This is a genomic window from Allobosea sp. 10L417 (genome assembly GCF_056395485.1).
This window is the reverse complement of the sequence record NZ_JBFTJP010000009.1, coordinates 169218-255375: the sequence shown is the minus strand read 5'-3', so window position 1 is coordinate 255375 and position 86158 is coordinate 169218. Positions and strand designations below refer to the sequence as shown.

At 62.7% G+C, this 86158-nt stretch carries 82 protein-coding genes and 3 pseudogenes (1 of these 85 running past the window's edge); 43 read left to right on the top strand and 42 right to left on the bottom strand.

Features of this window, described 5'->3' with window-relative positions:
• The coding region (locus AC1DE3_RS21480; protein WP_476852770.1) for an LssY C-terminal domain-containing protein at window positions 1-703 on the top strand (703 nt) is incomplete at its 5' end.
• A gap of 111 nt (window positions 704-814) precedes the next feature.
• Window positions 815-1858, top strand: a complete 1044-nt coding sequence (locus AC1DE3_RS21475; RefSeq protein ID WP_476852769.1) for an AI-2E family transporter — start codon at window positions 815-817, stop codon at window positions 1856-1858.
• Between the two features lie 573 nt (window positions 1859-2431).
• Here AC1DE3_RS21475 and AC1DE3_RS21470 read toward each other — a convergent pair.
• Window positions 2432-3457: a LacI family DNA-binding transcriptional regulator gene (locus AC1DE3_RS21470; RefSeq protein WP_476852768.1), complete on the bottom strand. Its 1026-nt coding sequence runs from the start codon at window positions 3455-3457 to the stop codon at window positions 2432-2434.
• Window positions 3458-3562: 105 nt separating this feature from the next.
• Here AC1DE3_RS21470 and AC1DE3_RS21465 point away from each other — a divergent pair, with 105 nt between their 5' ends.
• The 10 genes from AC1DE3_RS21465 to AC1DE3_RS21420 all read left to right on the top strand — a co-directional run bounded on the left by AC1DE3_RS21465 (window position 3563) and on the right by AC1DE3_RS21420 (window position 13787).
• Entirely contained in the window at window positions 3563-4825 is a 1263-nt protein-coding gene (locus AC1DE3_RS21465; RefSeq protein ID WP_476852767.1) for an aconitase/3-isopropylmalate dehydratase large subunit family protein, read from the top strand.
• Window positions 4822-5325 carry a LeuD/DmdB family oxidoreductase small subunit gene (locus tag AC1DE3_RS21460; RefSeq protein ID WP_476852766.1) on the top strand — a complete coding sequence of 168 codons (504 nt, stop codon included), beginning with the start codon at window positions 4822-4824 and terminating at the stop codon, window positions 5323-5325. The genes AC1DE3_RS21465 and AC1DE3_RS21460 overlap by 4 nt, the downstream gene beginning before the upstream one ends.
• Window positions 5326-5505: 180 nt before the next feature.
• Window positions 5506-6942 (top strand): amidase, encoded by a 1437-nt coding sequence (locus AC1DE3_RS21455; protein WP_476852765.1) that lies wholly within the window; start codon window positions 5506-5508, stop codon window positions 6940-6942.
• Window positions 6943-6945: 3 nt separating this feature from the next.
• Window positions 6946-7146, top strand: a complete 201-nt coding sequence (locus AC1DE3_RS21450; RefSeq protein ID WP_476852764.1) for a hypothetical protein — start codon at window positions 6946-6948, stop codon at window positions 7144-7146.
• A gap of 233 nt (window positions 7147-7379) precedes the next feature.
• Window positions 7380-8885: an ABC transporter substrate-binding protein gene (locus AC1DE3_RS21445; protein ID WP_476852763.1), complete on the top strand. Its 1506-nt coding sequence runs from the start codon at window positions 7380-7382 to the stop codon at window positions 8883-8885.
• An 81-nt stretch (window positions 8886-8966) separates the two neighbouring features.
• The gene (locus tag AC1DE3_RS21440; protein ID WP_476852762.1) at window positions 8967-9920 is read left to right on the top strand and encodes an ABC transporter permease; all 954 of its coding nucleotides are present in this window, start codon (window positions 8967-8969) and stop codon (window positions 9918-9920) included.
• 14 nt (window positions 9921-9934) lie between these two features.
• On the top strand, window positions 9935-10834 hold the full coding sequence (locus AC1DE3_RS21435; RefSeq protein ID WP_476852761.1) for an ABC transporter permease: 900 nt from the start codon (window positions 9935-9937) through the stop codon (window positions 10832-10834).
• An 11-nt stretch (window positions 10835-10845) separates the two neighbouring features.
• Entirely contained in the window at window positions 10846-11895 is a 1050-nt protein-coding gene (locus AC1DE3_RS21430) for an ABC transporter ATP-binding protein (RefSeq protein WP_476852760.1), read from the top strand.
• Window positions 11892-12902 carry an ABC transporter ATP-binding protein gene (locus AC1DE3_RS21425; protein ID WP_476852759.1) on the top strand — a complete coding sequence of 337 codons (1011 nt, stop codon included), beginning with the start codon at window positions 11892-11894 and terminating at the stop codon, window positions 12900-12902. Before AC1DE3_RS21430 ends, AC1DE3_RS21425 begins: the two co-directional genes overlap by 4 nt.
• 33 nt (window positions 12903-12935) lie before the next feature.
• A complete protein-coding gene (locus tag AC1DE3_RS21420) occupies window positions 12936-13787 on the top strand; it encodes a beta-keto acid cleavage family enzyme (protein ID WP_476852758.1) in 852 nt (283 codons plus the stop codon).
• A gap of 140 nt (window positions 13788-13927) precedes the next feature.
• Here the strand turns inward: AC1DE3_RS21420 and AC1DE3_RS21415 are convergent.
• A pseudogene (locus tag AC1DE3_RS21415) lies at window positions 13928-14631 on the bottom strand (IS6 family transposase).
• Between the two features lie 72 nt (window positions 14632-14703).
• Between AC1DE3_RS21415 and AC1DE3_RS21410 the strand changes: the two are divergent.
• Complete coding sequence (locus AC1DE3_RS21410; protein WP_476852757.1) at window positions 14704-15072, top strand: SIS domain-containing protein; 369 nt, start codon at window positions 14704-14706, stop codon at window positions 15070-15072.
• A 389-nt stretch (window positions 15073-15461) separates the two neighbouring features.
• Here AC1DE3_RS21410 and AC1DE3_RS21405 read toward each other — a convergent pair whose 3' ends face one another.
• Entirely contained in the window at window positions 15462-16352 is an 891-nt protein-coding gene (locus AC1DE3_RS21405; RefSeq protein ID WP_476852756.1) for a LysR family transcriptional regulator, read from the bottom strand.
• Window positions 16353-16464: 112 nt separating this feature from the next.
• Here AC1DE3_RS21405 and AC1DE3_RS21400 point away from each other — a divergent pair, with 112 nt between their 5' ends.
• From AC1DE3_RS21400 to AC1DE3_RS21360, 9 genes are all read left to right on the top strand, one after another.
• Window positions 16465-17121 (top strand): HD domain-containing protein, encoded by a 657-nt coding sequence (locus AC1DE3_RS21400; RefSeq protein WP_476852755.1) that lies wholly within the window; start codon window positions 16465-16467, stop codon window positions 17119-17121.
• A 10-nt stretch (window positions 17122-17131) separates the two neighbouring features.
• Complete coding sequence (locus AC1DE3_RS21395) at window positions 17132-17809, top strand: amino acid ABC transporter permease (protein ID WP_476852754.1); 678 nt, start codon at window positions 17132-17134, stop codon at window positions 17807-17809.
• Between the two features lie 3 nt (window positions 17810-17812).
• Window positions 17813-18460: an amino acid ABC transporter permease gene (locus AC1DE3_RS21390; protein WP_476852753.1), complete on the top strand. Its 648-nt coding sequence runs from the start codon at window positions 17813-17815 to the stop codon at window positions 18458-18460.
• Between the two features lie 40 nt (window positions 18461-18500).
• On the top strand, window positions 18501-19298 hold the full coding sequence (locus tag AC1DE3_RS21385; RefSeq protein ID WP_476852752.1) for a transporter substrate-binding domain-containing protein: 798 nt from the start codon (window positions 18501-18503) through the stop codon (window positions 19296-19298).
• 410 nt (window positions 19299-19708) lie between these two features.
• Window positions 19709-20734 (top strand): amino acid ABC transporter substrate-binding protein, encoded by a 1026-nt coding sequence (locus tag AC1DE3_RS21380; protein WP_476852751.1) that lies wholly within the window; start codon window positions 19709-19711, stop codon window positions 20732-20734.
• A 65-nt stretch (window positions 20735-20799) separates the two neighbouring features.
• Window positions 20800-21903, top strand: a complete 1104-nt coding sequence (locus AC1DE3_RS21375; RefSeq protein ID WP_476852750.1) for an amino acid ABC transporter permease — start codon at window positions 20800-20802, stop codon at window positions 21901-21903.
• An 88-nt stretch (window positions 21904-21991) separates the two neighbouring features.
• Window positions 21992-22993: an amino acid ABC transporter permease gene (locus tag AC1DE3_RS21370; protein ID WP_476852749.1), complete on the top strand. Its 1002-nt coding sequence runs from the start codon at window positions 21992-21994 to the stop codon at window positions 22991-22993.
• Window positions 22990-25092: a chorismate-binding protein gene (locus tag AC1DE3_RS21365; RefSeq protein ID WP_476852748.1), complete on the top strand. Its 2103-nt coding sequence runs from the start codon at window positions 22990-22992 to the stop codon at window positions 25090-25092. The genes AC1DE3_RS21370 and AC1DE3_RS21365 overlap by 4 nt, the downstream gene beginning before the upstream one ends.
• Before the next feature lie 585 nt (window positions 25093-25677).
• The gene (locus AC1DE3_RS21360; RefSeq protein WP_476852747.1) at window positions 25678-27735 is read left to right on the top strand and encodes a mechanosensitive ion channel domain-containing protein; all 2058 of its coding nucleotides are present in this window, start codon (window positions 25678-25680) and stop codon (window positions 27733-27735) included.
• 92 nt (window positions 27736-27827) lie between these two features.
• Here AC1DE3_RS21360 and AC1DE3_RS21355 read toward each other — a convergent pair whose 3' ends face one another.
• The 3 genes from AC1DE3_RS21355 to AC1DE3_RS21345 all read right to left on the bottom strand — a co-directional run bounded on the left by AC1DE3_RS21355 (window position 27828) and on the right by AC1DE3_RS21345 (window position 29534).
• Entirely contained in the window at window positions 27828-28298 is a 471-nt protein-coding gene (locus AC1DE3_RS21355) for a nuclear transport factor 2 family protein (protein ID WP_476852746.1), read from the bottom strand.
• Entirely contained in the window at window positions 28295-28927 is a 633-nt protein-coding gene (locus AC1DE3_RS21350; RefSeq protein WP_476852745.1) for a pyridoxamine 5'-phosphate oxidase family protein, read from the bottom strand. The genes AC1DE3_RS21355 and AC1DE3_RS21350 overlap by 4 nt, the downstream gene beginning before the upstream one ends.
• 61 nt (window positions 28928-28988) lie before the next feature.
• The gene (locus AC1DE3_RS21345) at window positions 28989-29534 is read right to left on the bottom strand and encodes a carboxymuconolactone decarboxylase family protein (protein WP_476852744.1); all 546 of its coding nucleotides are present in this window, start codon (window positions 29532-29534) and stop codon (window positions 28989-28991) included.
• 138 nt (window positions 29535-29672) lie between these two features.
• On the opposite strand from AC1DE3_RS21345, the gene AC1DE3_RS21340 reads away from it, so the two are divergent.
• A complete protein-coding gene (locus AC1DE3_RS21340) occupies window positions 29673-30560 on the top strand; it encodes a LysR family transcriptional regulator (RefSeq protein WP_476852743.1) in 888 nt (295 codons plus the stop codon).
• 183 nt (window positions 30561-30743) lie between these two features.
• On the opposite strand, the gene AC1DE3_RS21335 is transcribed toward AC1DE3_RS21340, so the two are convergent.
• On the bottom strand, window positions 30744-31640 hold the full coding sequence (locus AC1DE3_RS21335; RefSeq protein ID WP_476852742.1) for a LysR family transcriptional regulator: 897 nt from the start codon (window positions 31638-31640) through the stop codon (window positions 30744-30746).
• Between the two features lie 161 nt (window positions 31641-31801).
• Between AC1DE3_RS21335 and AC1DE3_RS21330 the strand changes: the two genes are divergently transcribed.
• The gene (locus AC1DE3_RS21330) at window positions 31802-33103 is read left to right on the top strand and encodes an MFS transporter (RefSeq protein WP_476852775.1); all 1302 of its coding nucleotides are present in this window, start codon (window positions 31802-31804) and stop codon (window positions 33101-33103) included.
• Window positions 33104-33385: 282 nt separating this feature from the next.
• On the opposite strand, the gene AC1DE3_RS21325 is transcribed toward AC1DE3_RS21330, so the two are convergent.
• Window positions 33386-34294 (bottom strand): LysR family transcriptional regulator, encoded by a 909-nt coding sequence (locus AC1DE3_RS21325; protein ID WP_476852741.1) that lies wholly within the window; start codon window positions 34292-34294, stop codon window positions 33386-33388.
• Window positions 34295-34390: 96 nt separating this feature from the next.
• Between AC1DE3_RS21325 and AC1DE3_RS21320 the strand changes: the two genes are divergently transcribed.
• Both AC1DE3_RS21320 and AC1DE3_RS21315 read left to right on the top strand, forming a co-directional pair.
• The gene (locus AC1DE3_RS21320; protein WP_476852740.1) at window positions 34391-35257 is read left to right on the top strand and encodes an aldo/keto reductase family oxidoreductase; all 867 of its coding nucleotides are present in this window, start codon (window positions 34391-34393) and stop codon (window positions 35255-35257) included.
• A 146-nt stretch (window positions 35258-35403) separates the two neighbouring features.
• A protein-coding gene (locus AC1DE3_RS21315) for an IS5 family transposase (RefSeq protein ID WP_476852739.1) occupies window positions 35404-36161 on the top strand; the annotation gives its coding sequence in 2 pieces (ribosomal slippage) (window positions 35404-35740 and window positions 35740-36161; 759 coding nt in all).
• A gap of 207 nt (window positions 36162-36368) precedes the next feature.
• Here AC1DE3_RS21315 and AC1DE3_RS21310 read toward each other — a convergent pair.
• The 3 genes from AC1DE3_RS21310 to AC1DE3_RS21300 form a co-directional block, all read right to left on the bottom strand.
• Window positions 36369-37139, bottom strand: a complete 771-nt coding sequence (locus AC1DE3_RS21310) for an SDR family oxidoreductase (RefSeq protein WP_476852738.1) — start codon at window positions 37137-37139, stop codon at window positions 36369-36371.
• A 42-nt stretch (window positions 37140-37181) separates the two neighbouring features.
• Entirely contained in the window at window positions 37182-37772 is a 591-nt protein-coding gene (locus AC1DE3_RS21305; RefSeq protein ID WP_476852737.1) for an HD domain-containing protein, read from the bottom strand.
• Window positions 37773-38006: 234 nt separating this feature from the next.
• Window positions 38007-38837 carry an alpha/beta fold hydrolase gene (locus tag AC1DE3_RS21300; protein WP_476852736.1) on the bottom strand — a complete coding sequence of 277 codons (831 nt, stop codon included), beginning with the start codon at window positions 38835-38837 and terminating at the stop codon, window positions 38007-38009.
• Window positions 38838-39260: 423 nt separating this feature from the next.
• Here AC1DE3_RS21300 and AC1DE3_RS21295 point away from each other — a divergent pair.
• A pseudogene (locus AC1DE3_RS21295) lies at window positions 39261-40005 on the top strand (SDR family NAD(P)-dependent oxidoreductase).
• 117 nt (window positions 40006-40122) lie between these two features.
• Here the strand turns inward: AC1DE3_RS21295 and AC1DE3_RS21290 are convergent.
• The 10 genes from AC1DE3_RS21290 to AC1DE3_RS21245 form a co-directional block, all read right to left on the bottom strand.
• On the bottom strand, window positions 40123-40806 hold the full coding sequence (locus AC1DE3_RS21290; RefSeq protein WP_441473346.1) for a response regulator transcription factor: 684 nt from the start codon (window positions 40804-40806) through the stop codon (window positions 40123-40125).
• Entirely contained in the window at window positions 40796-41185 is a 390-nt protein-coding gene (locus AC1DE3_RS21285; RefSeq protein WP_441473345.1) for a response regulator, read from the bottom strand. The genes AC1DE3_RS21290 and AC1DE3_RS21285 overlap by 11 nt, the downstream gene beginning before the upstream one ends.
• Before the next feature lie 2 nt (window positions 41186-41187).
• Entirely contained in the window at window positions 41188-41829 is a 642-nt protein-coding gene (locus AC1DE3_RS21280; protein WP_441473344.1) for a response regulator transcription factor, read from the bottom strand.
• Window positions 41819-44746 (bottom strand): PAS domain-containing protein, encoded by a 2928-nt coding sequence (locus AC1DE3_RS21275; protein WP_476852735.1) that lies wholly within the window; start codon window positions 44744-44746, stop codon window positions 41819-41821. Before AC1DE3_RS21275 ends, AC1DE3_RS21280 begins: the two co-directional genes overlap by 11 nt.
• A gap of 225 nt (window positions 44747-44971) precedes the next feature.
• Window positions 44972-45919 carry a mechanosensitive ion channel family protein gene (locus AC1DE3_RS21270; RefSeq protein ID WP_476811926.1) on the bottom strand — a complete coding sequence of 316 codons (948 nt, stop codon included), beginning with the start codon at window positions 45917-45919 and terminating at the stop codon, window positions 44972-44974.
• A gap of 71 nt (window positions 45920-45990) precedes the next feature.
• Window positions 45991-46416, bottom strand: coding sequence for a cupin domain-containing protein (locus tag AC1DE3_RS21265; protein ID WP_476811934.1), 426 nt, complete (start codon window positions 46414-46416; stop codon window positions 45991-45993).
• Window positions 46417-46479: 63 nt separating this feature from the next.
• Window positions 46480-47232 (bottom strand): SDR family oxidoreductase, encoded by a 753-nt coding sequence (locus AC1DE3_RS21260; protein WP_476811927.1) that lies wholly within the window; start codon window positions 47230-47232, stop codon window positions 46480-46482.
• Between the two features lie 142 nt (window positions 47233-47374).
• Window positions 47375-48292 (bottom strand): MBL fold metallo-hydrolase, encoded by a 918-nt coding sequence (locus AC1DE3_RS21255; protein ID WP_476811928.1) that lies wholly within the window; start codon window positions 48290-48292, stop codon window positions 47375-47377.
• Window positions 48293-48563: 271 nt separating this feature from the next.
• Window positions 48564-49346, bottom strand: a complete 783-nt coding sequence (locus tag AC1DE3_RS21250; RefSeq protein WP_476852734.1) for an alpha/beta fold hydrolase — start codon at window positions 49344-49346, stop codon at window positions 48564-48566.
• 82 nt (window positions 49347-49428) lie between these two features.
• Window positions 49429-49953, bottom strand: a complete 525-nt coding sequence (locus tag AC1DE3_RS21245; RefSeq protein WP_476852733.1) for a hypothetical protein — start codon at window positions 49951-49953, stop codon at window positions 49429-49431.
• 672 nt (window positions 49954-50625) lie between these two features.
• Between AC1DE3_RS21245 and AC1DE3_RS21240 the strand changes: the two genes are divergently transcribed.
• Together AC1DE3_RS21240 and AC1DE3_RS21235 are read left to right on the top strand one after the other, a co-directional pair.
• The gene (locus tag AC1DE3_RS21240; RefSeq protein WP_476811935.1) at window positions 50626-51606 is read left to right on the top strand and encodes a 3'-5' exonuclease; all 981 of its coding nucleotides are present in this window, start codon (window positions 50626-50628) and stop codon (window positions 51604-51606) included.
• Between the two features lie 349 nt (window positions 51607-51955).
• On the top strand, window positions 51956-54061 hold the full coding sequence (locus tag AC1DE3_RS21235; RefSeq protein WP_476811931.1) for a DNA cytosine methyltransferase: 2106 nt from the start codon (window positions 51956-51958) through the stop codon (window positions 54059-54061).
• Window positions 54062-54217: 156 nt separating this feature from the next.
• On the opposite strand, the gene AC1DE3_RS21230 is transcribed toward AC1DE3_RS21235, so the two are convergent.
• Window positions 54218-54634, bottom strand: coding sequence for an Lrp/AsnC family transcriptional regulator (locus AC1DE3_RS21230; RefSeq protein ID WP_476852732.1), 417 nt, complete (start codon window positions 54632-54634; stop codon window positions 54218-54220).
• 130 nt (window positions 54635-54764) lie between these two features.
• On the opposite strand from AC1DE3_RS21230, the gene AC1DE3_RS21225 reads away from it, so the two are divergent.
• Window positions 54765-56417, top strand: a complete 1653-nt coding sequence (locus AC1DE3_RS21225; RefSeq protein WP_476852731.1) for a M20/M25/M40 family metallo-hydrolase — start codon at window positions 54765-54767, stop codon at window positions 56415-56417.
• Between the two features lie 33 nt (window positions 56418-56450).
• Here AC1DE3_RS21225 and AC1DE3_RS21220 read toward each other — a convergent pair whose 3' ends face one another.
• The 3 genes from AC1DE3_RS21220 to AC1DE3_RS21210 are packed head-to-tail and all read right to left on the bottom strand — an operon-like array spanning window position 56451 to window position 57444.
• Window positions 56451-56999, bottom strand: a complete 549-nt coding sequence (locus AC1DE3_RS21220; RefSeq protein WP_476812349.1) for an SOS response-associated peptidase — start codon at window positions 56997-56999, stop codon at window positions 56451-56453.
• The gene (locus tag AC1DE3_RS21215; protein ID WP_476812348.1) at window positions 56950-57183 is read right to left on the bottom strand and encodes an SOS response-associated peptidase family protein; all 234 of its coding nucleotides are present in this window, start codon (window positions 57181-57183) and stop codon (window positions 56950-56952) included. Before AC1DE3_RS21215 ends, AC1DE3_RS21220 begins: the two co-directional genes overlap by 50 nt.
• Window positions 57184-57195: 12 nt before the next feature.
• Window positions 57196-57444 carry a hypothetical protein gene (locus AC1DE3_RS21210; protein WP_441473332.1) on the bottom strand — a complete coding sequence of 83 codons (249 nt, stop codon included), beginning with the start codon at window positions 57442-57444 and terminating at the stop codon, window positions 57196-57198.
• A gap of 365 nt (window positions 57445-57809) precedes the next feature.
• Here AC1DE3_RS21210 and AC1DE3_RS21205 point away from each other — a divergent pair, with 365 nt between their 5' ends.
• Both AC1DE3_RS21205 and AC1DE3_RS21200 read left to right on the top strand, forming a co-directional pair.
• Window positions 57810-58742, top strand: coding sequence for an NADP-dependent oxidoreductase (locus tag AC1DE3_RS21205; RefSeq protein ID WP_476852730.1), 933 nt, complete (start codon window positions 57810-57812; stop codon window positions 58740-58742).
• 70 nt (window positions 58743-58812) lie between these two features.
• Window positions 58813-59190: a YkvA family protein gene (locus AC1DE3_RS21200; protein WP_476852729.1), complete on the top strand. Its 378-nt coding sequence runs from the start codon at window positions 58813-58815 to the stop codon at window positions 59188-59190.
• Window positions 59191-59473: 283 nt separating this feature from the next.
• On the opposite strand, the gene AC1DE3_RS21195 is transcribed toward AC1DE3_RS21200, so the two are convergent.
• The 3 genes from AC1DE3_RS21195 to AC1DE3_RS21185 all read right to left on the bottom strand — a co-directional run bounded on the left by AC1DE3_RS21195 (window position 59474) and on the right by AC1DE3_RS21185 (window position 62160).
• Window positions 59474-61546, bottom strand: a complete 2073-nt coding sequence (locus tag AC1DE3_RS21195) for an ATP-dependent helicase (protein ID WP_476765284.1) — start codon at window positions 61544-61546, stop codon at window positions 59474-59476.
• A 138-nt stretch (window positions 61547-61684) separates the two neighbouring features.
• Window positions 61685-61930 (bottom strand): hypothetical protein, encoded by a 246-nt coding sequence (locus AC1DE3_RS21190; protein ID WP_476765285.1) that lies wholly within the window; start codon window positions 61928-61930, stop codon window positions 61685-61687.
• Window positions 61927-62160, bottom strand: coding sequence for a hypothetical protein (locus AC1DE3_RS21185; protein WP_476812266.1), 234 nt, complete (start codon window positions 62158-62160; stop codon window positions 61927-61929). Before AC1DE3_RS21185 ends, AC1DE3_RS21190 begins: the two co-directional genes overlap by 4 nt.
• Window positions 62161-62399: 239 nt before the next feature.
• On the opposite strand from AC1DE3_RS21185, the gene AC1DE3_RS21180 reads away from it, so the two are divergent.
• From AC1DE3_RS21180 to AC1DE3_RS21160, 5 genes are all read left to right on the top strand, one after another.
• Window positions 62400-62699: a PepSY domain-containing protein gene (locus AC1DE3_RS21180; RefSeq protein WP_476765286.1), complete on the top strand. Its 300-nt coding sequence runs from the start codon at window positions 62400-62402 to the stop codon at window positions 62697-62699.
• Between the two features lie 12 nt (window positions 62700-62711).
• Entirely contained in the window at window positions 62712-63248 is a 537-nt protein-coding gene (locus tag AC1DE3_RS21175) for a hypothetical protein (RefSeq protein WP_476765287.1), read from the top strand.
• 89 nt (window positions 63249-63337) lie between these two features.
• Entirely contained in the window at window positions 63338-63841 is a 504-nt protein-coding gene (locus tag AC1DE3_RS21170) for a YciE/YciF ferroxidase family protein (protein WP_113255015.1), read from the top strand.
• Between the two features lie 62 nt (window positions 63842-63903).
• Window positions 63904-64155, top strand: a complete 252-nt coding sequence (locus AC1DE3_RS21165; RefSeq protein WP_476852728.1) for a hypothetical protein — start codon at window positions 63904-63906, stop codon at window positions 64153-64155.
• Complete coding sequence (locus AC1DE3_RS21160) at window positions 64136-64381, top strand: hypothetical protein (RefSeq protein WP_476765288.1); 246 nt, start codon at window positions 64136-64138, stop codon at window positions 64379-64381. The genes AC1DE3_RS21165 and AC1DE3_RS21160 overlap by 20 nt, the downstream gene beginning before the upstream one ends.
• An 11-nt stretch (window positions 64382-64392) precedes the next feature.
• On the opposite strand, the gene AC1DE3_RS21155 is transcribed toward AC1DE3_RS21160, so the two are convergent.
• From AC1DE3_RS21155 to AC1DE3_RS21140, 4 genes are read right to left on the bottom strand one after another with little or no spacing between them, the layout of a single operon-like run.
• Window positions 64393-65250, bottom strand: coding sequence for an SDR family oxidoreductase (locus AC1DE3_RS21155; protein WP_476765289.1), 858 nt, complete (start codon window positions 65248-65250; stop codon window positions 64393-64395).
• A 22-nt stretch (window positions 65251-65272) separates the two neighbouring features.
• Window positions 65273-65461 carry a DUF3008 family protein gene (locus AC1DE3_RS21150; protein WP_441514473.1) on the bottom strand — a complete coding sequence of 63 codons (189 nt, stop codon included), beginning with the start codon at window positions 65459-65461 and terminating at the stop codon, window positions 65273-65275.
• Window positions 65462-65472: 11 nt separating this feature from the next.
• Complete coding sequence (locus tag AC1DE3_RS21145; protein ID WP_476765291.1) at window positions 65473-65850, bottom strand: VOC family protein; 378 nt, start codon at window positions 65848-65850, stop codon at window positions 65473-65475.
• Window positions 65847-66152: a GNAT family N-acetyltransferase gene (locus AC1DE3_RS21140; protein ID WP_476765292.1), complete on the bottom strand. Its 306-nt coding sequence runs from the start codon at window positions 66150-66152 to the stop codon at window positions 65847-65849. The genes AC1DE3_RS21145 and AC1DE3_RS21140 overlap by 4 nt, the downstream gene beginning before the upstream one ends.
• A gap of 350 nt (window positions 66153-66502) precedes the next feature.
• Here AC1DE3_RS21140 and AC1DE3_RS21135 point away from each other — a divergent pair, with 350 nt between their 5' ends.
• A complete protein-coding gene (locus AC1DE3_RS21135; RefSeq protein WP_476852727.1) occupies window positions 66503-67069 on the top strand; it encodes a CinA family protein in 567 nt (188 codons plus the stop codon).
• A gap of 78 nt (window positions 67070-67147) precedes the next feature.
• Here AC1DE3_RS21135 and AC1DE3_RS21130 read toward each other — a convergent pair whose 3' ends face one another.
• Window positions 67148-67378 (bottom strand): hypothetical protein, encoded by a 231-nt coding sequence (locus AC1DE3_RS21130; protein WP_441514340.1) that lies wholly within the window; start codon window positions 67376-67378, stop codon window positions 67148-67150.
• Window positions 67379-67830: 452 nt separating this feature from the next.
• Entirely contained in the window at window positions 67831-69396 is a 1566-nt protein-coding gene (locus AC1DE3_RS21125; protein WP_476852726.1) for a PAS domain S-box protein, read from the bottom strand.
• A gap of 125 nt (window positions 69397-69521) precedes the next feature.
• Between AC1DE3_RS21125 and AC1DE3_RS21120 the strand changes: the two genes are divergently transcribed.
• The gene (locus tag AC1DE3_RS21120; protein ID WP_476852725.1) at window positions 69522-70049 is read left to right on the top strand and encodes a response regulator; all 528 of its coding nucleotides are present in this window, start codon (window positions 69522-69524) and stop codon (window positions 70047-70049) included.
• Window positions 70050-71485: 1436 nt separating this feature from the next.
• Here AC1DE3_RS21120 and AC1DE3_RS21115 read toward each other — a convergent pair.
• From AC1DE3_RS21115 to AC1DE3_RS21095, 5 genes and pseudogenes are all read right to left on the bottom strand, one after another.
• Window positions 71486-71865, bottom strand: a pseudogene (locus tag AC1DE3_RS21115) (L,D-transpeptidase).
• A 761-nt stretch (window positions 71866-72626) separates the two neighbouring features.
• The gene (locus tag AC1DE3_RS21110; protein WP_476765296.1) at window positions 72627-73493 is read right to left on the bottom strand and encodes an isocitrate lyase/PEP mutase family protein; all 867 of its coding nucleotides are present in this window, start codon (window positions 73491-73493) and stop codon (window positions 72627-72629) included.
• 42 nt (window positions 73494-73535) lie between these two features.
• Window positions 73536-75047 carry a tripartite tricarboxylate transporter permease gene (locus tag AC1DE3_RS21105; protein WP_476765297.1) on the bottom strand — a complete coding sequence of 504 codons (1512 nt, stop codon included), beginning with the start codon at window positions 75045-75047 and terminating at the stop codon, window positions 73536-73538.
• The gene (locus tag AC1DE3_RS21100) at window positions 75047-75550 is read right to left on the bottom strand and encodes a tripartite tricarboxylate transporter TctB family protein (RefSeq protein WP_476765298.1); all 504 of its coding nucleotides are present in this window, start codon (window positions 75548-75550) and stop codon (window positions 75047-75049) included. The genes AC1DE3_RS21105 and AC1DE3_RS21100 overlap by 1 nt, the downstream gene beginning before the upstream one ends.
• The gene (locus tag AC1DE3_RS21095; RefSeq protein ID WP_476765299.1) at window positions 75547-76494 is read right to left on the bottom strand and encodes a Bug family tripartite tricarboxylate transporter substrate binding protein; all 948 of its coding nucleotides are present in this window, start codon (window positions 76492-76494) and stop codon (window positions 75547-75549) included. Before AC1DE3_RS21095 ends, AC1DE3_RS21100 begins: the two co-directional genes overlap by 4 nt.
• A gap of 110 nt (window positions 76495-76604) precedes the next feature.
• Here AC1DE3_RS21095 and acnA point away from each other — a divergent pair, with 110 nt between their 5' ends.
• From acnA to AC1DE3_RS21075, 4 genes are read left to right on the top strand one after another with little or no spacing between them, the layout of a single operon-like run.
• On the top strand, window positions 76605-79277 hold the full coding sequence (gene acnA / locus AC1DE3_RS21090) for an aconitate hydratase AcnA (protein WP_476812269.1): 2673 nt from the start codon (window positions 76605-76607) through the stop codon (window positions 79275-79277).
• On the top strand, window positions 79274-80422 hold the full coding sequence (locus tag AC1DE3_RS21085; RefSeq protein WP_476765301.1) for a PrpF domain-containing protein: 1149 nt from the start codon (window positions 79274-79276) through the stop codon (window positions 80420-80422). The genes acnA and AC1DE3_RS21085 overlap by 4 nt, the downstream gene beginning before the upstream one ends.
• A 1-nt stretch (window position 80423) precedes the next feature.
• On the top strand, window positions 80424-81329 hold the full coding sequence (locus AC1DE3_RS21080) for a GntR family transcriptional regulator (RefSeq protein ID WP_038368530.1): 906 nt from the start codon (window positions 80424-80426) through the stop codon (window positions 81327-81329).
• Window positions 81330-81350: 21 nt separating this feature from the next.
• On the top strand, window positions 81351-82031 hold the full coding sequence (locus tag AC1DE3_RS21075) for a transporter substrate-binding domain-containing protein (protein ID WP_476852724.1): 681 nt from the start codon (window positions 81351-81353) through the stop codon (window positions 82029-82031).
• A 219-nt stretch (window positions 82032-82250) separates the two neighbouring features.
• Here the strand turns inward: AC1DE3_RS21075 and AC1DE3_RS21070 are convergent, their stop codons facing one another.
• From AC1DE3_RS21070 to AC1DE3_RS21060, 3 genes are all read right to left on the bottom strand, one after another.
• Window positions 82251-82922 (bottom strand): hypothetical protein, encoded by a 672-nt coding sequence (locus AC1DE3_RS21070; protein WP_476765303.1) that lies wholly within the window; start codon window positions 82920-82922, stop codon window positions 82251-82253.
• A gap of 342 nt (window positions 82923-83264) precedes the next feature.
• Window positions 83265-85442 (bottom strand): KAP family P-loop NTPase fold protein, encoded by a 2178-nt coding sequence (locus AC1DE3_RS21065; RefSeq protein ID WP_476765304.1) that lies wholly within the window; start codon window positions 85440-85442, stop codon window positions 83265-83267.
• Window positions 85443-85710: 268 nt separating this feature from the next.
• On the bottom strand, window positions 85711-86158 hold the final stretch of the coding sequence (locus tag AC1DE3_RS21060; protein ID WP_476778164.1) for a vitamin B12-dependent ribonucleotide reductase. Its footprint extends 3278 nt past the window's final position; 448 of the gene's 3726 nt are visible here — the last part of the coding sequence; the start codon falls outside the window, past its right edge; it ends in the stop codon at window positions 85711-85713.

The following is an 86158-nucleotide window of genomic DNA, read 5'->3' as shown; positions in this document are numbered from 1 at the left end:
TATGCGTGGCCTCGGTCGCCTTTACCCGTTGAACGGGCGTCGGATCCGAGGCCTAATGCCGGGCTGGACGGTGAAACCTGCATACGAACAGACAGAGCTGCGACGAGCTCATCTCCTGCCAGACAGGACAAAGATTTTGCGATTCCTTGCGCGCCTATTCMAGAGGTTGCTCATTTTCTGCCTCGGCGCCTTCAGCGTCTGGCTGATAGTCTTCGTCGTATTCGACACGGCGGACCACCGACTTCCGTGGATCCTGGCAGTAAGCCTCACTTACGGGCTGGCAGCCTATGTCATTTTGCCAAATGTGGTCCGAATGGGGCTGAAGGTTCTCCACCGGAGACTTATCCCTAAATACACGATCACCGGAGATGGCTTGGCTGGCGATCCGGTAAACCTCGTCCTCATCGGCCCCCTTCAACAGCTCTGCGATGCGTTTGCAACGGCGGGTTGGTCAACAGCCGATCGTTTGGGGGTCGCGAGCTCGTGGCGAATGATACGCGCGTTTTTACTCACGCTCCAAGTCACCCATGCGACCGATTCAGACACGAATGCGGAACGCAACTACGTCGTCACCCAGTTAAAGGCAAAGCGGGTGATCGGGGAGGTCGCATTGCACCAATCCGGATCACGGTTGCAGACCGGAAAGGTTAACCACTACATTACCGATGGCGAGATCGCCTTCGCTAGCCTGATGGAAAATTGAACAAGGATCTGTACGACCGCTACTCTCGCTCGGATTCGTGGATCCGCGCTGGGAATCGGTGGGCACCGAAGGCGGCAGTCGAGCTCGAAACCGCATGTGCGACGAAGGCCGATGAGAATTACACGACCAGCGACGTTCTGGCTCGCGGTCTCTGCGCTCGCGTTGGTCACGTTGGTGCTGTTGCGCCAAATCCTGCTGCCGTTCGTGGTCGGTACGTTGCTCGCATACCTGCTCGTTCCGGTGGTCGACAGGCTGGAGCGGGTCGGGATCAACCGTTCTTTGGCGGCTCTGGCCGTCTTCCTTCCGCTGGTCGCGGCTCTCATCGCCTTTCTGCTCGTGATGCTTCCGGCCATCATTGGCGAGCTCAGATTTTTCGTTGAGGAGTTTCCCGGCTACGTCACAAGACTCCAGTCGCTCACGAGCGATGCAAGCCGCCCCTGGCTGCACAGTGTCATGGGCGGCGAACTCCACATCGAGCAATCCACCGCCGAAATCGCGAAGACGATGGGCAGCAACTGGCTCGATGGTTTCCTTCGCTCGTTGTGGTCGAGCGGGCTGGCCTTGATTTCCCTTCTTTCGCTCATCGTCGTCACGCCGATCATCGCCGTCTATCTCGCAATTGACTGGCAAAGAATGATTGCGACGGTCGATGGCTGGTTCCCCCCGGCATACCGCGACGATATGCGGGCGCTTGGGCGTGAAATCCACGATACGGTCGCTGGCTTCGTGCGTGGGCAGGTCGTCATCTGTCTCGTTCTTGCCGTGCTTTATGCGACAGCTCTGAAAATGACAGGGCTCAACCATGCCATTTTGATAGGAATGACCGCAGGCCTCATCAGTTTTGTTCCCTATTTCGGGGCCGCCACCGGGTTCTTAGTTGCGGCCTGTGTTGCAATGGCCCAATTCTGGCCGAATTGGGCACCGGTCGCCGTGGTGGGGGGCATCTTCGTCGTCGGAGAAATGCTTGCCGATTATGTGCTGTCGCCGCGCTTCATTGGTCGCCGCGTCAAGCTCAACCCGGTCTGGATGATGTTTGCGCTGTTCGCTTTTGGATGGCTGTTCGGCTTCATCGGCGTGTTGTTGGCGATACCTCTCGCGGCATCGCTGGGCGTGATCCTGCGGTTTGCGAGGCGGCAGTCTCTAGTTGGATCGTAGTTAATCCGATCTGGCCGGGATCATGATCCTGCGCCCGACTGTGGGGCGGCGATCCAGCAAATCGAAGACGTGATCGCTCAGATCATCGAATTGCGAGATGTCGCTTCGGCGTGGGCATCGGGAGCGTGTCCTATTTTCTCGATATGGCACTGGCAGAGGCGAGAGTTCAAAGCCATCGGTTGGCAGAGAAGAGATCGACTGAGGGATCGTCCTCGCATCCCGAATAGCTGCGACGGCTCATTGCGGCGCCTCGATCAGGCGAGGAAATCGACTTGAAAACCGCGATTGAAGCGCCGCTTTTCAAACCGCTCGACCTTGCGGAGCTTAATCTCCACATGCGTGCATCCGACGAGTAGCGTTGGGAATACCGCATTTCACCGCTAGCCGACGTCGGAAGCCGCATCCTGCTTTCGACCCGAGATTGATGTTGGCCACCTCATCAGGTTGACCAAAAAATGGCCCGTTGCTGACGTTGGGAAGGTCCGCTTGCGGGCTGTCTAAACCCACCCAAATGCTAACGAATTTGCTACTATCGGAAGCTGAACGGTCCGCTCCTTGTCGGCTTAGTTCAAGTCAGGCGCTGTCGCCCTGGATAATGCGGAATCCGACATCGATCGGCGCAATTGCGCTGCCGTCGCCATCCAGGCGACGCAGAAGCAGTTCTGCAGCATTCCTGCCGATTTCGTAGCGGGGGATCTGCAGCGTAGTGATCGACGTCGCGAATTGGCGAGAGATCTCCCAATCATCGAATCCGGCAATGGCGACTTGCCTGGGTATGTTCCAACCGCGCCTTATGGCTTCCAGCATGGCGCCGATCACCAGCACGTCACCGGCAAAGAAGATAGCACCGACCTTCGGCTTCATCTGGATGATGTCCGCGAGCGCCTTGGCTCCGTTCTCATAGCTGCCTTGCTTCTCAAAGATCAGGGCATTGTCCACAATCATTCCTGCATCCTTCAGGGCCGCCCTGTATCCGCGTTGGCGTTCCTTTGCGCGCTCGCTGTGGGCTGCGATTGGACCGACGAAGGCAATGCGCTCGTAGCCCCTGCGCATCAGATATTCGGTCATTGTCTTGGCGGCTTTGAAATTCGAGTAGCTGACAACGAGATCGACGGGGCGGCTCGTCAGGTCGCCCGTCTCGACGATCGAGATCCCAGCGCTGCGCAGCAATTGCCTGGCCAGGGGCGAGTGCTTCGTGTTGTGCAGGACGAGCCCGCACGGCCGGTGAGCCAGAAAGGCAGCGATGAGGGATGCCTCGTCCTTCGAGGCATAGCCGCTGCCGCCGAGCATCAGATTGATGCCCTTGATGCGGAGGGTCTCGGTCATGCCTTGCAGCGTGGCCGCGAACAACGAATCCCGGACGCTGGGAACGATGGCCGCAGCAAGCTGTGTGCGGCCGGGCGCCTTGAGTCCGCCCGCCAACCTGTTCGGCACATAGGCTAGCTCCTTCACGGCCCGCTGCACACGCAGCAGCGTGTCTTTCGTGACCTGATCGGGGGTGCGTAGGGCACGCGACACACTCATGGGAGAGAGGCCCGCGTGAGCGGCGACGTCCTTCATTCTCACATGCGGGAGGCCGGTGCGAATCTTCTGGATCATGGGCGCAATGTATCCGAACTGAGAAGGTATCCATACTTGACGTACAGCCCAAGTTGAACTCTACTGGTATCGATACCAATGAATTGAATTTCCGGAAGGCACCCCGTGGGTTTTACGGCCACCCAGAAAATCGTCGCCAATCACAGTGGTCGCAGTCATGTCGCGGTCGGTGCGACCGTCACGGTGAAGGTCGATCTCGCGATGTCGAACGACATGACGTCGCCATTAGCGATCAAGCAGTTCCGAAATGCTGGCGCCACACGGGTTTTCGACCCCCGGAAGATTTGCATCGTCGCCGGCCGGCACATGCCGTTTCGTGACAAAGCGTTTGGCGATACTGTCGACGGGGTCGGTCAATGGTGCCGCGAGCAGGGCATTGAGCGATTTTACGCCGATACGGAGGGCATGGATCATGCCCTGGTGCCGGATCTGGGCTTCATCCGACCAGGAATGCTCATCTGCAACGCCGACTCCCACACCTGCACCTATGGCACCCTGGGCGCCCTTGGTCTTGCCATGGGATCGACCGATCTTGCTTACATCTACGCTCTTGGCGAGACGTGGATGCGCGTGCCGGAGACCATCCGCGTGCGCTATCATGGCAAGCCCGGCAAGTATCTAACGAGCAAGGACTACGTTCTCGAAACCGGGCGCATCCTGACCGTCGATGGGGCTCGTTACAAAACTCTCGAATTCTCTGGCGAGGCGTTGGATGCCCTCTCGGTCGATGAGCGCTTCACGATCGCAAACATGGGCATCGAAATGGGCGCGAAGACAGCGTTCATGGCTCCTGATCAGAAGGTGAGGGACTACCTTGCTGCGCGCACGGACGTCCCGTACGAACAGATCTCGTCGGACGACGACGCCGAATTCGAGCGCACGCTGGATATCGACATCGGCACATTGACCCCGCTGGTCGCCAAACCAAACAGCCCGGACAATGTCGTTCCCGTTTCCGACATCAAAGCCGTCGCCGTCACCCAGGTCTGTATCGGGACCTGCACCAATGGCCGTCTGGTCGACCTCCAGCAGGCACTCGAGATATTGCGCGGCTGCAAGGTCGCCAAAGGGGTCAAGCTGATCGTCACACCGGCAACCGGCATTATTATGCGGCAAGCCGAAGAACTCGGCCTCATCGACGAGTTTCGTGCAGCGGGGGCGCAAATCAACCCGCCTGGCTGTGGGCCCTGCACGGGCTGGCATCAGGGCGTTCTTGCTTCAGACGATGTCTGCATCGCTACACATAATCGCAACTTTCCAGGCCGCATGGGCAGCCCCGAAGCGCAGATCTATCTCAGCAGCCCCTATGTCGCTGCCGCCGCGGCCGTTGCCGGTGAGATCATGTCCCCGGAGGCGATAGTGCAATGATCATGACAGGCCGAGCGCATATCATTGGCAACCACATCGATACCGATCAGATCATTCCGTCCCGATATCTCGGCACGCTCGACCCGATAAAATTGGCTGAAGGCTGCTTCTTCAGTCTGATACCGGGGTTTGCGACCCGTGTTCACTCGGGCGACATCCTCGTCGCGGGCGATAATATGGGCTGCGGCTCCTCGCGAGAGCACGCCCCGCTGGCGATCAGGGCGGCGGGGATTTCCTGCGTCGTGGCCCGCAGCTTCAGTCGCATTTTTTATCGCAGCGCCATCAACATTGGCCTGCCTGCGGTGATCTGTCCTTCCGCGGTCGATTTTGCCGATCCGGACGAGGATATGCTCGTGGATTTTGATCGTGGCGTCGTCGAAAGTCATGGGTGCACAGCTGACTTCTCTCCGTTCAGCTCGTCCATTCTGGAAATCCTTTCGGCGGGCGGGCTTGTTCCGTTCATGTCCCGTCGGTTCATGAGCAAGGGAGTTTCGGCGTGACGCTCCCGCTCCTCCGCACCATCGAGTGGGCAGGGCGGCCGCTTGACCCCCGTAAACCGCATCGCCCGGCGCAAGCGCCCACGTTGTGGCGCAGTGCACCGATCCTCGCCGACACTGCAACGCCGCGCGGACCGACCCTCCTGCGTAGGCAGGACGAATCTCAGTCGCGCACGTCCCACAATGATTGATAGCAAGACGATTTCAGCTCCTACTGATCTGGCGGATCTCACAATCGCGCAGGCTTCCGTGCTTGTTGAGCGCGGCGCCATTTCACCCGTCGAACTGGTCGAGAGCTCTCTGGCGCGAATTGATGCGCTGGACCCAACGCTCCATGCTTTCATCACCGTCACTGCGGATCAGGCTCGCGCCGGCGCCCGCAGCGCCGAAGCGCGGATAGCCGCTGGCGGTTATCGTGGCGGGCTCGACGGCATTCCGTTCGCCCTGAAAGATTGTATCGAGACAGCAGGGATTAGGACCACCTCTCATTCGAAGGTGCTCCAGGACAATGTCCCGACCGAAGATGCCGCTGTCGCAGCGTCGATGAAGCAGACCGGCGCTATCCTTCTCGGCAAGACCGCAACGTTCGAATTCACGGCAGGGGGGCCCTCCTGGGATCTACCTTGGCCAAACGCAGTCAATCCATGGAGCGAGCGTCACCTGCCAGGTGGGTCGTCCTCGGGCAATGGCGCTGCGATTGCGGCGCGCATGGTGGCGGGCGCATTCGGCACGGATACAGGCGGCTCCGTGCGTTGGCCGGCGGCTGTGTGCGGCATCGCTGGACTGAAGCCCACCTATGGGCGTGTCAGCCGGCGTGGCGTGCATCCCAATACCTTCTCGATGGATCATTGCGGACCGATGGCGCGCACGGTCGAGGACTGCGCCCTACTCCTGGCAGCGGTGGCCGGGCATGATCCGCAGGATCCCGGCAGCTGCGATGAGCCGGTGTCGGACTATTTGGCGGCACTCACCGGCTCCGTCGCCGGGCTGCGGATCGGACTCGTGAGGCGCTGGTATTGCAAGGACGCGACCGGGGACGTGACGGATGCCGTCGACGCCGCTGCCCGGCACCTGGCGTCGATGGGCGCAATCGTCGAAGAGGTGACGCTGCCACCGCTGCAGGATTACATCGATTGCAAGATCGTGGTCTCGCTTGCCGAAGTCTACACAATCCACGTCAATGAGCTCAAAGAACGGCCGTATGATTTCGGGGGTTCGCTGCGGCAACGGCTGCTCGCCGGCAGCCTCGTCCGCGCGGAAGACTATGTGCAGGCGCTGCGCTGGCGCAGCGAGTTGACCTCGCAAACCTTTGCAGCGTTCTCGCGCTTTGATGTGCTCGCCACGGCTGGCTGGATGTCGGTGGCCGAGCCGAACGACCCCAACTGCGGCGATTTCATCAAGCGGCGACCGATGATCACCATGCCGTTTAGTCTGACGGGAAATCCGGCGCTCTCGGTTCCCTGTGGTTTTTCGAGCGACGGATTGCCTCTGTCGCTGCAGATCGCAGGCCGGCCATTCGAGGAGGCAACAGTGCTTCGCGTGGGCGACGCCTACCAAGCCACGACGGACTGGCACCGGCGCGTGCCGGCTCTGGCGTCGCCCATCGGCCGGAGGTCTTGAGTGATGGAAAAGCGCGCATCCCGCGAGCAGATCATAGCGGCTGTCGAGCTGGCCGGCTTGTCCTTGACGCCCGCACTGCTTGACGAACTCGTCCTCTCCTATCGCCAGATCGAGCCTTCGCTGCTGCGTCTACGTCAATCGCGCGCGAGGTTCGACGAGCCCGCGCATGCCTTCGATCCCCGGAAATTCATGCCGGGCATCTGAAACTCATCCAAGCTTAACCGGCCAGCGCAGGCATCTTGCTTCAAGCAACACGCCAAGGTGGCGACAATAGAACTGCGCAGGCCCAACAACAAGGCGGGCAAAATAATACTGCGATAACCGAGAGGGGGAATGGCATGCGCCTGAGAACAGTCCAGCGGCTCGCTGCGGCATCGGTATTAACCGCCATTACAATGGTGACACCCGCCTGGGCGGAAAAAGTCCTGCGTGTAGCGATGACGATCGCCGACGTCCCGCTCACCACCGGGCAGCCCAGCCAGGGCAACGAAGGCATGCGCTTCATGGGGCCGACGGTCTATGACGCGCTGGTCAACTGGGATCTCTCGAAAGCCGATAAAGCGGCCCCGCTTGTCCCGGGCCTTGCCCTGACATGGTCCGTCGACGCGGTCGACAAGACCAAGTGGGTGTTCAATCTGCGCCGCGGCGTCAAGTTTCATGACGGATCGGAGTTCAACGCTGACGCGGTGGTCTGGAATTTCGACAAGCTGATGAAGCGTGACGCGCCGCAATTCGACCAAGCGCAATCCGTCCAGGGCTCCCAGCTCTATGGAGGCATCGCCTCATGGCGGAAGATCAACGAGTTCACCGTCGAGATCACCACGAAGACGGTCGACGCCGTGCTGCCCTACAACCTCGCCGGCTTGTTCGTTTCAAGCCCAAAGCGCTGGGAAGAGCTTGGCCGGGACTGGAACAAGGTCGCTTATCAGCCCTCGGGCACCGGTCCATGGAAGCTTGACAAGCTGATCCAGCGCGAGCGCGCCGAACTGGTTCGTAACACCGGTTACTGGGATGAGAAGCGCATACCGAAGTCCGACCGCCTCGTGCTGTTGCCGATGCCGGACCCCAACACGCGCGTGGCCGCTCTCCTGTCGAACCAGGTCGACTGGGTCGAGGCCCCGCCACCCGATGCGGTCCCGCGCCTGAAGCAATCCGGCATGCAGATCGTCAGCAACATCTATCCGCATGTCTGGCCCTACCAGATCAGCTTCCTGGATGACTCCCCCTTCAAAGATATCCGCATCCGCAAGGCAGCCAATCTCGCGATCGATCGGGACGGTCTCGTCAAGCTGCTCGGTGGGCTGGCGGTACCCGCCAAGGGCATGCTCGACCCTGGTCACCCCTGGTTCGGCAAGCCGAGCTTCGACATCAAATACGACCCCGAGGGCGCCAAGAAACTGCTCGCCGAGGCCGGCTTCAGCGTGAAGAACCCGGTCAAGGTCAAGTTGGTCATCGCCCCGTCAGGCTCCGGCCAGATGCTGCCCATGCCGATGAGCGAGTACATCAAGGAAAACTTCCGCGATGTCGGCATCGATCTCGAATTTGCGGTGATGGACTGGGAAGCGCTGCGAGCACGTCGACGCGCCGGCGCTTGGGCTCCCGAAAACAAGGGGATCCATGGCGTGAACAACAGCTGGGGCCTGTGGGACCCCGATATCGCCCTGATCAAGCCCTCGGCCTCGTTCGAACCCGTTCCGACCGGCTTCAACTGGGGCGGCTACAACGACCCGCGGTCGGACGAGCTCGCCAGGGCCGCGAAGACGACCTTTGATCCCGTGCAGCAGAGCAAGATGCTCGCCGACCTGCATAGTCGCATCGTCGACCAGGCGATGTGGATCTGGGTCGTCCATGACCTCGGTCCCCGGGCGCTCTCTCCGAAAGTGAAGGGCTTCGTGCCCGCTCAGAGCTGGAACCAGGACCTGACGTCCGTCGAGGTTCAGTGACTTTACGACAATAGCCGGGCCGGATTGCGCCTTGAACGGCGATGATTCGGCCCATCTGCCTTCAGCTTCTGAGGAACGAGAATGCTGGCCTATTTTGCGCGGCGCTTATTCTACACGCTCCCGATAGCGCTCGGCGTCTCGATCGTCTGTTTCGCACTGATCCATCTGGCTCCCGGCGATCCGCTGAGTTCTGTGCTGCCGGAAGGCGCGAGCCCGGAACTGATCGCGCAGTTGAAGGCCGCCTACGGCTTCGACAAGCCTTTGCCTGTCCAATATCTGACCTGGCTCGGCCGGGTTCTGACCGGGGATTTCGGACATTCGATCATGACCCGCCGGCCTGTGCTGGCAGAGGTTGCGCCTGCCGTCGTCAACACGCTGATCCTTGCGCTCGCTGCGATCCTATTGGGCTTCGTCGTCGGGTTAGTGCTCGGACTTGTGGCCGGCTTCAGCAGCGGCACCCCGCTCGACCGCCTCGTCACGGCGGCCGCGGTCACCGGCGTCAGCGTTCCCCATTACTGGCTGGGCATGGTTTTGATCGCCATCTTCGCGGTCAACCTCGGATCGCTGCCGGCGATGGGCATGGGCGCCGCCGGCTCCTCGGCCTTCGGATTGAACTGGGAGAGCCTGCGCCATCTGATATTGCCGGCGATCGCGTTGTCTGTGATCCCGGCCGGCATCATCGCTCGGTCGGTGCGCGGCACCGTGGCGGAGATCCGTAAGCAGGACTTCGTTCAGACGCTCTACGCAAAGGGCCTGCCGCGGGGGCACATCTTCGTCCACGTCATCAAGAATGCGGCGCCGACAGTACTGGCCATCATGGGCCTGCAGCTGGCGCAGTTGCTCGGAGGTTCGATTCTGGTCGAGACCGTCTTTTCCTGGCCAGGAACAGGTTTTCTTCTCAATACGGCAATTTTCACGCGGGACCTACCAATCCTCCAGGGCACGATTCTGGTGCTGGCCATGTTCTTCGTCTTCATAAACCTGATCGTGGACCTCGTGCAGAGCGCTTTCGATCCGCGCATCAAGCGCAGCTGAGCAAGTTTAGTCCCATGACTCATACCGCTACCGACGCACACCATCTCGGTCACCCGTGCGGCAAGCGCCCGCGCTCGCGCAGCTTCTGGCAGACGGTGGGACGGCGCCTGGCGCGCGATCGCGTCACCATCATCTGCTCTGCAATTCTTCTGCTCATCCTGCTTGCCGCGATCTTCGCGCCGCTGATCGCGCCTCACGACCCCTACCGGACAAGCATGGCGCGCCGGCTGCTGCAGGTCGGCGATCAACGCCACTGGCTCGGTACGGACGAACTGGGCCGCGACCTGCTCTCCCGCCTGATCTATGGCGGGCGGATGTCGCTGCTGATGGGGTTCATGCCTGTCATACTCGCAACTGTGATCGGCGGCACGCTCGGGGTCATCGCCGGTTACGCCGGCGGCGCGCTCAACATGGCCATCATGCGCCTGATCGATGTGTTCTACGCCTTCCCCTCGGTGCTGCTAGCGGTCGCGATCTCGGGTGTTCTTGGGGCTGGTCTGGTCAACAGCCTGGTCTCCCTGACGCTCGTCTTCATTCCTCCCGTGGCCCGCGTTGCCGAGAGCGTCACCACGCAGATCCGCTCGCAGGATTATGTCGAAGCGGCGCGCGCCTCGGGCGCCGCCAGCTGGCGGATCTTGACCGGCCATGTCTTCAGCAACGTCGCCGGTCCGATCCTGATCTACGCCTCGAGCCTGATCAGCGTCTCGATCGTGATCGCATCGGGTCTCAGCTTCCTTGGCCTGGGTGTCGTGCCGCCCGAAGCCGAGTGGGGACTGATGCTCAACACCTTGCGGCAGTCCATCTACATCGCGCCCCTCAATGCGGTCCTGCCCGGCATCATGATCTTCATCACCTCCATGTGCTCCAACCTGATCAGCGACGGGTTGCGCAGCGCAATGGACGTCAAAGTTTGAGGCGGCCAACAATGATCCCCGCACGGCCTCAAACCGCCTCCCTCGACGATCTCGCAGACCAACCGCTGCTGCGCGTCGCCGATTTGCGGAAGCATTTTCCGATCAAGGGCGGCCTGCTCGGCCGCGCCCAGGCCCACGTCAAGGCGGTCGATGGCGTCTCCTTCGACGTCGGCAAGGGCGAAACTCTGGGGATCGTCGGCGAGTCCGGCTGTGGCAAGTCGACGTTGGCGCGCCTGCTGATCCGTCTGGTCGAACCTGATTCAGGCGCGGTTGCGTTGAACGGGGCCACGACAGCGGCGGCCGGCAACGCCGCTTTGCGCGACCTGCGCAAGCAGATCCAGATGGTGTTCCAGGACTACTACGCATCCCTGAACCCGCGCCTGACGATCGAGGATTCCATCACCTTCGGCCTCAAGGCCAATGGTATCGATCGCACTGAAGCGAAACGGCGGGCGCACTCAATTCTCGACATGATCGGGCTGTCGCCCGCGATGTTCGCGCAGCGCTATCCCCATGAGCTCTCCGGCGGCCAGCGTCAGCGCGTCAATATCGCCAGGGCTCTCGCGCTCGGACCGAGCCTGCTGATCCTCGACGAAGCCGTCTCCGCGCTCGACAAGTCGGTCGAGGCGCAAGTGCTGAACCAGCTCCAGGAGCTAAAGCAGACGCTTGAGCTGACCTATATCTTCATCTCGCACGACCTCAACGTCGTGCAATACATCAGTGACCGCGTGCTGGTGATGTATCTCGGCAAGGCGATCGAGATCGGGCCGGTCGAGCAGATTTTCGAGGCGCCGCGCCATCCCTATACGCGCGCTTTGTTGTCCTCGCGGCTCTCCATGGATCCGCGTCGGCGCGTCTCGGCGGCGCCCCTGTCCGGCGATCCGCCAAACCCCATCAATCCCCCGTCAGGCTGCCGCTTCCGCACGCGCTGCGTGATCGCGGAGCCGCTCTGCGCGCAACGCGAACCCGAACTGACCGCCGCCGGCAGCGATCACGTCGTGGCGTGCCATGCGCAACAACACGGCTCTGGACAAAGCCTTAGCGACGGTGGACGGAGATGATGGACGTGCACGAACACCACCGCCTCCCTGAGGCCACCTCCCCGGCGACCGCGCCGCTGGTCGATGTCCGCGATCTCACGGTGCGCTTCGTCTCCCGCGATCTCGATATCCAGGTCGTCAGCGGGGTCAGCTTCGACCTCCGGCAGGGAGAGGTGCTCTGCCTGCTCGGCGAATCCGGCTCTGGCAAAAGCGTTACCATGCGGGCGTTGATGCGCCTCTTCCCATCGACTGCCCGCATCGGCGGATCCATCAAAATCGATGGGATCGGTATCCTGTCGCTGCCGGAACGCGGCTTGCGCGACATCCGGGGACGGCTGGTCTCGATGGTTTTCCAGGAACCAATGACGGCGTTCGATCCCGTCTTCACGATCGGCAGCCAGATCGCCGAGTCGGTTGCCTATCACGACGGGCTTTCCAGGCGGGCCGCTCGGGCCAGAGCACTGGAACTGTTGGAATTAGTGCAGATCCCGTCCGCTAGGCAACGGCTGGGCGCGTATCCGCACGAGCTTTCCGGTGGCTTGCGTCAGCGCGCGATGATCGCGCTAGCCTTAGCCTGCCGACCGAAGGTGCTGCTCGCCGACGAGCCGACAACCGCGCTCGATGCCACCGTTCAGATCCAGGTCCTGCTGCTGTTGCGCGAACTGCAAATGGAGCTGGGCATGGCGACCATCTTCGTCACTCATGATCTGGGTGTCGCCTGCGAAGTCGCCGACCAGATCGCCGTGATGTATGCTGGACGCTTCGTTGAATCCGGCTCGGTCACCGAGGTCATGGATGCGCCGCGCCACCCTTACACCGAGGGGCTTCTGCGCTCGACGATCCATGCCGGCACGAAGGGGCGCAAGCTCGATCCAATCCCGGGCGCGCCCCCCGATCTCGCGGAGCTTCCACCCGGCTGCGCCTTCGCGCCGCGCTGCAGCAGTTCGATACAGGGCTGCCTTGACGGTCAGCCGACGAATTTTTCGCTTGGTGGCTCGCATCATGCGCGCTGCATCCGCCTCGCCTGAGAATTTTTTTATGCGTATGCGGATTAGCCTCTCATGACACTTCTACTTGCCAGTAGCGCCAAACCGTTGATCATCGTGGCGGCAATCACTGGCGGCGTGGCCGCAGCAGCCACTGGGCAGGGTCACCCCCTAGACCCGGATTCGATCGTCGAAGACGCAATCGCTTGCCATGCAGCGGGCGCGGCCGTCATCCACATCCATGCGCGCCTGCTGACTGGCGAAACGACGATGGAGCCCGCAGTCTATGCTGCGATAGCACGGTCGATCCGTGACCGAGGCTGCGACGCTGTGCTGGACTTCTCCGCGGGCGACGATGGCGGCCGCGCCTCGCATGCCCAACGGCAGGCGATCGTAGAAACTGGAGCCGAGATCGTCAGCTTCGCTGGCGGCAGCTTCAATATCGGCGAGCGGCTTTATGACAACAGCCCGAGTTTTCAGCTTGCGATGGCGGGCGCCATCGCAAAAGCCGGCCTGCGGCCGGAGATTGAGATTTTCGACAGCGCACATCTGCAATGCCTGCCAAGGTTGACTGCCGCCCAGATCAAGCCGCCGTTCTTTTTTCAGTTCGTTATGGGCCTCCCAGGGACGCTCAAACCGGACATCGAATTGCTGGATTGGCTTATTAGGGAAGTCCCGGACGGAAGCGAGTGGTCCCTATCCGCGCAGACGGGTCCGAGCATCGCGATCCATGCCGGTCTACTTGACGGGGCCATTGCGCGAGGTGGTCATATTCGGACCGGGTTTGAAGACGTCCGTCTTATGAACGACGGCTCACGCGCCCCGAGTAACGCGGCTTTGATCAAGCAGTGGGTCAACGAGGCAGCGCGTCACGGACGTCCAGTAGCATCACCAACCGTAGCGCGGAGACTGCTCGGCATCATATAGGGGATAGGCGTGGCGCACGTTCGTAGGTTGAAGCCGCCTGCGTTGGGAAAGCTGTCGATCAAGCCGGGGTGGCTTAGTGAGGGCGTTGTGACGTTAACTGCGGGCGGGCGCCACGAGGCGCTTTCGGCCTGTTTGCAGGCTCAGGCGGTGACGCCGGCCACGGCTTTCCAATGCGCCATGGCGCCCCGACGATGTAGATGGGTGGCTAGGGCTGAGCGACTGAGCCGGGGTGGAACGAAGAGATTGCGGACAGCAGAGAAGGCGGCGACGAAGCGTTGCAGGCTTCCCGGTGATCGAAAGCCTTGCATCGCGCGCTCGCGCTTTCGGAGCGGCACGTGTGAGTTCTTGGCCCGGTTGTTGAGGCCTTTGTGCGCGCGATGCTCGATCGCCGGCATGATCTGGCGCCGGGCGGCGGCATAGGAGCCGAGCTTGCCGGTGATCATATGCCAGGGCGGGCAGCCTTGCTTCTTGAGAAGGCGTGTCAGCAGTCGTCGCGCTGCCTTGGTGTCACGCGGGGTCTGAACGATCTTATGGAGGATGGGGCCGTCCTGCTCGACCGCACGCCACAGCCAGCGCTTCTTGCCGGCGATGGTGGCGACGACCTCGTCGAGATGCCAGATGTCGCGCGGGCTCGGCTTCTTCCGCCGAAGCCGGCGAGCGTATTCCCCCCGAACTTCGGAGCCCAGGGCGGCAGCGTCTCGTAGGAGACGACGATGCCGCGCTCCAGCAGCATCTCCTCGACCAGGCGAAGGCTCAGGGGAAAGCGAAAGTACAGCCACACCGCATGGGCGATGATTGCCGGTGGGAACCGATGCCGCTTGTAGCTGATGGTCGGCAAGCTCATCCGAGCCCATCTACACCCCTCCCTGAAACGCCGCAGTTAACCTGACAACGCCGACTGGGCATCGCCCAGGAAATGGCGCTGAAATTCAAGGAAACCTGCCGCATCCATGCCGAGGCCTTCAGCGCCGCCGAAGTGCTGCGTGGACCGATGGCGCTGGCAGGCCCCGGATTTCCGGTTCTGGTGCTCGATCCGGCCGATGAGGGGAGCCAAAGCACGCTGTCTATCGCGGCCGCCTTCGCCGGGCTGGGCGCTGACATCACCTATGCCGGCGAGGGGGCCGAGGTAGTCACGGCGCTGCCGATCCCGCCCGATGTCCCTGCTGCGCTGGCGCCGCTCGTGCAGGCGCGGGCATTCTATGGCGGGATCGCCGCTCTCGCCGCGGCTCGCGGGCTGGACCCTGACAGACAGCCTCATCTCAGGAAGGTTACGCAGACGCTGTAGGACGGGCCGATGGGCGATGGCCTCGCGTGACGCCAAGAGCATCCAGTCGCCCATCATCCAGACGGGTTAGGCCGGGGCACTCCGAAGCTCTGGAGTGGCGGCCAATGCCTTGAGCGGTGCTTCTTCTCAAACGGGCTGGCGGCGCAGCCTTCGCCACCTCGTGAGGCGCTTTATCGGCGTTAGCAAGTCCGCACATTCCGACAGGTCTGCTTTCGGGCGAACACCCAATTTCCGCCATTGGCGCATCTCGCATGTCTGGCAAATTGCCAAGGCCGATCATGGCTTCGACGCCGCGAGCCATTAAGCACAGATTGCGTGATAACCGAGCTCCTGGATGCGTTGAGCTAACCGAAGCGCCCATTTGTGGTCCGACTACTTGCAAGCCAACGTTAGTCACAAAAGGCATGTCGATTGGCTACGGCGCGGATGGCCTCCGTCGTGACCGGAATGACCGGATCGAGCACCCCGACGGGAACGCCGATGAAGACGTCCTGTGGCGTCACCGGCTCGATCTGGTCGAGGACGCACAGGGTGCCGGTCTTGATGGCCGCCTCGACCAGCTTGACCGGCATGACGCCGACGCCCGCACCGGCCGTCACCAGCCCAACGATGGCGGGCATGCTGTTGCAGATGCTGAGCGTCGGCATGTCAATCCCGGCAGCGCGGAACCAGTCGGCGATGATGCTGCCGACGTTCGAAGGTGGCGGCGTCGAGAAGATGCGCTGGCGGGCTAGGGCGCGAGCATCGCGCACGATGCCGCGATAATGCGGCGTGCCAATCCAGGCGACGTTCAGCGCGCCCAGGCGCAGGTAGCGCAGCCCGGCCACGCTAGGCGGGGTCGAAACCACGGCGATATCGAGTTCGCCTGCATCGAGCTTCAGCGTCAGGCTGTGGCTGAGATCGACCACCACCGAGACGGCGAGGTTCGGATGGCGCTCGGACAGGTCCCGGAGCAGGTCCGGCAGGCAGATCGCCGCGAAGGCGTCCATCACGCCGAGCCGCAGCACGCCGCTCACCGGGCTGTCGCGCCCGAGATGCTCATGCATCTCCTGCATCAGGCTGACGAGCCGTTCAGCATAGGCGAAGACCATCTGGCCCTGCGGGGTCAGGCGCACCGGCTGGTCGCTGCGGACCAGCAACGGACGGGCGATCTGGCGCTCCAGCTCCTTCACCCGGTAGGTCACGGTCGGCTGCGTCAGATTGAGCCGCCGCCCCGTGGCGTGGAAGCTACGCAGCTTCGCCACCCAATAGAAGGCCTCGATCAGTTTCAGGCTCGTCATCGGTGATCCGATACAATGGCTCTATCAGCCTAACCGCATTTTCGATTGGAAACCAAGAAAGCGCTGGGCTTAGGCTTCCCACTCAAGACGCGCCAGACAGCCGAGGTTCTCCGTGCCGACCCTGCCCGAATCCGAATTGAGCAATGTGCCGCCGCAGGTCCGCGCTGGTATCCTGGAGGACCTACCCGAGATCCTCGGCATCGGCGACGAGACGCTGCGCGAAGCCGTCATCCGTGCCTGGGCCCTGTCGCTACGCGATTCTTCCTTCGCGCGCATCTCCGACATGCCGGGCGAGGGCGCGCCCAACCATTTCGTGCTGCATCAGGGCTCGCAGGAGCTGCATCTGCGCGGTGTCGCCAAGCTCGCCATGGCGATCGTCGACGAGTTCACCTCGACCTTCCCGCAGGTCCAGCTCGACCGCGACCTCGTGCTCGCCGGCGCGCTCTGCCACGACATCGGCAAGTGCTGGGAATGCGACCCGGTCAACCTCGCACGCTGGCAGGAGCGCCCCGATCGGGCCGGCTATCCCTCACTGCGCCACTCCGTCTACGGCGCCCATATCTGCCTAGCGGCCGGGCTGCCGGAGACCATCGCCCATATCGCGCTCGGCCATTCGATGGAGGGGCAGCACATCAAGGTCAGCACCGAATGCATGATCGTGCGCTGGGCCGACAATTCCTGGTGGTACAGCGCGGCGGCGCTCGGGCTCTGCCGCGCCGACAGTCTCTCGGCCGCCGGGCCGATCATGACACCGCGGCCACTGCCATGACCTCTGCGCGATGACCGGCTATTCGCTCACCTTCGGGCCTGTCATCGAGCGCTGGCCGCTTCTGGTGGACGGGCTTGTCCTGACGATGCTGCTGACCCTGGTCGGCATGACCCTCGGTACCGGCGCGGGCCTGCTCATCGCGCTGGCGCGGCGCTCCGCGCGTTGGCCGCTGCGCTGGCTCGCCCGGGGCTATGTCGAGATATTCCGCAATACGCCGCTCTTGGTGCAGCTCTTCGTCATCTATCTCGGCATGCCTTCGCTCGGCATCCGCCTCTCTCCGGTAGCGGCGGCCTGCGTCTCACTGGTCCTGAACAACGCCGCCTATATCGGCGAGATCATCCGCGCCGGGCTCGCCGGGACGCCGCGCGGGCAGGTCGAGGCGGCCAAGAGCCTGGCGCTGCGGCCCTGGCAGATCCTTGCCTTCATCGTACTGCCGCCGGCGCTCGCGCGGGTCTATCCGGCGCTCGTCAGCCAGAACGTGCTGCTGATGCTGTCGACCGGCATCACCTCCGCCATCGGCGCGCAGGAACTGACCGCCGTCGTCTCCGACATCAACTCCGACACCTTCCGCAGCATTGAGGTCTTCTCGGTGGCGGCGGGGCTCTACCTCCTCCTCAACTACCTGCAGCGGCTCCTGCTCTGGCTACTGGGGCTGAGGCTGTTCCGCGGCAGCCGGGTCTGGGCCTGAACCATGCGCAGCATCGGCGTCAACGAGCTGACCTATATCGTCCTAGCGCTGCGCTGGACGTTGCTCCTGTCGCTGCTGGCACTCGCCGGCGGCGGCGCCTTCGGCGCGCTGCTCACGGGCCTCGGCCTTAGCCGCCGTCCGTTCGTCCGCCGCTGCCAGATGCTGTTCGTGCAATTCGTCCAGGGCACGCCGCTACTGATCCTGCTGCTGATCGCCTATTTTGGACTCAGCGCCGCCGGTTTCGACATTGGCGCATTGCTGTCGAGTGCGCTGGCGCTGACTCTCTATGCCGGATCCTATTTCTCGACGATCTGGCTCGCCGCGATCCGGGCGGTGCCACCAGGCCAGTGGGAAGGCGCCTCGGCGCTCGGCCTGACTCGCATGCTCAGGATGCGGCTGGTCATCCTGCCGCAGGCGCTCAGCATCGCGCTCGCGCCGAGCTGCGGCTTCGTCGTCCAGGTGATCAAGAACACCTCGCTGGCCTCGATCGTCGGCTTCATCGAATTGACCCGCGCCGGCCAGATCGTCAGCAACGCGACCTTCCAGCCGCTGCTCGCCTTCAGCGCGGTGGCAGCGGCCTATTTCGCGATGTGCCTGCCCTTCACGCTGCTCTCCGAATGGCTGGAGCAGCGTCAGGCCCGTTCCCACTGAAGCCCGTAGTCCGTCAACGCAAGAAGAGGGGAAAGAGACGATGACGATGAGGTTCGGAAACTGGCTGCGCAGCCTTGCAGCCGTGATCCCGCTGGTACTGGCCGGCGCGACCGCCCAGGCCCAGACGCTGGATGCGGTGCTGAAACGGGGCAAGGTGCTGGTCGGCGTCAACACGGCTTCGCCGCCATTCGGCACCACTAATACCGAGATGCAGCCGGATGGCTATGATGTCGAAATCGCCAAGATGCTGGCAAAGGAGCTCGGCGTGCAGCTCGAAATCGTACCTGTGAATAACGAGAACCGTATCCCGAGCCTTTTGACCGGCAAGGCTGACGTGATCGCCTCGACGCTGCAGATCACGCCGGAACGTGCCAAGTCGGTATTGTTCACCGCGCCCTACGGCATGCATGAATCGATGGTGATCGGGCCGCCGGAGCTGAAGGCGACGCAGCTCTCGGACCTCGCCGGCAAGCGCGTCGGCGTCGCTCGCGGCTCGGCCTATGCCAATCTCATCGCCCAGGCCAATATCCCCGGCCTGCAGCTCGTCCAGTTCGCCGACGACAGCGCCAATCTCAATGCGCTCGTCGCCGGGCAGGTCGATGCGGCCGGCACGGTCTCCTACCTCGCCTCGGAGCTGAATAAGCGCTATCCCGACAAGAAGTTCGAGCGCAAACTGACGCTGACCAGCAATGTCTACGCCATGGGCGTGCGCCGCGGCGATTTCGACTTCCAGCGCTGGGTGAACACCTTCCTGTTCGTCAACATCCTCAACGGGGCCATCCCCAAGGCCTACGAGAAGTGGATGGGCGACGCCTGGAAGCCGCTCCCGGCGTTCTGAGAAGCACGAATGCCCGAGCGGTACGGCCGATCAGCCGTGCCGCGCGGTCTATGGGTTGCCGGGCAAAAAATGGCGCCTGTCCGGATCGCCGATATCTCTTGATGTGAATGTCAGCTTGCAGGCGGTGTCTCAACGTCCGCAACTGGCGCGAAGCCACAGTCGAACAGTACGATAAGCGGCTCATTTCGTCGGTTCTCGATGTAATTCATAACTGGCGACCTTCACCACACGCCCTCCACACCCAGAGAAGGTTGGCAGTAGGCCGTCCCGTCGCGAGGGCCGAGCTGCGCGACACTGCTCTCAAAGGCCGGGCATGGCGAGCGCACGGCACTCGTCAGCGATGCTTGCGCCGATGAATGGAGCTGCCTAAACCTGCGGTCGCAGTCGGGATCATCTCGGGACATCATCCAATGAAATTACGTGAGCTTGCCGTGGCCGCGGCCCTGTTGGTCGCCCCGATGCTAACCCCTGTGTACGCAGGCACGCTGGACACAGTGAAAGCGCGCGGCACGCTCAATTGCGGCGTGGGCGAGAGCTTCCCGGGCTTCTTCGCCGCCGATGCGTCGGGTCGCTGGAGCGGCCTCGATGTCGATTTCTGCCGGGCGGTCGCGACTGCCGTCCTCGGCGATCCGGAAAAGGTGAAATACCTGCCGGCAACGCCCGCTGCACGCTTTGCCCAACTTCAGTCGGGCCAGGTCGATATCCTCTCCCGTTCCGTGACCTGGATCATGTCGCGCGAAGCCGGGCTTGGTCTGTCTTTCGCCGGTGTCACCTTCTTCGACGGCCAGGGTTTCCTCGTGCGGAAGTCGGTCGGGATCAAGAGCGCTCGTGAACTGGAAGGAGCAACGATCTGCACGCAGACTGGGACGACGACGGAGCGCAACCTGGCGGACTACTTCCGCCAGCACAACATGAAGTACAAGCCGGTCGTGTTCGAGCAGGCGGACCAGGTCGTCGCCGCTTATGAAGCGGAACGCTGCGACGCCTTCACCACCGACAAGTCGACACTTTCGGCCCGCCTCGCCAAGCTGAAGGACCCGAGCGCCCATATCATCCTGCCCGAGACGATCTCGAAAGCGGCGAACGGTCCGGTCGTTCGCCAGGGCGACGATCAGTGGGCGAATCTCGTGCGTTGGACGCTGAACGCGCTGATCGCCGGTGAAGAGCTGGATGTGACCGCTGCCAAGGTGGACGATCTCGCTGCCAATACAACCGATCCGGAGATCCGGCGGCTGCTGGGCACGGACGGCGATCTCGGCAAGCTGATCGGGCTCGACAAGGACTGGGCTGGGCGCGTCATCAAGGCCGTCGGCAATTATGGCGAGATGTACGAGYGCAATCTCGGGCCGAAGGGTGCGATCGTCATCCCGCGCGAAAACAGCCTGAACCGTCTCTGGCGCGATGGCGGTCTCCTGTTCTCGCCCTCCTTCCAATGACGTCAGCCGACAAGCGGTGAATTGATTCCATGGCGGCGGCTTCTCGAAGCGCGAGCAAGGGCTTCATGCGCCGCGATGGCATCGAATATGGTGTCTACGTCGCGACGGCTTGCGCCGTCGCCGCGCTCGCCGTCATGGCGATTTTCACGCTTCGGACCCGCGGAATCCATGCGGGCTTCGGCTTCCTCTGGGATACGGCCGGCTTCGACGTTAGCTTCGGCCTGATTCCGTATGACGCGACAAAGAGCTATGCCCGCGCCTTCCTTGTCGGCCTGCTGAATACGCTGGTCGTTTCCGCATTGGCGATTGCACTTGCGACAGGCCTCGGGCTCGGCCTGGCAATCGCTCGCCTGTCCGAGGACCCTCCGCTGCGCACCCTGGCGACCGCGGCGACCGAGCTTATCCGCAACACGCCGCTGCTGCTGCAGCTGTTCGTCTGGTATTTCATGGTGTTCGGCGCGCTGCCGCCGGTCAGGCAGTCGCTTCATCTCGGCAGCTTCGCGCTGCTCAACAACCGCGGAATCGTGGTTGCGGCGCCGGGAATGAATCCCGTCGTTCTGCTTTGCCTGGCAGCAGCGGCGGCGTCGATTTTGACCGCCACCATGGAGCGCCGCCTGTCGATGGCGATCGGCCTTTTCCGGCGAGCCGTAGTGAGAACAGCGTTCGCGACCGCGGGAGCGCTTCTCCTTCTCGCTGCCGCCGCCTTCGCCGATTGGGAGCTGCCGATACAACGCGGCTTCAACGTTACTGGCGGCCTCACGTTGCCCCCAGAATTCGCGGCGCTGGTCACGGCGCTCGCGATTTATGCCGCCGCCTTCATCGGAGAGGCGTTTCGCAGCGGCTTTGTTTCCGTGCCTGCCGGCCAATGGGAGGCTGCGCAGTCGCTCGGCCTCGGCCGCTTCGCCACCTTGCGGCTGATCATCCTGCCGCAGGCGGTCCGCGCTGCCCTGCCAGCGCTCGGCAACCAGTTCGTCAACGTCGTGAAGGCCTCGTCGTTGGCTGCGGCCGTCGGATTCCCCGATCTGATGCAGGTGTTCGGCAAGACCACGCTCAATCAAACCGGACAGGCCGTCGAGGTGATCGGCATCACGATGGCGGTGTATCTCGCGATCAGCTTGGGCATCTCCGGCCTAGTTCATCGCAGCGAAGCCAGGCACTGGCGCGCGTGACCAAAGCTCCGGTCTTCCCATGTCCCTGACAACGTCCGAACTGCCGCCCCCTTCGCCTGCGAGACGGCGATGGCGCGCAGGAAGTGTCTTGCTTCTCGCAGTGATTCTGGCCGCTGGGATCTTCCTTGGTCCAAAGCTGTTTCGCTGGGCCGTGTTCGATGCGGTACTTCCGTGGAGCGAGGCGGCGAGTTGTGATGGCCGCGGCGCCTGCTGGCTCTTCATCCGAGAGCGGCTGCCGCAGTTCATCTACGGCTTTTATCCCGCCCCCTCCCGATGGCGGCTGGATCTGGCTTTTTTGCTGCTGTTCGGCTGGCTCTTGGTGCCGCTGCTTCCCGGCCTGCGCCGGAAGACGGCGGGGACCATCGCAGGTGCCGCGATCGGAATCGCGGCAGCCTTTGTGCTGGCGGCGGGCGGTGTGTTCGGCCTGGCTTCAGTAGAAACCGATCAGTGGGGCGGCCTTTTCGTGACGGCGCTCCTGTCGATCACCGCGATGGTGGTGTCGCTGCCGGCAGGGATCGTCCTGGCACTCGGCCGCCAGGCTGACAGCCCCCTCTGGCGCGGGCTTGCGAACATGACCGTCGAGGTCATCCGCGGCGTCCCGCTCCTCGCCATCCTGTTCATGGCCGTTGTGCTGCTTCCGCTCTTCGTGCCCGGTGGCGAAGGGATCGGCCTGTTCACGCGGGTCGTAGTCGGGCTGTGCCTCTACGCCTCGGCCTATATGGCCGAGGTGGTGCGCGGGGCGCTGCGCACGATCCCGACCGGGCAGGCGGAAGCGGCCAGGGCTCTGGGGCTGGGCTATTGGCGCTGCCTCAGCCTCGTCGTGCTGCCGCAGGCGCTGCGTGCGGCGCTGCCCAATATCGTCAGCACCTTCATCCAGATGCTGAAGGATTCGACGCTGGTCCTCGTGGTCGGCGTTTTCGACCTGCTCGGCGTCGTGCAGCTCACCGTCGCCGATCCGAAATGGAACGGCTACTCGGCAGAGGCCTATCTCTTCGCCGGACTGTTCTTCTTTGCGATCTGTTTCAGCCTTTCAAGGGTCGCCGCCCGCATGGAACGGCATCTCGATAACAAGCGGACATCATCGACGTGACTCATAGCTTCGCAACGCCATCCGGACTCGTCGTCACGCGAGGCGAGGAGACGATCAGCGCGCAGAGGGGGCTCGATACACTGATCGACGAGCTTGGCATGCGCCAAGGCTTGCTGCTGCGCTGCAACTTCGCGTTTCCCGGTCGCTATCAGCCGCACTGGCTCGGATTCATCGATCCGCCGCTGCGGTTTTCATTGCGTGCGGATCGCCTGTCGTGCCGGGCATTGAATGAGCGTGGAAGCATTCTCCTGCCGACGATCACGGAGGCCTTCAAGCGCGGCGGCATAGCCGAGTTGGAGGCTCTTCCAGATAGGGTCGAAGGCCGCCTCGCAGCGAGCGAGACATTGTTCGAAACGCTCCGGAATGTCGTGGCCGGGCTCAGCTCAGACGATCCGCATCTCGGCCTCTTTGGCCCCTTCGGCTTCGATGTGGCGTTTCACACGCTGGGACTGGAGAGGCGCGCCGGGCACCCAGCTGACCACGACGACATGGTCCTCTACCTGCCGGACCGGATCGTTGCCGCGGACCATCCAGAAACCGGGCAGGCCAAGGTCATTACTTATGACTTCACGCTGGGCGGACGGTCGACGCAAGGCCTCCCGCGAACGGGAAGCCCTTCCACCCTGACGACCTCGGCACCCGTGGTGGCGAGGAATGATCAGCCCTATGCCGAGATGGTGGCCCGAGCGGTTGAAGCCTGCCGCTCTGGCGAGCTGTTCGAGGTCGTCCTTGCTCAGACCTTCAGGCGCGAAATATCGGCTGGGCCGGACGCCCTCTTTCGCCTGCTCGATCGTGTCAATCCGAGCCCTTATGAATTCCTGGCCAATCTCGGGACCGAGGCGCTGGTCGGCGCCTCACCGGAAATGTTCGTGCGCGTCGACGGCAGTCGTGTCGAAAGTTGCCCGATTTCGGGCACGGTCCGGCGCGGGGAAGACGCTGTCGCGGATGCCGAGCGGGCACTCGAGCTTCTCAACTCACCCAAGGCGGCGGCCGAGCTCACCATGTGCACGGATATCGACCGCGACGACAAGGCGGGCCTGTGCGAGCCCGGCTCGATCCGCCTTCTTGGCCGCCGGCAGATCGAGACCTATTCGCATCTGCTGCACACGGTCGATCATGTCGAAGGGCGTCTTCGTCCAGACCGCGATGCGATCGATGCCTTTCGCGCCCATGTCTGGGCGGTCACGCTGACGGGTGCGCCACGCCGCGAAGCGATCGCCTTCATCGATGTCAATGAAGATGCGCCGCGGCGCTGGTATGGTGGCGCCATCGGGCGCCTCGGCTTCGATGGCCGTGTGGACACCGGCATTGTCCTACGTTCCATGCGGGTTACCGGAGGCGCTGCGGAAATCACGGTCGGCGCGACAATCTTGCACTCGTCCGACCCGGCCGACGAAGAGCGGGAGACCGTGACGAAGGCCGGCGCGCTGCTGCGCACGCTCGACCTCGCATCGGCCCAGGCTACGCAGCCCGAAGCCATTCCGTCGCCGCCAAGCGTCGCTCGTTCGGTTAGAACCACGCCGATGCCGGTTACGATCCTGGGCGGGGCGCCATTCGCACAGACCTTGGAAACCCTCCTGGTATCCGCGGGCGCGGAAGTCACTCTGGAACCGTTGCCTGCGGTTGGGCGGAGGTCATGGGCCGGTGGCGCCTACATCGTCTCCCCGGACCTTTCGGATGGAGCGCTCGAGACCACCAGTGAGAGTCTGGCGGCGCTCCTCGACGCCGGACGACCGGTCCTTGCGCTCGGCCACGGCATGCTGGCGCTGGCTCGGCTGTTCGGCGTGAAGGTTGAATCAGCGAGCGCTCCGCGCCACGGGGAAAGGGCCTTGGCCCGACCCTTGTCGGACTCTTCATGGCTGTTGCCGAACTTAGTCGAGCCGTTCGTCGTCGGCTGCTACCACCGTCGCCTCATCGCTTCGGGGCAGGTTCCAGCGCCCTTGCGCGAGATTGCTCACGGTGATGCCGGGGAGGCGTTGGCGTTTGAACATGAAACGCTTCCCGTAGCGGGGTTGCTGTTCCGCCCGGAATCGCTGCTTACCCAAAATCCGCAGAGACTGATCAATGCGTTTCTTCAACGTGCTAAGCGCGGATGGTGAAAGCGCATTTGTCTAGTGCCCGACGAGCCTCGCCTTCTGTGTTTGGGAGATGATCGGCATCCGGCTGACACCGCGGCGCGCTGGAAGCGTCCGGTTCTGGGCAATCGGCCAACGTCTTTTCCTGGCGCTTGTCCGAAGCGCTTTCCGGAACTGCCGCGATGCCAACCTGATCGCCTATGACGCAATGCGGTGCGCCGACAGCGACTCATCGGCCCATCGTGGCTGAAGGCATTCGACCTGGCAGGCCGGGCTCGCGCTGACGCGGGCGGCCGGCGCCCACCGGCTCGCCTGTATCCACCATGCGCCCACGGCGGACGATGCGCTGCTGCGTAGCCGCGAGGCAGGTCTGCAGGCGCGGGCTCCCGACAGCGTCTTCGCCCGCGATGGCGATGTCTTCACGCTCTGAAGCGCTGGCTCGCCCGCAGAGCGCTTCATTCGCCTTCCCAGGGGTGCCAACGGCCACTTTAACGGCGCTTGAAATGGCGGATAATGCGATCGGTCCGTTCGACAGATTCGAGCCAGGTCGCAGGTCGGCACAAGCCTCATCCGCACGGTGGGGCGTGCGTATCCGTGGGAGGGAGACCCATGTCCGAGCGACCGCAGATGCGGGGACAAGTGCCCGCGAACCTCCGTCGGCTCCTTCCTGCCATGTTCGCCGGGGCAGCTTGCGCCGCCGCTATCGGCTGGATGAATGCAGCCCGGGCAGGCGTCGACGCTTATCCCGTCGTCCCCATGCAGCGAAGCCTGGTCAGCTATCTGGTGCAGGGCCTCACCGCGGTCCGAGAGCTGTTCTGGCCGATCCTGGCCGCGGTTCCGCGCATTCCCGGCGAAGCCAGTGATGCGGTCGCACGCATACTCACCAGCGGCCATCTCGGCCTTCTCTGGCGTGCCGCCTTCATCACGGCACTCCTGTTGTTGCTCCCCCATGCCATGCGCCTGGCGATCTCGCGCCCGAAGACGCGCATGAGCGCTTCGAGAACGACCCGGCTCCTGTCCGCTTTCGCCTTCGATGTCGGCGACCTGATCTTGATGATGCTGGCAGCTGCCATCCTGGTCGAGCTTGCTTTGGGGGACGACACGCTTATGGCCCGGTTGGGTATCGCCCTCGTCGATATCGGGCTCCGGTTCAGGATCGTCATGACGGCCGTCCGGATGTTGCTGCGCCCGCGTGAACCGCCGCTGCGCCTCATCTCGGCCAGCGATGCCCAGGTTCAGCGTGCCATGCCGTTTCTGACGGCCTCGCTGCTTGTGGCCGTCGGTTTCGTAACGGTCATCCCGCTGCTGCTTGAGGCCGGAATGAGCTGGCCGGCCGGGCAGGCCTCGGGCGTAACGGTCGGAACCATCGTTGCCGCGTTGATGTGGACCGCGGCCCGTCGCTTCCACGCCGAGGCTCCTTTGCGTCTGCTCGCGCGCGAGATCGGCTTCGGCGCCGCCATCGGTGCCGCCGGGATCGCCTGGATCTACGGCGTCCTGTCCCTCGATTTTCCATTCTACGTCGCAGCGATCTCGATCGGCGGCATCGTCGTCGGAGCGTTCATCGTCGATCGGCTCCTGCTGGCCTACTGTAATGTCCATGCGGGCGAACGGTCGAATGCGCCCTTGCGATGGCATTTGGCGCGGGCGCTCGTTGCGATCATGCGCCTGGCTGCGACCTTGGGCGTGGTCCTGATCGTCGCGCGGTTTCTCGCCATGGATTTTCCAGCCTGGCTTGGGGAGTCGCGCTGGAGCGAGGTCAATGAGAGCCTGGCCCGGGCGGCGGCAGCGATCTTCGTCACCTATGCCCTCTCGGCTTTGATCAGCACCTGGATCCGCGCAAAATTCGTGACCGCCTCTCGCTATGTCCCCGGCGAGGGCAACGAATTCCAGCCCGGTTCGCGGCTCCTGACCATCATTCCGCTGCTCCAGTGGGGGATCACCTTCCTCGTGCTGGGGACAGGGAGCCTGGTCGCGCTTGGAGAGCTTGGGGTCAACACCGCCCCGCTCCTCGCAGGCGCCGGCATTTTTGGGCTTGCCCTCAGTTTCGGCGCTCAGTCACTGGTGCGCGATATCATCTCCGGTTTGTTCTACATGGCGGATGATGCCTTTCGCATCGGCGAATACATCCAGGCTGGACAACTCAGGGGGACGGTGGAGAGCATCTCGCTTCGCTCCGTCCGCCTTCGCCACCACCATGGCCAGGTGCATACGGTTCCGTTCGGCCAACTGGGCTCCGTGACGAACAGCAGTCGCGACTGGCTGATCGTCAAGTTCAATCTGCGGCTGACCCGCGATGTCGATCTCGAAGCGGTGCGCAAGACCGTCAAGAAGGTCGGCGAAGAACTGCTGGCCGATCCGGAGTTCGCGCCCGAGTTCCTCGAGCCGCTCAAGATGCAGGGCGTTGCCGACATTCAGGAGGCTGCGCTCGTCGTGCGCTTCAAATTCACGGTCCGCCCCGGAAAACCAACCGAGATCCAGCGAGAGGCGCTGAAGAGGATCGTGACAGTATTCCGCGAGCGCGGCATCGCCTTCAGTTCGCACACGGTCGTGGTCCATGGCGCGCCGGATCACCTGGAGACCGCCGCTGGAGCTGTCGCAGCAGTAACGGAAGGCATCGGCGCCATACCTCGACCCAGGCCCGGCGTCGCGACGCCCGACGGCGGCTGATGCCGCCATCTTGGTGCAGTCTCCGGATCGTCACCCGCTGGCGCCGCCCGGCACCAGCCCGTCGGGCCGGGGGGCAAAAGCAGTGTTTCTCGTCAAAATCCGAGATCCGTCAGTGACGGATGATCATCGGGGCGGCGCCCCAAGGGCCAGTGATATTTGCGGTCGTTCTCCTGGATCGGCGCGTCGTTGATGGAGGCAAAGCGGAACCGCATCAGGCCATCGCGATCGAATTCCCAGTTCTCGTTGCCGTAGGAGCGGAACCAGTTGCCGCTGTCGTCGTGCCATTCATAGGCAAAGCGCACGGCGATCCGGTTTTCACGATAACTCCACAGTTCCTTGATCAGCCGGTAATCCAGCTCGCGCTGCCATTTGCGCATGAGGAAGGCGACGATCGCCTCGCGGCCGTGGACGAATTCGGCCCGGTTTCGCCAAAAGCTATCGACGGTATAGGCGAGCGCCACCTTTTCGGGGTTGCGGCTGTTCCAGCCATCTTCGGCAAGGCGGACCTTTTCAGCGGCTGTCTCAGCCGTGAAGGGAGGAAATGGGGGACGCTGAATGGTCATGGAGTGTCTCCGCTTTCGGCAAGCCTGGCGCGCAAGGCCGCGTTCTCCGTTTCGAGCTGGGCCACGCGATCATGGAGAGGACGGATCGCCTCGACGACCTCCTGTTCGGCAAAGCGCGGGGTGATGTGCTGCTGGCAATTCCAGTCGAAAGCCGCGAGGCGCAACCGGAAGATGCGTTCGATCTTTGCCCGATAGCCCGGGATGGTGACGCGCTCCGTCAGTGCCGGATCGGCTTCGATCGCAAGGGTTTCCACTTCGGCATAGATCTTCAGCCGAGCGCGGCGAGCATAGTCCATGAGGAACAGGCAGGCGCGGCCGTCGGCCGCCAGATTGCCGGTGCTGATATACTGGCGGTTGCCGCGATAATCGGCGAAGGCGAGCGTGCGATCGTCGATCAGCCGGAGGAAGCCGCGCGGCCCGCCCCGGTGCTGGACGTAAGGCCATCCGGTCTCCGAGACCGTCGCGATATAGAAGCTGTCGCGATCTGCGATGAAGGCGGCCTCGTTCTCGGTGAAACGGTCGAACGCACGGTCGCCCTTGAAGCCCTGCCAGATGCGATCGGCGCCCATTTCAGCCTGCACCGCCCGGACGCCCGGCGTCACCGCAATGTCGAGAAATCCATAGGACATGTCGCTTCTCCCTGCTGCGATGCGCGCAGGGGCTGGCGGACCGGCCGCCAGCCCCCCTGTTTCAAGCCGCCTGGCTGGCCTGGACGACCGGAAAATCGATCTCGGTCTCCGCGACGATATTGAGCAGGTTCGTGAAGATGTTCTCGGCGGTGACCGCGAGAATCTCCACGATCTGGGCATCGCTGAAGCCGGCATCGCGGACGGCGTCGATGTCTGCACCGGTGATCTGCCCGCGCTCGCGTACCACCTTGGCTGCGAAGCGCACGGCGGCATCCGCCTTTGCGTCGCCGGATCGGCCCTTGCGATTGAGGGCGATCTCCTCGTGGCTGATCTTGGCGAGGTTCAGGCCGAGATAGCTGTGCGCCGAGAGGCAGTAGTCGCAGCCGTTCACCTGTGCGACCGCCAGGGCGATCCGCTCGCGAGTCTTGACGTCCAGCGTCTTGCCCAGCGCGCCGTTATTGGCGGCGAAGCCCTGCAAAGCGGCCGGGCTCTGGGCGATCAGGCGGAACATGTTGGGGACGACGCCGAGCTGCTTTTGCACGGCATCGAGGATCGGCTTCGAAGCCTCGGGGACATCGTCGCGAGCGGGAATGGCAAGGCGGGGCATCGGGTCTCTCCTGTCTGAGCAAAGCCCGGGACCGCCCCGGACGCGACAGAGATAGGTTTTTCCATCGACGCGCATAATCTGCTATTATCGAGAATATCTTTCCCAATTTATGGAATAGTGATGGATCGCCTGGAAGCCATGACGATCCTTCTCGGGGTCGTCGACAAAGGGAGTTTTTCGGCGGCCGGCCGTGATCTCGGCGTGCCTCTGGCGACCGTCAGCCGGAAGGTGAGCGAGCTTGAGGTGCATCTCGGGACCCGGCTTCTCGTTCGCACGACCCGGAAAGTCGCATTGACGGAGACGGGTGCGGCCTATGTCGCGTCCGCCCGCCGGATTCTCTCGGAGATCGACGAAACCGAGCGGATCGCGGCAGGCGAGTTCCACGCACCCCGCGGCGAGCTCATCCTGACGGCACCGCTCCTGTTCGGTCGCCTGCACATCCTGCCGATCGTGACCGAGTTCCTGGTGGCCTATCCAGAGATCGACGTGCGGCTGCTTCTCTCGGACCGCAATCTCCATCTGGTCGAGGACCATGTCGACATGGCCGTGCGGATCGGCCGGCTGCCGGACAGCACCCTGATCGCGACCCGCGTCGGATCGATGCGGACGGTGGTGTGCGTCAGCCCGACACTGAGCGCCGCGCGGGGCATGCCCTGTTCTCCTGCGGATCTGTCGAATGTGCCCTGCGTGAATTTCGAAGCCTGCTCGTCGGCCTCGGCGTGGCCCTTCCGATCGAAGGGCGGCAAGGCCCTCGCGGAGGTGCCGATCCGAGCGCGTCTCTCCGTGACCACGGCCGAGGCCGCCGTATGGGCCGCGTCCGAAGGCATTGGGGCGACCCGCGTGCTCCACTACCAATGTGCCGATGCCGTACGCGAGGGATTGCTGCAGATCGTCCTCGCCGATTTCGAGGTCGAACCCCTTCCGGTGCACTTGCTTCACGCCGGGCGCGGGGCACTTCCCTCGAAGATGCGCGTGTTCCTGGACTTTGCGGCAAGTCGGTTACGAGGCAGGCTTGGCTCGTTGTGATCGCTGAGGCCCGCTGGAATTTCGCTGCCTACCAGTTAGATGAGGAGCCGTTTTCAACGTCAGCTGTCAGACAAAGAGCGAGAGTCCGCTTGTGGCGCTTGCCGTGCTAAGAGGAATGATGGGACGTCAACGCTGATCGTCAGCTTCAAGGTCACTTGATGCTGTCGGCGGTTCCTCATGTGGTCAAGGACCCTTGCGGAACACCTCGAATACCAGCGCACGGAGCCAGCGATGACCGGCATCGGCATCCATCCGCGGGTGCCAGATCTGCGACACAACGATCTCCGGCATGCGAATCGGCAGATCGAACAGCAGCATGTCGTATCCCGCCAAGGCCAAGCAAGCCGAGCGGGGGACGAGGCCGAGGAGATCTGAGGCCGAGACCACTGCGATCACCGCCGGAAATCCCGGAACGATAACCACCACCCGTCGGGAAAGCCCGTGGAATGCCAGCGCCTCGTCCGCGGGCCCGGACCTGCCCCGTCGCCGTGCGAACACCACATGGCCCCAGACGCAAAGGCGTTCCGGCGTGACCGGCGCATCAAGGATCGGATGCCCGGGGCGGGCTACGCCGACATAGGTATCGCGATAGAGGGTCTGGGTGCGAAGCTCGCCGCCGTTCTCGGAGATCACGCCGATTTCGAGATCGACCGCGCCGTCGCGTAGCGGCCCGATATCCTTGTCGGGCTTCGCCAAGAAGCGCAGCCGCACACCAGGTGCCAGGGCGGACACGGCCGCGCTTAGCTTTGCCGCATAGAGCTGCGTGAAGGCGTCGTTGGCGCGGATGGTGAACTCGCGCTCCATGTTCTTCGGCTCGATCGGCTTCGCCGGTCGCAACACGGTCTGCGCGCCCAGCCGCAACGTGCGAACCTGTTCGGCGATGGCCTCGGCATGGGGTGTCAGCACCAGCGCACGGCCGGCCGGCGCCAAGATCGGATCGCCGAGGGCCTCCCTGAGCCGTGACAGGGTCCGGCTCATTGCGGAGGTGCTGAGCCCAAGCCTGAGCGCAGCACGTGTCACGCTGCGTTCCTCAAGCAGGACATCGAGAGCGTTCAACAGGTTCAGATCTATGTCAGGCATGGCGCCCTATGCAAACATTAGTTGAGTTTGTTGCGTCTGGTGCAAATTCAAATTGCGGCTTACCAGAAGGGGAGCCAACACGGAATGCCCCTATGCTGAAAGCTGCTTTCGACCTCCATACAGACGGCCTGCCCGCACCACGCCGCTATTTTGCGATAGCTATCCTCCTCCTTACCCTGGTGCTCGTGGTGCTCGACGGCGCCATTGCCAACATCGCTCTGCCCTCGATCGCCGCTTCGCTGCACGCCAGCCCAAGCGATGCCGTCTGGGTCGTTTCGAGCTATCAGCTCGCGGTCCTCGTCGCACTGCTGCCCTGCGGTGCCATCGGCGAGACGGTTGGGCCTCGGCGGGTCTTCCTCGCGGGCGTCGCGCTCTTCACCCTGGCCTCGGCGGCCTGCGCCGTCTCTAGCTCCCTGCCCATGCTGGTGGCGGCGCGGTTCGTACAGGGTCTCGGCGGCGGCGCGGTGATGGCCCTGGGCGTGACGAATTTGCGGCTCTGCGTGCCACACCGTCTCCTCGGCGCGATCATCGGGGTCAATGCGATGATCATTGCCATCGCGTCGGCGGCTGGGCCCGGCATTGCCGGCGCTATCCTTGCGGTGGCGAGCTGGCCCTGGCTCTTCGCCGTCAACGTGCCGCTCGGCGTCGTTGTGCTGGCATCGGGCGCCGTTCTGGCCCGCACGACAGGCGTGGCGCGGCGGCTGGACGGCAGGGCGATGGCCGCCAACAGCCTGATGTTCGTCCTGTTCTTTCTCGGTGCCGACCACGTCGCGCAGTCTCCGGTGACGGGCGGCCTCTTGATCTCTGCCTCGGTCGCATGCTTCGCCCTGGTGCTGCGGATCGAGCGTCGGAACGCCGCGCCGCTCGTGCCGACCGATCTTTTCGCCGCCCCGGCCTTCCGTGTCTCCGTCATCGCATCAGTCTGCTGCTTTACCGGCCAGATGCTGGGCTTGCTCGCCTTGCCTTTTTATCTTCAGCACGGGCTCGGCATGATGGCGACCCAAGCGGGACTTTACATGATGGCCTGGCCTGCGGCGGTCGCATTGATCGCGCCGATATCCGGATGGCTGGCCCATCGCATAAAAACGGCCTGGCTCTGCGCCACGGGTGGCTTTCTGCTTGCACTCGGACTTGCCGGGGTCGGACTGTTGCCGGCCGGCCCGCACGGATCGATCTTCACCGTGAGCACGGTCATCGCCGGCCTCGGCTTCGGCCTTTTCCAGACCCCGAACAACCGCGTCCTGCTTCTCTCGGCACCCAAGGCCCGCAGTGGCGCTGCCGGGGCCATGCAGGGCACGGCGCGGCTGACCGGCCAGACTCTCGGGTCCGTCGCGATGGCCGCTATCTTCGAGGTTGCCCCGCCTGCGATGGCTCCAGAGGTTGCCCTAGTGCTGGCCGCAGCCTTCGCAGGCCTCTCCGCGCTCGTCAGCCTCGGGCGCGTGCGCCACGAGATGACAAGCTGAGAGGCGATATGGTTCGCCGTCAGCTGGAACGGAGGCCCGCGATGGGTGTGATATGTCCGCGTATTGCGTCTGACAGCATACCGTGAGCTCGCGGCTCCCGACAAAGCGAGGGAACGCATTCTCCGGGAAAACGTCCGCTGCGAGCCGATTGCAGTCGCTGCATAAGGGCCAGTCAAGAACGTCTGCTTCCCGGCAGGCATCGAAGGTCGGCTGTTGGCGCAGGAGCGACGGTCGTCGGAGGGCGACCGCAACGGCTGGGTTGGGTGGAAAACTGACGGCACGCTAAGTCGGCGATGGCAATTTTCTAGTGTAATCGATGAAGGCTCGCAGCGGCGTAGGAACGAGACGGCGCCCGGGGTAATAGAGGAACGGGCCGGAGAAGCTCAGCCACCATTCGGGAAGAACCGGAACGAGCGCGCCTGAGCTCAAATGAGGCCGTACCCAATCCTCGAAGATCGTGACGATGCCATTGCCTGCGATCGCCGCTTCGATCGCGAGATCAGCGACGCCACCGGGTTCAACGATGAGCACCGCCGGCGGGTCGACAAGTATGGTCTGGCCGTCGCGCTCGAACTCCCATGGCACAAGTGCACGGCGGGGAAAGCGGACGCGGATGCAGCTATGTCGCAGAAGGTCGCGCGGTTCGCGCGGGGTGCCGCGACTTTCGAGGTAAGCTCTCGAAGCCACCGTGGCGAAGCGCTGGACGCGAGGTCCGATCGGAAGCGCGATCATGTCCGGCTCAAGGCGCTCATCGTAGCGGATGCCGGCGTCGCAACCTGCAGCCAGCAGATCGACGAAATCATCCTCGGCTATGACCTCGAGGCGAATGTCCGGGTAGGCCGCCAGAAATGGCGGGACGATGGCCGGCAAGACCAGGCGCGCGGCGCTCACCGGAACATTGAGCCTCAATGTGCCGGCCGGCCGTTCCTTGTAACCGTTCACGACATCGAGCGCCGCTTCGACTTCGCGCAGAGCCGGCTCCAGCTTCCCCAGCAAGTCTTGCCCTACATCGGTCAGAGCGACGCTTCGGGTGGTGCGATTGAACAGGCGGACACCAAGCCTCTCCTCAAGCCGGCGCATCCTCTCGCTGAGCCCGGAAGGGCTTTCTCCGGTTGCACGCGAAGCACCACGAAATCCGCCCGCTCTCGCGACCGCGACGAAGACATCAAGATCCGACAGGCTGGGTCGCATTGTTCGCTGATCCGCACAGGCTGTTCGGATTGTGCAGGATTATCGCCACGCTGCAACGGCCCTATCTCCGGACCATATTCAATCGAGGAGATCGTCATGGCAGCCGATAATCGCACATTCGTTTTTGGCAGCCGTACGGTGAAGCGCATGGGCTATGGCGCCATGCAGCTTGCCGGAAAGGGCGTCTTCGGCCCTCCGCGCGATCGAGCCGAGGCTATCGCAGTCTTGCGTGAGATCATCGCCAGCGGGGTCGATCATATCGACACCAGCGACTTCTACGGACCCCACGTCACCAATCAGATTATCCGTGAAGCTCTGCATCCGTACTCGGATGATCTGGCGTTGGTCACGAAGGTCGGTGCTCGCCGGAGTAGCGATGGGGCCTGGATCGAGGCAAGCTCGCCGACGGAGCTGGTCACCGCCGTCCACGATAACCTGCGCAACCTCGGCGTCGAACAGCTTCACGCTGTGAACTTCCGCGCGATGTTCGATGTGCACGGCCCAGCGGAAGGAGCCATCGCACCTCAGATCGAGGCGCTCGCCCGGCTCAAGGACCAAGGACTGCTTCGGCATGTGGGCATCAGTAATGCGACACGGACGCAGATCGCCGAGGCACGTGGTCTGGTTGAGATCGCTTGCGTCCAGAACCAGTACAATCTCGCCCATCGGCATGACGACGTCCTGATCGACGATCTGGCGCGTGATGGGATCGCCTATGTACCGTTCTTTCCACTCGGCGGCTTCTCGCCGCTGCAGTCGACCACATTGTCGGACGTTGCCGCCGGATTGGGCGTGTCGCCCCTGCAGACCGCGTTGGCCTGGCTCATGCGCCGCTCACCCAATATCCTGTTGATCCCCGGCACGTCTTCGCGCGCTCACCTGCGCGAGAACCTCGCTGCAGCCGATGTCAATCTCGACGATGCGGCGCTGGCACGTCTGGATTCGATCGGACGTGCTGCCTGAAGCAAACTGGCGCCGCGCGCGGCCCAGTTCCGCAGAGCCGATATTCGAATTTGGCCCCGGCGCGCTTCGCAAGCTAGGGTCCGGACCCATAAAATGATTGGCGCCGCCGGCTCGGTGTGATTCACGGCTTCCGGGAGGAATCGAGGATGAATCGGGACCGTTTCTGGCTTACGGAAGCGCAGTTTGCGCGGATCGAGCCGCACTTGCCGACGGATACGCGTGGCAAGCCGCGTGTTGACGACCGCCGAGTGATCAGCGGCATCGTTCATGTCCTGAAGTCCGGCGGGCGCTGGGTCGATGCGCCGCCCGATTACGGGCCGCGCAAGACGCTCTACAACCGCTATGTGCGCTGGGCCGCCAAGGGCGTCTGGGTCGATCTCTTCCACGCCTTGGCGAGCGCCGGCGGTCCCCCGGCCCAAGTGCTCATCGACTCCTCCGCCGTGAAGGCGCATCGCTCGGCCTCGGGTGGAAAAGGGGGGAGTGCTGCCAAGCCATCGGCCGCTCGCGCGGCGGGCGCACGACCAAAATCCACGCGCTGACCGATCGCGACTGCCGGCCCATTGCCTTCATGCTCACCAGCGGCCAGGTCGCTGATTGCACGGCCGGATCCGCCCTGCTGAAGCAGATGCCGGCAGCCCGCATCCTGCACGGCGACAAGGGCTACGACAGCAATGCCATCCGCAGGCAGGTCGAGGAGAACGGCACGATGCCCAACATCCCACCCAAGGCCAACCGGCGCTGGAAGAACTGCTTCTCGCCGGTCCTCTACCGAGACCGGAACGCCATTGAACGCATGTTCTGCCGCCTCAAGGATTTCCGACGCGTCGCCACGCGATACGACCGCAACGCCGTCAACTTCCTCGCAGCCGTCTGCATCGCCGCGACCGTCAGCTACTGGTTGTGAGTCCCCACCCTAAGTCTGCTTTCCGGCGAAGAGCCAAGGTCCGGTTGTGGCGCGTCTGTGCCATCCGGCCGATCTCCCCAGGTGTCGACATCATAGCCACATGAATGCCCCGGCTGCGCGATCGCGAAAGAGAACTACTGAAACGCGGATGAGATCACGCAGTTTTGCGATTACCTGGAACGATGCAAGCAGGATCGTGCGGTAGCCTCAGTTAGCGGGAGCCAGCGATTGGGCCACGTAGAGCCGAAGCCAGTCCTCAAAGCGCGTTGGCGCAAACCGTGGATAATCACCTGGCATGAGGGTGTCGTCGCGCAGCACCGCGCCGAGATAGAGCGCTTGGCTATCGGCAATGATTGGGCGCGGATCTTCATTCGCTGCCATGATCTGCCGGGCGAGGTCGTCGAGATGGAAGCGATCGGGCCCCACAATCTCGAGCTCTCGGTTCTGCGGGCGCCCAAGCACAATCTCGCGCAGCGCCAGCGCGACATCGTCGCCTGCGACGGGCTGGACAAGAGCAGGCGAAATGCGAAGCGCATCTCCTCGCGCCGAGGTCTCGACGATCCCGTTGATGTATTCGAAGAAAGGCGTCGACCGCACGACGGTGTACGGCACGTTTCCGCTTCTCACGATCACCTCTTGCGTCATCTTGGCCCGGAAATACCCGCTATCGGGCAGCCGATCGGTCCCGACCGCAGAAAGGACAACGTGATGCTGGACGCCCGCGGTCTTCTCGGCAGCGAGCAGGTTCCGTCCTGAGGCCTCAAAAAAGGCAAGCGCGGCTTCCTGATCGAAGGTCCGAGAGTTTGAAACGTCTACGACCACCTGCGCGCCGGCCAGCGCCGCGGCCAGGCCTTCGCCGGTCACCGTATTGACGCCGCGCGACGGCGAGGCGATTTCGATTTCGAGATTGCGACCGGCAAGCGCGTCAGCGAGCTTGGACCCGATCATGCCGGTCCCACCTACTATAACGATCTTCATCTGCCCTCTCCTTGATATGCTCGCTCGCTGCCGGGCAGCACCTCACTCGTCGAACGGCGCGCGCTCGACGAAATCGACCGATGACGGCACGCGATAGCCCGCGACGAGCCGTTCGCCGAAATCACGTACGAAGTTGTCGTAGCTGGTTTCAGGGCGGCTTCTGGCGATGTGGCAGAAGCACTGGGTTATCAACCGCTTCATCCCGAGCCTCGGATAGGCCAGGAGGATCTGCTGGACTTCGTCCGGCGGGATCGCGTCGTATTGCAGCCCGACGACATCGAGGCAGATGCCTGCCGTGCAGAGAGCAACCTCGGCCTCCTTGTAGAGGCCGATCGACGGCGTCGAGTTGAGGGCGACGCTATCCCAGATCAACTGAGCACGGCGCTCGTCGAGGCCGCTCTCACGGGCGAAGCTTCGCGCGAGATCGGCACCCTCGACCTCGAACCGGCGCGGCCCATCGAAGCGCTCGTTCAGCGTGACATCGTGCAGGAGCGTCCCGACCGCGACGACTTCCTCGTCGTGCTCGAGATTCCGAAGGTGTCCCAGCCGGGCCGCGAAAAGCCAGGAACGGACAACGTGATTGTACAGATAGGGCTCGCAGGCCCGGCGGGCATAAGCGAGAGCACTGGCCACAAGTTCGGTATCCGGCACGGCAACGCCGGCCAAAATCTGACGATTGTTTCGGATCTCTGACATCGTTTTCAAGGGCCCTGAGGGGGTGAATTTCGGGGGCTGTCAACGACCGGCCGGTTCGACGGGAGCAGCTTACCGATCCGATGACGGACCGACCGGCATCCGAGCCGCTGAAGCTGATCGCGGACTTCAAGCGTGACGAGGCAGCCTCATGCGCCGCCTCGTTCGCGAGTGTCATCCTCGGACGAAGGCAAGGATGTCCTTGTTGATCGTATCCGCATGGGTCGTCGCCATGCCGTGCGGGAGCTTGTTGTAGATCGACAGGGTCGCCCGCTTCAGGAGCTTTGCCGAGAGGGGGGCGCTGTCGCCTATGGGGACGATCTGATCGTCATCGCCATGCATGACGAGAGCCGGCACCTCGATGACCTTGAGATCCTCGGTGAAATCGGTCTCGGAGAACGCCTTGATGCCCTCGTATTGAGCCTTGGCGGCTCCTATCATCCCCTGGCGCCACCAGTTCTGGACGATGCTGGCGTCCGTCTCGACCCCGGCGCGGTTGAAACCGTAGAACGGTCCCGATGCGAGATCGGTGTAGAACTTGCTGCGATTGGCAGCGAGACTCTTCCGAAGGCCATCGAAGACTTCGATCGGCAGGCCGCCGGGATTTCGCTCTGTCTTGACCATGATCGGCGGAACTGCGCCGATGAGAACGAGCTTCGCTGTGCGGCTCTTGCCGTAGCGCGCGACGTAGCGCGTAGCCTCGCCGCCTCCGGTGGAGTGTCCGATATGGACCGCGTTACGTAGGTCGAGATGCTCGACGACCGCCGCGGCGTCAGCCGCGTAGTGATCCATGTCATGCCCGTCACTGACCTGGCTCGAACGGCCATGCCCGCGCCGATCGTGCGCGACGACCCGGAAGCCCTGCGCCAGAAAGAACAGCATCTGGGCGTCCCAGTCGTCCGAGCTGAGCGGCCAGCCATGATGAAAGACCAGCGGCTGGGCCGATTTCGGGCCCCAATCCTTGTAGAAAATCTCAACGCCATCCCGCGTCGTGACATAATTCATGCGTCGGCTCCTTTTGCTGTTGTGAGGGGGAACGGTGGCGGGCTGCGCCAAGGAGTGGAGCGGAAGCGTGCCAGCCGCCGCTATGCCTGCGCCGCCGCAAAGGAGGTCCCGCCGACTGAGGTCGGTGGAACTGGACAGTACTTTGTTGGGCATTGGCGCCTCCAGGGCGCAGATATTGGTTGCGGACCGAAATGCTCAGGGTGCCCGTTTCGGCATAAAACCCCGATACTTCGACCTCAATCAGCGACGATATCGATGTGATCGTCGGGTTCATGAGGCATATTTATTTTCCAGCTTCCTAAGGCGACGATCAATACGCTCGAAGATGGCTCATTCTATTCATATGTATAGATCATATCGACTTCGGCATATTTTGATTTCGATGAGGAGCGGCCCGACTGTGGATCATCAATGGAGATCCACATGGGACAATTGTCGAACAAGGTCGCCGTGATCACCGGTGGCAACAGCGGGATCGGCTTCGCGACAGCGCGGCTGTTCATAGCCGCAGGTGCGAGGGTGCTGATCGTCGGTCGTCGAGAATACGCCGTGACCGAAGCCGTCGCCGCCCTCGGGCCTCAGGCGACAGGCCTCGTAGGTGACGTTGCCGACCTCGCCACGCACGAACGTGTCGCCGCGCTGGTCTCCGATCGTTTTGGACAGGCCGACATCTATATGGCGAATGCGGGCAGCATCAGCATTCAGCCGAGCTTCACCGGCCACCGACTACGACACGCAGTTCCTCACCAACGCGCGCGGCACGTTCTTCGGCCTGCAGAAGATCGCTCCGCTGTTGCACGATGGCGGCACGATCCTGCTCACCAGTTCGATCGCGAGCCGCAACGTGCTGGATGGTCACGCGGTCTACGCTGGCAGCAAAGCAGCAATTGAAGCGTTCGCGCGCAACTGGGCGCTGGAACTTAAGGAGAGGCGCATTCGCGTGAACGTGCTCAGCCCCGGCCCGACCGATACGCCTATTGTGGGAAAGCTCGGGGTCGCTCCGGAAACGCAGGCCCAGGTCGAAGAGCAGGCTGCCCGGATGATCCCGTTCGGCAGGATGGGAAAGCCGGAAGAGCTCGCTCAGGCAGCTCTCTTTCTCTGCTCCGCCCACGGGGAATTCATCACCGGCGTCAACCTGGCCGTCGATGGCGGCATCACGCTGACATGATCTCAGAAGAGGCGGCCATGCCGTTTCCCTCGCCCAGCCATTCCGGCGCATTGGCGAGGCATCACGCCGTGACCAGGACACTGGAGCATCGAAGCCGGTGCTCCAGCCTCGCCAGGGCTAGGCGGCGTTTGCCATACGCATGCCGACCGGTAGAGCCTCCCAAGCCCTGATAAGTTCGCCGAGTGAGGCAACTTCCATCTTCCGCATCAGGTTGCCCCGGTGCAGCTTGACTGTGACCTCGCTGATGCCGAGGTCGAAGGCGATCTGCTTGTTGAGGCGCCCCCGTGCGACCTCGCACATGACTTCGCGCTCCCGTGGCGTCAGAGTTTGCAAGCGTTCGACACATCCCTTGATCTTCGCAGCTTCCATCCTTCGCGCCCCATCCAGCCCGATCGCCGCATTGACGGCGTCCAGAAGCGTCTGGTCGCGAACCGGCTTCGTCAGGAAATCCACCGCGCCTGCTTTCATGGCCTGGACGGTCATGGGGATGTCGCCATGCGCGGTGAGGAAGATGATTGGCTTTGGATTTCCGGTCATCGTCAAATGACGCTGGAGGTCGAGCCCGCTGAAGCCGGGCATACGCACGTCGAGAATGAGACATCCCGGCCCGTCGAGCATGCTGGTCTCGAGCAGCGCCTGTGTCGAGCTGAACGAAACCGCGGCAAAGCCGGCTGACTCCATCAGCTCGAACAGTGCGTCTCGGACCGACGCGTCGTCATCGACGATGATGACGAGAGGCTGCTGTTCTTCGGCTACACCTCGCCTGGAGGAGAGTCGCGAGATTGAGCGGTCAATGATCATGTTCACCTTCCACGTGCTGTTGAGGTAATGCCCTTGCGATCGCCGCGAGCAAGGCTTGGCCATCGAACGGCTTGCAGAAGAAGCTCTCCACGGCCCGCGCCCTGATCTGCTCTGCGATCTCGTGGCGCCCGGTGATGAGAAAGACCGGCAGATCCGGGCGCTCTTGGTTGACGAAGTCGCGTAGCTCGAAGCCGTTCAACCCCGGCATGCCGACATCGGTGATGAGAAGATCCAGTCCGGAGAGGCCGACCTGGGTCAGCGCTGCCGCCGACGAGAAGCTACGAACCGCATACCCCGCGGACTCGAGCAATTCCTCAAGCGATTCGAGCAATCTCGGGTCGTCATCGACGGCGGCTATGACATATTTGTGCTTGATCACGCTTAGATTCCTCCCATCCGGCGCGAATGCTGGATCGGGATTTCCAACCGCTCCGCAATTCGAACCAGGTCGGCGAGCGATGACGCCGCCATTTTCTGCATCACGTTTCTTCTGTGAATCTGAAGGGTCACTTCGCTGATGCCGAGCTCGGCCGCAGCTTGCTTGTTGAGGAGTCCGCTCACGACCAGCGGAAGCACGTCTCGCTCTCGCGGAGAGAGATGGTGATAGCGTTCCTTCAGCCGCGTGAGATCCGCGCGTTTCGCCTTTGTTTCCCGATCCTGCGCTATTGCCGAGCGGATGGCCGAGAGCAGCGCCGTGTCGCTGAACGGCTTAGTCAGAAAATCGACGGCACCATGCTTGATGGCACGCACCGATGACGGGATGTCACCATGCCCCGTGATGAAGACGATCGGCGGATGGTCTCCCTGCGCGATCTGGCGTTGCAGCTCCAGCCCGTTGATATCGGGGAGCTCGACATCGAGAATCAGGCAGGCCGGGAGATCGGGCTTGTTTGACCCGATATAGTCGCCGGCAGAGCTGAATGAGACTGATCGGACACCGTTCGCCGCCAGCAACTCACCCAGGGCCTCCCGGAGCGCATCGTCGTCGTCGACGATGAACACGATGGCGTCGTCAACGGTCATGATCGGCTTTCAGTTCGACAGGTAGGATGAAGATAAACGCCGCCCCGCCGTCCTGGTTGTTCTCCGCCCATAGTCGGCCGCCATGGGTCTCGATGATGGTTCGCGATATCGCCAACCCCATGCCCATCCCATTGGGTTTCGTTGAGAAGAAGGCTTCGAAGACCTTATCGGGCGCACCAAGACCCATGCCGGTGTCTCGGACTTCGGTCCTGACGAAATCGCCGGCGCGGAATGTTCGGACGCGCAGAACCCCGCGCCGAGCAGGCTCCATCGCTTCAAGGCCGTTGCGGATCAGGTTGACCAGGACCTGCTGGATCTGGATGCGATCCAGCTCAAGCGACGGAAGACCAGCCTCGACCTCGACCTCGATACGCATGCGACGCCGGGCCGCTTCTTCCATCATCAGATCCCGCGCCTCATGAAGAATGGCGTCGAGCGGGCAGAGATTTCGCGCTTGGTCCGTCTGCCTGAACAAGGCACGAACCCGGCCGACGACATCGGCGGCTGAATTCGCATCCCGGATGATGCGTTCGATGGTTTTCTGCGCCCGATCCAGATTGGGCGGGTCCGAGGTCAGCCAGCGCTGGCACGCGTGCGAATTGGCTACCACGGCCGCGAGCGGTTGGTTGACCTCATGGGCGATCGAGGCGGAAAGCTCCGCTAGGCTAGCGGCCTGCGCTGCGCGTGCCAGGCGCTCCTGCGTCAAGGTCAGCGCTTCCTGCGCGCGCACCTGATCTTCGATCTCGAAGCAGATGCCGTTCCATTGAACGATCTCCCCTTCGACATTTCGCATCGCTGCGGTTCGCGTCTCGACCCAGCGATACTCGCCGTCCGCCCGCCGGAGGCGATGCTTCATCGCATAGGGTGCGCCGGTCGCCAGTGAGCGCCCATATTTCGCTTTGACGTCAAGAAGGTCGTCAGGGTGTATGATCGCTTCGAGCGTGCCGGTCAGGCGTGTCTGACCGTCCTCGTCCTTGTCCCCTAGCCCGAAGCCGAGAAATTCCCCAAGCTTCTCGCTGCGATAGATGGGCTCCCCGTTCGGCGCGGCGCAGTAGATGAGGGCGGGCAGCGTCTCGACCAACTGGCGCAGCGATCGTTCGCTTTCCCTGAGCGCCTCCTCGACGCGCAATTGGTCGTCGATATCATGGGACAGACCATACCACTGAATGATGCCGCCATCGTCGTCCAGGAGCGGCTCGGCACGCCCGTCCATCCAGCGATAAACACCGTCGTGGCGTCGCAAGCGATAGCGCATCGCGTAGGGCCGACCGCTGCTGAGACAGTCCTTGATTTCTGCCCAGACGCGACTGGCGTCGTCCGGATGGATCGCAGCCTTCAAGGCGGCTGCGTATCGCTCCGTCTGCGATTGCTCCAGGTCGCCCTCGTCAATGCCCAGGAAGTCGATGAAGCGGCGGTTGAAGAAATTCGGAGCCCCGGTTGGGGTCAGTCGCCAGAGGAAGCTCGGAACCAGATCGATCAGCCGCGTCAATTCCTGCTTTCGGAGATTGAGTTCGGTCTGGGTGGTGATCAGATCGTGGATATCGACGGATACGCCGTACCATCGAATAATCTTACCGGCTTCGTCGCGCAGAGGTTCGGCGCTCGTCTGCGTCCATCGATAGGTGCCACCAGCCCGATGCTGGAGGTACTTGATGTTATACGGCGCGCCCGTCACGACCGAGTTCGTGAAGGTTTGCTCTGCCAGCTCCCAGAAATTCGGATGAATCATCTTTTTCAAGGAAAGAGACCCGTCCGACGCCTTGACGGTATCCAGCGTGGCGCCGGTAACCTCCATGATCCGCCTGTTGAGATAGATGGGCCGCCCCTCCGATGACATGCTCCAGATCATGGCAGGCACCGTGTCGATGAGCTGTTCGAGATGCTTTTCTCGCTCTCGAAGCGCAGCCTCTGTTTTCTTGTAGACATCAATATCGATGGAGGTGCCGAACCAGCCGGTGATGTGGCTCTCGCCATCCCGTGTCGGCCGCGCTGAAATGCGGTGCCAGACATAGTGTCCCGTCGCGCGCAGCATGCGGTATTCGATGTTCCAGGGCTCGCCCGTCTTAAGGCTATGCCGCAGGGTCGCGGCGGCCCCGTCGACGTCGTCCGGATGAACACCGCGCATCCAGCCGACCTCACCGCCATCGATGAATTCCCGCTCACCGAGACGGCGATTGAGATCCTCCAGAGCCATGTCGATGGCAATCTGGGCAGCAGGGGTCACATAGGTGAACTTCCCAGTCGCATCGAAAGCCCAGGCCTTGCCGTGTAAGCTCTCGATCACTTTGGCGGCCTGCACCGCCTGCACGGTATCGCCAAGCGATTCCGCGACAGTCCAGCGATCATCCGGTCTCGAAACCATGGCGTCGACATCGACGCTGATGCCATAGCCCGGCTCGGCACGGAGCTCGGTCCAGTGATAGCTGCCGTCCGGCTGGCGCAACCGATAGCTCGTCACCTGCGGCACGCCCGTCCAGAACGCATAGGCCGCCGCCTGCGCGATCGCAGCCCTGTCTTCCGGGTGGATCGCACCCTCGGCCACGTCATCTGGGATGGCACCAAGACCGGGATGCCCCGGCGCTTGGCGTGGCGCGGCCGCGTCCCGGGCGCCTCGTCGGGGTGGATCGCGCGCGATCAGCGCACCGATGCACGCGGCCACCGCGACGGATGCGCCAAGAGAAAGCGCGGCTTCCCGTAAGGCGCCAGAATAAAAAATGGCGGTGACCGTCGCACTGGCAAAGGCGACTAAAAGCCCGATCCAGAGTGACTGAAGCAGATACCCGCGCGCATAGAGGAAGAGCGCACCGAGCGGCGCCAGCATTCCTATGGTGGTCCCGGCCAACCAGTATGCCAGGATGCCAACAGCCAGAGTCAGTGACACCAGGATCGGTGGCGTTCGATGGAGCGCTGCAATCATGGTCGGGTGCCTTTCCGAAGACGGATTATCTGGAAACCGTCCCAGCATCATCTAGCACCAGTCTTCGAACATCCGGCTGGCAAACTCAGTGGAAACTAGCGCCAGGACGTCTCGGCCGCACTTATGGAAATCCATGACTTGCAGGGAGATCGTCCAGTGTTCCGTTGCTGCGCGACGGCGTGCGGACAAGCGCCGCAATCCACCTTGGCACCAGAATGGAGACTCCTAGGCAGGCTCGGCCAGCGAAAGACCGCTCGCGCCGCATTGGTCATGGATGAGGTCGATGATCTCATTCTTGGCGGATGTCCCCGTTGCGAGGCTCGCGACACGGAACTGCAATTCCACCTCGATGGCCGCCGCATCGATGGCCTTCAGGGCAACGGCTGGCGGGGGATCCTTGACGATGCGGGTACTAGTTTCCAGCACTGTCCGCATCGCGTCTTCGACGATGCGCGGCCTTTGCCCCGCGGCGAAGCGCACGCCTAATGTTATGAGGTGCGACTCGTCGGGGCGGCTCAAGCTGGTCAGACTTTGCTTTGCCAGCATGCTGTTCGGCAGCACGACGATGTTGTTTAGTCCGGTCAGCAGGTTGGTCGAGCGCCAGTTGGTTTCCATGACGCGGCCCGCAGTGCCGTCACTCAACTGGACCCAGTCGCCGATCGCATAGGCCTTGCCGAGTGTCAGAGCGATGCCTGAAAAGACATCGCTGAGCGTGTTCTGCAATGCGAGGCCCAGGATCAAGGCGACGACGCCCGAGGTCGTGACCAGGGTGGCGATCGGCAGGCCGAAAACGAACCCCATGACCGACAGCGCTACACCGAGATAGATCCCGGCGACGGCCATATCCAGGATCAGATGCGCTTCCTGCGGCTTACGATTCACCCTGACGTAGATGTGGATGAAGCCAATGACCGTCCAGGCGAGATGGGTCCACCACAGAATTCTCGCGGATTTGGAAAGCACGGCGGTCAGCCCTTCCGCATAGCCGTCATCGGCTTGGTGCGGAGCGATACCTCCCGCATAGAGCACAATGCTCATGCCGATGAAGAACAGGATTTGGACGATCAGGCGCCCCGTCGGACGGTCGCAGCCCTGAACGTGCCACACGACGATTCCTGCGGTTCCGAGGACGTTGATCAGCACCAACGGCAGGAAGTGGTCATCGCCGAGCATGGGAAAGGTTCCGGTGGCGGTAGCTCATGGTGAGGGAGACAGCGCGCCGGATCGCCATCCGGCCTCATTGTCTACTTCTTGAGCGGGAAGGTCAGTTCTTGCTGGGCGGTATCGACGACGAACACGGCAAGCAGTTTTGCCGGGTGGGTCTTGCTCGCGTTCTCGCTGACTCCGTGACGGTCACCTGGAAATTCCGAGAAGCTTTCGCCGGCCTTAAAGACCGCGGCGGGGCCATCATTAACCTGGCTGCGGATCGCCCCTTCGAGCACGGTTGCATAAATGAAAGCGGAAGCAGGATGTGTATGACCATGCGAGAATCCGCCCGGAGCGTATTCGACGAGAACGCCCCTCATGCTCTTGCCTGGTACGTTAGGCAGCTCGTGCTCGTAGACCAGCGTAACCTTGGCACCTTCGCCACCTCCGGGCGTGTCATGTGCGAATGCCGAAATCGACAGAAGAGATGTCAGCGCAAAGACGCTCGCCAATGACTTGATCATGTCTATCGTCCTTTCACGACGAAGGTGGACGAGCCGCTTCGAAATCGGCTCATCCACGCGCCATTATTTCCGGGGAGCTGTCGCGAACCAGCGATCGAAGTCGATCCGGCCGATGCGGGGATTGTTGTCGGAGACGAGAGAGCCAGCCTCCAGCTTGGTCCCGAAATACCGGGCATCCGGATCGGCGATGACGGTGCGGGTATCCCCGATCGCCTTAAGGTAGCGAGCGACGAAATCGCAAAGGCGTGCGCGCTCTGGGCCCGAGATTTCGATGATGCCGTTGGCCGGCGCGGCCAGCGCCGCCTCAGCAACGAAATCGGCGACATCGTCGGACGCGATCGGCTGAAGATTGCCCGTCGACAGTCGGGCGGTGTCGCCGGACGTGCCGGCCTGGGCAATGCCGCCGAGGAATTCCATGAACTGCGTGGATCGTAAGACCGTATAGGGGATGCCGGATTTCCGGATGATCTCTTCCTGAGCGACCTTGGCGCGAAGATAGCCGCTGTCAGGCAGACGGTCCGTGCCGACGATGGAGAGCGCGACGTGATGCTTGACGCCGGCCACCTTCTCCGCCGCTGTCAGGTTCTTGCCGGACGTCTGGAAGAATTCGAGCACGGCCTTGTCCTCGAATGAGGGCGAGTTTGCGAGGTCGATCACCACCTCGGCATTCGCGAGTACCTCGGCCAGGCCTTCGCCGGTGATCGTATTGACGCCGGTATTCGGGGCGGCGGGAACGACCTCATGCCCCTGCTTGCGTAGGCGCTCCGCGGTCTTCGATCCGATCAATCCGGTGCCGCCGATAATGACGATTTTCATGAGAGACCTCCTGCGCAGCCGCCCATGCGGTGCGTCGTTCGATCGTTGTGATGGGGGCGACCTCGTCGAGGTCGGTTGTCGGCCGAGCCGGCATGGCTTTGAAACCTGCGCAGCCAAGCTCGGCCGAGAGCCAGACTGGTATTCAAAAGTCCCAGAAAACCGGGACCCAGCGGAAGGCGCTGCCCTCGACCGCAACCCGACCGACCGACGGGAATGGGAGGTGGGTGGCCACGAGCTGTTCGCCGGTGCCCGCCAGCTCCGTCAGCAGACGGTGGCGAACGCGAGCCGCTTCCTCGGGGTCATGCTCGAAGCCGTTATACCAATCAGGGTGTTCGAACCCGACAGCGAATACGGCGTCACCGGCGAACGTCAGGCGGTCGCCGCCGGAGGACAGACGTACCACGCTGTGTCCGGGCGTGTGGCCGCCCGTGCGGCGGACGATGACACCCGGCGCGACCTCGTGTTCGTCGTCGAACAGCCGCAGGTGACTGCGATATTCTTGCGCGAACCGCTTGGCGGCCGCACGAAGGGCGTCCGGGAAACCCGCCGGCATGTTGACGTGCGTGAAGTCAGGCGCCTCCCAAAACTTCACCTCGGCGGTCGCCACATGGATCCGCAGGTCCGGGCGCAGTCGCTCCTTCACCCCCTCGACGAGTAGACCGCCGACATGGTCCATATGCATGTGGGTCAGCACCACGTCGGTGACGGAGCCGAGATCGATGCCGGCGGCCTCCAACCGCTTAACCAGTTGTCCGGCCCGCGGCAGGTTCAGTTCCGGATCAAGACCGAGCCCAGCGTCGATCAGTATGACCTGCTCGCCGCTGCGCACCAGGACCACGTTCAGCGCCCAGTCGAAAGCGTCGGTGGGCAGGAACATGTCGTTCAGCCAACTAGCCCGCTCGGTCTCGGCGACGTTATGCCCTAGCATCTTGGTGGGGAGCGGCAGGACCCCGTCGCTGACCACCAGAACATCGATCTCGCCGACCCGCACCGCGTAGCGCGACGGGACCAGCTCTTCGGGCCCCGGTCGTCCGGGGCGTGAAACGACGTCTAAGCTCATGGTTCTCTCCTGATTGATGCCGTTCAAATCTCGGCTTGGAAGACGCTATATTTAAGTTATTATGTATTATATCGGGCCTGAGAATAGATAATCCTATTCTGAGTAATAGGTTTGTTTTGTTATATGATCGGATTAATTCCCGATTATTGTGCCATATTGCGGCTGCTCATCGATTTTATACGATGAATATATATGCAGCCTTCAATTTTATAGGCGATTCGCGCTTAATTCAGTCGATTGCGCGCAGTTTGATGGCCGTTATGTCGCCCGACTATCGTGACGACGCAGCCATCTCGATCATGGATACGACTTCTGCGGGGTGCGAAATCATCAAGGCATGCGACGCGCCGTTGATGGCGACGGTCTTCACCATTCGCGCGCGCTGCGCCATGAAATCCATCGCAGCCGGCGGAATGTTCCGGTCACCGGTTCCGTAGATCATGTATGAGGGCAGCGACTTCCACGAAGGCACCCCCGACGGCTCGGCCAGGGCCGCTTCGGCAACAGGGCGTTGCGTGGCAGCCATCAACGCAGCCTGTGCCTTCGGAACGTCGGCCGCGAACTGCATCCGGAATTTCTCCGGCGTGATATAGAGATCTCGCCCGCTATTCGGCGTCGCGACCGCCTGGATCGCACTTCCCAACGTGCTTCCCGGAAACTTGCCTGAAAGCGACACGCTGGATTCACCCGTCTCGGGCGCGAACGCGGCCACATAGACGAGAGCTTTCACATTCATCTGCCCATTCGCAGCTTCCGTGATCACGGGCCCGCCATAAGAATGGCCGACAAGAACGACCGGGCCGGAGATGGATCGAATGAGCGTCGCGACTTCGGCCGCGTCCCCCTTCACGCTCCGTAGGGGATTGGCGGCCGCGATCGTTTCGTAGCCAGCCTTGTTGAGCCGGGCGATCACAGCATTCCAGCTCGCCGATTCGGCGAAGGCACCGTGCACCAGAATGACGGTCGGTTTGGTACGAGGCGCTGCTTGCGCTGGTCGCATAGCCATGGTGAGCAGCGCGGTCGCTGCCGCCAAAGCGAAAACACTCGGTTTCATATGCGTTCTCCGGGTTGGTCGGTGGGGTCAAAGCAGCCAGCGCAAGCTCGGGCCCGGGGTGCTTGGCCAAAGAATTCGCCAGTCAATCCAGACGTCGGCGTCGAAGACAGGAAGAGGCGCAGTTGGGCGGCTCTGACGCGGCGGCCAGGGAGAGGCTTCGACTTGCTGGCAAGGAATTCCGGAGCGCCCAGAGCGTAAGCGCCAGTCCGAGAAGCGCTGGCAGCGTCACCGCCGGAAAGTCCCGCGGAATGACAGCAGGCGAACAGATTCCGACGGCAACCTCCCAAAAATGGAAGAGCGCGTGCGCGCAAAGCCAGGACGTCGCGGCTGCCCATAGTCCAACGCGGCGCCGCGGTTTGAAAAGCCCGAGGCCGAACGCCACGCCGAGGAACATCTGGATCATCCCGATGTCGCGAATGAAGTGCTGGTTGAAGAAGCCGGTATCAGTCACGCCCGGGACAAGTTCGTACCAAGCCAGTGGCGCGATCAGCATGAAAAGGCCGTTCGCGGTCAAGAAGGTGCCGTTGAACGCCACCGTGATGACGACCGTCGCGGCAGCGGCGCGTCCTCGAGGAAGCATCGCCTCGCGCGTCAAGAGCGCTTTCATCAATCACCTCTCGCCGAAGTGCGCTCACCACCGTGGACCGCCGACAAACTCGGAGCGGCGTGGCAGCGCAGAAGCGAGAGGAATTGTTCGCGTTGAACGCTTGGATCTCTACTGGCCCCTTCAATGTCTGCTCTCGATAGATCGCCAGACGGACCTGTACCTTGGCATAGACAAGAAGGAGCAACAGCGTACGCAGAGCTTGATCCGCATACTGGGTGGATCCTGGGCCGAGCATCACGCCAGATCCATCGACCGACATCCTGTAGTCGTCACCGCAACGGCCGGCGGCCTGCTACGGGACGCGATGCCCGACCTCAGTATCCGTCTGGCTAGCGCGGGCCTCTCGGCGGTGACCAGCAGATCGGCGCGATGATCGCACAGGGCGAATTGGACGTGCTGTTGTTCTTTCCGGACCGCTTGCCGCGCAGCCGCACGATGTGGACGTCAAAGCGCTGCTACGACTCGTGCTCGTCTATGACATTCCCGCAGCGTTCAGTCCGGACACTGCGACAGCTTTGGCCAGCTCCGGCCTTTTCAACCAGTGAAAGTGACAGGATGCGACGGACACGCGATGCCAAGTTCGTCGCGAGCGAGCGGGGGCACCGGCTGCGTATCTCGGGACACACTCCTGGCACTCGGTGACGAAAAAGCGGATAAGGTCGCCGGATGAAGATGGCATCCACCCAGATCGACCTTTTCGACGATGCGCCGGGTTACCGGCAGACGCCCCGACCATCTCCCAGGAAACGCCGGTCCGAAGTCCTGTTGCCATCCAGCGATGATGAGGAGCTTGCCCAAAGACTAGAGGAGACTGGACGCTTCAAGGTTCTGCGGAAGCTGGTACCCCGTCCGATCGTTGCCCGGGAGCAAAGCGCGTTCCCGAACGTCGCGGTGCTGGTGGATACAGAAACCACCGGGCTGCTTCATTCCCGGGACGAGATCATCGAAATCGGCGCAGTGAGCTTCACCTACAACGATGAGGGCATGATTGGGGACGTCATCGGAGTCTACAGTGGCTTGCGTCAGCCATCGGCGCCGATCCCAGCAGAGATTACCAGGCTGACCGGCATCACGGACGAGATGGTGTCTGGCCGCTACATCGATATCGCCGCGCTCGATGCTCTCGTTGAACCGGCCGACCTCGTCATTGCGCACAACGCCGGATTCGATCGCCCATTCTGCGAAGGGCTTTCGCCAGCCCTTGCTTCGAAGGCCTGGGCATGTTCGGTCACCGAGATCCGGTGGGCCGACCTGGGATTCGAAGGCAACAAGCTCGGATACCTCGTCGGTCAGTCGGGCTTATTTCATGAAGGACATCGCGCGACCGATGACTGCCACGCTCTCCTGGAGGTGCTGGCGCGGCCAGCGGGGCCAAATGGGACGCGTCCATTCACAGAGCTATTGCGATCGAGCACGCAGAGCCGGATCCGCATCTTCGCGGAGAACGCACCCTTCGACATGAAGGATCACCTCAAGGGACGTGGCTACAGATGGTCCGACGGGAGCGACGGAAGGCCGCGAGCCTGGTGGATCGAAGTCGACGAGGAGCTCTATGACGAAGAGCTTCGCTATCTGAGGACTGACATCTATTGTTGGGAGGATGCTGAGCCGCTGACCGTGCGATTGACGGCTCTTGATCGATTTCGCGCGTGAACTGGCTCGCTCGGCGGGAGCTATGCCCTCGCCACGATGTGCATCGTGGTCGGGTAGGGCATCGCCATACTCCCTGAAGTTGTGCGATCGCGCGGGCCGTTGCGGAACGCTAACGGCAGGAGCGCGCTTAGGGGCCGGGGAGGAAGTCAGGCCCTGGAGCAGCCAGTCGAATGGCAGTTTGGATGTCCTCGCTACGATAAAAATTTGCTCGGGGGACCGGCAAACTGGTCGGCATCGCTCCAAGGACTGCCTGATTCTTGGAGATCGCGCGGATTTTAACAATCGCGCTCAGATGAAATGCACGGCCCAAGTGGCATTGAGCCCGGAAAGTCCCGGAGTTCCAGAGTTGATGAGCGAAGAAGCCTACCTCCCCAGCGGTGATTTTGCCGCTGAATCCGGATCCTCAGCACTTGAGGAGAACGGGTCGGAGCGTGGGACAAATCAAATTGGAGACTCAAGCGAAAGCAGGCCAGGGCGCCCAATTTGTGAGAAGGGGGAGGGCCCCGGGCAGAACCAGGTCGTTGGTGGCGATCGCGAGCTTCTGGAGAGCCTCAAGAAAGTCCGTGATCGCGCGCTCGCCGGTCGTCGCCGCGCCATTGCTGATGCGTTCGCCCTTGCTGATCAATGCAAAGTCTTCGCCCAGCACTTGTCGAAAGCCCATCTAGTCGCGTTCATCAGGGCCGAGTGCCGCGTGTCTCGGACGGAGGCAAGTGCTTACCTGCTGCTGGCCGACTTCACCGATCCGGAACGAGCCGATCTCCAGCAGAGTGCGATCGACGTCAGTGTCCTCTGCCGCCTGGCAAAGCAACCGCCAACGGTTCGGGACGAGGCGCTTACGATGTTGCGTTCGGGGAGGTCGTTGTCGCTTGCGGATCTGCGATTGCTTCGGCGCGACGTGCTCGCAGCCGAAGCAGCGGTCTCTGGCAAGCCGGATCGTAGCGCCGTCACAGACTTGAAGAGTGCCGTCAGGTTGAAGGCACGGGAGTTCGTGGACCGCTTCCTCGAAGGCCTGGGCGGATTGGCTAACGATTTTACCGATCTTTACAACGAGACAGGCCCTGAGGATCGTTCGCCCGAAACGGTTTCCAGGGTCGATGCGCTTGCCGAAAATGCTCGTCGGCTTGCAGCCCAGCTCCAGAGGCTCGTACCGGTCGATTTCCTGACTTCAGGCGACGAATGGCCCCAGCATTCGTGGAGCCGCGTACTTCGTACGCTGAATCTACTCGCAGATCGCAGGCTGTGTTCTATCGAAGGATGGTCTTGGCCGGACGTGGATCCGCTTTGGATTGACGAGAGCCGGCACGAGCCCTTGATGTGGGCACTCGGACAAGAGTTGCCGGAGTTGAGCCGTCATCGACGTCGGCTCGGCCAGGGCGTCGTCGCACTCGATCGCCATCCGCAGAGTTCCAGGTCCCGGCCTGCGAAGCCCTATCAGTACTCGGTGCTCGAGCTGTGTGCTGGCGCTGGAGGTCAGGCGATCGGTCTGCACGCCGCTGGATTCTGGCACGCCGGAATCTTTGAGAAAGCTCCCGAAGCTGTCGCAACCCTACGTGCCAATCGTCCCAAATGGCCGGTGTTCGAGGCGGATATCAATACGATCGATGTCAGTCGCTACCGGGGCGTGGATCTTGTTGCCGGCGGCCTGCCTTGCCAACCTTATTCGCAGGCAGGAGAGCGGCGCGGCGCAGGGGACGAACGGGATCTTTTCGATCGAGCTCTTCAGATCATCGAGCAAGTCCAGCCGAAGGCGATCCTGATTGAGAATGTGGTTGGCATCTCCCAGGTCACCCACGGAGTGCGCCGACTTCAAGTATACTCTGAGCTCGAGCGTATGGGTTACGACGCGGAGTGGAGGATCATCGAGGGTCCCGACTTCGGACTGGCTCAGAATCGTCGCCGCGCGATCCTTGTCGCGCTCCGTCGCGGCCTGATGCACCGCTTCCGTTGGCCACTCGCTCCGGAAATGGCGCCGACGTCGGTCGGCAGCCGGTTGAAGGATTTGATGGGAGCCCGCGGCTGGGTTCGATTGGATCAATGGGTCGCCGGAGCCGACGGCCTCGCGCCCACGCTGATCGGGGGAAGCGCGAAGAAGATGGGCATCGATTTGGCCCAACCAAATTCGCGGCAGGCCTGGTTCAATATCGGCGTAGACCCCCGAAAGCCTGCCAAGGAAGCGCCCGACCCGGACTTCGATGGAATCCCCTGTCTGACCCTTCCGATGCTGGCGCGGCTCCAGGACTTCCCAGACGATTGGGGCTTCTCCGGATCGCGTCAGGCGCAATTCAGGCAGATGGCCAACGCCTTTCCCCCGAGACTTTCCCGCGTCCTGGGACTCGCAATCCAGCGTGCACTCTCAGGCGAAGAAATCGATGTGAGAACGGCAATCGAAGCGCCGCTTTTCAAACGGCTCGATCTGGCCGAATTCAATCGGCATTTGCGCGAGGCGGCTGAATAGCGTCCGAATTTAGCCCATTGCGTCGCTCGCCGAGGGCGGCAGGCTTTCGCGCTGTGCTGATCCAAGATTGGCCCAGGTTCTAGCCGCGTTCATTGTTGTCTCAGTTTGCTACGATCAAGCCAGCCATATGTGATGACAATCCGGGCTGCCAACCGATCACGCTGGGCCGAGCAAGAGGTGTGTTTCGGATTTCGATATACCTTCCATGATCCGGATGCCGGTGAGGAGCCGATTGAACTCGGCCATGCTGGGGACGTCGATTTCCGCGATCAGATCCCAAAGTCCGTTGGTGGTGTGAAGCGCGGCGAAGCCCGGGTTCTTTCTCAAGCTCGCCACGACGCCCTTCATGTTCCGCCCCTCGAGTTCAATCATCATGATTCCGCGGATTCGGTCGGTCGCGTCATGGTCTTTCAATCGAACGGTGAAGCCGGCGATCACTCCGTTCGCGATCAGTCGATCCATACGGGTTTGGACGGTGCCCCGCGCAACGCCCAGGAGCTTCGCCAACGTTGGGACCGTTGCTCGCGCGTTGACACGTAGCTCTGCGATTAGGCGATGGTCGAGATCATCCATAATGCTCTGCCGATTCCGTCAGTCTGTCTGACAGTATGGACAATCCATCATCGATTGTGAGCTTGGGCAACGTTTCTGCTCTTCATGTGCTCGGATATGTTGCCGCCCGGCTGCAATCGCGGAGCGTCTGATGAATTCCCGACCGACTTGGAATCCCGGCCCTCGAGTTCGAGAGCTGTCCTGCCGTCTTGTCGGCTGGGGTAGCGAAACCGGCTCCCTGGGCGAGGCCGAATTCGGGGAGCGAATGGCTGAATTGCTCCGCGACATTCCATATTTCCGCGATCATCCGGGCCAAGTGCGGTTGGTCAACAGCCATGGCGATCCGATGACGCGAAGCGTGGTGGCCATTGTGCGGGGAAAAGGGTCCCGCGCACTGGCCCTGGCGGGGCATTACGACGTCGTGTCAGTCGAAAACTACCGGGAGCTGTCTCCGCTGGCGTTCAAGCCCGACGAACTGCTGGCGGCGTTGATCGCCGATCTGGAGAGCCGGCCGCTAAACGCGGGGGAGCGTCGCGCTCTGGAGGACTTCAGGGGCGGCGAGTTCCTGCCCGGTCGCGGGCTGCTCGACATGAAGAGCGGTATAGCTGCTGGGATCGCCGTTCTCGAAGCTTTCGCCGCCGATCCGGAACGGCTCGGCAATCTCATCCTGATCGCGACCCCCGACGAGGAGCGCGGCTCGCGGGGAATGCGCAGCCTACGCGATGCGCTTCCGACCATCGCAGCCGAATTCGGACTCGACATCGAGGCAGGCATCAACCTGGACGCGACGAGCGATCAGGGAAATGGAACAGAGGGCCGCGCTATCTATCGCGGCACGATCGGCAAGGCCTTGCCCTTCGCGTTCGTCGTCGGCCATTCCTCCCATGCGAGCTATCCGTTCGAGGGTGTCAGTGCCCAACTGATCGCGTCAGAGATCACGAAGGCCGTGGAGGCTAACCCTGCGCTGTCCGACAGGGCAGGGGGTGAAGTCTCGCCGCCGCCGATCTGCCTGGAGGCGAAGGACCTACGAGGAGGCTATGAGGTCACAACGCCTGAGCGGGTCTGGATCGCCTTCAACTGGCTCTCGCACAACTGGACGGCCCCTGAGCTTCTGCGCCTTTTCGAACAAGCCGTCCGAACGGCCGCGGTTGCGGCTAGCGAGCAGTTCAATCAGCGTGCGCACAGCTATGCCACGATGCTGGGAATACCCCAGGTGGCCCCGGTGGCAGCCGCTTCGCTTATCGCGGTCGGAGAACTGATGAAGCGGGCCGAGCAGGTCGGCGGAGCCGATGCCGTTGCCCGGGTGAACGATGTAGAGCTCGAGTGGCGCGCCTCCGACGATCCTCTCGCTCAGACGCGTGCGATCGTCAGCGCGATGGTTACGGAAGCCAGCGTGACCGGTCCTGCCATCTTCTATGGCTTCAGCAGTCTCGTATATCCCTCGACCCACCTCTCCAGGGCGGCAAATCCCTCCGGCTTTGCCGACGCGATCGAAAGCGCGCGGCTCGCGCATGAAAGCGCCGGTGGAGGAGCGCTCAAGTATCGTGAGTATTTTACCGGCATTTCGGACATGAGCTTTTTGGGACATCGCCCATCCGACGCCGATAGCGACTCCATTGCCGCCAATACCCCGGCCAGCGAGCTTGTCGACGCGGTCGGCGAAGATGCCCTGTCCTTCCCGGTTGTGAACATTGGCCCGTGGGGACGGGAATTTCATCAAAGGCTCGAGCGAGTGCACACTCCTTACGCTTTCGATGAATTGCCCCGGTTGCTGCGGGAGATCGTGAAGCGTTTCCTCGGATAGGTCTGCTGAAACCCAAGCGGGGGAACCAAACGCTTAGAATAAGCTGCCCTGGGGAGGCGGTTCCTCGGGCGGACGTTTCGCTGGCGGGCTTTCGGCGGAGACGGGCTCCTCGGTGGCAGGATCGTCGTCGCCGACCTTAGCGTTGTTCATCCTGCTGTTGACGATCCACTCGCGAAGCTCGGGTGGAGGCTGGTCGAGGAGCTCCTTCCCACCGGTGCCATCGAGCCAGGCGTCGAAATCCCTGGGGTGCAGGATTGCTGGCATCCGGTGATGGATGGCCGACATCCACTTATCGGCGTCCCGGGTGATAATCGTGCAGGAAACGATCTCCTCGCCGGTCTCGGGATCGGTCCATCGATCCCACAGGCCTGCGAACGCCAGCAATCCGCCATCCGCAGCGCTGATCCGGTGCGGGACCTTTTCGCCCTTCGTGCCCGTCCACTCATAGAACGAGCTTGCCGGGATGATGCAGCGCCGCTTGACGAAGGCCGAGCGAAACATCGCGCTGTCGCTCATTCGGTCGGAGCGAGCGTTATGGGTCGACCCGACTTCCGAAGGATTCTTCTTCCACCACCCCGGGATCAGCCCCCCAGCGCGCCTTTCGAAGCTCTCGCCCGGCCTCGGTCTTCACGATGATGTCGACGTCGGTGGTCGGCGGGATGTTGTAGCGGGCGCGCAGGTTCGGCCGATCCGCAGGCACGGTCAGAGGTTGGCTGAAGGTGACGATCTCTTCCCAGGTGTAGGCTTGGCTGAATCGACCGCACATCGGGTGCTGCCTCTATTGAATGTGAGAAATCTTGGCCTGCTCCTCGTTGGCCTTCGCGAGGAAGGCTTCGAGCTTGGCCAGCAACCCGGGCGTGAAGACCAAGTTCATGACCTGGCCGCCGGCCATCTCCAGGCTGATCATCGTTTCTCCCTGAGGATCGGTCGTTATAGCCACCTGCCTCACGTCAACGACGTCGAGATCGATTTCAGGCAGCTCGGCAGGCTTCTTCGCCATCAATCCCGGTCCGTGGTCGGTCGCCATAACTCATCCGGTACGCGCTCCCCGGTCACTTGTTCCTCGGCTATGCGGTCGGCTTGAAGCTCGGCTTCGATACGCGCAACCTCAAGGAAATACGCGAGAGTACCGAAGCTGCGTGCATGTCCGTCTTCAGCATAACGATGCGCTCGAGCAAATCATCCGCGCGACGGAGCCGGACGCGCGGATCGCCAGAGCTCCGAACGGCATCCGTCATCGTACTTCCTGATCCCTCACCTCTAGCTGACCTTTTCCGATGACGCGCCAAGCCGCATAGTGCCGATATGAAGGCCTTTGTCCTCACACGATATGGCGGACCTGAAACAGCACAGCTCCGCGACGTCCCCAAACCGGTTCCGGGGGGTGGCGACGTGCTCGTGCGCGTATGCTCGGCAGGTCTGAACCCCGTCGACTTCAAGACCCGCGAGGGTAAGCTGCGCGTCATCCAGGGCTACCCGCTACCGGTCGTGCTCGGGAACGAGTTTGCGGGCATCGTCGAGGCATGCGGCGAGGCCGTCTCCCGCTTCGCTCCGGGCGATCGGGTTTTTGCGCGTGTTCCGAAGGACAGGATGGGAGCCTTCGCCGAATACGCTTGCGTGCCCGAACAGGTCGTCGCGGCCATGCCGGAAACCCTTGATTTCGATACAGCGGCAGCTATTCCGCTGGCGGGGCTAACGGCTTTGCAGGCGCTGCGCGATGAGCTGCATCTGCGGCCCGGAAACCAGGTCTTCATCTCCGGAGGAGCCGGCGGGGTCGGCACTCTCGCGATCCAGATCGCCAAATGGCTCGGCGCTCAGGTCGTCACGACCGCATCGCCACGTGGCCGCGCCCTTGTCGAAGAGCTCGGCGCAGACACCGTCATCGATTATACGACCGAGCGGGCCACAGATCGTGTTCGAGATGTCGATGGCGTCTTCGATCTCGTGGGCGGCGAGACGCTAGAGCAGTCGTTCGCCCTGGTGAAGCCCGGTGGCACGGTGGTTTCGATCACCGCCACGCCGGAACCCGAGACCGCTCGGAAGGACCTCGGGCGCGGACTGCTGCTGGCAGGGCTATTCTGGTTCGCCAGTCTTTCGCTGCGGATGAAGGCGCGAAAGCATGGCGCGCGCTACCGCTTCCTGTTCATGCATCCCAGCGGAGCCGAGCTTTCCGAGTTGGCCGCTCTCGTCGATGCCGGACGGCTTCGTCCAATCGTTGACCGGGTGTTCCCATTCGCCGAAATCGAGCAGGCGTTTGCTTATCTCGAAACCGGGCGGGCGAAGGGCAAGGTCATCGTGCAGATGCACAAGCCGACAGTCGGCTAGCAACCGCGTGGAGAACTGTACCGTCCGCCCATGACCCGTTGCGGAAACGTGCCATCTGATACAAGGCGCTATGTTCGAGACGATTATGCGGTGGGCGAAGAGCCTGAAACGGGACGTGGTGGCGTTGTGGATTGCCGCGCGCGATCCCCGCACCCCTTGGCTCGCCAAAGGCATCGCGGCCTTCGTCGCGGCTTATGCACTAAGTCCGATTGATCTGATCCCGGACTTCATCCCCGTCCTGGGATATCTGGATGACCTGCTCATTGTCCCGCTGGGCATCGCAGCGGCCCTCCGTCTCATTCCCCCAGCGCTCATGATTGAATTCAGACGAGAGGCAGGTATTCGAAGCACCCGGCCTCGCAGCGTAGTGGCTGCTGGATTTATCATCGGCGTGTGGTTGGGTACGGCTTCGGCGGTCGGCTATTGGGTCTGGCTCCACGTCCGCTAACGTCCCGTTGCGGAACCTGCGCCAGGGCCTCACACTTGAGTGCCGAATAAGCCGCCGCACCAACGGGCCAACACCATGATCGTTCATCAGAACGCCAATGCCCGGACGAATTTCTCCTCCGTGAAGCAAACGCGCATCTGCCCTGTCGCACCGAGCGAGGATCCGATGCGGTACGGGATTTCACATTCCTGCAACCATGTCTCGATCGCGCGGAGCTTCATCTCGAACCCGGCCGGGGGAACTTCGATCTCGATCTGATGAGCCCAGCTATCGGTCTGACCGATTATCGCCACATGCCCCGCATCTTGGCTCGTACGTCGACCTTGGGGCCGGCGCTCGGCATCCGGCCGGTTTCCGTCCCTGAGGCGATCGGCCAGCCGATCCGCTCGAAATGACCGAGCAAGCCATTCGGGATGAACCTCGTGCGGTTGGCGTAAACGTGGCGGTCACCGGTTCCGGATTGGCCGGACGTGAAAAAGCGTTGCGGCACGATCAGGTGAAGGTCGTCCTTCGCCCGCGTCATCGCGACATAGAGCAGGCGCCGTTCCTCCTCGATCTCGTCCCTCGATCCAGTCCCCAGGTCAATGGGAAGGCAGCCGTCGACGGTGTTCATGACGAAGACCGACTTCCATTCCTGGCCTTTGGCGGAATGGATTGTCGACAGGATCAGGTAGTCTTCGTCGAGATGCGGTACCCCGGCCTGGTCGCTTGTCGCATCGGGGGGATCGAGCGTGAGCTCGGTCAGGAAGCGCTCCCGGGAAGGATAGCCGCTGGCAATCTGCTCGAGCTGCACCAGGTCGGCCTGTCGCGTGGATGCGTCCTCGTGGATTCGTTCGAGATGCGGCTCGTACCAGCGCCGGGCGCGCTCAATCTCACCGGGCCAGCCGGCGCGGCCCGATCGGATCTCGGCGACCGCGATGAGGAACCTGGGCCAGTCTTCGCCTGCGCGCTGAGGAGCAGGAGCGTTATCCAGCGCTTCGATCGGGGAGGCCGCCTGTGCGATGTGATCGAGGACGCGCTGCGCCGACGTCGGCCCCACTCCCGGGAGAAGTTGCAGCACTCGGAAGCCGGCGACCTTGTCCCGCGGGTTCTCCACGAACCGGAGTATCGCCAGAAGGTCCTTGATATGGGCACTGTCGAGGAACTTCAGCCCGCCGAACTTCACGAACGGAATGTTGCGACGAGTCAGTTCGATCTCGAGGGGGCCGCTGTGATGCGACGCCCGAAACAGGATCGCCTGTTGCTTCAGGGTCGAGCCGCCTTCGCGGTTCTCGAGGACCTTATCGGCGATGAAACGGGCCTGATCAGCCTCGTCGCGAACATGAACGAGCTGGGGAGGAGATCCGTTGGCGCGGTCCGTCCAGAGGTTCTTGGTGAAACGCTCCGTGGCCAGATCGATCACTGCGTTGGCGGCCGAGAGGATGGCTTCGGTCGAGCGGTAGTTCTGGTCGAGGGTGACGACCTCAGCAGGGGGGGAGAACGCGGCGGGGAAGTCGAGGATGTTGCGTACCGTCGCGGCGCGGAACGAATAGATCGACTGGGCATCGTCCCCGACGACAGTCAGCCCCCGGCCATCGGGCTTGAGCGCGAGCAGGATCGAGGACTGGAGGCGGTTGGTGTCCTGGTACTCGTCGACCATCACATGGTCGAAGCGCGAGCCGACATCCACAGCGATGTCCGAGTCGGTCATCGCCTGCGCCCAGTAGAGCAGGAGGTCGTCGTAATCGAGGACGTTCTGCTGCTGCTTGGCCTCGACATAGGCGGCGAACAGGTCCTTGAGTTCGGCTGCCCAGGCAACGCACCACGGATATGACCGACCGAGCACGTCCTCGATCGGCAATTCCGAATTTACGCACCGCGAATAGATCGCAAGGCAGGTCCCCTTCGTCGGGAAGCGCGCTTCCGTCTTCGAGAAACCGAGCTCGTGCCGGACGAGGTTCATCTGATCGGCGGAATCCTCGCGATCGTGGATGGTGAAGGCCGGGTCGAGGCCGAGCTGATCGGCGCAGTCGCGGAGGAGCCGGGCGCCGATGCCGTGAAAGGTACCCGCCCAGGTGAGGGCGTCGCTCAGCACCCCGGCACCGTCGCCGAGAACCTTCCGCGCGATGCGCTCGACGCGCTTTGACATCTCCGATGCCGCGCGGCGCGAGAAGGTCATCAGCAGAATACGCCGTGGGTCGGCGCCGCTGACCAGCAGGTGCGCGACCCGATGCGCCAACGTGTTGGTCTTGCCCGATCCGGCGCCCGCAATGACCAGGAGCGGGGAGGCCGCTATTGCGCCCACGCCATGAACTACGGCGCGCCGCTGCGCCGGATTGAGCGTGTCGAGATAGCTGATCGGGGCGACGGCGTTCATGAGGATCTGATGGATAATGATTCGTCCGAGCGTACCATGTCGAATGATAAGCGCGCGTCAGGATCGGCTGCGCTTGGTATCGCGGGTAGCTCCGCGCCCCCGATACAAGATTCCCCAATGGGCTCCCCGGCCGCGGTCTCAATGATCGAAATCGAGGCCACCCATGATGTCTTTGAAGCGCGCGGCCTGGTCCGGATCGGAGAACCAGAACACCCGATATCGCTTGCCGTCGTAGGCGACCTCATGGCCACGAGGAGCAAGCGACGAGAGCGGTCCGGTCGCCGGTACGATGCCGAGCCCATGGCCCGGCGGGATCTCAACGGCGACGTGGTGAGGCCAGCGACGGTCGACTTCAGCAGGCGATAGCTCACCCTTGCGTCTCATGTTTCGCCGACGACGCGAGGACGGCGCCGCCCCTCGGAAAAGCGACCGCGCAAGAACCCGCGCGACGATGCTGCATCGGCGTCGGCTGCCATGACGGCCAGGTCCCGGAGGACCATCCGAATCGCCTCCCGGGAATCTCCGCTGGCTTCCTCCAGGACCGCATCGATCTCCTCATCGGCAACGGCAAAAGGGTCTGGTTCAGGCGGGCGCTGAGGCACGGCTGCTGTCATGGTTCTCACTCGGGATGCGAGAACATAAAGAGAACATATGGATTTACGAGTCAAGCCGGAAAGACCAACGACAGAGGCCCGGTGACGTCGGGGCCGCTACCTGGCGCTGCCCCGGCATATGAAGAAAACGCCCCGCGGTTTGGTCGCTACGGATCCAAATTCTGGCGGAACAGAAATGGCGCCCAGCTCGTTCGAAATGCATTCAGTGGACCATTCCACGAGTTTCGAGGAGCTTAGACATGAAGAAGCTTTTGCTCGCGTTTCTCATCGCGGCAACGACCTCCTTTGGTGCGCTCGCTCAGACCGCGACGACTTCACCCGTACCATCGCCGAAGGGCGAAGCGGACAAGAATGCTCCGCTTCCAGGCGCGAATAGCTTCACCGAAGGGCAGGCGAAGAGCCGTCTCGAGGCCAACGGCTATTCGCAGATTGGTCCGCTGACGAAGGACGCCAATGGCGTCTGGAAGGGCAGCGCCACGCATGGCGGCGCCAAAGTGAACGTCACCGTCGACTATCGCGGCAACATCACCCGCCAGTAATCGGAGACTCCCATGACTCAGACACTGACGCGTTCCTATGAAAACTACGAGACCGCCCGGTCGGTGGTCGAAGCCCTCGAAGCCGAGGGCGTCAGCGCCGCTGACATCAGCGTGGTCGGTCGGCACGCCAAGGCCGATGACAGCAATGCCGGTGAAGGCGCTGGAATCGGCGCGGCACTCGGCGGAGCAGCCGGTCTGCTCGCAGGTGTCGGACTGCTCGCCATTCCCGGGATCGGCCCGGTGGTGGCCGCAGGTTGGCTCGCGTCGACGGCAGCGGGCGCCGCGGCCGGCGGCGTCGCCGGCGGGATCGTCGGAGCGCTGACCAGCGCCGGCCACAGTGAAGAGGATGCCAACTACTACGCCGAAACGGTTCGGCGCGGCGGTACCGTTGTTTCGGTTCGCGTTGCCGATGAGCAGGTTCCGGCGGTCGAGGCCATCCTCGATAGAGCATCTCCCATCGACAGGGATGCCCGTCTCGCGGAATACCGTGCAGCAGGGTGGAACCGGTTCGACGAGACGGCCGAACCCTATCGCTCCACGGTGATCTGAACAAAGCCGTCCGGCTTTCGGAAGAGGGCGGACCAGCCCTCAGGAACGACCAAGCGCTGGGGGATTTTCCTGCCAAAATGGAGAGCGGCATGGGTTGGTTTTCTAAAGACATCGCCACGATGGACGACCTCTTCGTCCATACGCTTCAGGACATTTATTACGCCGAGAACCAGATCAAGAAGGCGCTTCCGGACATGGTCGAAAAGGCCACCAGCCCGGATCTCAAGCGAGGCTTCGAAACGCATCTGCGCGAGACCGAGGGCCAGATCACGCGCCTGAAGGAGGTTTTCCGCCTGCATGGCGTTGAGGAAAAGGGCGTCACCTGCCCTGCGATCGACGGCATCCTCGAAGAGGCCAATGACGTCGCCGGCGAAGTCGAAGACAAGCAGGTGCTCGACGCAGCGCTGATTGCCGCGGCCCAGGCGGTGGAGCATTACGAGATCACGCGTTACGGCACGTTGGTCGCCTGGGCGAAGCAGCTCGGTCGCAATGACTGCGCGTCGCTCCTAAAGCAGAACCTCGACGAGGAAGCCGCGACCGACGAGAAACTCACCAAGCTCGCGCTGGACGGTATCAATCGCAAGGCTGCTTGAGCGCGCGGCCCCGCCGGACATCCGGCGGGGTCTTTTTCTCTTCGGAGTGTACAGGAGTCCTGATGCTTTCATCCGAACCGTTTACTTCCGGCCGGGATCTCGCGCTGCGGATGAATGCAGCTTACCCGCACCGCGATTGGGTGGCGCTTCTGGCGGAGAGAGCCGGGAAGAGACGGGACTTCGTGGAATGGCATCTTCAGGAAGATATGGCGCCGCCGGAAGCTTTGTCGCGAGCCGCCTCCGAACTCCTCGACGAGATTGCTGCAAGCAACCAATCCGAATTGGACTCCAGCCATGACTTTCAAAAATCATGAGGAATATGAGGCTGCCGTACAGCGCGCCGCCGCGCTGAGCGACGCGCCCGCAGGTTCACCGCAGGCAGCAGAGTTTCTACGGCTTACGGACAAGATCCGGCACTGGAATGAGGCGCACAAGGGCGAAAAGAGCCATGGTCCTGAACCGTCCGACAGCTTGCTCAAGCCGGACGATCTTCCTTTCTCGGGCCTGCCCGGCAATCTCGGGAAGCTCAACAAAGATTGACCCGCCTGCCATCACAGGATCGGATGACCGCCAGTTACCGCGATGGTGGCGCCCGAGACGTAGCTCGAGAGTGGATCGGCGAGCATCACATAGGCCGTCGCGAGCTCCGCCGGTTGTCCCGGCCGCTTCATTGGGACCTGCTTGCCGAACTGCGTGACGCTCTCGCCCGTCATCGTCGAGGGGATCAGCGGTGTCCAGATCGGCCCGGGGGCTACGGCATTGGCCCGGATCCCTTTCTCCGCCAGCAACTGCGCCAGCCCGCCGGTGAAGTTCTGGATGGCTCCCTTGGTCGTGGCATAGGCGAGCAGGGTCGGATTGGGCTTGTCGGCGTTCACCGAGGCTGTGTTGATGATGCAGGAACCAGGCTTCATGTGCGGGACGGCAGCCTTGGTCAGGTAGAACATCGCGTGGATGTTCACCGCGAAGGTCAGTTGCCATTCTTCGTCCGAAATGTCGCCGATATTCTTGAAACTGGCCTGATGGGCAGCGTTGTTGACGAGGATGTCGATGCCGCCGAATTCGGCCACGGCCCGGTCGACGATCTGGCGGCAACGGGCCGCTTCCTGGATGTCGCCGGATACCAGCACGGCTTTCCGTCCGGCCTTCTCGACCCAACCGCGGGTTTCCCCGGCATCCTCATCCTCGTTCAGATAGGAGATCAGGACGTCCGCGCCCTCCCGCGCGAAAGCGATGGCAACAGCCCGCCCGATGCCGCTGTCGCCACCGGTGATGATGGCGCGCTTGCCCTCGAGACGACCCGAGCCGACATAGCTGTCCTCGCCATGGTCCGGTCGGGGCGTCATGGCATCGGTGCGCCCCGGCATCGGTTGCTGCTGCTCAGGGAAGGGCGGTTCGAAGTGTGATGTCATCGTTTTTTCCTCGAAACGCGAGTCAGTGCTTGCTCTTGTGCTCGGGTTTTCCCTTGCGCTTGGTCGAAGCCATCTTCTCGAGTTCGCTCTCGCTCATCGACTTTTCCATCGACTTCGAGGCGCCCTTGAGCTCGCTTTCCTTGATGTCTCCGCGCTTTGCGGCGAGCGCGGCGCCCGCGGCCTTCTGTTGAGCGGCTGATTTTGCAGGCATGTCGTCCTCCTTCACTTGGATGAACGGGTGACGGCCTCGATCTTGTTGCCGTCGGGGTCGAAGACGAAGGCGCCATAGTAGTGAGCGTCGTAATTCGGGCGTACACCCGGGGCGCCAGCGTCGGTGCCACCGTTGGCGAGCGCGGAATGGTAAAAGGCGTTCACGATCTCTCGGCTACCCGCAGCAAAAGCGATGTGGGTCCCGTTGCCGCTGGAAGCCCTCTTGCCGTCAACGGGCGTCTCGATGCTGAAGAGAATGCTGCTCACGCCATAGTCGGCCGATCGATTGCTGCTGCTGAGAAGCCGGATCCCGAGTTCCGCAAGGACCGCGTCGTAGAACGTGCGCGCATTCGCGAGATCATTGGTGCCGACGGAAATATGGTCGATCATTGCGCCCGCTCCGTCCGCTGGGCGAGAACGTCTTGGTATTCAGGATGCCGCCTCGCCCAGTCCGCGATGAATGAGCAGGCGGGAACGATACGCTCTCTGCGGCCGCGTGCGCGCTCGAACAGGGCTTCAGCAAGCTGCGAGCCGAGACCTCGACCGCGCAAACTCGACGGCACCTCGGTGTGCGAAACAATAAGGTAGCCATCAAGGCGCCGATACGTTGCGAAGGCCTCCCCGCCCGGAACCGCCATCACGAACCTGTTGTGTTCAGGGTCGTCTCGGATGCTTGGCGGTTTCGTCGGCATGGGGCGCTCCTGAAAGAGGCGGTGTCCGGGTTGAACCCCGGCAGCCGATCGGAGTTCCCTCTCGCAGCGATGCTTCTCGAAGCCCTGCGGGACTGGGAACGGTGAATGAAACACTCGATCTGGACCCGATTCAGATTTGCCTGGGTGACCGGCGGCTTCTTCCTGATCAGCCTGGTCGGCCACTGGGTCTTCGGCTGGTTCGCCCTCTGCCAACGACCTAGCGAGCCATGGTCAGGCCGCCAGCTTCGAGGGGCTCGATACCATCCTGCGCAAGGTCGATCGCGACGACGGCGACCGCCTCATCGAGGAGATCGACCGCGACTACGCAGGCCGCCACACGGATCACCGCTATGTCAGAGAACGCCAGTCATAAGGTATTCGACGGTTCGGCGCTTCCCGGGCTCCATGTCCGGGCGGAGCGCTTGATCGCGACGGCATGCAGCCTGCGGATCCGGCTTGTGACCGTCGAATCCTGCACGGCCGGCGCGATGGCGCATGCGCTGTCCCGTCCGTTCGGCGCAGCCCTGGCTCTTGCCGGGGGGTTTGTCACCTATACGAAGGCAGCCAAGGAGAAGCTGGTCGGCGTACCTAGGCCGCTTCTCGCGGAATGCACCGCCGTGCATGCGGAGGTGGCGAAGGCAATGACTCTCGGCGCCCTCGAACGTAGTGGAGCGGACTGCGCGATTGCCATCACCGGCGTGACCGGCGCAGAACCCGATGAGGACGGAAACCCGATCGGGCGGGTTTTCGTCGGTTTCGCTCGGGCCGGTGAAACACGCACATTGCACTGCGAGTTCGGTCCGCTCGCTCCAGACGCGCTTGCTCACCTGGCAATCCAAGCGGCTATCGCCTTTGGCCTGTCGCAACTCGGCGATGAAGCGGCCCATACTGCTCTGAATAAGGCCCTTGCCTGTTAAACCGGCTACGTAACCCGAGCAGATACCTGTCAAAACTTATGCCATCTGGAAGGTCGCCAATGTCCGGGGTTCCGATGATCAAGCGGCGGTATTCTCGGCCGACTGTCGATAGCGCTCGACTGCGCGCCTCTTCAGATCATCTTCGTCTTCTGCAATGGCGACCAGAGAGGCCACGATATAGGCTAATCTGGTCCGCTCCTTCTCATCTCGCGCATCGGGAATGGTCGATCTGATTTCATCCCACGCGGCATCCAAAGCAGCCTGCGCTCGAGCGAGATCGACCGGATCATTCAACGATGAGAATGGCATGGTTCCTTCCCCGTAGCTGGGTGATAGGATTTCTGAGAAATTAGCGCGCCGCGGCGCTCTGCCAAGATGCCAAAGTTAAAAATTTGAGACGGACTTAGCCCGACCGATCTTCGGAAGCGCCGCGGCATCGTGTTTCCTGAGCGCGTCCCACGGATCTCGCCTCGCGCCGGGTGACACGCAATTCCTCAAGGGTGTGCTGCCACTATCCGCAGAGGAGGGCGCCCGGCAGGGTCGGCCGTCGCGCGGGCCAGCCCTGACCAGTTCCTCATGTGTGGGATCCTTCGGCGCGAGGATCTGGAGACCCGCTGTGGGCGGTCAAAATACCGGATGTGATCGGTGCATCTCTCCAAAACTGTACCCAAATCCGACAATTGGGTACAGTTTTGGTTGAATTGCCTCTCGATCGCCAAGGAGAGCGAAGGCTTAGGCGCCTTCACACTGACATCGTCGGCCTAGCTGTTCAGTCGATCCATCTGGAGAGCGAGCGAAAGCGACAGCCCTTCGGGGTCCCATTTCCGCTCGATTGTCGCGCCGAGTCCACTCAGCGTCGCCTTTTCGAGCTTGCTGCCGAAGCCCGCCTGCGCGGGAGTTCCCGCAATCGTTGGGCCGCCGCGCTCCGTCCAGTGGAGTTTCACCGTCTCGCCTTCGCGCACGAGCTTGACGTTGAGCCGACCTTGCGGAGAGGAGAGCGCGCCATACTTCGCCGCGTTTGTCGCAAGCTCGTGCAACACCAAGGCAAGGGCCGTCAAAGCAGACCCTCCAACGGAAACCTCTGGCCCAGAAATCTCCAGCGCCTCTCGATGCTCCGCTTCGTAAGGCGATAAAAGTGCACGCACCAGGCTGAGGAGGTCGGTGGAGGCGCGATCGCCTTCGGCGTCGGCCGAGATCGTGAGATCATGAGCGCGAGCCAACGCAGTAAGCCGTTCGCGAAGTTTCTTGGTCAACTCGTCCACGTTAGTGGCCGATCGCGCGCTCAGCGAAATCAGCCCGCCGGTCAGGGCAAAGAGATTCTTGATCCGGTGGTTCATCTCGCGCATCAGGAGGGCTTGCTGCTCCTGCGCCTGGATACGCTCGCTGATATCGCGCGCGATTTTCGACGCGCCGACGATCACGCCATCCTCGCTGCGGATCGGTGAAACGGTCAGCGCCACATGAATGAGCGATCCGTCCTTGCGCCGCCGCAGGGTTTCGAAATGGTCGGTCCGGCGTCCTTCGCGAACCCCGCCGATAATCATATCCTCTTCGTGCAGTCGCTCATCAGGGATCAGCATCGTTATCGGCTGCCCGATCGCTTCCTCCGCGGTGTAGCCGAACAGGCGCTCGGCGCTGGCATTCCAACTCGTGATCGTGCCGTCGAGGGACTTGCTCACGATTGCATCGTCGGAATGGGCTACGATAGCCGCGAGCTTCGCGTTGGCTTCCTGCGCGACCCTCCGGGCCTCGGATTCCCGACGCGCCTCAGCAAGAAGCGCGGCGTTGTCGATGGCAATGGCAGCGTGAGCGGCGATCGCCTTGACGATCTCCTCCGCCTCTTCGTCGAATTGCCCAGGCTCATCGTGAGCAATGAAAATGCCGCCATGAACGCTGCCCGTTCGCGTGATGACCGGAACCGCGAGGTAGCTCACGACGGGCAAGTGGCCGGGAGGCATGCCAAAATGCGGAGCGCTCAATCCGTATCGGGGGTCCTGGCGAATATCGTCCGAGCGAACGACGCCGGTGCCATCAAACGTTGGCGCAAACACCGCTGTTTTACGCGGCATCTCGAAATCGGCGAAGGCCGATCTCGGTACCCCCGACAACGTGTAGAGGCTGTAGATTTCGCCCTTTTCGTCGACTTGATTGTAGAAGAAGGCGCCGAACTTTCCTCCGGACCACTTGGTCGCTGCATCCGTGACGAGGCCGACCAGTTCCGCGAGGTCGAATTCCCCGGCGACAGCGCGGGCAATGCGACTGAACATCCGCATGCGCTCGATCTCGGTGGAACGCGCATCCGCGCCTCGCACTTGCTCCCTGTTCAAGCGTCTTCCCCCGCGCAATCAATCCGAGCGCACCTGAAGATGCCATGTCAAATCGAGCGGCAACACATCATTTGCCAAGTCGTCCTGTCAATGCAGCGCTTACAGTCTGGAGGAAGCCCACTGGGGTGAATCACCCATCCGATCGGGATAATGACGTCCACCCGTCAATTCTCCCCGTTGGCGGAACTGATGCGATCCAGTCCCATTTCAACGAATTGGGGCTCGGTTCTAGCGTTCGCCGTCGCAACGGCTGTGGTCCAATCGTCGAGGCCGGAATGATCCATGCGAGCCCCCACGTGAGACCGACTATCCTGATCGTTGAAGACGAGCCGCTTCTGCTGATGGATGCGATCGACATGGTGGAGGAGGCGGGGTTCGAAGCCGTGGAGGCATTCAATGCCGACCGGGCAATAGAGATTCTGGCGTCGCGGTCCGACATCCGTATCGTGCTCACCGATATCGAGATGCCGGGCTCTATGGATGGTGTGAAGCTCGCCCAATATGTTCGCGACCGTTGGCCTCCGATCGAGATCATCATAGTCTCTGGTCATCGCACCGTGGCCGCCGAGGACATGCCGGATCGCGGCCTGTTCTTTTCCAAGCCCTATAATCGCCACGCCCTCGCTTCGGCCATGAGAAGATTGGCGTCATAGCAGCGACCGTCTGCCATCGATCGGACCATCGAACCGTAGGCCACCATCTGTTTCGAGCTGCGGCAGGCCTCGTTCCTCAACCTGGCGTGAAGTATATCTCGCTCGCACTGGAAGCGTCCCGGACCAGTCGCGGGGAAGGTCCCGCGTGGTTCGACGGTGAAGCGCTTTCCGGGCCAAGGTTGGGCGTGGAGGTACATGATTCGTGATTCATCCAGCGGCGCTCGCCTGCGAATCACCGTGGTTTCGAGCCCAGGGAAGAGTCCTCATCCTGCCGCAGCGATCGGCGCTGACCCTCTGAAAAGTGACCGCGCAAGAACCCGCGCGACGAAGCAGCATCGGCGTCGTCCGCTATGACGACGAGATTGCGCAGCACCATCCGGATCGCCTGCCGGGAATCTCTCCTGGCTTCCTCCAGAACCGCATCCACCTCCTCATCGAAACGGCACAAAGGTCCGGTTCAAGCGTGAAGCACTGCTCGCTCGGCGCGTTTCTCGAGCGCGCTCTAACGAGCTCGCCGCTCGCCGGGCCGTGCGCAATTGCTCGAGCGTAGGTTGCCACCATCCTCGGAGGAGGGCGCTCACCGCGGTGGAATGTCGTGCAGGCCAGGTTTTCACAAGTTCGTGGTGCGTCGGGCGACGCCACAATGCCCAGACCAGTTCGTCGGGTTGTCCGGAACTCCAAGGGTAATGCCGGGCGGCGGTCTCCGCGGGAACGACCTCGCCGGTAACCTCAAGGACGACGAGCGGTCCTTGATGGGACATGACCACTCTGTCGAGCGGCGGCTGCTCGCTCGCCGGGACAGGATAGCGCCGGCGGCGCCGCTCAGTCATCGCTGCTTTGGCGTCTTCGTACTCGGGCGAGGATTTCGCCGCTTCGCGCCGTTGCCTTCGAGCCTCTGGCTCGCTGCGTTCGGCGGCGGCCTCGATCGCCGGCCATCTCCTGCGAAGTTCATCGATCGAGCGGAATGGTACGTGCCAAGCCTTGTCTTCTCCGTTCCACCACGCCCACGGAACCGCGCGCAATTCCTCGACGACGGTTCGTGAATAAGGGGTGCGCACGACGATCTCGTCGGCGGCTTCCAGATAAGGACTGACGATCGGCTCGACGAAAAGGAATCGCGGCCGCGCTCATCCACGAGGGTGAATGTACTCGGCAGCTCGCGATCGAGCCATCGCGCCACGCGAAGCATCGCGGTCGTGCCCGGTATCCGCCAAGCAGCCAGGTCGTCGTTCCAGCGCGCTCTCGGAAAAGCGTCCCGAAATCGTTCCACGGCAGCGGCGTCGAACGGGAAGGAAACGATGGCACCCGGCCCTTCTTCATCATCGCGAATTTCAATATCGTTGCGTTCGCGCCTGGCCATCGGCCTACGATCCCACAGTCGCGAGGGACGGCGCCTGTCCCGTCGCCGTTGAAGCGAGCAGCCGCAGTGGCGCTGCCTACTGCGTGAAGCGGACCGTCGTGCCGGGCCTGACAAGCTGGGCCAGTTCCTCGGCATCCCAATTCGTTAGCCGCACGCAGCCATGCGATGACGCCTTGCTGATCTTTTCGAAGGCTCCGGCGTACCATGAATGCCGAAGGTCGGCTTGGACAGTTCGATCCAGACCGTGCCGACCGGGTTGTTGGGACCCCTGGGGAGCACCAGTTTGCGCTTGTTCTTCCCCTGCTGGAAATTCTTGACCGGATCGTAGTGATAGGTCGGGTTCTTCACGACCCTCACCACCTGATACTCGCCCTCGGGCGATGGGGTATCCTCGCTGCCGATCGTGGCCGGGTATATCGCGATCACCTTCCCCGTCGCATCGAGCGCTCGAACCATGCCATTGGTCTTGTCGGCCTCGACGGTTCGGGCCTCGTCCGAAGGAGCGGTTCGACCGACCGAGACGACGTGCAGCGCTTCTTCACGCTTCCGATCATGCGTTCGCGGGTTGAGGACCCTGAGAAGGCCCTCGCTCATATGAAAGCGTTCGGCGAACATCTCCTGCGCGTTCCTGTAGCCGAGGCGCTTCATCCGGGCCTGGCGAGCGTAGTCGTGAGGGATGCGCCGGACGAACCGGGTTTTGATATCGTCCTTCGTCACGACGTAGTCCGAGACGATGTCCGAGCTGACGTCCCCTTTGAGCGCCTGCCAGGTCGCGGCGTCGATGATTTCGCCGGTTCCGAGATTTTTGCGGCGACGGAACTGGTCGATGGCCTTCCGATAGTTGTCGCCGTCCAGTCCGTCGATCTCCCCGGGAGAGACCCCCTGACGCGCCAGCAAGACCTGAGCCTTGACGATCGATGCGTTGGGGCGCGTCACTTTGCTTTTCGTGGTGGCCGGGGGACCCGCTCGGTTCCCCTCGTCGGAAGTGAGGGCTTGCGCAGCTACCGGTGCCAGCACGACGCATCCACCTAGCAAGGCTGCCCGGAAGAACTTCAGCAGCTCGATAACAGCTCGTGGCACTGAGATCACCGTCGTTGGCCCAATGTACCGCCAACGCGATCTTTCATCCCGGAGTTCCGCGTCCGTGTTGCCTAGGATGCCAGCTTCCCAAGGGCGCCGTGATCAACATGCAGCGGGGCATTCAGCGTCCATCTGCGTTAAATGGCGCTATACCGCTTTTCCAGCGCGTCGAACTCGGGCTTTCGGACCAACCGCTGCCTCTCGCGAAAGCTGGCGACCGGACCGGTCTCATCGAGTTCACCGCGCTCCTTGAGCTGCCCGAGAGCCGATTGCATGCCTTTGATCGCGGACTGCAAAGCTACGTTGGCATAGAGCACCAGCGCGAACCCCATCTGAGCGAGGCGCTCCTGGCTGACAACCGGAGTTTTTCCACCAACCACGATGTTGATCAGAAGCGGCGCGGCAATCAGTTGCGGCAAGCTTTCCATCTCTTGGATGCTTTCCGGAGCCTCGACGAAAATGATGTCCGCGCCGGATTGTTCATAGAGTTGGGCACGCTCCACCGCACGTTCGAATCCTTCAACCGCCCGCGCGTCGGTACGAGCCATGATGAGTGTCTCACGCGAACGGCGCGCGTCGACGGCAGCGCGGATTTTTCCCGCCATCTCCTCCGCCGGAATGACTTCCTTTCCGGAGAAATGGCCGCACTTCTTCGGAGAAACTTGGTCTTCCAGTTGAACGACGTCGGCTCCGGCCCGCTCCAGCGATTGAACCGTGTGCCTGACGTTCAAGGCGTTGCCGAACCCGGTGTCCGCATCAACGATCAGGGGGAGGTCGGTGGCCGACTTGATAGCCATCGTGTGCTGCACGAGCTCGGGCAGAGAAATGAACGCCAAATCCGGCAGGCCGAGAAACGTGTTCGTCAGCCCTGCACCGGAGAGATAGATCGCCTCATAGCCGAGATCCGCGATAACGAGAGCGGCAAGAGCATTCGCCGCCCCAGGCACGAGCAGACCTTCGCGCTTCATGAGCTGCTCGCGGAAGTTCGAGTGCGCGCTGACCATTTGCGTCTTTCCTACTCGTTCACGCTTCTGATGCCGGTTTAATCAGCCGGCGGGCAATGTCGAGGTTTCGAGGCGGCGGGTTTGGACGAGCCGAATCAGCGGGATCAGCAGCAGCAGCGCCGCGACGACCAGAAGACCTGCTGCGATCGGAGAAGCGACCAGCGTCAGCGGATCGCCCTGGCCGATTGCCAGCGCGCGTCGAAGCTGCAATTCGGCCATCGGGCCGAGAATGAGGCCGATCAATGCGGGCGCAATCGGCACCGAGCAGCAGCGAAAGCCGTAGCCGACCAGGCCGAGCAGACCGAGGGCGAGCAGTTCGACCCAGGACTGGGAAATGCCCCAGACGCCGACCAGCGAAAATATCAAAATGCCGGCGTAGAGATGCGGTTTCGGAATGGCGAGCAGCTTCACCCAGACCCGCGCCATCGGCAGGTTGAGGACGAGCAGCATCAGGTTGCCGATATAGAGCGAGGCGATCACGCCCCAGACCAATTCCGGATTGCTGGTGAACAGCGTCGGCCCGGGTTGGAGCCCGTAGTTCTGGAAGGCGGCCAGCATTACCGCGGCGGTGGCCGATGTCGGCAGGCCGAGCGTGAGCAGGGGGACCATGACGCCGGCGACGGCCGCATTGTTGGCGGCCTCCGGGCCGGCGACGCCCTCGATCGCGCCATGCCCGAACTCTTCTGGCTTCTTCGAGAGGCGCCTTTCGAGCGTATAAGACAGCAGCGTGGGGATTTCCGATCCTCCGGCCGGCATGACGCCGATCGGAAAACCGAGCGCCGCCCCTCTCAGCCAGGGCTTCCAGGATCTCTGCCAATCCTCGCGCGACATCGCGATCGGCCCGTTGACCTCGATCAGCTTCTGCGGGTCCTGGCTGAGCCGGCTCGCGACGAAGAGGATTTCGCCGACGGCGAACATCGCGACCAGTACGATGGTGATGCCTATACCGTCGGACAGCTCGGGAACGCCGAAGGTCAATCGCGGCAGCCCGGCCTGATAGTCGGTGCCCATGACTGCGAGCGCAAGGCCGAAGAAGAGCGAAACCAGCCCGCGCAGGATCGAGGTGCCGAGCACGACAGAGACGGAGGTGAAAGCCAGAACCGCAAGCGCGAAATACTCGGCGGGTCCGAAGACGAAGGCGATTTCCGAGATCGTCGGGGCCGCGAGCGTGAGCAGCACGGTGCCGATCGTTCCGGCAACGAAAGAGCCGATGGCGGCGGTCGCGAGCGCCGCAGCGCCGCGGCCGTTCTTTGCCATCTTGTTTCCTTCGAGCGCCGTGATCATCGAGCCGGATTCGCCAGGCGTGTTGATCAGGATCGAGGTGGTGGAGCCGCCATACATGGCGCCGTAGAACACGCCGGCGAAGATGATGAAGGCCGCGGTCGGCGACATGCTCACGGTGACCGGCAGGAGAAGGGTGATCGTGAGGGCCGGTCCGATGCCGGGCAGGACGCCGATCGCAGTCCCCAGCGCACAGCCGACCAGTGCCCACAAGAGGTTCATCGGCTGCATGGCGACCCCGAAGCCATGCATCAGCGCATCGAAAATGGACATCAGAAGCCTCCGGGCGGGAAGAAGGCGCCGAGCTGGACGCCGAGCTTCGTGAAGGCGAACCAGGTGATCGACGTTACGACGAAGCCGATGACGACATCGACCAGCGGCCGCTTCGATCCGTATGCGCGCGTGACCAGGGCGTAGGCCACCGCTCCGCCGATGGGGAAGCCGGCATAGCCAACAAGGGCGACCGGCAGAAAGACGCCCGCCGCGGCCGTCAGGAAGCCTGTCCATGACATCGGCCGGCTGACGTCGGCACCCTCGGTCTCCTCGGGCTCGAAGGTGGTGCCCTTCATGACCTGATAGCCGAGGGCGAGGCCCAGGGCGGTGAGGATGAGGCCGATCGCGAGGACGAAGAAACCGGGGCCGATCCCGGCATAAGCCTGCGCCAGCGGCAGGTCCGTGGCCTCATGCAGCAGGACGGCCCCGAGGATCAGGACACCGGCCGGCAAACCCCAGCGCGACGGGCGTCGCGCTGGGGAGGACTTGACCACCGAGGTCATTTGGCAACCCCGAGCTCCTCGAGGATCGGCTTGATCCGGGCGTTCTCGCTGGCGATGAAGGCAGAGAAGTCGTCGCCGCCGAGATAGGCGCTCTGAAGCCCGGACTTATCCAGTTCCGCGTTCCATTCCGGGTTCTCGGTTGCTTTTCCGAAGCGCTCGACCCAAGTCTTGCGCGCTGCGGCCGACATGCCTGGGGCGCCGACGATGCCGCGCCAGTTGCCGAGGACGATATCGACGCCGCTCTCCTTCAAGGTCGGGGCATCGACACCGGCCAGGCGCTTGTCCGAGGTGACGGCGATGATCCGGACGCGCCCGGCATCGGCCAGGCCCTTGAGCTCCGACGCACCGGAGACGAGGACGGAGATCTTGCCGCCGGCGAGCTGCGTGACGGCTTCGGCGCCGCCGCCATAGGCGATGTAGTTCAGCCGTTGCAGCGGAAGACCGGCATTCTTCGCGATCATCCCGGCGATGATGTGATCGACGCCGCCGGCCGAGCCGCCGCCGAACGCCACCGCGCCCGGATTGGCCTTCAGGGCCTCGCTGAGATCCTTGACGGTCTTGAAGGGCGAATTCGCCGGCACCGCCAGGCCATTATACTCGAAAGTCAGCCGCGCGATCGGCGTCGTCTCGGCGATCTGCGGCGAACCTTTTGTCGCCATGATCGACCCCAGCAGGATCACGCCCATACCCATCAGGGCGTTGTCCTGCCCCTTGCTGGTGCGGATGAACTCGCCGAGGCCAAGCGTCCCGCCCGCGCCTGGCTTATTGGTGAACACGGCCCCGTCTTTGAACTGACCGCTCTTGTCGAGCATTGTCATCGCGAGGCGGGTCGTGGTGTCGTACCCGCCGCCTGCTCCCGCCGGAACCATGACCTTGGCGGGCTCCGCCACCGCCATTCCCGCGAATCCGACCGCCATAGCGATGGAAAGCATCGTCCTGCGCATTGTCCGCATCCTCCCTGTTGGATGGCGAATGATTGTATTTTGGATATCCGTAGCTATTGTTTTTTGGATATGCAAGATATAATAGCTGCACGAGTTTACGGAGGAGCGTCATGTTGGAAAGAGCCACGCTGGCCGCGTTGGGGCCTGAGGTCGGCAGGGCGCGCTATGTGCCGATCGCTCGTTATCCCGGCATCGAGCAGTTGCCGTTTTCGCTGCGGATCGTGCTGGAAAACCTGCTGCGGCAGCAGTTCTTCGAAGGTGTGGCGAACGACGCCCAGGTTCGGGCCGTCCTCGCGCGCGAGGTGGGCACTGCGCTGACCTTCAAGCCGACGCGGATCTACGGCCAGGACATCTTGGCGAAAGTGATGCTGGTCGACATGGCCGGACTGCGCGACGCGCTTGCGAGCGAGGGCAAGGACCCCGGCGTCGTCAATCCGGCTGTGCCCGTCGACATCGTCATCGACCATTCGCTCCAGGTCGATTTCTTCGGCACGCGCGATGCGCCACGCCTCAACCTGGAGATGGAGTACCGCCGGAATGCCGAGCGTTTCGCCTTCCTGCGCTGGTGCTCGGAAAGCTTCGACGGCGTCCGCGTGGTCCCGCCCGGGAAGGGCATCATGCACCAGATCCATATCGAGAAGATCGGACAAGTCGTCTGGCTGGAAGAGCTGAAGGGGATGCAGGTGGCGTCGCCCGATACCTGCGTCGGAACGGATAGCCACACGCCGATGATCAACGGCCTCGGAATCCTCGGCTGGGGCGTCGGTGGCATCGAGGCCGAGGCCGTGATGCTCGGCAAGGGCGTCGCGATGGCGCTGCCGCGCGTCATCGGGGTCGAGGTCAAGGGCCGATTGCGCGAAGGCGTGATGCCGACCGACCTCGTGCTGACCATCACCGAGCGCCTGCGCAAGGTCGGTGTCGTCGGCGAGTTCGTCGAGTTCTTCGGACCCGGCTTGCAGCAGCTCTCGGTCGCCGACCGCGGAACCATCGCGAACATGGCGCCGGAATACGGGGCCACCGCCGTCTATTTCCCGATCGATCGGCGTTCGATCGACTTTCTGGAAATGACAGCCCGTCCGGCCGACCAGATTGCCCTGGTCGAGGCCTATGCCCGCGCCCAGAAGCTGTGGCGGGACGAGGCGACCCCGGCACCCGTCTTCGACCTCGTGGTCGAGATAGATCTGGCCGATATCCGCCCGTCGATGGCAGGCCCCAAGAATCCCGAGGATCGCTTCGATCTTGCCGATGCCGCGACCGCGTTCGCCGTGCATTGCCGGGAGATCGCCGGCCGGGAACCCTCACGGCAGGGCCACCCGGTCGCGGGAAGCGGCTTCTCGATCAAGGACGGCGATCTGGCGATCGCGGCCATAACCAGTTGCACCAACACCTCGAACCCGGTCGGCATGATCGCCGCGGGGCTGGTCGCCCGCAACGCCGCGCGCCTGGGGCTGAACTCGAAGCCCTGGGTGAAGACCTCGCTCGCTCCCGGAAGCCATGTGGTGGCCGAAATCCTGGAGCGCTGCGGATTGCAACGGGATCTCGACGCGCTCGGTTTCCAGGTCGTCGGCTTCGGCTGCACCACCTGCAATGGAGGGTCCGGGCCGTTGCCCCAACCGATCGCCGATGCGATCGAAGGCAACGGAATCCTGGCAACGGCAGTCCTCTCGGGCAACCGGAACTTCCAGGGACGTATCCACCCGAATGTCCGTGCCGCCTATCTGGCATCGCCCGCCCTGGTCGTCGCCTATGCCATTGCCGGGTCGATGACGCTCGACGTCGCCCGTGAGCCGATCGGCACCGCGGCAGACGGCAGGGACGTGTACCTGGCCGATATCTGGCCATCCTTCGCCGAGATCGACGCTCTGGTCGCGACGGCCTACACGCCCGAGGTCTTCGCCGAGAAATACGCGGACCTCTTTGACGGAGGCGAGCCATGGGCGAGGCTCGCGACCAAGCCTTCCGCCCTGTTCCCGTGGCAGCAGGGCAGCACCTATGTGCGCCAGCCTCCTTACTTCGAGGGGCTTTCGCCGCAGACGGCGCGCGGCTTCGATATCCGTGGCGCACGCCCGCTGGTCATTCTGGGCGACTCGATCACCACCGATGACATCTCGCCATCCGGTGCAATCAGCCTCGGAACGCCTTCGGCGGACCTGCTTCTGTCCTACGGCGTGCAGAAGGCCGACTTCAACAACTACACCACCCGCCGGGCCAATCATGAGGTTGCTGTCCGCGCCACCTTCGCGAACATCCGCCTGCGCAACCGCATCGTTCCCGGCGTGGAAGGCGGCTTCACCAAGGTCATGCCGAAGGGCGAGCAGATGCGGATATTCGAGGCCGCACAGGCCTATATGGATCGCGGCACCCCGCTCGTCGTGATCGCGGGCAAGAACTATGGCTGCGGCTCGTCGCGCGACTGGGCAGCGAAGGGCGTGGCTCTGCTCGGCGTGAAGGCGGTCATCGCCGAAGGGTTCGAGCGGATCCACCGCACCAATCTCGTCGGCATGGGCGTCTTGCCGCTTCAGTTCGGCGATGGCGTCGACCGTGAAGCGCTCGAACTCGACGGCTCCGAGATCTATGACGTCGTGGGTCTGGATCGCGAGTTTTCCGTTCGTGACCTAGTGACCTGCCGCATCACCCGGGCCAATGGGCAATCGTTCGAGATCCCTCTCACCATTCGCCTCGATACCCCCGAGGACATCGCCTATTGGCGTAACGGGGGCATCCTGCCCTTCGTCTGGAGGGAGTATATGGGCACAGGCGTGCCGATCGCGAGGACAGCATGAGCCAGCAATTCATTCCCGCCGTCTTCTACCGCGGCGGCACGAGCAAGGGCGTGTTCTTCAACGCGAAGGTTCTGCCGCAGGATCGCGATACCGTCAGCAGGATGCTCGTCACTGCCCTCGGCAGCCCCGATCCCTACGGCCGGCAGCTCGACGGCATGGGCGGCGGCATCTCCTCGCTGTCGAAGGCCGTGATCATCGGGCCGCCGACGCATCCCGATGCGGATGTCGACTACACCTTCATCCAGATCGCCGTCGATCAGCCGGTGGCAGACTGGACCAACAACTGCGGCAACCTGTCTTCAGCGGTCGGCCATTTCGCGGTCGACGAGGGGTTCGTGCCGGCTGCGGACGGAGAAGTGCTGGTCCGCATCCACCAGACCAACACCCGGAAGCTGATTCATTCCCGCTTCCAGGTGAAGGACGGCAAGGCCGAAACCCGGGGGGACTACACCATCGCGGGCGTTTCGACACCGGGATCGCGAATTCGCCTGGATTTCCTTGACCCCGACGGAGCGGTGACCGGAAAATTGCTGCCCACCGGGCATGTCGTCGACACCATCGACCTCGGAGTGGATGGCCGCTTTGAGGTCTCGATCGTCGATGCGACGTCCCTGATCGCCTATGTCGAGGCGGCCGCTTTCGGGCTGACCGGCGCGGAAACCCCGGATCTGGTCGAGGCCACCCCCGGCGTCATGGACAAGCTGGAAGCTCTTCGTCGCCGCGCCGGCGTTCTCGCCGGCCTTGGCGCGAGGCCCGAGGCTATCGGTCTCCAGACGCCGCGCATCGCACTGGTTTCCGCTCCGGTGGCGTTCGAGGCCCTGGACGGAGAAGTCTTCACGCCCGATCAGTTCGATGTCGCGACACGCATGATTTCGATGCAACGCGCACACAAGGCCATCCCTGGCACGGGCGGCCTCAATCTCGGGGTGGCGACCCAGATTGCCGGCACGATTCCCAACCGCCTCTCGAAGCCGGCCAATGCCGCTGGTGAAGTGCGCGTCGCGAATCCGTCCGGCCTGGTTTCCGTCGGCTCCGTCGTGCATGAGACAGAGCGCGGGTGGACTGCTGACAGCGCCGTCCTGTTCCGGACCGCTAGGCGCTTGATGCAGGGTGAGATAGCCATTCCGGTGTCGAACGGGGCCTGAAATGTCACAACAGCCGACCACGTTGCAGCTCAAGCTGGCCAATCAGATCTTGTCGCATGCGCGGTCGTCGGGCTGGCAAAACGGCCACCATCTTACCGAGGACTCGTTGCAGCCCGTGCTGGGGGCTTCCCGGACGCCCATCCGCGCCGCGATGGCGCATCTGGCCGAGGCAGGCGTCCTGGAGCGCCGGCCGAACAAGGGCTTCTTCCTCAAGGATCTCTCTGTCCGAGAAAAGGCATCAGCGGGAGAAGCGGAAGCCGGCGAAGATGCGTCGGCCACCTATCTCGCGATCGCGATGGACCGCTTGAACCACAGGCTTCCAGAGGTGGTGAGCGAGAACGAGCTCATCCGCCGCTATGACCTCTCCCGGGCACGGCTGCGCCACATCCTGGCGAGGATGGCCTCGGAAGGCTGGGTTGAGCGCCGGCAGGGGCGCGGATGGGAATTCCAGCCCCTGATCGACACCCTCGACGCCTATCGCGAGAACTATCGCTTTCGCCAGATGATGGAGCCGACGGCGATGCGATCTCCCGAGTTCGCGCCCGACATGGACCGGCTGCGCTCGCTGCGTGACCAGCAAACCTTCGTCCTTGAGGAAGGGTATCGGCGGCTCGGGCAGATCGAGCTTTTCGAGATCAACTCGTCCTTCCACGAGGGTATCGCGGCGATGTCCGGAAACCGCTTCTTCGTGCAGACCTTGGCAAGGCTGAACCAGTTGCGGCGGCTCATGGAATATGGCCGCCCGCTCGATCGCGAGCGCGCTCGCCGTGTCTGCCTCGAACACCTTGGTATCATCGAGTTGCTCATGGCTGGCGACAGGACGGGAGCCGCGGATCGGATGCAGCTCCATCTTACCGATGCCGCTCTGGAGAAGGCTCCCATGATGAGCGGCTTGCAATCCTCGTGAGGAGCAGTGGCGGATGCGGACATGTTGACTGAGAGCGGCAGGCTGCGGGCCGCTATCAACCTGGGCAACCCGGTTCTTGCGCAGCGCCGCCCGAACGGTGAGCTGACCGGGGTTACGGTAGCGCTTGCGCGGGCATTAGCCGACCGCGAAGGGCTGGCGCTCGACCTCATCCCGTTCGACGGTGCTGGCAAGGTGGTCGATGCGGCGGCAGACGATATCTGGGACGTGGCCTTCCTCGCCATCGATCCCAAGCGGGCCACGGAGATTGCCTTCACCGAGCCTTACCTCGTGATCGAGGGCGTGTTCGTGGTCACGGCGGCGTCGCCGTTCCAAAGCATTCGGGATGTCGACCAGGCGGGCGTGCGGGTTTCCGTCGGGCGCGGCGCCGCCTACGATCTGCATCTTACGCGGACGCTGAAGCATGCCGAGATCGTGCGCGTTCCGACCTCGGCCGAGGCCCTGCCTCATTTTCTCTCGCAGGGCCTTGAGGCAGGAGCCGGAATTCGACAACCCGCAGCAGCGTTCGTCGCGCGAAACCCGGGCCTACGGCTGATCGAAGAACCGTTCATGGAAATTCGGCAGGCGATGGCGCTGCCCATTCGGCAATCTGACCAATTGCCGAGACTCCAGCGCTTCTTGGATGAAGCTGCGGTTAGCGGGTTGATTGCCGAATCCCTATCGAATTCAGCCGAAAACGGCTGACGACCCTTTGGTCACAGCGTCGATAGCCATCTCATCTACGCGCCATGACCGTGAGAAAATCGGTGCGCAAGGCTCGAGGGAATGAGCGCTGCGGACATCTGCCGAGGTTGATCTTCTTCATCTTTCAGGAGGCTTGGGCTGGCGTTCCTGATCCAAGCAACCGAAGCCCTATTGCTGCCGCGTCGCGCTCCGGCATAGGGGCAGAACTGCGGCTTAGCTTCACATCCGCATCGTCGATGTCGTTCCTTCTGAAGGCGAAAACTCACTCCAGAGGCCATCCTCGATCGAGAACTGATGAACGCTGAAGCTAAGTGCGATAGCGCACGCGATCTTGATGCTGTTCTGATCGTCCTGATCCAACGATTGGAAAATCTTCGCCGTCATTGGCTTGTCGTCCGCGAGCTGGTGCCGGAACCAGGCGAGGCGGCCTTTCGCCTTGAAGTCCGTGTATCCCTCGGCTGCCAGCCTTTCGGGAAAGGCCGCGATCAGATCGGCGTTAACCGGCACCTCGACATTGTCGAACTTGAACCAGCGATAGCCTTCCTGAGTGGGAGGCAGAGGGAGCTTGTCGTTCACGGCAAGAATCGAGAGCTGCCGAACGGCACTCTTCAATGCCGCAGATTGGCTCTGGTAGCTTCCCACGCTGCCCATCATCGTCGGCACTCCCGGGGGGAGATTCTTGAAGGTGACGTCAGCGTGCCACCCATCGTCCGCCTGATAGACATGAACGCCTTCGACCTTCAACAGCCGCCACCATTCAAGCGAGGAAGCGGCCGTCATAGTTTTCGCGTCGATGGTGGACGTACCGACATTGCTGAGCTTGCCCTTCAGTTCCTGGAGTAGGGTGCTCGCGCGAAGACGGTTCTCATGTGTGGAGTGGTCGTAGCTCATGGCTGTCTACCCGAACGGCTTGGCTGGGAATTGCTGCCTCGGATTGAGGTTCACGAGTCTCCGAGCAAGCCACAAACAGCGGCTTCGATCTTATTCGCCATGATGGTTCAGATGCAGCGGGCCGTCTCAGCACCTCGGATTTCACACAGTCAAAGATAACGAGACTGGCAAAAAATGCACGTTTCATTATCTTTGACTGGGCATGGGGCCTGCGGTCCAGTGAGGTTTTGTCCCCGAAATCGCACTTGGGGGGCTTTTCGTCCCGAGCAGTGATTTTCTGTCCCACAATGTCGAGGCCGCCAAACCGAGCGGATTTCTGTGGTGTCGTCCAGTGGTGGGAAGCTAATACGCGTCGGCATCCTTGAACTGTTGAGCCAACGCCGCCGCTCGCTTCTTCAGCAAGGCGTCACCCGACTCGCGGGCGAGGTTCTCCGCCCTTGAGCGCGCGACCGCATAGTCCATGAAATAGCGCAGCGTCGATTCCTTAAGTGCGACATACTCCCCCCGTGCTGAAGAACTTACGCGGCCGCCCATGAGCTCGAGCACGCTCACCAACCCCTCATCGGTCGCAATCTGCGACGTAACGAATTCCTTCGGCCCCTCGGGATCGCCGGCCTGATACCAGGCGAAGAGCGCGCTGAGGGGGCGCCGCAACGCCGTCCATTCTTCAAGGCGAAGATTTCTGTATCTTTCGACCATGATCGCCGAGACTCGATCAAGCTCATCGGCCTCGAAATGCTTCTCGCCACTCGGACGCCCTTCGACGCGCCCATGCGCGAATGTCTCGCTCCTCAGGAGGGTCGTCAGCCAATCCATCGCTCGGCTCCGGAACATGCCGAGCAACGTTTCCTCTCGACGATCCTCCAGTCTCGGTAGGAGCCACTTGAGGACGCGACGTCCCTCCACCCAAGATTGCGGATCACCGAGGCCTTCGTCACGCACCGACGCCATCTCGTCCAGCCGGTCGGCCATCGCGCAGAGAAGCGTCTGAGCTCGCGCCGAGCCGAACGTGTCCCCATCTGCGTCGACGATACGGCTCAGCATCGCCTCAGCTTTCGTTGCACCGGTCGAAAGCCGCTCGTTGTTCCAACTCGCCAGCAGTTTCGAGGCCTCGGCCACCGAGGCGTCCAATGCTGCGAACAGGGCTTGGAAGTCAGTACGCCGCGGTGCGTTGCGAGGCTGTTGCACCGCGAAATAGAGACGGTAGTGATCTGGGCTGGCCAGTCTGCTGGAGCGGGCTGCTCTCGCTACCTCCTCCTTGGGGATGTGAGCATGAACGCCGGGCTCGTCATCCTTGCCGTAGTTCATCCACTCCTCGATGCCGGGGAGGAATTCTGACAGTCTATGACGGGCGTGTTCGAACTCGGCGCTTTCGGCCAGCAGTGCTTCGTCGAGGCGTTTACGAGACGACCGCTTCTCATCTTCGCTGATGATCGCGATCCCGGATGTCTGGGCAGCGACCTCGGGAAGATAGTGTTCGATCCAGCCGTAGAGCTTTGGGTTGCCGACCTTGATGAGGTGCAGCCAGACAAGGTCGCTAAGATCGACCTGATCCTGCAACGCACCCCAGAAGAATCGGATGCCGTCCAGRCATCTGACGACATGACGCGGTGTAGAGAGGTAGCGGCCGCCCTCAATGTCCACGACTGCACCAAGCCGCGATCTCCATGCCCCGGCTTCGTCGGCAGCATAAGGAAGCGCATCTATCTCCTCGCGGAACCATCGACGCAGGTCGAAAGCCTCAGGCCGCGGTACCGAGATCGCGATCTGGACGATCTTCTCAATGTAGGCGTGCCCATTTTCCACCTGGGCGGCTGCCTGTATCGAGTGGGCAACAATGCTAGGATCGTAGCAAAGCATATAGACCACATTCGGGAAGTCGGCGACTGAACGGACGAGCCGCAGAATCTCGACAACCTCACTTGGTTCCAACCGATCAACGTCGTCGACGGTGACAACGATGCGGCGCGGTAAGGAGCCGAGGCGTTGGCGCAAGTCCGCCTTCTCGGCGGCAATCGAGCGTTTGCCGTCCAGACCGTTCGCCGCCTTAGCGATCGCCTCGATGGCCTCACCGGCAAGCGCCGCCCCGGGAACGACGGAGCCGGCGACCTTTGCCAATGTGCCTAGGCCGCCGAGTTGTGCGGCGAAGCCAACGACCTTCTTGCCAGCCTCTCCCAGTTCACGGCGTTGCCGTCCGACCGGATCGCCCGAGCCCTCTTCAATTGTATCAACAGCTATGGCGAGCTCGCTGAACAGCGCCAGCAGCAAGCTGTTTCTGTCACCAATGAGCCAAGGCTTGAATTCGATGACCTCCGGCGCGGAGCTGGATGCCCGCAACGCGGCCACGGTCATGTTCACGAGACTGGACTTGCCCGATCCCCAGCGGCCCTCAACTCCGATGACCAAGCCGTCGACGACGGGCTGCCGAAGAACCGCGGCCGCGATCGCTTCCGCAGTCGCTGCGAAGCCCAGGCGATCTTCAGCGGAACTCTGAAGCGCCTTGTCGCCACTCAGATCCAAAGTTGCATTCCTTCGGCGTGGAACGATTACCCAGGTAGGTGTTGGGGGGCCGTTGTGTCGCGGCCTGAACATTTCTCCAGTGATCGCGCGGCAATCTCTGGAAATCGAAAGCCCGGCCGAAGCCGGGCGTTCTCAGGCTTGATGACCCCGTTCCAGAGAGCCCGCCGCAGGGGTGCGGCGGACTTCCGCTCTCATCGAGGCGCACTTTGGGTGGAATCAGACCAAACTTCCGGAGCGCCTACACCTACACGAACATCAACTCGGCATATCATGAGCAGCCGGTGGTATTACCGCAGGTGTTGCACTTCAGACAGGTTCCGTTCCGCACCAGCGTGAAGTTGCCGCATTCGCCGCAGCTGTCGCCGACATAGCCCTTCATGATCGCCTCGGCGCGGCGCTCGGACTGGCTCGGCTGGGCGGCCGGGGCCGCGAAGCCCAGCTTGGCCATCTCCGCCTCGCCATAGGCCTCCGGTTCCTCCTTCAGCGCGGTCGCGCCGGCCGTGGCCAGCGCCGTCACGGACGAGGCCGAGCGGGCGACCGCATCGTTCGCCGCCCCGCCGCCCTGGATAGCGAGCAGGTTGATCGGCTTGCCGCGGCGGAAGCCGGTGGAGGCGAGGGGGGTCGAGGTGATCGGAGCCGCAGCATCCGGCGCCTTGTCCTGGCCGACGCCGCCGCCGATCACGTCATGGCCGATCTCGCTCGGGTCGACATGGGCG

Excerpts from the sequence above, each read along its gene's own strand:
- AC1DE3_RS21475 (WP_476852769.1), top strand. The coding sequence starts at position 815 with ATGAGAATTACACGACCAGCGACGTTCTGGCTCGCGGTCTCTGCGCTC.
- AC1DE3_RS21470 (WP_476852768.1), bottom strand. The coding sequence starts at position 3,457 with ATGATCCAGAAGATTCGCACCGGCCTCCCGCATGTGAGAATGAAGGAC.
- AC1DE3_RS21460 (WP_476852766.1), top strand. The coding sequence starts at position 4,822 with ATGATCATGACAGGCCGAGCGCATATCATTGGCAACCACATCGATACC.
- AC1DE3_RS21455 (WP_476852765.1), top strand. The coding sequence starts at position 5,506 with ATGATTGATAGCAAGACGATTTCAGCTCCTACTGATCTGGCGGATCTC.
- AC1DE3_RS21450 (WP_476852764.1), top strand. The coding sequence starts at position 6,946 with ATGGAAAAGCGCGCATCCCGCGAGCAGATCATAGCGGCTGTCGAGCTG.
- AC1DE3_RS21445 (WP_476852763.1), top strand. The coding sequence starts at position 7,380 with ATGACGATCGCCGACGTCCCGCTCACCACCGGGCAGCCCAGCCAGGGC.
- AC1DE3_RS21440 (WP_476852762.1), top strand. The coding sequence starts at position 8,967 with ATGCTGGCCTATTTTGCGCGGCGCTTATTCTACACGCTCCCGATAGCG.
- AC1DE3_RS21435 (WP_476852761.1), top strand. The coding sequence starts at position 9,935 with ATGACTCATACCGCTACCGACGCACACCATCTCGGTCACCCGTGCGGC.
- AC1DE3_RS21430 (WP_476852760.1), top strand. The coding sequence starts at position 10,846 with ATGATCCCCGCACGGCCTCAAACCGCCTCCCTCGACGATCTCGCAGAC.
- AC1DE3_RS21425 (WP_476852759.1), top strand. The coding sequence starts at position 11,892 with ATGATGGACGTGCACGAACACCACCGCCTCCCTGAGGCCACCTCCCCG.
- AC1DE3_RS21420 (WP_476852758.1), top strand. The coding sequence starts at position 12,936 with ATGACACTTCTACTTGCCAGTAGCGCCAAACCGTTGATCATCGTGGCG.
- AC1DE3_RS21410 (WP_476852757.1), top strand. The coding sequence starts at position 14,704 with ATGGCGCTGAAATTCAAGGAAACCTGCCGCATCCATGCCGAGGCCTTC.
- AC1DE3_RS21405 (WP_476852756.1), bottom strand. The coding sequence starts at position 16,352 with ATGACGAGCCTGAAACTGATCGAGGCCTTCTATTGGGTGGCGAAGCTG.
- AC1DE3_RS21395 (WP_476852754.1), top strand. The coding sequence starts at position 17,132 with ATGACCGGCTATTCGCTCACCTTCGGGCCTGTCATCGAGCGCTGGCCG.
- AC1DE3_RS21390 (WP_476852753.1), top strand. The coding sequence starts at position 17,813 with ATGCGCAGCATCGGCGTCAACGAGCTGACCTATATCGTCCTAGCGCTG.
- AC1DE3_RS21385 (WP_476852752.1), top strand. The coding sequence starts at position 18,501 with ATGACGATGAGGTTCGGAAACTGGCTGCGCAGCCTTGCAGCCGTGATC.
- AC1DE3_RS21375 (WP_476852750.1), top strand. The coding sequence starts at position 20,800 with ATGCGCCGCGATGGCATCGAATATGGTGTCTACGTCGCGACGGCTTGC.
- AC1DE3_RS21360 (WP_476852747.1), top strand. The coding sequence starts at position 25,678 with ATGTCCGAGCGACCGCAGATGCGGGGACAAGTGCCCGCGAACCTCCGT.
- AC1DE3_RS21355 (WP_476852746.1), bottom strand. The coding sequence starts at position 28,298 with ATGACCATTCAGCGTCCCCCATTTCCTCCCTTCACGGCTGAGACAGCC.
- AC1DE3_RS21350 (WP_476852745.1), bottom strand. The coding sequence starts at position 28,927 with ATGTCCTATGGATTTCTCGACATTGCGGTGACGCCGGGCGTCCGGGCG.
- AC1DE3_RS21345 (WP_476852744.1), bottom strand. The coding sequence starts at position 29,534 with ATGCCCCGCCTTGCCATTCCCGCTCGCGACGATGTCCCCGAGGCTTCG.
- AC1DE3_RS21340 (WP_476852743.1), top strand. The coding sequence starts at position 29,673 with ATGACGATCCTTCTCGGGGTCGTCGACAAAGGGAGTTTTTCGGCGGCC.
- AC1DE3_RS21335 (WP_476852742.1), bottom strand. The coding sequence starts at position 31,640 with ATGCCTGACATAGATCTGAACCTGTTGAACGCTCTCGATGTCCTGCTT.
- AC1DE3_RS21325 (WP_476852741.1), bottom strand. The coding sequence starts at position 34,294 with ATGCGACCCAGCCTGTCGGATCTTGATGTCTTCGTCGCGGTCGCGAGA.
- AC1DE3_RS21320 (WP_476852740.1), top strand. The coding sequence starts at position 34,391 with ATGGCAGCCGATAATCGCACATTCGTTTTTGGCAGCCGTACGGTGAAG.
- AC1DE3_RS21310 (WP_476852738.1), bottom strand. The coding sequence starts at position 37,139 with ATGAAGATCGTTATAGTAGGTGGGACCGGCATGATCGGGTCCAAGCTC.
- AC1DE3_RS21300 (WP_476852736.1), bottom strand. The coding sequence starts at position 38,837 with ATGAATTATGTCACGACGCGGGATGGCGTTGAGATTTTCTACAAGGAT.
- AC1DE3_RS21290 (WP_441473346.1), bottom strand. The coding sequence starts at position 40,806 with ATGATCATTGACCGCTCAATCTCGCGACTCTCCTCCAGGCGAGGTGTA.
- AC1DE3_RS21280 (WP_441473344.1), bottom strand. The coding sequence starts at position 41,829 with ATGACCGTTGACGACGCCATCGTGTTCATCGTCGACGACGACGATGCG.
- AC1DE3_RS21275 (WP_476852735.1), bottom strand. The coding sequence starts at position 44,746 with ATGATTGCAGCGCTCCATCGAACGCCACCGATCCTGGTGTCACTGACT.
- AC1DE3_RS21270 (WP_476811926.1), bottom strand. The coding sequence starts at position 45,919 with ATGCTCGGCGATGACCACTTCCTGCCGTTGGTGCTGATCAACGTCCTC.
- AC1DE3_RS21265 (WP_476811934.1), bottom strand. The coding sequence starts at position 46,416 with ATGATCAAGTCATTGGCGAGCGTCTTTGCGCTGACATCTCTTCTGTCG.
- AC1DE3_RS21260 (WP_476811927.1), bottom strand. The coding sequence starts at position 47,232 with ATGAAAATCGTCATTATCGGCGGCACCGGATTGATCGGATCGAAGACC.
- AC1DE3_RS21255 (WP_476811928.1), bottom strand. The coding sequence starts at position 48,292 with ATGAGCTTAGACGTCGTTTCACGCCCCGGACGACCGGGGCCCGAAGAG.
- AC1DE3_RS21250 (WP_476852734.1), bottom strand. The coding sequence starts at position 49,346 with ATGAAACCGAGTGTTTTCGCTTTGGCGGCAGCGACCGCGCTGCTCACC.
- AC1DE3_RS21245 (WP_476852733.1), bottom strand. The coding sequence starts at position 49,953 with ATGAAAGCGCTCTTGACGCGCGAGGCGATGCTTCCTCGAGGACGCGCC.
- AC1DE3_RS21240 (WP_476811935.1), top strand. The coding sequence starts at position 50,626 with ATGGCATCCACCCAGATCGACCTTTTCGACGATGCGCCGGGTTACCGG.
- AC1DE3_RS21235 (WP_476811931.1), top strand. The coding sequence starts at position 51,956 with ATGAGCGAAGAAGCCTACCTCCCCAGCGGTGATTTTGCCGCTGAATCC.
- AC1DE3_RS21230 (WP_476852732.1), bottom strand. The coding sequence starts at position 54,634 with ATGGATGATCTCGACCATCGCCTAATCGCAGAGCTACGTGTCAACGCG.
- AC1DE3_RS21225 (WP_476852731.1), top strand. The coding sequence starts at position 54,765 with ATGAATTCCCGACCGACTTGGAATCCCGGCCCTCGAGTTCGAGAGCTG.
- AC1DE3_RS21215 (WP_476812348.1), bottom strand. The coding sequence starts at position 57,183 with ATGTGCGGTCGATTCAGCCAAGCCTACACCTGGGAAGAGATCGTCACC.
- AC1DE3_RS21210 (WP_441473332.1), bottom strand. The coding sequence starts at position 57,444 with ATGGCGACCGACCACGGACCGGGATTGATGGCGAAGAAGCCTGCCGAG.
- AC1DE3_RS21200 (WP_476852729.1), top strand. The coding sequence starts at position 58,813 with ATGTTCGAGACGATTATGCGGTGGGCGAAGAGCCTGAAACGGGACGTG.
- AC1DE3_RS21195 (WP_476765284.1), bottom strand. The coding sequence starts at position 61,546 with ATGAACGCCGTCGCCCCGATCAGCTATCTCGACACGCTCAATCCGGCG.
- AC1DE3_RS21190 (WP_476765285.1), bottom strand. The coding sequence starts at position 61,930 with ATGAGACGCAAGGGTGAGCTATCGCCTGCTGAAGTCGACCGTCGCTGG.
- AC1DE3_RS21185 (WP_476812266.1), bottom strand. The coding sequence starts at position 62,160 with ATGACAGCAGCCGTGCCTCAGCGCCCGCCTGAACCAGACCCTTTTGCC.
- AC1DE3_RS21180 (WP_476765286.1), top strand. The coding sequence starts at position 62,400 with ATGAAGAAGCTTTTGCTCGCGTTTCTCATCGCGGCAACGACCTCCTTT.
- AC1DE3_RS21175 (WP_476765287.1), top strand. The coding sequence starts at position 62,712 with ATGACTCAGACACTGACGCGTTCCTATGAAAACTACGAGACCGCCCGG.
- AC1DE3_RS21170 (WP_113255015.1), top strand. The coding sequence starts at position 63,338 with ATGGGTTGGTTTTCTAAAGACATCGCCACGATGGACGACCTCTTCGTC.
- AC1DE3_RS21165 (WP_476852728.1), top strand. The coding sequence starts at position 63,904 with ATGCTTTCATCCGAACCGTTTACTTCCGGCCGGGATCTCGCGCTGCGG.
- AC1DE3_RS21160 (WP_476765288.1), top strand. The coding sequence starts at position 64,136 with ATGACTTTCAAAAATCATGAGGAATATGAGGCTGCCGTACAGCGCGCC.
- AC1DE3_RS21155 (WP_476765289.1), bottom strand. The coding sequence starts at position 65,250 with ATGACATCACACTTCGAACCGCCCTTCCCTGAGCAGCAGCAACCGATG.
- AC1DE3_RS21150 (WP_441514473.1), bottom strand. The coding sequence starts at position 65,461 with ATGCCTGCAAAATCAGCCGCTCAACAGAAGGCCGCGGGCGCCGCGCTC.
- AC1DE3_RS21145 (WP_476765291.1), bottom strand. The coding sequence starts at position 65,850 with ATGATCGACCATATTTCCGTCGGCACCAATGATCTCGCGAATGCGCGC.
- AC1DE3_RS21140 (WP_476765292.1), bottom strand. The coding sequence starts at position 66,152 with ATGCCGACGAAACCGCCAAGCATCCGAGACGACCCTGAACACAACAGG.
- AC1DE3_RS21135 (WP_476852727.1), top strand. The coding sequence starts at position 66,503 with ATGTCAGAGAACGCCAGTCATAAGGTATTCGACGGTTCGGCGCTTCCC.
- AC1DE3_RS21130 (WP_441514340.1), bottom strand. The coding sequence starts at position 67,378 with ATGCCATTCTCATCGTTGAATGATCCGGTCGATCTCGCTCGAGCGCAG.
- AC1DE3_RS21110 (WP_476765296.1), bottom strand. The coding sequence starts at position 73,493 with ATGGTCAGCGCGCACTCGAACTTCCGCGAGCAGCTCATGAAGCGCGAA.
- AC1DE3_RS21105 (WP_476765297.1), bottom strand. The coding sequence starts at position 75,047 with ATGTCCATTTTCGATGCGCTGATGCATGGCTTCGGGGTCGCCATGCAG.
- AC1DE3_RS21100 (WP_476765298.1), bottom strand. The coding sequence starts at position 75,550 with ATGACCTCGGTGGTCAAGTCCTCCCCAGCGCGACGCCCGTCGCGCTGG.
- AC1DE3_RS21095 (WP_476765299.1), bottom strand. The coding sequence starts at position 76,494 with ATGCGCAGGACGATGCTTTCCATCGCTATGGCGGTCGGATTCGCGGGA.
- acnA (WP_476812269.1), top strand. The coding sequence starts at position 76,605 with ATGTTGGAAAGAGCCACGCTGGCCGCGTTGGGGCCTGAGGTCGGCAGG.
- AC1DE3_RS21085 (WP_476765301.1), top strand. The coding sequence starts at position 79,274 with ATGAGCCAGCAATTCATTCCCGCCGTCTTCTACCGCGGCGGCACGAGC.
- AC1DE3_RS21080 (WP_038368530.1), top strand. The coding sequence starts at position 80,424 with ATGTCACAACAGCCGACCACGTTGCAGCTCAAGCTGGCCAATCAGATC.
- AC1DE3_RS21075 (WP_476852724.1), top strand. The coding sequence starts at position 81,351 with ATGTTGACTGAGAGCGGCAGGCTGCGGGCCGCTATCAACCTGGGCAAC.
- AC1DE3_RS21070 (WP_476765303.1), bottom strand. The coding sequence starts at position 82,922 with ATGAGCTACGACCACTCCACACATGAGAACCGTCTTCGCGCGAGCACC.